74 protein-coding genes are annotated in these 88,518 nt (G+C 66.9%); 33 read left to right on the forward strand and 41 right to left on the reverse strand.

The features are described from left to right. Positions 1–146: 146 nt before the first annotated feature. The 3 genes from HPY83_06700 to HPY83_06710 all read right to left on the reverse strand — a co-directional run bounded on the left by HPY83_06700 (position 147) and on the right by HPY83_06710 (position 3,763). A complete protein-coding gene (locus tag HPY83_06700; protein ID NPV07637.1) occupies positions 147–2,012 on the reverse strand; it encodes an MBL fold metallo-hydrolase in 1,866 nt (621 codons plus the stop codon). Then, entirely contained in the window at positions 2,009–2,236 is a 228-nt protein-coding gene (locus HPY83_06705; protein NPV07638.1) for a hypothetical protein, read from the reverse strand. Before HPY83_06705 ends, HPY83_06700 begins: the two co-directional genes overlap by 4 nt. A 186-nt stretch (positions 2,237–2,422) precedes the next feature. Beyond that, positions 2,423–3,763 carry an MFS transporter gene (locus HPY83_06710; protein ID NPV07639.1) on the reverse strand — a complete coding sequence of 447 codons (1,341 nt, stop codon included), beginning with the start codon at positions 3,761–3,763 and terminating at the stop codon, positions 2,423–2,425. Positions 3,764–4,406: 643 nt separating this feature from the next. Between HPY83_06710 and HPY83_06715 the strand changes: the two genes are divergently transcribed. From HPY83_06715 to HPY83_06725, 3 genes are all read left to right on the forward strand, one after another. Further along, positions 4,407–5,546, forward strand: coding sequence for a beta-lactamase family protein (locus HPY83_06715; protein NPV07640.1), 1,140 nt, complete (start codon positions 4,407–4,409; stop codon positions 5,544–5,546). Positions 5,547–6,292: 746 nt separating this feature from the next. Beyond that, positions 6,293–8,521: a hypothetical protein gene (locus HPY83_06720; protein NPV07641.1), complete on the forward strand. Its 2,229-nt coding sequence runs from the start codon at positions 6,293–6,295 to the stop codon at positions 8,519–8,521. A gap of 476 nt (positions 8,522–8,997) precedes the next feature. Continuing rightward, positions 8,998–9,714 carry a response regulator transcription factor gene (locus HPY83_06725; GenBank protein ID NPV07642.1) on the forward strand — a complete coding sequence of 239 codons (717 nt, stop codon included), beginning with the start codon at positions 8,998–9,000 and terminating at the stop codon, positions 9,712–9,714. Positions 9,715–9,733: 19 nt separating this feature from the next. Here HPY83_06725 and HPY83_06730 read toward each other — a convergent pair whose 3' ends face one another. From HPY83_06730 to HPY83_06760, 7 genes are all read right to left on the reverse strand, one after another. Continuing rightward, on the reverse strand, positions 9,734–10,615 hold the full coding sequence (locus HPY83_06730; protein NPV07643.1) for an alpha/beta hydrolase: 882 nt from the start codon (positions 10,613–10,615) through the stop codon (positions 9,734–9,736). A gap of 92 nt (positions 10,616–10,707) precedes the next feature. After that, a complete protein-coding gene (locus HPY83_06735; protein NPV07644.1) occupies positions 10,708–13,227 on the reverse strand; it encodes a DUF87 domain-containing protein in 2,520 nt (839 codons plus the stop codon). 30 nt (positions 13,228–13,257) lie between these two features. Continuing rightward, a complete protein-coding gene (locus HPY83_06740; GenBank protein ID NPV07645.1) occupies positions 13,258–15,324 on the reverse strand; it encodes a prolyl oligopeptidase family serine peptidase in 2,067 nt (688 codons plus the stop codon). Between the two features lie 150 nt (positions 15,325–15,474). After that, positions 15,475–16,680: a GNAT family N-acetyltransferase gene (locus HPY83_06745; protein ID NPV07646.1), complete on the reverse strand. Its 1,206-nt coding sequence runs from the start codon at positions 16,678–16,680 to the stop codon at positions 15,475–15,477. 248 nt (positions 16,681–16,928) lie between these two features. Further along, entirely contained in the window at positions 16,929–17,738 is an 810-nt protein-coding gene (locus HPY83_06750; protein NPV07647.1) for a sugar phosphate isomerase/epimerase, read from the reverse strand. Between the two features lie 80 nt (positions 17,739–17,818). After that, a complete protein-coding gene (locus HPY83_06755) occupies positions 17,819–18,589 on the reverse strand; it encodes a sugar phosphate isomerase/epimerase (GenBank protein NPV07648.1) in 771 nt (256 codons plus the stop codon). 116 nt (positions 18,590–18,705) lie between these two features. Beyond that, positions 18,706–20,022 (reverse strand): DUF2183 domain-containing protein, encoded by a 1,317-nt coding sequence (locus tag HPY83_06760; GenBank protein ID NPV07649.1) that lies wholly within the window; start codon positions 20,020–20,022, stop codon positions 18,706–18,708. Between the two features lie 231 nt (positions 20,023–20,253). On the opposite strand from HPY83_06760, the gene HPY83_06765 reads away from it, so the two are divergent. Continuing rightward, positions 20,254–21,084, forward strand: coding sequence for an SMP-30/gluconolactonase/LRE family protein (locus HPY83_06765; protein ID NPV07650.1), 831 nt, complete (start codon positions 20,254–20,256; stop codon positions 21,082–21,084). Between the two features lie 29 nt (positions 21,085–21,113). Here HPY83_06765 and HPY83_06770 read toward each other — a convergent pair whose 3' ends face one another. Beyond that, a complete protein-coding gene (locus HPY83_06770; protein ID NPV07651.1) occupies positions 21,114–21,917 on the reverse strand; it encodes a class I SAM-dependent methyltransferase in 804 nt (267 codons plus the stop codon). Between the two features lie 177 nt (positions 21,918–22,094). Between HPY83_06770 and dapA the strand changes: the two genes are divergently transcribed. Then, positions 22,095–22,988: a 4-hydroxy-tetrahydrodipicolinate synthase gene (gene dapA, locus HPY83_06775; protein NPV07652.1), complete on the forward strand. Its 894-nt coding sequence runs from the start codon at positions 22,095–22,097 to the stop codon at positions 22,986–22,988. Positions 22,989–23,175: 187 nt separating this feature from the next. Then, positions 23,176–25,773, forward strand: coding sequence for a cadmium-translocating P-type ATPase (gene cadA, locus HPY83_06780; GenBank protein NPV07653.1), 2,598 nt, complete (start codon positions 23,176–23,178; stop codon positions 25,771–25,773). A 108-nt stretch (positions 25,774–25,881) separates the two neighbouring features. On the opposite strand, the gene HPY83_06785 is transcribed toward cadA, so the two are convergent. Both HPY83_06785 and HPY83_06790 read right to left on the reverse strand, forming a co-directional pair. Beyond that, positions 25,882–26,064, reverse strand: a complete 183-nt coding sequence (locus tag HPY83_06785; GenBank protein ID NPV07654.1) for a DUF2188 domain-containing protein — start codon at positions 26,062–26,064, stop codon at positions 25,882–25,884. Positions 26,065–26,170: 106 nt separating this feature from the next. Continuing rightward, a complete protein-coding gene (locus HPY83_06790) occupies positions 26,171–26,539 on the reverse strand; it encodes a DMT family protein (protein ID NPV07655.1) in 369 nt (122 codons plus the stop codon). A gap of 601 nt (positions 26,540–27,140) precedes the next feature. On the opposite strand from HPY83_06790, the gene HPY83_06795 reads away from it, so the two are divergent. Continuing rightward, positions 27,141–27,527: a hypothetical protein gene (locus HPY83_06795; protein NPV07656.1), complete on the forward strand. Its 387-nt coding sequence runs from the start codon at positions 27,141–27,143 to the stop codon at positions 27,525–27,527. 85 nt (positions 27,528–27,612) lie between these two features. Here the strand turns inward: HPY83_06795 and HPY83_06800 are convergent, their stop codons facing one another. Beyond that, a complete protein-coding gene (locus HPY83_06800) occupies positions 27,613–28,353 on the reverse strand; it encodes a hypothetical protein (GenBank protein ID NPV07657.1) in 741 nt (246 codons plus the stop codon). 137 nt (positions 28,354–28,490) lie between these two features. On the opposite strand from HPY83_06800, the gene HPY83_06805 reads away from it, so the two are divergent. From HPY83_06805 to HPY83_06815, 3 genes are read left to right on the forward strand one after another with little or no spacing between them, the layout of a single operon-like run. After that, a complete protein-coding gene (locus tag HPY83_06805) occupies positions 28,491–31,025 on the forward strand; it encodes an alpha-mannosidase (GenBank protein NPV07658.1) in 2,535 nt (844 codons plus the stop codon). A gap of 54 nt (positions 31,026–31,079) precedes the next feature. After that, entirely contained in the window at positions 31,080–32,264 is a 1,185-nt protein-coding gene (locus HPY83_06810) for a hypothetical protein (GenBank protein NPV07659.1), read from the forward strand. Between the two features lie 12 nt (positions 32,265–32,276). Next, positions 32,277–33,419 carry an amidohydrolase/deacetylase family metallohydrolase gene (locus HPY83_06815; GenBank protein NPV07660.1) on the forward strand — a complete coding sequence of 381 codons (1,143 nt, stop codon included), beginning with the start codon at positions 32,277–32,279 and terminating at the stop codon, positions 33,417–33,419. Between the two features lie 22 nt (positions 33,420–33,441). Here HPY83_06815 and HPY83_06820 read toward each other — a convergent pair whose 3' ends face one another. Continuing rightward, positions 33,442–34,140 carry a cation transporter gene (locus HPY83_06820; protein NPV07661.1) on the reverse strand — a complete coding sequence of 233 codons (699 nt, stop codon included), beginning with the start codon at positions 34,138–34,140 and terminating at the stop codon, positions 33,442–33,444. Position 34,141: 1 nt separating this feature from the next. Further along, positions 34,142–34,888: a phosphatidate cytidylyltransferase gene (locus HPY83_06825; protein NPV07662.1), complete on the reverse strand. Its 747-nt coding sequence runs from the start codon at positions 34,886–34,888 to the stop codon at positions 34,142–34,144. Between the two features lie 250 nt (positions 34,889–35,138). Between HPY83_06825 and HPY83_06830 the strand changes: the two genes are divergently transcribed. The 12 genes from HPY83_06830 to HPY83_06885 all read left to right on the forward strand — a co-directional run bounded on the left by HPY83_06830 (position 35,139) and on the right by HPY83_06885 (position 47,713). After that, a complete protein-coding gene (locus HPY83_06830; protein ID NPV07663.1) occupies positions 35,139–36,287 on the forward strand; it encodes a homoserine O-acetyltransferase in 1,149 nt (382 codons plus the stop codon). Beyond that, positions 36,284–36,934, forward strand: a complete 651-nt coding sequence (gene metW / locus HPY83_06835; GenBank protein NPV07664.1) for a methionine biosynthesis protein MetW — start codon at positions 36,284–36,286, stop codon at positions 36,932–36,934. Before HPY83_06830 ends, metW begins: the two co-directional genes overlap by 4 nt. A 125-nt stretch (positions 36,935–37,059) precedes the next feature. Beyond that, the gene (locus HPY83_06840) at positions 37,060–38,205 is read left to right on the forward strand and encodes an MFS transporter (protein NPV07665.1); all 1,146 of its coding nucleotides are present in this window, start codon (positions 37,060–37,062) and stop codon (positions 38,203–38,205) included. A gap of 199 nt (positions 38,206–38,404) precedes the next feature. After that, complete coding sequence (locus HPY83_06845; GenBank protein NPV07666.1) at positions 38,405–40,075, forward strand: ribonuclease J; 1,671 nt, start codon at positions 38,405–38,407, stop codon at positions 40,073–40,075. 532 nt (positions 40,076–40,607) lie between these two features. Then, complete coding sequence (locus tag HPY83_06850) at positions 40,608–41,888, forward strand: MgtC/SapB family protein (GenBank protein NPV07667.1); 1,281 nt, start codon at positions 40,608–40,610, stop codon at positions 41,886–41,888. 83 nt (positions 41,889–41,971) lie between these two features. Beyond that, positions 41,972–44,281 carry a putative monovalent cation/H+ antiporter subunit A gene (locus HPY83_06855; GenBank protein ID NPV07668.1) on the forward strand — a complete coding sequence of 770 codons (2,310 nt, stop codon included), beginning with the start codon at positions 41,972–41,974 and terminating at the stop codon, positions 44,279–44,281. Next, a complete protein-coding gene (locus HPY83_06860; protein ID NPV07669.1) occupies positions 44,278–44,694 on the forward strand; it encodes a Na+/H+ antiporter subunit B in 417 nt (138 codons plus the stop codon). Before HPY83_06855 ends, HPY83_06860 begins: the two co-directional genes overlap by 4 nt. 3 nt (positions 44,695–44,697) lie before the next feature. Further along, the gene (locus tag HPY83_06865) at positions 44,698–45,045 is read left to right on the forward strand and encodes a cation:proton antiporter (GenBank protein NPV07670.1); all 348 of its coding nucleotides are present in this window, start codon (positions 44,698–44,700) and stop codon (positions 45,043–45,045) included. After that, a complete protein-coding gene (locus HPY83_06870) occupies positions 45,045–46,550 on the forward strand; it encodes a Na+/H+ antiporter subunit D (GenBank protein ID NPV07671.1) in 1,506 nt (501 codons plus the stop codon). The genes HPY83_06865 and HPY83_06870 overlap by 1 nt, the downstream gene beginning before the upstream one ends. Before the next feature lie 7 nt (positions 46,551–46,557). Then, positions 46,558–47,025: a Na+/H+ antiporter subunit E gene (locus HPY83_06875; GenBank protein ID NPV07672.1), complete on the forward strand. Its 468-nt coding sequence runs from the start codon at positions 46,558–46,560 to the stop codon at positions 47,023–47,025. Between the two features lie 32 nt (positions 47,026–47,057). Next, positions 47,058–47,309: a pesticidal protein Cry22Aa gene (locus HPY83_06880; protein NPV07673.1), complete on the forward strand. Its 252-nt coding sequence runs from the start codon at positions 47,058–47,060 to the stop codon at positions 47,307–47,309. Then, positions 47,306–47,713, forward strand: a complete 408-nt coding sequence (locus tag HPY83_06885) for a monovalent cation/H(+) antiporter subunit G (protein NPV07674.1) — start codon at positions 47,306–47,308, stop codon at positions 47,711–47,713. Before HPY83_06880 ends, HPY83_06885 begins: the two co-directional genes overlap by 4 nt. A gap of 22 nt (positions 47,714–47,735) precedes the next feature. On the opposite strand, the gene HPY83_06890 is transcribed toward HPY83_06885, so the two are convergent. The 13 genes from HPY83_06890 to HPY83_06950 all read right to left on the reverse strand — a co-directional run bounded on the left by HPY83_06890 (position 47,736) and on the right by HPY83_06950 (position 58,770). Beyond that, complete coding sequence (locus HPY83_06890; GenBank protein ID NPV07675.1) at positions 47,736–48,491, reverse strand: class I SAM-dependent methyltransferase; 756 nt, start codon at positions 48,489–48,491, stop codon at positions 47,736–47,738. Beyond that, a complete protein-coding gene (locus tag HPY83_06895) occupies positions 48,488–49,216 on the reverse strand; it encodes a creatininase family protein (protein ID NPV07676.1) in 729 nt (242 codons plus the stop codon). The genes HPY83_06890 and HPY83_06895 overlap by 4 nt, the downstream gene beginning before the upstream one ends. 15 nt (positions 49,217–49,231) lie before the next feature. Further along, positions 49,232–49,564 (reverse strand): hypothetical protein, encoded by a 333-nt coding sequence (locus HPY83_06900; GenBank protein ID NPV07677.1) that lies wholly within the window; start codon positions 49,562–49,564, stop codon positions 49,232–49,234. A gap of 54 nt (positions 49,565–49,618) precedes the next feature. After that, a complete protein-coding gene (locus HPY83_06905) occupies positions 49,619–51,205 on the reverse strand; it encodes an amidohydrolase (GenBank protein ID NPV07678.1) in 1,587 nt (528 codons plus the stop codon). Positions 51,206–51,233: 28 nt separating this feature from the next. Next, a complete protein-coding gene (locus tag HPY83_06910; protein NPV07679.1) occupies positions 51,234–51,770 on the reverse strand; it encodes a phosphoribosyltransferase in 537 nt (178 codons plus the stop codon). Beyond that, positions 51,763–52,278, reverse strand: coding sequence for a GNAT family N-acetyltransferase (locus HPY83_06915; protein ID NPV07680.1), 516 nt, complete (start codon positions 52,276–52,278; stop codon positions 51,763–51,765). Before HPY83_06915 ends, HPY83_06910 begins: the two co-directional genes overlap by 8 nt. 2 nt (positions 52,279–52,280) lie before the next feature. Continuing rightward, complete coding sequence (locus HPY83_06920) at positions 52,281–52,493, reverse strand: hypothetical protein (protein ID NPV07681.1); 213 nt, start codon at positions 52,491–52,493, stop codon at positions 52,281–52,283. A 94-nt stretch (positions 52,494–52,587) separates the two neighbouring features. Then, complete coding sequence (locus HPY83_06925) at positions 52,588–53,451, reverse strand: PIG-L family deacetylase (protein NPV07682.1); 864 nt, start codon at positions 53,449–53,451, stop codon at positions 52,588–52,590. Beyond that, complete coding sequence (locus HPY83_06930) at positions 53,444–54,349, reverse strand: hypothetical protein (GenBank protein ID NPV07683.1); 906 nt, start codon at positions 54,347–54,349, stop codon at positions 53,444–53,446. The genes HPY83_06925 and HPY83_06930 overlap by 8 nt, the downstream gene beginning before the upstream one ends. Before the next feature lie 922 nt (positions 54,350–55,271). Next, positions 55,272–56,687 (reverse strand): dihydrolipoyl dehydrogenase, encoded by a 1,416-nt coding sequence (locus tag HPY83_06935; protein ID NPV07684.1) that lies wholly within the window; start codon positions 56,685–56,687, stop codon positions 55,272–55,274. A 151-nt stretch (positions 56,688–56,838) separates the two neighbouring features. Further along, positions 56,839–57,387 (reverse strand): peptide deformylase, encoded by a 549-nt coding sequence (def, locus tag HPY83_06940; protein ID NPV07685.1) that lies wholly within the window; start codon positions 57,385–57,387, stop codon positions 56,839–56,841. Positions 57,388–57,463: 76 nt separating this feature from the next. Beyond that, on the reverse strand, positions 57,464–57,679 hold the full coding sequence (locus tag HPY83_06945; GenBank protein NPV07686.1) for a DUF1858 domain-containing protein: 216 nt from the start codon (positions 57,677–57,679) through the stop codon (positions 57,464–57,466). A gap of 59 nt (positions 57,680–57,738) precedes the next feature. Beyond that, positions 57,739–58,770, reverse strand: a complete 1,032-nt coding sequence (locus tag HPY83_06950; GenBank protein NPV07687.1) for a site-specific integrase — start codon at positions 58,768–58,770, stop codon at positions 57,739–57,741. Positions 58,771–59,236: 466 nt separating this feature from the next. On the opposite strand from HPY83_06950, the gene HPY83_06955 reads away from it, so the two are divergent. The 6 genes from HPY83_06955 to HPY83_06980 all read left to right on the forward strand — a co-directional run bounded on the left by HPY83_06955 (position 59,237) and on the right by HPY83_06980 (position 65,956). Further along, the gene (locus HPY83_06955; protein ID NPV07688.1) at positions 59,237–59,944 is read left to right on the forward strand and encodes a Crp/Fnr family transcriptional regulator; all 708 of its coding nucleotides are present in this window, start codon (positions 59,237–59,239) and stop codon (positions 59,942–59,944) included. Between the two features lie 348 nt (positions 59,945–60,292). After that, positions 60,293–61,093 carry a DUF1269 domain-containing protein gene (locus HPY83_06960; GenBank protein ID NPV07689.1) on the forward strand — a complete coding sequence of 267 codons (801 nt, stop codon included), beginning with the start codon at positions 60,293–60,295 and terminating at the stop codon, positions 61,091–61,093. Positions 61,094–61,169: 76 nt separating this feature from the next. Further along, entirely contained in the window at positions 61,170–61,742 is a 573-nt protein-coding gene (locus HPY83_06965; GenBank protein ID NPV07690.1) for an HdeD family acid-resistance protein, read from the forward strand. A gap of 137 nt (positions 61,743–61,879) precedes the next feature. Then, positions 61,880–63,070 (forward strand): 4Fe-4S binding protein, encoded by a 1,191-nt coding sequence (locus HPY83_06970; protein ID NPV07691.1) that lies wholly within the window; start codon positions 61,880–61,882, stop codon positions 63,068–63,070. A 102-nt stretch (positions 63,071–63,172) separates the two neighbouring features. Further along, entirely contained in the window at positions 63,173–64,873 is a 1,701-nt protein-coding gene (locus HPY83_06975) for an AarF/ABC1/UbiB kinase family protein (GenBank protein ID NPV07692.1), read from the forward strand. Positions 64,874–65,191: 318 nt separating this feature from the next. Beyond that, positions 65,192–65,956: an HAD family hydrolase gene (locus tag HPY83_06980; GenBank protein ID NPV07693.1), complete on the forward strand. Its 765-nt coding sequence runs from the start codon at positions 65,192–65,194 to the stop codon at positions 65,954–65,956. On the opposite strand, the gene HPY83_06985 is transcribed toward HPY83_06980, so the two are convergent. Beyond that, positions 65,953–67,401: a hypothetical protein gene (locus HPY83_06985; GenBank protein NPV07694.1), complete on the reverse strand. Its 1,449-nt coding sequence runs from the start codon at positions 67,399–67,401 to the stop codon at positions 65,953–65,955. The genes HPY83_06980 and HPY83_06985 overlap by 4 nt on opposite strands. A gap of 127 nt (positions 67,402–67,528) precedes the next feature. Here HPY83_06985 and HPY83_06990 point away from each other — a divergent pair, with 127 nt between their 5' ends. After that, positions 67,529–68,362 (forward strand): hypothetical protein, encoded by an 834-nt coding sequence (locus HPY83_06990; protein ID NPV07695.1) that lies wholly within the window; start codon positions 67,529–67,531, stop codon positions 68,360–68,362. A gap of 100 nt (positions 68,363–68,462) precedes the next feature. On the opposite strand, the gene HPY83_06995 is transcribed toward HPY83_06990, so the two are convergent. From HPY83_06995 to HPY83_07010, 4 genes are all read right to left on the reverse strand, one after another. Beyond that, positions 68,463–69,380, reverse strand: a complete 918-nt coding sequence (locus HPY83_06995; protein NPV07696.1) for a dephospho-CoA kinase — start codon at positions 69,378–69,380, stop codon at positions 68,463–68,465. Further along, positions 69,380–71,251, reverse strand: a complete 1,872-nt coding sequence (locus HPY83_07000) for an ABC-F family ATP-binding cassette domain-containing protein (GenBank protein NPV07697.1) — start codon at positions 71,249–71,251, stop codon at positions 69,380–69,382. Before HPY83_07000 ends, HPY83_06995 begins: the two co-directional genes overlap by 1 nt. 79 nt (positions 71,252–71,330) lie before the next feature. After that, on the reverse strand, positions 71,331–72,731 hold the full coding sequence (locus tag HPY83_07005; GenBank protein NPV07698.1) for a hypothetical protein: 1,401 nt from the start codon (positions 72,729–72,731) through the stop codon (positions 71,331–71,333). Positions 72,732–73,161: 430 nt separating this feature from the next. Beyond that, positions 73,162–74,283 carry a site-2 protease family protein gene (locus HPY83_07010; GenBank protein NPV07699.1) on the reverse strand — a complete coding sequence of 374 codons (1,122 nt, stop codon included), beginning with the start codon at positions 74,281–74,283 and terminating at the stop codon, positions 73,162–73,164. A 475-nt stretch (positions 74,284–74,758) separates the two neighbouring features. Here HPY83_07010 and HPY83_07015 point away from each other — a divergent pair, with 475 nt between their 5' ends. After that, on the forward strand, positions 74,759–77,212 hold the full coding sequence (locus tag HPY83_07015; GenBank protein ID NPV07700.1) for a PAS domain-containing protein: 2,454 nt from the start codon (positions 74,759–74,761) through the stop codon (positions 77,210–77,212). Between the two features lie 5 nt (positions 77,213–77,217). On the opposite strand, the gene HPY83_07020 is transcribed toward HPY83_07015, so the two are convergent. Further along, on the reverse strand, positions 77,218–77,859 hold the full coding sequence (locus HPY83_07020; GenBank protein ID NPV07701.1) for an MBL fold metallo-hydrolase: 642 nt from the start codon (positions 77,857–77,859) through the stop codon (positions 77,218–77,220). A gap of 424 nt (positions 77,860–78,283) precedes the next feature. On the opposite strand from HPY83_07020, the gene HPY83_07025 reads away from it, so the two are divergent. From HPY83_07025 to HPY83_07035, 3 genes are read left to right on the forward strand one after another with little or no spacing between them, the layout of a single operon-like run. After that, complete coding sequence (locus HPY83_07025) at positions 78,284–78,688, forward strand: YjbQ family protein (protein NPV07702.1); 405 nt, start codon at positions 78,284–78,286, stop codon at positions 78,686–78,688. Beyond that, positions 78,685–80,538, forward strand: a complete 1,854-nt coding sequence (locus tag HPY83_07030) for a TIGR03960 family B12-binding radical SAM protein (GenBank protein NPV07703.1) — start codon at positions 78,685–78,687, stop codon at positions 80,536–80,538. The genes HPY83_07025 and HPY83_07030 overlap by 4 nt, the downstream gene beginning before the upstream one ends. A 2-nt stretch (positions 80,539–80,540) precedes the next feature. After that, positions 80,541–81,197, forward strand: a complete 657-nt coding sequence (locus HPY83_07035; protein ID NPV07704.1) for a DUF2344 domain-containing protein — start codon at positions 80,541–80,543, stop codon at positions 81,195–81,197. 182 nt (positions 81,198–81,379) lie between these two features. Here HPY83_07035 and HPY83_07040 read toward each other — a convergent pair whose 3' ends face one another. The 6 genes from HPY83_07040 to HPY83_07065 all read right to left on the reverse strand — a co-directional run bounded on the left by HPY83_07040 (position 81,380) and on the right by HPY83_07065 (position 88,411). Further along, complete coding sequence (locus HPY83_07040; GenBank protein NPV07705.1) at positions 81,380–82,060, reverse strand: Asp/Glu/hydantoin racemase; 681 nt, start codon at positions 82,058–82,060, stop codon at positions 81,380–81,382. Between the two features lie 52 nt (positions 82,061–82,112). Beyond that, a complete protein-coding gene (locus tag HPY83_07045) occupies positions 82,113–83,501 on the reverse strand; it encodes an L-fucose/L-arabinose isomerase family protein (GenBank protein NPV07706.1) in 1,389 nt (462 codons plus the stop codon). Between the two features lie 144 nt (positions 83,502–83,645). Next, positions 83,646–84,998, reverse strand: coding sequence for an aminotransferase class III-fold pyridoxal phosphate-dependent enzyme (locus HPY83_07050; GenBank protein NPV07707.1), 1,353 nt, complete (start codon positions 84,996–84,998; stop codon positions 83,646–83,648). Between the two features lie 69 nt (positions 84,999–85,067). Then, the gene (locus HPY83_07055; protein NPV07708.1) at positions 85,068–86,534 is read right to left on the reverse strand and encodes a hypothetical protein; all 1,467 of its coding nucleotides are present in this window, start codon (positions 86,532–86,534) and stop codon (positions 85,068–85,070) included. A gap of 79 nt (positions 86,535–86,613) precedes the next feature. Continuing rightward, entirely contained in the window at positions 86,614–87,273 is a 660-nt protein-coding gene (locus HPY83_07060) for a corrinoid protein (GenBank protein NPV07709.1), read from the reverse strand. Positions 87,274–87,388: 115 nt separating this feature from the next. Then, positions 87,389–88,411, reverse strand: a complete 1,023-nt coding sequence (locus HPY83_07065; GenBank protein NPV07710.1) for an alcohol dehydrogenase catalytic domain-containing protein — start codon at positions 88,409–88,411, stop codon at positions 87,389–87,391. Between the last annotated feature and the right edge of the window lie 107 nt (positions 88,412–88,518).

The raw sequence follows: 88,518 nt of genomic DNA on the forward strand, positions 1-88,518 counted from the left end.
GGCACCAATCATCCCTCCAGAGGAGATCATACCTCCACCCGAGGGACTAGTCCTTACCCGCACTGCCCGCCATGCCAACCGCAACTGCGGCCCCAGACCCAAGGAGACCAATTAGTTGGCACACATGACACAGGGATCCGCCCCTACTATCGCACTTCCACCAGGCAGTGGCGAACCTGTCCTAGGTAGCGGCCGCCCCAGGTGACGCGGAAGGGAATGACGTAGGACCCGGGGGAGGCGCCCTCGGGCAGGCGCAGCCACATCAGGGCTCTGCCGTCGGGGCGGCCATCGGAGGACGGCTGCATCAACCCGCTCGTCTCCGGCGGTACCAGCACCTGGCCGGAAGATCGGCTGCTCTCCCACTGCCATCCCTCCGGCAGCACTGGCTCCGCGGAGGCACCGACGGCGCGAGGGCCGTGGTTGGTGAACTGGATCTCCACAGCGATCAGCGACCCGGGGGCGGCCTCCTGCTGGTAGGGATAGGCTCGCACCCACCACTCGTCGGTGCCGAAGTCGGGGTGAGGCCAGGGCAGGAGATCCGCCAGCAGAGTCTCACGGCGAGCCAGAGTTGCCTCTAGGTAGTCCAGTTGCTCCTCCGTGAAGCGGAAGGCCCGCTCCTGGTGCTGGTTCACCAGGTACTGGGGGCGGTGCCTGCGCAGCAGGTCCAGGCAGCGGCGCAGCCCGTGGCCCCGTCGCAGGAAGTTGCGGTTGCCGGCGCAGTAGTCATCCAGCCCGGTGGGAGCGAAGGAGTCCCCCACGAAGAGGACGCTGGTGCCCCGGCCCTCTGCCAGGAGCCCACCGTGGTAGAGGGTCTGGCCCGGGAAGTGCCAGGCGGTCAGGCGGAACTCCCGCCACGGCCAGGAGTCGCCGTCCTCGGTAATCGGGTCCACGGGCGCGCAGTTAGGGGAGATGCAGGGGAGGATGAATCTCTGGGGGTGCTGCACGATCTCGGCCAGGCTGCGGTCGGCGATGATGGGGCAGCCGAAGGCCTGGACGAGGTGGGAAAGGGCATCTACGTGATCGTCGTGATAGTGGCTGACCCAGCAGCCGTCTACCGAGGTGATGTCGCCCCGCCCCAGCCAGCCCTGAAGCGTCTCCACTACCGAATCGCGGCCGCAGTCCACCAGCAGGGCGGGGCCGTCCTGGGAAAGCAGAGCGAAGCTGGTGGACGCCACCCGCCGGACGAAGGGGGGCAGTTCCAGAGTGAGAGCGGGCTCCATGCGGGCGGGATCGCCTCGGGTGTCATCGAGCAGGTGGGGGAAGTAGTAGTTGAGAGCGGAGACGGCAGCGTAGTTGCGCCACAGCTCCTCCAGGCGTTGAACGGTCAGTTGCACCGCCGTGGCCGGGTGGCGCACCACGGGGCCGTGCGCCGGCACCAGGAGGTCGGCGCCGGCGGCGCCCAGCTTATGCAGGCTGGCCACCAGCCGGGGGCGGTTGCCCAGGAAGCCGTGGTAGTCGGATATGACATCGAAGCCCCTTTGTAGGGAGTAGAGATCCCACAGCTGGCCTGGCCCGTACAGAGCATCGCCACAGAAGCACACAGTGCAACCCGCTGCCGTGACCAAGTAGGACACTGAACCATCGGTGGCGCCGGGGGTGTCCAGCACCCGCACCGTGTACCCCTGCCACTCGAGGGTATCGCCTTCGGCGAGGGCGCGGGAGACGGGCAAGGGGGAGGCCAGCACCTGGGAGGGCCGCTGGTGGTACAGGTGCCAGCGGTTGCGCCAGTCGGCCCAGTAGGCATCCACCTCCTCGAAGAGGTGCCGCTCGGAGGCGGGCGCGGCCACCCTGGCGCCGGCGGCCAAGAAGGGGTAGGCACCAGCCACGTTCGGCCGGCGATGTTGGGTGCAGAGGATCCAGTCCACCTGATGGACGCCCAAGCCGGCCAATACCTCGGCCGTGACGCTGTCGCAGCAGTCGAAGAGCAGGGCGCGCTCGCCGGAGACGAGCACGCCGGTGTTCACCGCGCCGTGCAGGACGTGGAGGTTGGGGGCCAACATCGAGATGCTCATGTCCACTCCCGCTGGCTCCGCGCCATGCTGAGCGTTGGCGAAGCATCTCCGGTCTGCAGCCGGAGGCTGTTCGCATGCATCAGGGTGATAGCAGGCGGCTCGAATTCCTGGCTCCACCACACCCGTCCCACTTCATCGTAGCGGGGCGAAGTGGCCTCTTCGCCCGGCCTCAGGACCAACTCGCGGACGGTGTCCACGCTGGGGTCGTCCTCTACGCGGATCATGGACCGGTACCCTCCGCGAAAGCGTATGAGTTCAGTGTACCACCTGCGGTCCCCTGCAACGAGGCTGGCCCGACCGGGCTCACGGGAATGGTGCTGCACCGCCACAGCCACAGGGGTGGTCGTCAGGCCGTGGAGGTGCCGCCGAGACATGACGCGGGGCCCTTCAGGACAGCACGGAGGAAAGAACTAGGCTGGCGGAAGGGAGTTCAACCGGCGCCGACCCCGCCAGCCGACTGTGATCGCCAGCAGGGCGCAGAGAGTGCCGGCGCCGGCCAGGGCGGTGGTCAGGCCCAGCTGCTCCGCCACCGCGCCGATGGTCAGGCTACCCACCGGCGTCATACCGGCGTTCACCACCGTCCACACTCCCATGACCCGGCCGAGGAGCGCCTGGGGACAGGTGAGTTGGAGGGTAGCGTTGGCCATGGCCAGGTAGCCGATGGAGGACAAGCCAGTCACCGCCAGGGTGAGCATGGACAGCTCCAAACGCCGAGAGAAAGACAGGACGACCAACGAGAGCCCGGCCCCGACCATGAGCGCCATCATGGTGCTCTGTACCCGACGGGCGGCGAGGCGGCTGCCCGAGAGGGCTGCCCCCATGATGGCCCCGAGCCCCACGCTGGTGAGGAGCAGCCCCAGGGCTTGTGGGCCCCGGCCTAGTACGTCACGGGCGAAGGCGGGCAGGAAAGTCTGATAGGGCATGGCCAGGAAGCCCACGGCAGCCGTGACCAGAAGCAAACGCCGGACCGGGGCGGCGTTCCAGCAGTAGCGCAGTCCCTCTTGGAGGGAGGCCAACCACGGTCGGGCCGGTCCGGGCTCGAAGGGGGGCAGTCTGATGGCGAGGACGGCTCCGATCACGCCCAGGGCGGAAACGGCGGCGATGGCCAGACACACTCCCGCCCCGTAGGAGGCCAACAGCACTCCAGCGACGGCTGGGCCTATCACCCGGGTCAGGTTGAAGCGGGCGCTGTTCAGGGCCACGGCTGAGCGCAGATGCGCCGGGCCGACTAGATCGTGGATGAACACCGACCAGGTGGGCCAGCCGATGGCGTTGAACAGCCCGCTGGTTACAGCGGTGATGAGGATAAGGGGTATGCTGCGCACCCCCAGAATGGTGGCCGTGGCCAGCACGGCGCTGGACAGCATCGTGCCCGTCTGGGCGACCAGTAGCAGGCGCTTGTGGCTGAACCGATCCACCAGGGCGCCGGCCGGGATGGAGAGCAGGAGGAGGGGTACCATCTGGGCAAAGTTGGTGAGCCCGAGCAGGAACTCGGAATCACCTAGCTCCAAGACCAGCCAGCCGAGGGCAACGCTCTGTGCCCACGACCCGGTGGCAGAGACAAAGGCACCTGCCATGAAGAGGGCATAGTTGCGGTTGATGAAGGCCCGGCCGACAGCCGCGCGGACCGCGATCAGCCGGGAGGCGCGAAGCGGAGGTGCCACCGGCACAATGTCCGACGCGGCGATGCCGATGGGGTCTCTCTCGCCGGCACTGGCGCCGGGCAGACGGGTGTGCACTCTCTTTGCCAAGACCTGAGCCAACGGATGCCTGAAGGCGCATTCTACATCCCGGGAGGCCATCACTCCAATTGGGCGCGCTCCCGGCTTCTGTGAGTAGTCAGGCTGTCTATGCGTCTGAACTAACCTCAGTCATTCTACTTCACCCGATGGAGGAGGATACCGCCGAAAGTTCGAAGTCTCTGGCCCGCTCCTCCCGACTTCGCCCGCCGCGGACCGACTCCACCTCCCGGGGCGTGAGCTCCGATGGATGCAGCAGTCTTGTCCTTGGCATCGCTTGGCTCCTCCATGGGCTGCGGCTTAGCCCGCAGACCGCGGAGACGCGCGCCTCATTCGGCAGTTCGCGTTGTCTCAGCCCTTCTCGATCCGTGCCGATGGCGGAGGGGATTCCTGGCTACCGTGCTCATCGGGAGGCTCAGGGTCTGCCCAGGGACCGCCGAAGGACCAGCTCTCCGCAGCGAAGTCCGCCATGTGGGCTGGGCTGGGGCGGGTCTGCCAGGAAGGCGAAGGATCGGCTGAGACCGGCGCGGAGCTGTGAGTGTGTGCTCCCTCGACAAGCTTGAGGCATGGTCCGGGCGCCTGCGTCCCTAAGCGCCTTGGCCAACCAACGCCTCTGCGCTACAGTCGTCTTCAGAGCAACACCACGAGAACCGGAGTGCGAATGGATATCCACGGTCGCTGCGATCCTAGGTTCGATCGTGTTCGCCAGGAGTTCGAGCGCCACTTTGCCACGGGCGAGGACGTAGGTGCCTCCCTCTGCCTCATGTTGGAGGGCGAGGCGGTGGTGGACCTCTGGGCAGGCACCGCCGACGTGTCCACGGGGGCCCCTTGGGAGCAGGACACGGTGGCCATGGTCTTCTCCTGCACCAAGGGCGCCACTGCCCTCTGCGCCCATATCCTCATCTCGCGCGGCTTGCTGGACCCGGACACTCCCGTGGCCTGGTATTGGCCGGAGTTCGCCCGGGCCGGCAAGAAGGACATCCCAGTACGAATGCTGCTCAACCACCAGGCCGGGCTGCCCGCGCTGCGCCACCGGCTTCCAGAGGACGCCTTCTGCGACTGGGACTACATGACCGGTGCTCTGGCGGGTGAGGAGCCCTTCTGGGAGCCGGGCACCCGGGTGGGCTACCACTGGTACACCTTTGGCTGGCTGGTGGGCGAGCTGGTCCGGCGGGTCTCCGGGATGTCGGTGGGTCAGTTCTTCGCCCGCGAGGTGGCCGAGCCGCTGGGGCTGGACTTCTGGATCGGACTGCCGGAGGAGGTGGAGCACCGGGTGGCGCCGGTGCTCATGCTCGATCGCCCGTCCGATGTGGACCCGGCGAGCATCCCCGGGCTGGTGTGGCACAACGATGGCGGCTTCCTCGATCCGGGCCGGTGCGACACCCGCGTGGTGCATGCCGCCGAGATCCCGGCCATCAACGGCATCACCAATGCCCGCGGGCTGGCCGGGATGTATGCGCCTCTGGCCTGCGGGACCGGGCTGGTGGGCCCCGACGACCGGGCGCGGATGGCGGCCGTCTCCTCGGCCACGGAGAAGGATGCTACCCTGGGCGGACGCTTCCGCTACACCCTGGGTTTCCAGAAGTTCGGCCCGGGCAACCCCCTGGCCCTGCCGGAGACGGGGTTCGGGCACGCCGGCATGGGCGGGTCGGTCGGCTTCGCCGATCCGGGGGCGAGGCTGTCCTTCGGCTACGTGATGAACAAGCTGGGCACTCATGACCGGGCGGCGAGGCTACTGGACTCGACCTACATGTCGCTGGGGTACCGGTCGAAAGCGTCCGGCGGGTGGGTGTAGCGGTCCGAGCGGCCGGTGCCCCGGGTCGCGGGGACGCGGGCGTGCAATGCCCCGTTCGCACGGGGCCTCGAGCGAGGTCGGGGCCAGCGGGCCTGATGCCCGGGCGTCCGCCTACTCGGACGCGGCATGAGCCGACGCGACACGCTGGGGGCGGTTGAGCGTGTGAGGTGTGCCGAATGCGATTGGGACGCTAGGCGCACCGGTCCCCCTGTAATCGCAGCGCATTCATGCCAGTCCCTGTGTCCGCGCAGGCGGACACCCGGCCGAAGGCCCCTTAGCCCCGAATTCATTCGAGGGCTTCTTTCTCACAGTCCTGTGGCAAGCCGTCAGAGATGACTACCGCAGGCCACTGCTGGCGAACACGAGGTTCGCCCCTACGGCAGGGCGCTGTCGAAGGGCTGGGGCAAGCCACCAGAGGTGACTGTCGGAACCAGGCTGGGCGGTATCGGACGCTGCATCGCCTCTGTTCCCTGCCTGCTCGCTGGCCGGCGGTGGTTCCTGGCCCGCGCCAGATGGCAGCTCGCCCAACGCTGGCTCGACTTTGAGAAAGCCCCACAGACACGGTCTCCGAGTTGAAAAGATATTTGAGTGGTGGTGTAATAATGGCCCCACCGCGGGAGAGGGCTTTTCCTCCGTCCGCAAGGGGGAAGGCGTCTGGGACAAGCGAAGCCACCGACCGGTCGCCCGCGGGTGACGCCTGTCCCGGCGTCTCGCCGTGCATCGCACCACACCATGAGGAGGACCGTATGAGATGGAAACAGCACGCGCTAATCGTACTGCTTCTGCTGCTGGTCGCCGGGGCTCTGGTGGCCGCCAGGCCGGTCCGGCTGGCTCAGGCGGCGACCGCTACGCCCGCAGTGCCGGTAGAGGTGGCGACGCTTCCGGTGGCCACTCCGACAGGAACCGGCAACCCGGGCGAGGCAGCGCCGTGCGTGCCTCTGCAGCAGAGCGCCTGGAGGCTGTCGCCGCATGCCGACGCCGAGGCGGAAGCCTTTGTCCACTGGGACGAGGACGACCCGCCGGTCATCCCCGTGAACTGTGCCCGGTGTCACAGCACTGCCGGCTATCTCGACTTCCTGGGTGAGGACGGGACAAGGGTAGGGGTAGTGGACAACCCGGCCCAGGTGGGGGAGGTCATCGTCTGCTCGGCCTGTCACAACCAGGCTGCCATGGCTATGACCAGCGTGGTGTTCCCTTCGGGGGCCGAGCTGACCGGGCTCGGATCCTCGGCGCGCTGCATGCAGTGCCATCAGGGCCGCGCCTCCACGGTGCAGGTGGACGAGGCGCTAGCGAAGCTCGGCAGCAGTGTGGAAGAGGACACGCCCAGCGAGGACATCAGCTTCATTAACATCCACTATTACGCTGCCGCGGCTACCCAGTATGGAGCCCAGGTCCAGGGAGGCTATCAGTACCCAGAGAAGGCCTATCAGCCCAAGTTCCAGCACGTGGCAGGCCTGGACTCCTGCGCCGACTGCCACGATCCGCACAGCTTGCAGGTGCGGATCGAGAGGTGCGCTGAGTGCCACAATGGGGTGGCGAGTACGGATGACCTGAGGGACATCCGGATGCAGGACTCGCTGGTAGACTACGACGGCGATGGGGACATACAGGAAGGTGTCTACTACGAGCTGGCGGGCCTCCAGGAGCTGTTGCTCAGCACCATGCAGGCTTACGCCGGCCAGATCAGCGGCGCTCCCCTGGCCTACTCGCCGACCACCCATCCTTACTTCTTCGTGGACACCAACCAGAACGGGCAGGTGGACGGGGACGAGGCGCAGAGGGCCAATCTGTACGCCGCCTTCACCCCTCGCCTTCTCAAGGCTGCCTACAACTACCAGGTGTCGGTGAAGGACCCGGGGGCCTTCGCCCACAACGCTAAGTACATCATCGAGCTGCTGTACGACTCCATCGCCTCCCTGAACGAGGCCCTGGCGGCGCCCGTTGATCTGTCTCTGGTTCACCGTGACGACGTGGGGCACTTCAACGCCATCGTAGAGGCCTTCAGGCACTGGGACGCGGAGGCAAGCGGCGAAGTGCCGGCCGGCTGCGCCAAGTGCCACACGGCCACCGGGTTGCCCTTCACACTCAAGCATGGCGTCATCATCAGCATGCCGCCCTCCGAGTCGCTGGAGTGCATCACCTGCCATCAGAGCCTCGAGGACTTCGCTTTGCATCAGGCGGGAGAGGTGACGTTCCCCAGTGGGGCGGTGATCGGGTTCGGGGAGGATGCGCCCAGCAACCTCTGCCTGAACTGCCATCAGGGACGCGAGTCTACGGTCAGCGTGAACGCCGCCATCTCTCGGGCAGGCGTGGGACCGGACGTGGTGTCGGATGAGCTGCGGTTCGTGAATCCGCACTACTTCGCTGCTGGTGCAACCCTGTTCGGCTCCCAGGCCCAGGGCGCCTACCAGTACGACGGCAAGGACTACAACGGGCGCTTCACCCATGTGGCCAGGTACGACACCTGTGCCGAGTGCCACGATCCGCATTCGGTCAGCATCAACCTGGAAGGGTGCTCAGCCTGCCATGCCAACCTCAAGACGATCGAAGACCTGCGGCTGTGCCGTCTGGGCACGGGCGAGGACTATGACGGCGACGGCAATGCTAACGAAGGGGTGTGCGGCGAGATCCGCACCATCCACGACCAGTTGCTTGCCGCCATCCAGGCCTATGCCTCCGAGACCATCGGGATGCCCATCGCCTATGCCGAGGCCGCCTACCCTTACTGGTACGTGGACACCAATGGCAACGGCCAGGTCGACCCGGGCGAGGCCCGACGAGACAACGGCTACGGTCAGTGGACACCCAGGCTGCTTCGGGCTGCCTACAACTACCAGTACGTGGCCAAGGACCCTGGTGCCTTTGCCCACAACTACGTCTACATCCTTCAGGTGCTATATGACAGCCTGGAGGACATCGGCGGAGCCGATGCCGTGGCTGGCATGACCAGGCCGAAGACCGTCTCGGCCGGCTAGCCGGGCCGGCTGGCCCGACGACGAGCTATACGCCAACTTCAGAGCCCCCTCAGTGGCGCTCGGGACGGAGGAGTCCTGCGCCACCGAGGGGGCTACCTGGTGCAGAGGCCGTGCAGGCGGGCGCGTAAGGACCGGACTGCCTGCCTCACTGGCCTCCTCACCTCTTCCTCCGGGCAAAGCGGGCACTCCGGCTTTACCGGCCTGGCGTGAGGGAATAGCATGGTCGGACCAGGCCAAGGCTGCGTGGAGGTGGGCCGGGGCCAAGCCGGTCCTTCGCGGGTAGTGCCAGACGAGCTTGGCCGACAGGCAGCGTGCGGGCAATGGATGCCAGCCAAGGCCGACTCTCGACGCGGCGGCGCTTGACCATGGTTGGCTAGTGGGACATCATTGTCGAGCCGCCTGCCGGCGGCGCCGAGCCTTCTGCGGCCAAGGGATCGGGCCGGCTCAGGGTGCCAGTTTCGCCAAGGAGCGGTACCATCGAAGGCAAGAAGATTCTTGTGATTGATGATGACCCGCGCCTGCAGCGGCTACTAGAGTACACGCTGTGCCAGGAAGGCGCGGAGGTGCTTCTGGCCTCCGATGGTGAGGAAGGGCTGCGGAAGTTCTACACCCACACGCCAGACCTGGTGGTGTTGGACCTGATGATGCCCCGAATGGACGGTTGGGAGACGGCGAAACGCATTCGCTTGGTGTCGGATGTGCCGATCCTGATGCTTACCGCCCGCGGTCGGGAGGAAGACATCATCAAGGGGTTCGAGCACGGAGCGGACGAGTACGTGGCCAAGCCCTTCAGCCTGAGGGTACTGATGGCTCGGGCACGGGCTCTCCTCCGTCGGGCTTCCCTTCCGCCTATCGCCGATCACCCGGTGACCTACAGCGACGATTACCTGACCGTGGACTTGGACAAGAACCGGGTGACCGCGGGGGATCGGCTGGTCAGGCTGACGGCCACCGAGTACCGGCTGCTGGCCTACATGGTAGAGAACGCTGGGAGGGTGCTCTCTACCCGGCAGATCCTGGAGAAGGTCTGGGGCTGGGAGTACACCGACGACGTGGACTACGTCCGCATCTACATCTGGCACTTGCGCCAGAAGCTGGAGCCGGACCCCAAGCGTCCGCGATACCTGCAGACCGAGCACGGGATCGGCTATCGCTTCGTGGCTCGGCCAGCCTCGGGTGGGTCGGGGCCGTAGAGGCGGCCGATTGGCCCGGCTACAGGTCTAAACTCTCGACTATGCCGTCGAGGTAGTTCAGGGCCAGGAAATGACCGCCGTCGGGCACGAACCGTACGCGCGCCCGCGGAATGGTCTCCGCCAGGTACCTCCCCATGCGAGGCGGCAGGATGGTGTCGCACTCGCCGTGCCAGACGCTCACGGGCATGGTGATAGCCTGCAGGGCGAAGCCCCAGGGCCGGGAGAAGAGGGTTACGTCCTGGGCATAAGCACGCACACCCTGTCGGCCGGCCTCGCGGAAGTCCTCCGCGAGCATGCGGCGCACCTCAGGACGGGTCAGCAGCCTGCGGTCTGAAGGGCAGAGGCGCTCGGTATTGGCGAGAAAGAAGCGCTCGGGGTCCCGGCGGGGGTTGCTCATGAGCCAGATGAGCGGCCGGAGCGACCAGGGCGCCCACCGCCCCAACCGGAAGGCCGCCCTCACCCAGGGGCTGAGATGCTCCAGGCCGCCCGGGCGATCCACGGGGGCCAGGCTGCTGATCAGGGCCGCCCCGGTGAGCCGATCGGAGAGGGCGTAGGCGCAGGCAGCGGCGTGTGGCCCCCCGCCTGAGACACCCACCACCGCGAACCGCTCCAGCCCGAGGGCATCCGCCAGGCGGGCAACGTCGAGAGGCCAGTCGAGCAGCCGCCGACCGGGGTGAAAGTCGGAGAGGCCGTAGCCAGGGCGATCGGGGACGATCAGGCGTACGCGGCCGGCAGTGCCCGTGCCTATGGCAGGAGGGTGCTCCAGTCGGGACCCGGGTGTGCCGTGGAAGTAGATGACGGGAGGGCCCTCGAGTTCTCCGTACTGGGCGCAGGCCAGGGAGCGGCCATCGGGAAGTCGGATGCGGCCCTCGAGGCGTGGCGGGGCCTGTGTCTCAGCCATGCTGCATTCTATGGAGATGGCCAGCGAGCGGCAACGGTGCTCGACACGTACGACAGCTGTGAGCTTCTTGCCCCCGAGCCAGGTAGCGCGCCTTAGTGATCGGCCTCATACGCCGGCACCGTGGTCGTGCGCTGGCGGCCTCGGCCATCGTCGTAGGACAGCTCCCACACCGGCACCCAGGCCAGCGAGACCGACCTCACCCGGACATCCGTCCGGCGAGGTCGAACCAGGTGCTCCTGCACGTCCTCGGCCGCCTTCTGCCACTCCCGTCCCAGCTCCTCCGCCTCGGTCTCGAGCTGACTCTTGAGGTCATCGGCGTCCGCCTTCAGCCGGGCGATAGCGGCCTCGGCTTCCTGCACGTCGGCCAGGGCGGCGCTGGTGAGGCGGCGCTTGGTGGCGGCCCCGCTCAGGCTGCGCCTGCGCCCAAAGATCCCCAGCACCCCCACCAGAGTCTCCAGCCCCGACACAACCTCCTCGCGCTTGCGGGCCTCATACTCGTTCTTCTCGCTGATTAGGTCTCGCTCCGCGCGCTCCAGGCGTTGGGCCAGGGTGCGCAGGCGGCCGTCGTACTTGGCTCGCAGCCTATCCACGGCCCCGTCGCGGGCCTCGCGGGCGGCCTGCTGACAGCGAACGCGGAACTCCCGCTCCTCTTCATCCGGCCGGCTGTACAGCTTGAGGTGAGGGTTGTGCCAGAGCTGGAGCCGCTCGCGCTGGTACAAGTGCTCGGCCAGGTCCTTCTCCAGCCGCTTCAGCTCGCTGGCGCTGTCGGCCCCCTGAGGGACGTCCTGGAGGAAGAGGGCGTCGGGCTCGGCCCCGTCCGCCAGGTCGCGCTCGTCCAGGTGTAGGGGCAGGGCTTCCTTCCAGGACAGGGCAGCGGCTGGGCCGCGGGGTAGTAGAAGCAGCGCGATATCGCGGGTCTCGTCCAGCCCGGACCGGGCCTCGGTGAACCGGACGCTGGCCAGCCCGAGCACACCGGGCTCGTAGGTGAGCCTGGCCTGAGCGTTGGCGGGCGTAGACCCCAGTTGCCGCCCCAGCGACGCCAGCGCCTCCCTCTCGCCCAGGACGGAACTCAAGTACGTCTGGGGTACATCGGGAGCGAGGGGCGGCGCTTGGGCCGCCAGGTGCTCGTAGGCGGGCGCCGCCGGGGCAGGCTGGGCGGCCACCGCGGGCGAGGCTGCGGGCCGAGCGGCCGCTGCGGCCGGGGCCGGTCCCACCAGGTCGCGGATCTGGGCCCGGGTGAGGGGTCCGCGCAGGTAGCTCATGGCCCAGCGGGTGTAGAAGACTACAGGCTCGGGCTGGTGCACGTTGTGCAGCAGGAACACCCGGCTGGAGAGCCGGGAAATGAGCCGGTCGAGCTCTCCTCGGGCGGGCACCTGGCCTGCCTGGCCCAGGGCGCCCTCAAGCCCGTCCAGGACCCGGGCCTTGTCTCGCTCGGTCTGCAAGCGACCGATGAACCAGGTGCCGGCGTTGCTCAGCCCCTTGTAGTCCAGGTCCACTGGGTTCTGGGTGGTGAGCACGCAGCCCAGGCCGAAGGCGCGGGCCTGCTTGAGCAGGGTGAGCATAGGGCGCTTGCTGGGGGGCTCGGCCACGGGCGGGAAGAAGCCGAACACCTCGTCCATATAGAGGAGGGCGCGAAGGCTAGTGGTTCCTGGCTGGCGCCGCATCCAGGTGATGATCTGCTCCAGCAGGATGGTGACGAAGAACATGCGCTCGGCATCGCTGAGGTGGGCGATGTAGAAGATGGTGTGGCGTGGCTTCCCCTGCGGGGTGTGCAGGAGCGAGGCCACGTCCAGTGGCTGCCCCTCCATCCAGGCGGCGAAGCCGGGCGAGGCGACGATGTTGTTGAGGAGCGTGGCCAAGGAGAAGCGGTCCTTCTCGGGGAAGAAGGACTCCAGGTCCAGCACGCCCAAGCGTCGAAGCGGCGGTTTCTGCACCGCCACGATGAGCTTACCCAGATCCACTGGCTCGCCGGCGCGCCAGAAGTGCTCCAGGATGCTGGCAAGCAGGATGTGCTCCCGGCTGCGCAGCGGGTCCGCATCCACGCCCACCAGCCCCAGAAGCGCCGACACCGTCCCCTGGATGCGTTCGCGCAGAGCCTCCTCCTCCTGGGCCCAGTCCAGGTCGGGGGGGTTGAAGCTGTCCAGGATGCTGACGGGCTGGCCGGCCGTCGAGCCGGGGGTGTAGACGTCGAACCGGGCGGACTCCCGGAGGAGACGGATTCGCTCTGGGCCCTGATCCCAATCCGCCAGTCCGTCGCGCCAGGTGGCGGCGATCTGGCGGGCGTACTCGTCGGGATCGAGGCCCTTACGCCCGGCGTCGTCCAGGTTGACCCAGGGGCGGAAGTCCTCCGGCCGCAGGTCGGGGAAGGTCAGGAGGAGGTTAGCCATGTCACCCTTAGGGTCAATGATGATGGCGGGCACGTTGTCTATGGCGGCCTCTTCCAGCAGGGATATGCAGAGCCCCGTCTTGCCGCTGCCGGTCATGCCCACGCAGACGGCGTGGGTGGTGAGATCGCGCGAGTCGTAGTGGACCGGGCTCTCCAGCACCTGGCCGGCGGCCAGGTCATACTCCTTGCCCAGGTAGAAGCTGCCTAGTCTCTCGATCAGAGGCATGTCCTTCCTCCTCCGAAGGGCGAGCCGGGCTTAGCCGGCGGCTTCAGGCTCGAGCGAAGCGGGCAAGAGCACACGAACGGGACCGAAGCCCCGATCGAAGTACTGCTGGCGGACAGTCTCGGGCGCCGCCACCTCGCCGCGGGCATCGCGCGGGTTCACCAAGGTCACCTCGGCCTCGCCCATACAAGGCAGCAGGTCGGCCAGGTCGAAATGGCGAAGGAAGCCCCAGGCCACACTCCACACGCCGTAGTGCTGGGCGCTGTAGTAGCGCGTGGTGGCCAGATCCCGGTAGGAATAGAGGGTGTCCTCCACGGTTACCGAGTCGAGTTCCCCGTCCAGGGCCGCGGCCAGGTAGGCCAACGTCCCGCCGAAGCCCAGCCCGTAGAGGCCCAGCCGGCTGCCGGCGCAGTCCTCCCGGGTGCGCAAGTAGGCCAGCCCCCGAAGGACGTCGAACACTCGCAGGCCCAGAGTCGAGACGCCGAGGAGCATGGCGTCCGAGGCCAGCTTGTACTCGGTGCCATAGTCGGCCCCCGGGTCCCGGCTGTTGACGGGGCGGTTGCGGATGGCGCCCCGGCCGCGGGGGTCGAAGACGAAGAGGCGATGACCCCTCCGAAGCAGTGCCTCCAGCCGGGCACGCTGGGCGGGGATGTCGTCGCTGCCCTGCTCGAGCAGCACCAGGTCTATCTGCACCACCGGGCCGGCCTGGCGGGGGTGGATCATGACGCCGGTGACCACTATGTCCGGGGCGCTGAAGAAGAAGACGTGTTCGGTGCGGTAGCCCTCCACGGGGTCGTCGAAGACGACTCGGGGGTCGATGGGATGGTCCAGGGGCTCATCGGCGATGCCGAGCACCTCGGCCAGTTGCCGACGCAGCTCCGCCGCGTCGGTGGGGGGCGTCGGCGGCCACAGGCGCTCGCGGTTGAGGTCGAAGACGGTCTTCGAGCGGGGAAACTCGGCCAGCACCTGCCCAGCGGTGGTGCAGTGCAGCTCGGCCTCCGGCAGTACCTCGGGCTCGCCGGTGCAGAAGTCCCCGGGCTCGCCCTTGAGGTGGACCCGCATCCAGTTGACTACCGCCTCCCGCAGTGGAGCGGTGAAGCCGTGCGTGGCCGGCGAGTAGGCGATGCCCACCTTGTCCTCGGCGCCGTAGAGCCGGTAGACCTGGTGGGCGCGGCGGACCGATTCGCGGGCCCCCTCGATGGGAAAGAAGTCGTAGAGCGCCGCTCCCACCATAACCGGCTTGGGCGCCATCGCTGTCAGGTATTGGTAGTAGTCCGGCCCCCAGGCCATAGCTCCCCGTACCAGTTGCTCGGCGTCCTGAGCCTGGCCGGTCTTCATGTAGCTCTCCAGGGTCATGACGAAACAGCAGGGGGCGCCGGCGGCGAAGCGGTCGTCGGACATCATCAGCAGGCATGTCTGAGTGCCCCCGCCGGAGTTACCGGTGACGCCGATGCGCTCCCGGTCCACCTCGGGGCGGGACTGGAGGTAGTCCACCCCCCGCATTCCGTCCCAGATGAAATGGCGGGCGATGCTGGCACCATCGAGTATGTACTGCAGGCCGGCGTAGGAGTGCTCGACGGTGCACCCTCCCACGTTGCGCCTGCCCGTCTCGGGGTCGAAGTACTGGAAGCGCTCGCCCTGGCCGGGCGGATCCATGGCCAGGACCACGAACCCGTTCTGGGCCAGGTCGGAGCACACGGCCTGGTAGCGCGGCTCAGCCTTGCCTGACTCGCTGTGGCCGCAGACGAAGAGGATGCCAGGGACCTTACCGTCCAGGGCCTTGGGTACGTAGAGGTTGGCAGTGACGTAGAACTGGGGCAGGCTCTGGTAGATGATCTTCTCGATGGTGTAGTCGCCCCGGTCGAGGATGCCGGTGCAACGTGCTTCCAGAGGGGTCCGCTCTTCAGGCAGGCCGCCGACGGCTTCCAGGAATCGCCGGCGCACCTGACGTCGGTGCTCCTCGAACTGCTCCACCGTAGCGATGGCTTCCCGTTCCCGCTCCTGGCGCCGGAAGTGGGCCTCAGCCCGCCGGCGCAGGTCATCTATCATCTGATCGGAAACGTCGTAGTAACCGTCCACGTGCGAACTGAATGCGCGCATTGTCCCTCCGAAGCCGGGGAGTAGTGATACGTGATGCGTGATGCGTGATGCGTGACGCGTGACCACACTGTGTGTGTCGCATCACACATACCACGTATCACGTATCACGCATCACGCATCACGTATCACGCATCACGTATCACTACTCACTCATATGTAATCCAGGTGATGGTAAGCCCAGGGGGCGAGGGGGAGGGCGCGGGAGATGGCGTCCACCTCGCGGTCGTTGCCCCCAACTACGGTGACGAGGTCCTGACGTACGGCCGCCATCAGGTCTAGCCGAGAGAGAAGCAGACGCGTCAGGGAGTCTTCCTTCATCTCTAGCGTGACCCGACCGGTCGCCCTGCCGCTAGGGCGGTGGATGACCGCCTCCCGTAGCGGGGTCCAGACCTCCACCTCCAGACCTTCGGCCTCCTCGTTCTCCTGCCAGACCTTGGAGGCGAGGGAGGCCGGATCGAGCACGTAGCCCATGATCATCATCGAGCTCTCGGACCGGGGCACGGGGCGGAAGCCCAGCCCCAGAAGGGTGCGGGCATAAGGGGAGCAGTCGGTGGCGAATGTACGGAGGCCCACGCCCCACTCGGATGCCAGAGTGACGGCTTCTTGCAGGACGGCGTGAGCTGCGGTACTGTCACCACCTCGAGTGGCCAGCTCCAGTAACTGAGCTCGACCATGGGCCAGCTCTCGGCTGATCAAGGCGTAGCCTTGCAGGGCGCCCTGCTCCTCGACTCGGATCAGGACGAACTCGTGGGGAATCATGTCGAAGTAGGCAGAGGAGAAGGCATCTTTGTAGTAGCCGGGCCGACGGGAGGGGAAGCCCCCGTACCGGCCGTAGGCGCTGTCGAAAACGGCCAGGAACTCGCCCTCGCGCTCCAGCAGTAACTCCCGACCGGATCGCTCTGCTTTAGTGGTGGGCTGGAGCCGGGGCTGGTCGAGGACGAAGGGCCGCAGGTACGCCAGGTCGTGGTGGCCATTTCGGGCGTAGAAGCGGTACCCGGCGGAGCGCTCGGCACCCCGATAGACCATCATGGCGTCGCATCGCCCTAGCAGGATCTCCTTGGCCACGTCCATCATGCGCGAGCCGATCCCCTGATCTCGCAGCGACTCCTTGACCAGCACCGCGTGCTCGAATCCGGCGCCCACGGCGGCTTGCGGGTTGACGCGGAAGTCTCGGAGATGGAAAGGAACGGCGCCCACCGGTTCCGACCCTCGCAGAGCCAAGATGGCGGTCACGTCTTCGCGGGCGGCCCAGCGGAAGCCGGCCTCCTCGGTGAGGGGTGGAAAGTGGGTGCTGTGCACAGCAAGCCAGCTGGAGACGTCTTGCGGGCGCATTTCCCGGCAAGTGATACCCTGCATGGTGCTCGGAAGCTCCGCCAATGGTCTGGTGTGGCAATTAGTATACGCCCAAAGGCGGGGCAGTGCCTAGGGGCAACCGGAAGCTGACTGGTCGCGCGCCGAAGGCCTGCCCTGGTCCCAGGGGACGGGGTCGGCCCTCGGCCTTGGCCGGCAACGCCGAACGGGCGCGGCCGGGGTTCAGGCCAGCCGGCTCGTCCGCGGCACCGGCACCAAGCCCCGCGGTGTGGCTTCCCTAGCGTGGGCGCGACTCAGCGGTTGCGGTGAGAGTGCGCGAGGACGAGCTCGGCACAGAAGCGCACGCCGTCGTCGGCGGGGGCGTTGGGCCAGCCCTCGGGCTCGAAGGCCAGGTACCGATCGAAGCCGGCCCCCGCCAGGATGCCCACCAGCAGCGGGTAGTCGGTGATGCCCTCGGAGGGCCGGGTGTACTCGAAAGGACGCGGCTGCTTCTCAGGGGCGGCCACGAAATTCTTGACGTGCACGTGCACCACCCGGTCGCCCAATTCCACCGCCGCCTTGATGGGGTCGGACCCGGCTAGGATGAAGTTGCCCCCATCGAGGGTGACTTTCATCTCTGGACCCACCCGCTGCACGCATTCCTTGAGCTCCTCCCAGGTATGGCACATGCGCCCGGCGTTCTCAATGCTGAACAGCAGGCCGGCTGAGCGAGTGATCTCGAGGGCCTTCTGCAGCCCGTCCACGTAGCGGTTCATAGCCTCAGGGCCGCTGTTGGTGTGCTGACCTCCGGCGCTGAAGAGGTGGTCTATCCCGTGGCGGGTGCACACCTCGGCGCCCTGCCGCACGGCATCCAGCGAACCCTCGATGTCGGCGCCGGGGGTGATGAAGTCGGTGTGGATGCAGTAGACAGCAGGCTCCAGCCCGTGCTGGCGCAGGAAGGCGACGGCATCGTCAGGGCTGACGTTGATGCGCGCCAGATAGCGGGCGAACAAGTCCACACCCTGCAGCCCCTCGCTCTTGAGCTGCAGCACCGCATCGCGCCAGTCCATGACGCTACCGTCGTCGGCCCGTGGGTCTCCCATGAGCATATAGCTTACTTTCAACGCGGTCTCCTAGAGTGGCTGGATAGTGTCCGCTGGATGGCGGCGCGGGGGCTCATGGCGCATCGCCCCGGTCTGTCCCGCTACCGCAGGCCCATCTGGCGCAGGTTGCGGTAGCTGATGGCCAGGCTCTCAAACGGGTCCCGCTGGCAGACGTCTTGTTCCACGGCCGCCCACTCTACCTGAGCGTCGTGGCATGCCTCCAGGATAGCGGGCCAGTTCAGGTTGCCCTCCCCGATTTCGGCGAAGGCCTGGGCCCCGTTCAGTATGACCATGTCCTTGAAGTGCACCACGGGCATGCGGCCGCGGAAGCGCCTGATCCAGGCCATGGGATCGCCTCCGCCGTGCTGGACCCAGTAGGTGTCGATCTCGGCCAGCAGGTACCGGGGGTCGCTCTCCGAGAAGAGGATGTCCAGCCCGGTGCGCCCATCGTACTTCTCGAACTCGAAGCTGTGGTTGTGATAGCTGAAGGTCAAGCCAGCCTCGGCCAGCCGACGCCCCACCTCGCTTGCCTCTCGCGCGAAGCGACGGTAACCCTCGGCGCCCTCGCCGCGATACTCGCGGGGCATGCTGCCGATAGCCACATGCTTGCACTCCCACAGGCGGTGCTCTTCGATGACGGCGGGCAGGTCGTTCCACAGCCGGTCGGGGCTGGTATGGGTGTTGCACATGATCAGGCCCTCGGCGTCCAAGAGACGCTTGAGCTCCCGGGGCTCGATGGGACCGATGCCGGAGACCTGCACCGCTCGATAGCCCATCTCACGGATTCGCTGCAGGCCCTTGGCGATGTCCTCGGGGGTCTTCATGTACTCCCTAACGGTGTACAACTGAGCGGCGACACCCATTCGCTCCATGTGAGCCTCCTAGGGTAAGTGCATGGGACGCGGCGGCACCAAGCAGCGCCGCCGGGTGCCTCATTATGGGCCTCAGGCGGCAACGGCTCAAGCACGACCGGAGCCCGGCAGAGGCGTCAATGGGAGGACCGATCACCGCGCTTCGGCTCCTCGTCAGCAGGCCGGTCTAGCACCAGCCCCGAGGCCTCCTGGTCCTCCCCGCCAGCAATGGCTTCCTCCCCTGCGTCCCCCTCTACCGCTTCCCTGGTCTCCGCCACCGTGCGCCCGCGTATCCTCATGGGAGGTGTCCGCCGACCTAGCTCCTCCGAGCGGGCGGCTACCTCCGCCTCGACCTCGGCCACAGCCGCCGGCAGGATCCAGCCATGCCCCAGAGCGTGCTCCGCCATGGGCAGGGTGTTGTCCGCCAGAACCAGGGAAGAGCCCGCCTCCGCGATCTCCTCGGCTAGACCGCGGATGGCGCGGACGCGGTCGGGCCCGGGGCTCACATTCCGGATGTAGACGGCCAGGATGCGCTCGGGATACTGGTGCACGATGTCGCGGTAGATCTCCGGGTCTTTCTCGCCGCTGTCGCCTATGAGGATGAAGGGCAGGCGAGGGTAGAAGTCCACGATCTCCCGGATCACCTCGGACTTGTAGGCCCGCTGGCGCAGGGGAAACAGACCCTCGGTGGAGAGGCCCCAGTCCCGGAGGAAGAGCACCGGGCCGAGGGGGATGTCGTTGAGCCTGAAGAACTGGGAAAGGAGGTCGTAGAAGTTCCAGGGGCTGTTGGAGACGTAGAACAGGGGGTTGAGGGCCGGGCCATCCGCGCCGTGCATGAATGCCCGATACAGGGCAGCCACTCCGGGGAAGGGCAGGCGAGTGTGGGCGTTGCCCAGCATGACGTTGCGCAGCATGCCTACCAGGTGAGTGGCGTCGGTGAAGACCACCGTGTCGTCAATGTCGCTTATCACCCCGTACCTGGCGCCGGGCGGGGGGACGAGCACCTCGGCCGCGGCCGTTACGGGCGCGTACCCGGGCCGCCGCGGCTCCAGGAGCTCGAGCTCCACCCGGTGCCAGAGCCGGTCGGGGGGAAGGGGCCGGTCGGTCTCGATCAGGACCTCGAAGAATCCCTCGACGTCCGCTACGGCCTCCTGCTCCACCTTTCCGAACCGGGCCCGCACCCGGGCATAGGGGATCTCATTGGTCTTCAGGCGACGATACATGTTCAGGAGGTTACGATACACGCTGTCCGCTTCGGTGGCAGGTCCGATCCCGCGGGCCTCCTGGACGCGGCCCCTGAGGCACAGCCGGTCGAGCGTTCCGTAGCCCCGGTAGGCCACGATCTCGATAGGGGGCCTACCCCCGAGGCGCTCGCGCACCCGGTACTTGAGGAGGTCGAACCTCTCCTCCATGCTGACCAGGGCCCGCAGCGCCTGCCTCCGCCAACTTGCCATCACCGGCTCTCCAGCTCCAACCAGGGGATGGAACGCTGATGACGCCGATGATATGCTGATTGGCGCCGATTCCGAAAGGATGGGGGCATGGGTAGCGGGAGACCCTGGGTACCGGCCGCTGCTGAGGGCTCCCACGGGACGGGTTGCCCTTGTTTCCCTTTCTGATCAGCGCCGATGAGCGTATCATCGGCAGCATCTGCGTTCCATGGCGTTCCATCCAGGGAGGTAGCCGTGAGACCCGAGTTCACCCTGATCGCCGAGGGCTTGCCCGGAGCCGAGGGCCCGGTATTCGACCGCGATGGGCGGTTCTTCATGGTGGTGCCGGACCGAGGACTGGTAGTGCGAGTGACGGACGACGGGCACGTGAGCACCCTTGCCGACACCGGAGGCATCCCGGCCGGACTGCAGTGCGACCGAGAGAACCACCTGTGGGTGGCGGACATGAAGCTGGGCATCCTGCGCATCAGCCCCCAAGGCGCCATCGAGCCCATCGTCTCGCGCTTTGAGGACGCACCCATACGCGGGTGTAACGACCTGTACTTCGACTCCCGGGGCAATCTGTACTTCACTGCCCCGGCCGGCTCCAGCGCCGAGAACCCGGTAGGAGAGGTGTTCTGCCGCCGCGCCGACGGCGAGGTGGTGCGGCTGGATCAAGGCTACCAGTTCTGCAACGGCATCGCTGTGACTGCGGACGACCGCCAGCTGATCGTGGCCGAGACGCGCACCAGGTCTCTCTGGGCCTTTGACATTGTGGCGCCGGGTGTGGTGGCGAACAAGCGGCTCTGGGCCCGGCTACCGGGAGAGCATGCCGGTGGGCCGGACGGGATAGATTTCGACGAGGCGGGCAATCTGCTGGCGACCAACATCGGCGGCAGTGCCATCGAGGTCTACGGCCCCGATGGTACCTGGCTAGAGAGCATCGAGACGCCCTTCACCCGCCCCTCCAACGTGCACTTCGGCGGGGACGACGGCCGCTGGGTCTACGTCACCGAGCACACCAACCACGCCGTCTGGAAGTTCCGCTGGCGGCACCGGGGGCAGCGGCAGTACTGCGAGGGCTAGTCCGGGCAGAGCCGACCAATTCTGTGGTGTTACGCCTGCCCGGCGGGCCTCTTCCTGGATACCACGGCGAACCCGCCGCAGTAGAGCAGGTAGTGGTGCCAGGTCCCCGGGTCGGGCGGCGGGCGGTGCTCCGTGAAGTACTGGGGATCGTCGGCGACCTGCTCGATGGACAGCCCCGCGGCGAGGAGGCCGTTGAAGATGTCGGCCAGGTAGTGGCGGAACTGCGCCGAGCCCCCGGAGGTCTCTTCCTTTTGAGCGTACGGGAGGCTGATCCGGTAGCCGTGGCCGTCCCAGGACTCCATCCCCACGAACTCGGTGGCCGGGTTGGTGAAGCACACCCGATAGACACCGCCGGGCCGAAGCACCCTGGTTACCTCGGCAAAGACGGGCCGCAAGTCGGGGACGTAGCACACGGAGGGCGCCTGGTAGACCAGGTCGAAGGACTCGTCGCTCAGACAGGATAGGTCGCGCATGTCGGCCTGGATAGTGGTGACCGGGTAGCCGTAGTGCTCTGCCGCCACCCTGTCGCCCTGCAACTGCCCCTCGGCCAGGTCCACCACGGTCACCCGGGCGCCCTGCAGGCCGAAGACGGCGGACTGCTGCCCTCCACCGGAGGCCAGGCACAGCACATCCTTGCCCTCGACGCCGTCCAGGATGCTGGCGGGGTACATCCAGATGAGCGGCTCCGGGGGATGATCGAGGCTGCCTTCGGCATAGCGGCGAATCAGGACGCGGTCCAGATCGAGGGAGGGGAGGGTGAAACCGCAACCCTCCCGCACCATTCGCTCCCAGTGCTGCCGGTTCATGGCTGCGATGCGGTCGAGGTTCTCCACCCTCCCTCCTTACGTGATCGGGGTGTGGCCGTCCGGGAAGGATGGGCCGCCGATGAGCCTCCCGAGAATGCGCCTGACGGATTCCATGGCGGGCGGGTGCTTCCGTGCTTCGACGGACGGGCAGTTGTGTGCCAGACTAATGGACGCTTAGTGACCGCACAAGGGGAGGGGAAGCCTATGTTGACCGCCGATGCCCTGAGAGGAGTGATCCCCGCCATCGTGACGCCGTTCACCGTTTCGGATGCGGTGGACGAGCCGGCGTTGCGGCGCATCACCGACCACGTGCTGCGGAATGGTGTCCACGGCGTCATGACTACCGGAGGTACGGGGGAGTTCCCCCACCTTTCGCGGGAGGAGAAGCGCATTGTCACTGCCATAGTGGTGGACGAGGTCCAGGGCCGGGTCCCGGTCATCGCGGGAACGGCAGCCTGTAGCACCCGGGAGGCCATAGACCTGAGCGAAGACGCCCAGGCTATCGGCGCCGACGCGGTCATCGTCACGGCGCCCTACTACTTCGGGCTGCCCCCGTCCTCTCTGGAACGGCACTACCGGGAGCTGGCCGAGGCGGTGGACATCCCGATCGTCGTCTACAACAACCCGCTGTACACGGGCAACAACCTGTCCCCGGCCCTGTTGGCCCGGCTGGCCGAGGTGGAGGGGATCATCGGCCTGAAGCAGAGCAACGACAACCTGGGCGAGCTGGTGGAGGTGGTCAGGCTGGCCCGTGAGCGGATGTCCGTCTGCACCGGCATAGACAGCCAGTTCTACCCCGCCCTCTGCGTGGGTGCTCGCGGGATCTTCTCCACCGCTGCCAACGTGATGCCGGCGCAGATGGTGCAGGTGTACGAGCTGACGGTGTCTGGTCGCCATGACGAGGCCAGGGAGCTGCACCTCCGGCTGCAAGTTCTGAATCGGTTGCTCGAGTACGATCCCGGGTATGTCTCGCCCTGCAAGGAGGCCCTGGCCATGATGGGTATGCCGGCGGGGAGGGTGCGCCGGCCGCTGCCCGAGCTGACCGATGAAGAGTGGCAAGAGCTTCGCGGGGCGCTCGAGCAGTTGGGGCTGGTATAGAGCCCGCCTGGCCCGGGCGCGCTTCGCAGGAGGGGCGGGGGAGCCGCATCGGTGCCTGACCAGGTCAGCGGCGGGGTACGGCCCCCAGCGGGCATGGGGACGGACGGCGATGCTATAATGAGCGCTAACGAAACCTGCCAATGAGACCGTTCCGGCTGTGACCGGCGCGGGGTGGAGCGGAAGTCATATGTCCGACGGTGGGGAAGACTCCGCTGGTGCAACTTGGCCCAGTGGGATGCGGACCGGGGTTGTACCGCTGAGAGCGGTGGCGCGCGGCGTCGCCGAGTGTGCCCGATGCCTCGAGGCTCTGCGGGAGAAGGTGGAGGGTATACGCGGGGTGGAGGTGGCCTCTCTGGACCAGGAAGGCGACGCTCTGGTGCTCACCTACGACCCAACCCTGGCGGGACTGAGCCAGATCGAGGACGTGGTGCGCGAGGAAGGCCTGCGGCTGGACGCGCGCTATAAGCACCTGAACCTAGGTGTGGAAGGGCTTCACTGCGCTGACTGCGCCACGGCCCTGCAGCGGGCTCTGCAAGACCTACCTGGCGTCCTGTTCGCCGAGGCCAACGTGGCCTCGGCCACCCTCCGACTGGAGTACGATGCCGCCCAGGTGGACCAAAGCGAGATTGTGGCTCAGGCCAGGCGAGCTGGCTTCGAGTTGGAGCCGCCCCCTTCCGGAGCGCTGGCGCTGACGGTCTCCGGGCTCGATTGCCCCGACTGCGCCCGTGAGCTGGAGGAGGAGCTCCGCCGGATCGAGGGAGTGGAGTTCGCGGAGCTGGATTTTGCCACCGGGCGCCTGACCGTGGTGACCCATTCGGGACAGGAAGTCCTTCCTCCCATCAGGGAAGCGGTTGCGGCCGCCGGGTTCTCCCTCTCCGAGGGAGACGAGGCGGTTTCGGTTCGGGTTGGACCCGGGGACCGGCTGCGCAAGGACTGGCCAGTGGCTGCGGCCGGCTTCTTCACCCTGGCCGGCATGCTCCTGGGCCTGGCCGGGATAGGACTGGTGGCGGACATCTCCTTCCTGGTGGCCATCGTCGTGGGCGGGTTCCGGGTCGCCCGATCCGGTATCAGGGTGTTGAGGGTGTCGCGTACCCTCAGCATAGACGTGCTCATGACGGTGGCGGTGACGGGCGCAGTAGCGATCGGGGAGCTGAGCGAGGCGGCTACCGTCGTCTTCCTGTTCGCCCTCGGTGAGGCGCTCGAGGGGTACACCATGGACCGAGCCCGGAGGGCCATCAGCAGGCTGCTGGACCTCAGTCCGCGGCAGGCCAGCCGGCTGCGCGATGGTGTCCCGGAGCGGGTCGCGGTGTCGGCGTTGGTTCCTGGGGACGTGGTGCTGGTCTCGCCGGGAGAGAGCATCCCGGTGGATGGGCTGGTCGCCGCGGGCGAGAGCAGTGTGGACGAGTCCACCCTCACGGGCGAGTCGGTGCCGATGCCCAAGGCCGTCGGGGAAGCGGTGTACGCCGGGACGGTCAACGGGATGGGGGCGCTGCAGGTGCGCGCCCTCCGTCCAGCCGCGGACTCCACCGTGGCCCGGATCGTACGCCTGGTGCAGGAGGCGCAGTCGCGTCGGGCGCCCAGCCAGCGGCTGGTGGAGCGATTCGCCCGGTACTACACCCCGGCGGTGATGGTCGCGGCGGTGGCAGTGGCGGCCATTCCTCCGGCATTGGGGCTGGGACCGTTCCGGGACTGGCTCTACCGAGCTTTGGTGCTGCTGGTGATTTCCTGCCCCTGCGCTCTGGTCATCTCCACTCCGGTGGCGGTGGTGAGCGCCATCGCTCGGGCGGCGCGCCGTGGTGTCATCCTCAAAGGGGGCGTCTACCTGGAAGCTTTGGGACAGATCCGGGCCCTGGCCTTGGACAAGACGGGCACGCTCACCACCGGCCGGCCGGTGGTGAGTGAGGTGATACCGCTCAACGGGGCGTCGGAGGCGGAGGTGCTCGCCCTCGCGGCAGCTGCCGAGGAGCGGTCGGGGCATCCCCTGGCGGCGGCCATCGTACGAGAGGCGACCATGCGCGGTCTAGCCCCGGCGGCTGGAGTGGAAGTGCTACAGGAGACTCCGGGTCGCGGGGTCGAGGCGGTCATCGCCGGGCGGCGCGTGTGCGCCGGCCAGGTGGAGTTCGTCCGGGAGCGGTGCGGCGCCGGAGCCGACGGTCTAGATGGGCAGGCAGGCGGCCTGCATGACCAGGGCCGAACGGTGGTGGCCCTGGCGCTGGAGGGGCGGCCTGTGGGCCTGATTGGGCTGCAGGACTCCCCGCGGCCGGAGGCAGCGGGAGCCGTGCGTGTGCTGCGGGAGATGGGGCTTCGCCTAGTGATGTTGACCGGCGACAACGAGCGCACCGCCGCCGCCATCTCGCGCCAGCTGGGCATACAGGAGTACCGGGCGTCGTTGCGCCCGGAGGACAAGCGGGAGGCGGTGACCGAGTTGGTGGCCCGTCACGGCCACGTGGGCATGGTGGGCGAGGGGGTGAACGACGCCCCGGCGCTGGCAGCCTCCACGGTGGGGATCGCCATGGGAGCGGCCGGGTCTCACGCCACGCTGGAGACGGCGGACGTGGTGCTTATGGCCGACGATCTGGCCCGGCTGCCGGGGCTGATCCGGCTGGGCCGGAGCGCCAGGCGAACCATAGCCGTGAACGTGGGCGTGGCCCTGGCCATCAAGGCACTCTTCCTAGCGCTGGCGGTGGCGGGGGTGGCTACTCTCTGGATGGCCGTGTTCGCCGACGTGGGCGCTTCGCTGCTGGTCATCTTCAATGGAATGCGGCTGCTGAGAGCGGAAATCTAGGGGCGCCGGGGCGGAGCGTTCTACGCCCATTCTGTACAAAGGGCGATGAGCCTCGGGCCGCGAGGACCCGGGGCTCATCGCTTGCTGTCCCTCCGCTCAGTCCAACTCTCAGCCCTCGACGATTACCTCCACTCCTTCTTCCGCCGCGAGCTGGCGGGCGAAGGCCTCCGCCTCCTCTCGGGTGTCCAGGGTCTTGGTGGCGCAGCGGGCTCCCTCGCGCTTCACTGCCCAGGTTCCATCTCGGCGCGCCGACACCACCACGTTCTTCTTCACTGCTTCCTTCTTGGCCACACGTCCCTCCGACGCAGAGGTTCCTAGGGAGCGCGGCAGCTAGCCGCGTCTCTCCCTTCCTGGTGGCCATGCAAACGTTGTGCCGGCGGCCACCCGGTGGGGCAGGTCACCACTTCTTGAAGATGACAAACACCGCCGCCACGATGAGCAGGAAGCCCAAGATGTAGTTCCACCGCAGGCTCTCTTTGAGGTAGAGAACGGAGAAGCCGGAGAAGATCACCAGGGTAATGGCCTCCTGCATGGTCTTGAGCTGAGCGGCGGAGAACTGGCCATGACCGATACGGTTGGCAGGCACCTGAAAGCAGTACTCAACGAAGGCGATCATCCAACTGATAACGATCACCCGCAAGAGAGGCGCCGACTTGTACTTGAGGTGGCCGTACCAGGCCAGGGTCATGAACAGGTTGGAGACGGCCAAGAGCAGAACCGTCTTCACGCGGTGCCCTCCACGCCGCTCGGCACAAGGTGGCGGCATTGCATCGAGGATGGAATGCGCACGGAGCAGAGGACCCGCGGCTGGCGCGCCCCCTAAGGCAACCGCCGCTGTCGGCTCTGTCGTCGGCGAGTAGATAGTATACGCTTCCTGGCCACATCCGCTAGAGTCGGTAGGACGCGATTACGGCTTTCTCAAAGTCGAGCCACCGTTGGGCGAGCTGCCATCTGGCGCGGGCCAGGAACCGCCACTGGCCAGCCAGCAGGCATGGAACACAGACGCTGCAGCCCCCGATAGCGCCCAGCCCGGTCCCGACAGTCATCTCTGGTGGCCTGCTCCAGGACCCTGTCAACGCCCTAGCCGTAGGGGCGAACCTCGTGTTCGCCCGCAGCATTCTCCGGCAGTCACCTCTGCTGGCCTGCCCCAGGACCCTGTCAACGCCCTAGGACGCCATTTCGGAGGCGTTGTCATGGCGAAGCGGAGGGCCTATGCTTGGGGTCGGGCGCACCCGAAGGCGGTGCATATTGAGTCGCCTGAGGTATGTGTGGCCAGGCGCGTTGATGAGCGGAGACAGGGCCTCCGCCGTCGGCGTTGCCGGTGTTGGTGTCGGTGTTGGGAAAAGTCATAGTGAAGGAGATAAACCGTGTCAGACCCAATCGTCTTTGTGGCTGTGCACAAGGTCAAGCCGGGCAAGGTTGACGGCTTGCGAGCGATGAGCCCGGAGCTCACGGAGGCCTTCAGGGCTGGAAAGCCTCAGACTCTTGCCTACCTAACGTACCTGAGCGCGGACGGCAACGAGGTAGGCTACGTGCAGGTGTACGCCGACGCAGACGCCATGGAACGCCACATGGAGGGCCTGGAGGACAGACTGAGGCGCCTGGCCGAGTTCATGGACTTTCATCGCTACGAGATATTCGGCAGGCCTAGCGACGAGACGCTACACAGACTAAGACAGGCTGCCGGACCGGGCGTCACCCTCACCGAGATGCCGGAGTACATCAGCGGCTATATCAGGTTGCTCTCTATCTGAGCTGCGGCCGCTGCCCTGGGAGCCGGACGCACCGGGCCGTGACGAGCCTAACCCGAACTCGCCAGGCCTCGGTGCGCCGAGACCGTCAGGAACCCGATGACCCGTTGGCCTGGCGCCCCGCGTGCGCGTCGAGCACGTCCCGGTGCTGCTCCAGGGCGTGCCAGCCTTCTTCCGAGAGCCGGTAGAGGCCGTGGCCCAGGCGTTCGAACCATCCGTAGTGGTTGCGATACAGGATGGACTGCGTCTTGGCCCCGCAGCCGAGTTCCCTCAGGCGGCGCGGCGTGCACTCGCCCTCGGTGGCGAGTGCCATCGCCGTCCTGAGGACCTCCTCGCGGTAGGCGGTCATTAACTTGCGGCCGGTGCTGCCGCCTAGATTGTGGTCGCCCGACCGTCCCTGCATCTCTCCGATGATGGCGCGACGCCGCGCCCGACTTCGCCTGCGGCTGTGAGGCAAGGGATGGCAGACGACCTCCACCGTCGCGCCCTCCGAGTCAGTGGAGACGAGCATGAGACCCAGCTCCAGTCTCCGCAGTAGGGCAAGTGTCCGTTTCCAGCGACCTCGCTGCCGTCGCCCCGAGGGACGAGGCACGGCCAGATAGACGGAGTCGGTGAGTGCCTGGCGCTGCACCGCCTGGGCCAGCAGATCTACCGAGAGGTGGCGCTTCAGTTCCACCACTACCAGGCTAGGCTCCCCCGGCGAGCCAGGTTCCTGGGCGCGGACGGCGGTGACGTCGCACCCGGCCACCTCGCCCTGGACGGTGAAACCCTGGGCCACCAGGTAGTCCCGCACCGGGGCATACAGGTCGGTCTCTCGCTTGGGTGGCACTGCCTGCTCCCCTCTTGAGTGACGCGGGGATGGTTTTCGCCTCCTTCCCGCAGGCGGTATGATACCCGCCACCGACGACCGAGCGCACGTCGGCCCTGGGAGCCGCCCTAGGCCGCGGCTGCGTAAAGGGGGAACACATGGAGCAGGACCTCTCCCGGTTCACGGTACACCTCCTGGGCAACGCCCACATAGACCTGGTGTACCGCTGGCGGCTGAACGAGGTGATCGAGAGGGTGGCCCCAGATACCTTCACCGGTGTGCTGGCGCTGATGAAGCGGGACCCCGACTTCACTTTCGTGCAGAGCCAGATGGCCCTCTACCAAGCCATGCAAGAGCACCACCCGGAGCTGTACCGAAAGATCGAGGAGGCCGTGCAGGACGGGCGCTGGGCCGTGGTGGGGGGATGGGCCGAGTACGACCACATGCTGACCGGCGACGAGAGCATCATTCGTCACTACCTCCTCGGCACCCAGTACATGCGGGCTCAGGGGCTGGCCCAGCGCATCGTGGTGGACTGGTGCCCGGACTCTTTCTCCGGCCACGCCCACACCCTGCCTACCATCATGGCTGGGTGCGGCATCAGGTACCTCCTGATGATTAGGGCCACGCCCCAGGGCATGCCGGCGTTCATCTGGGAAGGGCCGGACGGCTCGCAGGTGCTGACTTGCCGGGCGCCTCTGGGGTATGGGATCGCCCTCTCCCCCTCCGTGCTGGACGTTCTCCCCGAATGGGAGCGGGTCACGGGGCTGACCGACGTACTCGTTCTCTACGGCATGGGCGACCACGGAGGCGGCCCCCGCCAGGGCGACCTCGACGCTCTGGCCGACATGCAGTCGCGGCCGGGTGCGCCCCGGTTCGTCCATAGCCTGCCCGAGCCCTTCTTCCAGACATTGGGATGGCGCATGGCGGAGGCAGGGGAGCGGGACGGCCGCTCCTACGTATTCCGGGGAGAGCTTCTGGACGTCTCTCGGGGTCCGTTCACATCGGAGGGACGCAACAAGCGGCGCATCGTGGCGTTGCAGCACGATCTCCTGACGGCGGAGCGCCTGGCGTCGTTGTCTTCGCTGCTGCAGCGCAAGCCAGTGTGTCCCCGGGTGGACTTCGACCGTATCTGGCAGGCGCTGCTGCGGCATCAGTTCCACGACGACATCCCCGGCACCTCCCGTCACCCAGTCTATCTGGACAACGAGCGCGAGTACGAGAGCATCGGCCGGGAGATTGAGGAGATTGCTCTGACGGCCATGGGCGAGGTGGGGGCCCGGCTAGATACGCGCGGTGAAGGCCAGCCGGTGATCGTGTTCAACCCGCTGGCGTGGGAGCGCACCGGGCCCGCTCTGGCTACCCTCCGGATGGCCGAGGCTCCGGGCAGGCTGGCCGTGGTGGACGAGAGCGGCGGCCTTCAGCCCGCCCAGGTGGTGTCTCACCATCACGAAGGCCCCTGGCACATGGTGGACGTCGCCTTCACCGCCAGGGAGGTGCCTCCGGTAGGCTATCGCCTCTACCGCGTCCTCGAGGCCGTCGCTGTTGAGCCTGAGTCGGACCTGCGAGTGGGCCAGAGCACCATCGAGAACCAGTTTCTGCGAGTCACAATGGACGAGCGGAGCGGCAACGTCAGCAGTATCTTCGACAAGCGCCGGGGCGTGGAAGTGCTATCCGGCCCCAGCAACGCCCTCCAGTTGCTGGGCGAGGACCCGAGCAAGTCCAGCGCCTGGATCATGTGGCCCACGGGGGAAACGGAGGAGCTGGACCGGGCCGACCAGGTGAGGCTGTTGGAGGCGGGGCCAGCCCGTGCCACTCTAAGCGCGTCCTCCTACTGGCGGGATTCCCACTTTGAGCGACAGGTCACCCTGTGCAGCGGCGTGCCGGTGGTGTTCTTCCGCTGCGTCTGTCACTGGTACGAGCGCGAGGCGGCGCTGAAGGTGGCCTTTCGACTGGACGCACCTGAGGCCGTGGCCACCTACGACGTGCCCTTCGGGTCCATCGAGCGCCCGACGAACGGTCAGGAGGTGCCTGCGCACCGTTGGGCGGACTTGAGCGGGCCTTCTGGAGGCGCCGCCCTGCTCAATCGCGGCTGCTTCGGCCACGATGCCGAGAAGGGCACCTTGCGGCTGACTCTTTTGCGTGGCATCGGCGACTTGGACCCCCTGGCTGACGAGGGCGAGCACGAGATCGTGTATGCCCTGTATCCTCATGCAGGGGGCTGGCAGTCGGCGGAAGTAGTCCGGCGGGGGATGGAGTTCAACCTACCTTTCGTCTCCCGGCGGGAGATGAAGCGCTCCGGCGTGATTTCGCCCTGGGGGGCGCCGGGGCTCAAGGCGGCGCTCCCGCCGTCGCTCGGGCTGGTGGAGGTAGGGCCGGCCAACGTAGTGTTGACGGCGCTGAAGTTGGAGCAGGGCCAGTGGACCCGAGGAGCCCTCATCCTGCGTCTGTACGAGGCTCATGGCCAGGAGACCACCGCTTGCCTCCGGTTCCCGGAGCCGGTGGCCCTGGTGCAGGAGACCAATCACCTGGAGGAAAGCAAGGCGGAGGGGCGGGTGCGGTGGCAGGACAACGAGATCGCCTTGCACTTCCGTCCCCACGAGATCCGCACCATCCGGGTTGAACTGGCCGTCTACGGGCTGGGGTTGGATACCGAGGCCTGCGGCGATGCCCGTGGGTTGGAGAACGGATAGGAGCGCGCTGGTGTCGGCCGACGCGCGCCGGAATGACGACGAAGGAGGAGGATCATGGACGACCCAGCACGGGCGGTCGGCTTGCATGCCGCTGCTATCACCGTGGACCTGACTCCGCCGGTCGGGTACTACCTGGGCGGCTACGGGGACCGAAAAGACCCTAGTAATGCCGTCCGCGACCCACTGCGCGGGCGTCTCCTTCTGCTCGACAACGGAGAGACCCGTCTGGTCCTGGTCACGCTGGACCTGCTTAGCATCCAGTGGCAGTCCACCCAACAGATCCGGCGGGGCCTGGAGGAGCGCATCGGCGTGCCGCCGGCCCATGTGCTTGTCAACTACTCCCATACCCACGCCGGGCCAGACGTGTTGCGCTACGACGGCTACGTCTCCCAGGTAGTGGAGAAGGTGATCGGCGCCGGCCAGGAAGCGTCGTCCTTGCTCGAGCCGGTTACCATCGTCTACGACGAGGACGCCATCGAGTTCAACATCAACCGCCGTCTCAAGGGCTCCGACGGGACGGTGCGGATGGCCCCGAATCCCGAGGGACCAGTGGACCGGCGGGTGCGGGTGCTGAGAGTGCAGAGGGAGGATGGTTCCCCCTTGGCTATCTTGTTCCACGCGGTCTGTCACGCCAATGCTCTGCGGGCCGACAACCTGGCTATCTCGGCGGACTTCCCTGGGGTGGCGCAGGACTTCCTCAGGGCAGTCTTCGGCCCGTTCTGTGTTCCCATGTTCATCCAGGGATGTACGGGCAACGTCAGGGCCAATCTCCCGGGCGAAACCGGCTTCCGCAGCGCTGACGAGGCCGACCTGCTCTGGTGCGGCTACTCGCTCGGGGCGGCCGCTGCGAGAGCCGCGGCTCGGGCCGCCACCCGGGAGAGGGTCGCGGCCGGAGTCCTGGGTGCGGCTCTTGGCGGGGTGGACCGGATTTTGCCGCTGCCCGGGCGCGAGGCGGGCATGGTGGACTACCCCGTCCAGGCGGTTCGCATCGGGAGCCTGCTGCTCATAGGCCTGCCCGGTGAACCGGTGGTGGACTATGCCCTTCGGCTGGAGCAAATGCTCGAAGGCTGGCAGCAGATAGTGGTGGCCGGCTACTGCAACGCCCGCAGCCGCTATTTGGCCACCGCCCAGCACTATGCAGAGGGCGGGTACGAGGCCCTGGCTCGCAGCTCGCCCTATGCGCCCGAGGCGGAGGAAGTGCTGCTTGCAGCCGTGACGGACCTGGTACAGACGCTCTAGGAGACGGTGAGCATGTATGACCTTGTGATCCGCGGAGGAATCGTAGTGGACCCCTCTCAGGGCCTGCACCAGCGGGCCGACGTCGCCGTAAGCGACGGGGTGGTGGAGGCAGTGGAACGGCAGGTGCGGGGCGCCGCCCGGCGCGATCTGGACGCCTCTGGCCTCATCGTCACCCCGGGGCTGGTGGACATACACGTCCACGGGCTGCCAGGGGTGTCGCACTACGGGATTGACCTGGATCGCGCCGCCCTGGGGACCGGCGTGACCACGGCGGTGGACGCGGGCACGACCGGGCGCTGCACCTGGCCTGCCATGCGCCGCTATGTGCTGGAGCGATCCTGCCTGGACCTCTATGCGCTTCTCAACATAAGCGGAATGGGGCTGATCAGCGATTCGGTGGGCGAGGGGACGGACTTGCGCTGGCTGGACGTGGCCGCCTGCACTGCCATAGCCAACGACAATCGGGACAGGGTCCTGGGGGTGAAGGTGCGCCAGGACCTGGCCCGGGTGGGCGACAATGGACTGGAGCCGCTGCGTCGGGCCGTGGCTGCTGCTGAGTGGCTAGATCTGCCGGTGATGGTACACGTGGGCAGGCTACCCGCCCCACTGGCGGAGTTGCTTGCCCTCCTCCGGCCCGGAGACATTGTCACTCACGCCTTCCACGGGTGGCCGGGGGGAATCCTGGGCCAGGACGGCCGCGTGCTGCCTGAGGCGCGGGCGGCGGCGGACCGAGGTATCGTCTTCGACGTGGGCCACGGCGCCGGCAGCTTCTCCTTCCCGGTGATAGAGGCCAGCCTGGAGCAGGGCTTCCTGCCGGGGACTATCAGCAGCGACCTGCACGTCTACAACGTGCACGGGCCCGTGTACGACCTACCCACGGTGATGGCCAAGTTCCTGTGGCTGGGGCTGTCTCTGGAGGAGGTGGTAGGACGGGTGACGGTGGAGGCGGCCCGGGCCGTGCGGCTGGACACGGTAGCGGGGTCGCTGGCGCCCGGGCGGCGGGCCGATGTGACCCTGTTGCAGGAGATCGAGGGGCGCTTCCGCTTCGACGACTGCTTTGGCAACAAGCGGGTGGCGGAGCGGACGCTGGTGCCGCGCCGAGTGGTTCTGGGGGGAGAGGTCCTGCCGGCGGCCACAGCTGCGCCCTGGAGGTAGGCGCGCCCTCCGGCGCCGACGGCTATACTTCGGCGTATTCGTCCACTGGTCGGGCTCGCGCCCGGGCAGGGCCCGGGACGGAGTCGCCGGCGGCCATCGCCGTGCGCGCCGCCCGCAGCGCGCTCCAGAGCAGATAGGCGGCCACGGCCAGCGATCCCAGCAGATCCACGTAGCCGGTGGCTCCGTGGGAGGGGGCGAGCGCCACCGCCGCCAGGGCGGTGATGACGCACAGGTCTACTAGGGCCTTGGCCCGGTACAGGTGACACTGGGCTTCGATCACCGAGCTGTACTGCTCGCGAGCCAGGCCGACGTAACGTCGCCAGAACCAAAGGTTGGTGACAAGTCCCATGCCGGCGATGGCCAGGCCCGGGTATACGTTGCCGCCCGGGCGGTAAGAGAGGCCGCGGGAGAGGGCGAGCGCCGACATCACTACGGCGGAGCAGCCCAAGGCGGCGGCCACGCTCAGGCCCGCCACCCTCTCCACCCGGGCTCGTGTGTGGGCGTCCAGCTCCCGGCCGCGGGCCAAGTAGCGGAACACCCGCCAGGAGATGAACAGAGCTATCAGCTCGACTGTGCGGCGGACGAAGTCGGCCAACTGGGTGGTAGAGCGGCTGGTGATAACGGCGACGCCAGTGGCCAGTGGTGCCCAGGCGCTGAGGAGGACGGCCGCCAGCAGAGTGCGCTCGCGCCGGCAGACCTGGTTGTCGGGCAGGGAATTCATTCTACCAGCCCAGAAGCGACAGCACGATGGCCAGGCGCCGGGTGACGGCTGCTGCCGCGAGGGGCACGGTGAGGGTATCGGTGCCTCGCCGGGAGAACAGCTCCACAATCCCGCAGACCGGGGCCACGACGGTGGACATCACCAGGCTCACGTACCAGGGCTTCCCCGCATACAGCAGGAGGGTGTAGAAGAGAGCGGTGCCGGCCACCACCATCATAGCCCACAGGCCTTCGTGCGTCTTGGCGCCTTCGATGTACCGGGTGAGGAAGCGACGCCGGCCGAACCGCTTGCCGATCAGGGCGGCGGCGGCATCGCCGAAGCCCCACCCCATCACGGCCACCGCCACCACATAACGCCACTGAGGTCCCATGAGCCCCCAGTAGACAGAGATGAGGATGGCAAAGGAGAGCTGCACGTAGAGGAGCTGCTTCCTCAGTTCCCCGCCGTGCTTCGTCCTGTCCACGAAGACCTCGAGATAGCGGGGGGTCTTCTCCACCAACAGGAGGACGGGGTAGGCCAGGAGCACCAGGAGAAACGCAGCGCCAACTGCTACATACCAGGTGCTAAACAGGTTTAGCAGGATGAATACCGAGAGGCTATAGGCGATGTGCTGCATCTTGCGCACCAGCTCCGTGGGCGTCTTCGTCAGCACTTTGAGCAGTGTGGGCAAGAGCACCACTACGAGCAGGTAGTAAGCTAGCAGTGACCCGGCGGCGAGGATGTCACTCGTGGGAACAACGAAACTCACGTACGTCTCCTGAATGCTGCGTCCCGCTGATTAGGCTTCGGTGCTTGCTCGGGCCTCGTCGCTGGGCGCCTGCGCGCCCGTCAGGATACCATCCGCCGGATCGGAAGGAAAGCCTGACTGCCGTGCTTTTGACAAGCTACTGCCGCACCCATACAGTATTCTTTCAGGCAGATGCCAGCATCACCTGTGGAGCCGATCGGCGCCGACCCGGCCCGCGGCTCCACTGCCGTATGTAGAGGTACCGCTTCGCATGGATGAGCGCAGCGTAGGTATCGTGCAAACGCAATACGTGCGTCTCTTCGAGCCGCCTAACGAGCTCAGGCTGGACAGCGGCGAGAAGCTGGGTCCCATCACAGTCGCCTACGAGACGTATGGGGAGTTGAACGCCGATCGCTCCAATGCCATCATGCTCTGCCACGCTCTCTCGGGCGACGCTCATGCCGCTGGTCGGCACAGCCCGGACGATGCCAAGCCTGGCTGGTGGGACGACATGGTGGGCCCGGGAAAGGGCTTCGATACCAGCCGCTACTTTGTGATCTGCGCCAATGTGATCGGCGGCTGTATGGGCACCACCGGCCCATCTTCCATCAACCCGCGCACGGGCCGGCCTTACGGCCTGGCTTTCCCTGTGGTCACGGTGGCGGACATGGTGCGAGTGCACCGGGAACTCCTGCGACACCTGGGCATCGAATCCCTCCTCAGCGTGAGCGGTGGCAGTATGGGGGGCATGCAGGTGCTCCAGTGGGCGGTGGACTACCCCGACGTGGTCCGCAGCGCCATACCGATCGCCACCGCGGCCCAGCAGTCAGCCCAAGGCATCGCCTTCGACGTGGTGGGCCGACGGGCAATCATGTCGGACCCGAAGTGGCGCGGCGGCAACTACTATGCCTTCAACGATCCGCCGGTGGACGGTCTGGCCCTGGCCCGCATGGTGGGGCACATCACCTATCTGAGTGAGCTGTCCATGAGGCGGAAGTTCGGCCGCCGCCTGCAGGATCGGGAGCGCTACGGCTACGACTTCGCCACTGAGTTTCAGGTGGAGAGCTATCTCTACTATCAGGGCGACAAGTTCACCGAGAGGTTCGATGCCAACACCTATCTCTACATAACCAAGGCCATAGACTACTTCGACCTCACCAACGGCAAGGCCTCTCTGGTAGAGGCGTTTCGGGGGGTGCGGGCCAAGTTCCTGGTGATCGCCTTCAGTTCGGACTGGCTCTACCTTCCCTCGCAGTCGCGGGAAATCGTGAGCGCTCTCAAGGCCAACGACGTGGACGTGTCCTACTGTGAGATCGAGTCCGACTACGGTCACGATGCCTTCCTGCTGGAAGTGGAAGAGCAGGAGAGCCTGATCCGCAACTTCCTGGCCGCCGTGGCGAGGGAGAGCGGCGTGACATGAGTGTAGCAGAGAGCACCGGGCAGGTTGGCGTACGCAGGCTGGACTACGACGTCATCGTGGGGTTGGTGGAGCCTGGCTCCCGGGTGCTGGACCTGGGCTGCGGGGATGGCCTGCTGCTGTCCCGGCTCATCGCGGAAAAGGGCGCCCGCGGCGCCGGGGTGGAGATCTCCCAGGCGGGGGTGCAGGCGGCCATCGCCCGGGGGCTGAGCGTGGTTCAGGGCGACCTGGACCAGGGCCTGGCCGACTACCAGGACAAGTCCTTCGACTGGGTGATCCTGAATCAGACGCTGCAGTCACTGCTCAAGCCGGTGTTGGTGCTGGACGAGATGCTGCGGGTGGGTCGGCGCGCGATCGTGGGCTTCCCCAACTGCGGCTACTGGCAGGCTCGGCTGCAGCTGCTGCTCACAGGCCGCATGCCGTCCGACCGCAACCTCTCCTACCGGTGGTACGATACCCCGGCTACTCGCCTTCTCACGATTAAGGACTTTCGTGCCTTCTGCGCCGAGCACGGCATCGCCATTCTGCGGGAGGTCTACCTGGGAGGGCAGATGGGGGAGCGCCGACATCTGCTGCCCAACCTCCGCGCTGAGACGGGCATATTCGTGCTGGCAGGCGATGGCCGGCCGTCCGGGCGCCGGCTAGAGTGACGGCCTCGAGGGTTGGCCCTTCGCCGAGCACGTCTGGGTCTTCGGCCGGGACCGTGGACGTCACTCCGTGCCGGAACGGCACGCTGGACGCAGAGGCAGGTGCGAGGAGCCGAAGCTCGGCCCGCATGAAGGCGGTGCTGACCCTGGCACTGGGCCACGCATCGGCCGACTTCTACCCCGGTTACCTCCCCAGCGTGCTCCCCTACTTGATCGCCAAGCTGGGCTTCTCCCTCACCGTGGCTGGAGGGCTGGCCTCCCTGCAGTCGTTCGCCACCTCGCTCATCCAGCCGCTGCTGGGCTATCTGGTGGACGCCCGGCGCCCTCGACCGTACGCGGCCTGGGGTTTGGTGGGTGCGACGGTGCTGTTCAGCCTGATGGGGCTGGCGCCCAACGGGTGGCTGCTTGCCGGCCTAATCGTGCTTGGTGGCTTCGGGGTGGCCCTGTATCACCCTCAGGGCGCAGCCATGGCTGCCATGCTTTCCGGCGGGAGGGCGGGCACCGCCATGTCGCTCTTCGCCACCGGGGGCAGCATCGGCCACGCGCTCGGTCCACTAGTGGCAGTGCTGGTGGTAGAGGCCTGGGGCCTGGAGAGCCTCGTGGTGCTGTCGGTGCCAGGGCTGGTGGTGGCCTGGCTGGTGCACCGGGCCATGCGCGTTCCGCTGGCGGAGATGGAATCCAGGCGGCGGCACGTGTCCCTGAGGGCGGCACTGGCGGGGGCGGGCTCGCAGCTGGTGCTGCTTCTGGCAGTCATGACTCTGCGGTCGGCCGCCTCGGTGGGGATAAGCACCATGCTGCCCATATACCTGGAGGCCAAGGGGCTGGCCCTCGCCATCGGGGCTACGGCCATATTCGTGTTCCGCTTGGCCGGGGCGGTGGGAGTGTTCTTCGGCGGACCCTTGAGCGACCGGTTCGGGCGCCGGGAGGTGATCTGGGTATCGTTCGCCTTGGCGCTGCCTTTCCTGTACCTGTTCTTCAACAGCGACGGGGCGATGCGGTTGCTCCACCTGGCGCTGGCGGCGGCGGTGCTTACCTCCAGCACCCCGGTCAACACCGTCATGGCCCAAGAGACCATCCCTCGCACCGCCGCCGTCGCCTCCGGGCTGATGATGGGAGTAGGCTGGGCCCTGGGGAGCCTAGCCGTGTTCGTGATCGGCTTCCTGGCCGACCGGGTGGGCATCGAGGCCGCTCTGCCGGCGACGACCATGGTCCTGGTGGTGGCCGGCCTGGTATTGGCTCTGCTCGTGCCGCGCCGACCGCGTACTGCCCCCTGAGAGACAGCCCCACTCCGCCAGCCGGCCTGGGCCAGTGGCGCGCGGCGCCTGTCTCTGGTGACGCTGCAGCTCCACCGCCGTCATGCTACAATCCCCTGAGTTAGGCGTTTGCACGGCTGGACGTGCGAAGAAGCAGCGGCTTGGTCGTCTGGCCGGTTCACAGAAGGGCGTGATCTGCCTCGATGGGGATGGTCTGTACATGGCACAACAAGCAAGAGACAACGAGCTCATCATAACCCCCATAGGTGGCCTGGGCGAGATAGGCAAGAACATGATGGCCATCGAGTACGGGGGGGACATCATCATCATCGACTGCGGGGTGATGTTTCCCGAGAGCGACATGCTGGGCATTGACCTCGTCCTCCCCGACTACACCTTCATCCTGCCCAGGGCCGACCGCATCCGCGGGGTCATTCTGACCCACGGTCACGAGGACCACATCGGGGGTCTGCCCTACTTCCTGCGCAGTGTCAACGTGCCCGTCTATGGGAGCGATCTCACTCTGGGTCTGGTGAAGGTGCGCCTGCAGGAGCACCGCATGCTGAGCGTGGCCGAGCTGCACGAAGTCCGCATGGGAGACAAGGTGCGGCTGGGCGCCTTCGAGGTGGAGTTCTTCTCCGTCAATCACAGTATCCCCGAGGGGCTGGGGCTCGCCATCCGGTGCCCCCTGGGGCTGGTGGTGCACAGCGGCGACTTCAAGTTCGACTATACCCCTGTCCAGGGGCGGGGCACCGACTTCGTGAAGCTAGCCTCTCTGGGGGGAGAAGGGGTATTCGTGCTGCTGTCGGACAGTACCAACGCCGATACCCCCGGTTTCACCCCCTCGGAGAGGGTGGTAGCTGAGGCGCTTGGGGATGTGTTCCACGAGGCTGGCGGGCGCATCATTGTGGTGACTTTCGCCTCGCTGATCTCGCGCATCCAGCAGGTAGTGGACGCGGCTGTGCGCCACGGGCGCCGGGTGGCGATCACCGGTTTCAGCATGGAGAAGAACACTGTCATGGCCCAGGAACTGGGCTATTTGCGCATCCCCGAGGGCACGCTCATCGGGATCGAGGACATCGGGCAACTGCCCGACGATCAGGTGACCATCCTAGCCACCGGGAGCCAGGGCGAGCCTTCGGCGGCGCTGGCACGGATGGCGGCCGGTCGCCATCCGCATGTGAGCTTGAAGCCGGGGGATACAGTGGTGCTATCGGCCCACCCCATCCCGGGCAACGAGGAAATGGTGCACCGCATCATCAACCGCCTGTTCCAGCGCGGTGCCAACGTCATCACCGACCAGATGCTTCCCGTACACGTGTCCGGGCATGCCGGCCAGGAGGAGGAGAAGCTACTGCTTGCCATGACTCGGCCGCGCTACTTCGTGCCCATCCACGGCGAGCTTCGCCACCTGCACCTGCACGCCCGGACGGCCATCGAAATGGGCGTGCCCAGGGAGAACGTGTTCGTGGCCGAGAACGGCTACGAGCTCCACTTCACCGAGGAGCGAGGCTGGATAGGCGAGCGAATGCCCGGCGGCTATGTCTTCGTGGACGGCGCGGGCGTGGGCGACATCGGCCCGGCGGTCATGCGCAACCGGGCTGCCCTGGCGGAGGCAGGGGTGGTCGCCGTGTCGGTGCTCATGGACCAGAGCAGCGGACGCGTGGTCGGAGAGCCAGAGATCGTGTCGCGGGGCTTCGTCTATCTGCCCGAGTTCGGCGGTATCATAGACAGCGCTCGCCAGGTGCTGCTGCAGGACCTGAAGGAATCCCGCCCCACGGGCCGGGGCGCCATCGCCAACCGCATTCGCTCGGTGTTAGCTCGGCACTTCCACGAGCAGACCGGCCGCAACCCGGTGATCCTCCCCCTGGTGCTGGTCTCCCCCGCGTAGGCCCCATCACGGTAGGGCCAGGGCACGCGACGGCACTCCTCTGAGAGGGGCCCTGAGCTCGTGATCGCCAGCGTAGCAGCTCAGGATCGGGGGGACACATGGCCACCAGCGCCGCTGCTCAGGGCCTTCCCTGCGCTCGCACTAGGCGACCCAGCCCCGACTGGACCGGAGGAACACCTTCCTTGGAGGAGTGCGCGCGCCCACGCGCGCTGTCCCCCCCAGTGCCTACCGCGCCTGGGGGCGCGGACTCCTCAGGAGGAGGCCGGAACCGGCCAGGATGCCAGCGCCTTGCCCTCCTAGCCAGCCGAGGAGCCTGCCGCGAAAGCCTGTGACGAAACCACCTGCGCGCGACTGCCGGCCGAACACACTCGTCCCCCTGATCCTGAGCTCGTGATCGCCAGCTAGCCCCCGGGGCTCCTGCCGTGTAGAATGCCGGGGCCGGTTTTCCATCGCCGCCCGGGCCAGGCGACCCTGCGACGTATCGAGAGCCGACATCCGGGCCCACACTACCACCGGGCACTGGTACCCGAACATGACGTTGCTTACCGAGTTGGAGCCTTGGTGGCGCTTTGCCGCCGTTCTGTTAGTAGGCGCGCTGATCGGCCTGGAGCGCGAGTTCATCCAGCAGCGCCAGCATGAGCGCGAGTTCGCGGGGATCCGAACGTTCCCGCTTATAGCCATGCTGGGAGCCGGAGCCGCCTACCTGGAGGGCCGTGCCGGCGCCCTGGCCTACATCGCCGGGTTTGCGGCCCTGGCCTTGCTCGTCCTGGGCAGCTACGTGATCAGTGTCTACCGTGGGTCGGGGCATGGCATGACCACGCAGGTAGCGGCCCTGCTGTGCTACCAGTTCGGCGCTCTCATAATCTGGGATTACGCCGAGCTCGGGGTGGCCCTGGGAGTGGTGACGGCGCTGGTGCTGGCCCTGAAGCCGCCCCTGCACGGTGCGGTGCGGCGTATGAGCGCGGAGGACCTGCGGGCCACTCTGGAGTTCGCCATCGTCGCTGCCGTGGTGCTGCCCATCCTGCCCAACCGCGCCCTCGATCCTCTCGGGGTGCTCAACCCTTTCTCCATCTGGCTGCTAGTGGTGTTCGTATCGGGTATCGGCTTCCTGGGGTATGTGCTCATGAAGGCTCTGGGAACCGAGCGAGGCATCGGCCTCACCGCTGTCCTGGGTGGGGTGGTGAGCAGCACGGCCAGCACCCTGAGCTTCAGCAGCAGGAGCAAGAGCTCTCCGCGGCTCTCACCCACGCTGGCCTGGGGCATTCTGTTCGCGTCCAGCATCATGTTCCCTCGCATCCTGGTGGAAGTGGCGGTGGTCCATCCCCCTCTTCTGGGCGCCGTGGCGGTGCCGCTGGGGGCCATGTTCGCTGCCAGCCTGGGGATGGTCGCCTACCTGGCCTGGCGCAGACCGCAATTCCAGGACGGGCCTCAAGAGGAAGTGGAGGTGACCAACCCGCTCCGGCTGTCCACCGCAGTGGCCTTCGGCCTGGCCTTCGCGGTGGTGCTGGTGGTGGTGCGGGTGGCCCAGGATGTCTTCGGGTCGGCCGGCGTCTACGCCGCCGCCTCTCTGACGGGCCTCACGGGCGTAGATGCCATCACCCTGAGCATGGCCGAGCTGACGGCACTCGGCCAGGTGGCGCCCGACGTAGCCGCGGTGGCCATCGTGCTGGCGGCCATCAGCAACACGACCGCGAAGGCGGTGCTGGCGGTGGCCTACGGGGCGCCACAACTGCGGCGAACAGTGTTGTTGGGCTTTGGCGTAGTGGTGGCGGTGGGGGTGATGGTGGGTGCCACCATCCTGGTATGGAAGTAGGGCGGACTCCGCGTGGGCGCGGGATCGGCCCCGGGCCTCACCGCCATGGCGTGCGCCGGGAGTAGAGGCTAGAGGCAATCTCTATGGAGCTGTCGCTTCTGGTGTTGGCAGGCCTCCTGGGCGCCGTCTTGGCGCCTAGCTTGTATCGCGTATCGCCTCGGCTGGGCCGGCTGGCAGCCATCGTCGTGCCGGGAGGGCTGACGGTCCGGCTTCTGGGGTTGGCAGGGGGAGCGGCCGCTGGCCTGCCGCCGGCGGTGTCCGTGCCGTGGGTGCCAAGCCTGGGCATTCGGTTCGCCTTGCGCCTGGACGGGCTGAGCCTGCTGTTCTCCCTCCTGATCGCGGGCATCGGGACGGCGGTGGTGGTCTACGCCGGGGGGTATCTCCCCGAGAGCCCGCGCCAGGGGCGCTTCTACGCTTACATCTTGGCCTTCATGGCTTCCATGCTAGGGGTGGTGCTAGCCGACGACCCCTTTCTTCTGTTCGTGTTCTGGGAGCTGACCAGCATCACCTCTTTCCTGCTGATCGGGTTCGACCACGAGCGCGAGGCGGCCCGGCAGGCCGCGCTCCAGGCGCTGCTCACCACCGGCTTCGGAGGGTTGGCCCTCTTGGCGGGCCTGGTGGTCCTGCAAAGCATCACCGGTCCGGCAACGATCGCTGAGCTGGCGGGGCAGGCAGAGGCGATCCGCACTCACCCCTGGTACCCGGCGGCGCTGGTGCTGGTGCTGGTGGGAGCCTTCGCCAAGTTAGCCCAGTTTCCCTTCCACTTCTGGCTGCCCAACGCCATGGAGGCGCCCACGCCGGTGAGCGCCTACCTGCACTCCGCTACTATGGTCAAGGCAGGAGTCTACCTCTTGGCGCGGCTGCTTCCGGCACTGGGCGGCACACCCCTCTGGCAGGGACTGGTGACCGGAGGAGGGGCGGTCACTCTCGTGGTGGGAGCGGTCCTCACCATTCGACACACCGACCTGAAGGCGGTGCTGGCCTACGCCACCGTCAGTGCTCTCGGAGCCTTGGTGATGCTGGCGGGCATCGGCACCGAGGCTGCCACCGTGGCCCTGGCCGTGTACGTATTGGGCCACGCCTTCTACAAAAGTGGTCTCTTCCTGGTCGCGGGAGTGGTGGATCACGAGACGGGTACCCGCGATCTGGCCCGGCTGGGAGGGCTGGCGCGGCCCCTGCCCCTGGTGGCGGTAGCTGGGGCCCTGGCAGCCCTGTCTATGGCCGGGGTGCCGCCGCTGCTGGGCTTCCTCAGCAAGGAGGCTCTGTACCAGGCCGCCTGGGACGTGCCTCAGTGGGCTCCCGCGGTGACGGCGGCGGTGGTGGTCGCTCACGTGCTCCTATTCACGGTTGCCATGCGAACGGGGTTGACGCCATTCTTGGGCCGCCGCCAGGAGACGCCCAGGGAGCCTCACGGTGCCTCACCGGCTCTGTGGCTGCCACCGGTGGTGCTGGCGATGCTGGGGGCGCTGCTCATGCTAGCACTGGAAGTGGTGGACCAGGGACTGGTATCGCCCGCTGCGTCGGCGCTGTTGGGTCAGCAGGTGAGGGCCGGGCTAGGGCTGTGGCATGGGCTGACCCCGGTGCTGGGGCTGAGCGCCCTGACCATCGCCCTCGGCCTAGGGCTGTTGGCGCTCTGGCCGCGGGTGGTTCGGGCCGTGGAGCCCATCCAGGCCGTATCGGCGATAGGACCGGCGCGCTGGTACGATGCCGCTCTCTCGGTCACAAATGCGGTGGCCCGGATTCAGACCGACGTACTGCAGAGCGGCTACCTGAGGCGGTACGTCCTCATCGTGCTCTCCACCACCGCGGCTTTGGTGGGATTCACCATGCTGACGCGAGGGTGGCAGTTAGGGCCGCTGTTGCCCGAGGATGTCCGGTTCTACGAGGTGGCCGTGGTACTGGTGATGCTGGCGGCGGCTTTGGGCGCGGTGCTGGCCCGCAGCCGGCTGGCGGCGGTTGCCTTCCTGGGGGTGGTGGGGTACGGGGTCAGTCTGATCTACGTCTGGTTCGGTGCCCCCGACCTGGCGATGACCCAGTTCATGGTGGAGACCCTGGTGGTGATTCTGTTCGTCACCATCCTCTACCGCCTGCCGCCCTTCCCCGTCCTCTCCGCTCGGCGCACCAGGATACGGGATGCGGCCGTCGCCGTGGCGGCGGGAGGCACCATGGGAGCCCTGGCACTGATCGCCTCCGGCGTATCGTTGCCTACCCGCGTCAGCGACTTCCACGTGCTCTACTCGTACAGCCTGGCACACGGCCGCAACATGGTGAACGTCATCCTGGTGGACTTCCGGGCACTGGACACGCTGGGCGAGACCACGGTGCTTGCGACCGCGGCGCTGGGTGTGCTCTCTCTGCTCAGGCTGACGCTGGCAAGAGGTGGCAAACGATGAGGTCCCTGATACTGCTCACGGCGAGCCGATATCTGCTGCCCCTGTTGTTGCTCTTCTCCGTCTTCATCCTTCAGCGAGGCCACAATGAGCCCGGCGGCGGGTTCGTGGGGGGCCTGGTGGCCGCTGCGGCCTTCGTGCTCTACTCGCTCGCCTACGGGGTGCCGGCCGCTCGCGTCCTGCTGCGCCTGGATCCGCATGCCACCATTGGGCTGGGCCTGCTCCTGGTGGTAGGCAGCGGGGCAGTGGGGGCCGTCTTGGGACAGCCGTTCCTGACCGGCGTCTGGACGGAGGTGACGCTGCCGTTCCTGGGGCATCTGGAAGTGGGGACGCCGGTGTTGTTCGACTTAGGGGTGTTCCTAGCGGTGTTTGGAGTGACTCTGATGATCATGTTTGCCCTCGAAGAGGAGGAGTAGACGATGCGCGTGCTCCTGGCCATCGTGATCGGCGCCCTCTACGCTGCCGGCTTCTACATGATGATGCGACGCGGGATCGTGAAGATCGGCCTTGGATTGGCCCTGCTCAGCAACGCCGCCAACCTGCTCATCTTCGTGGCCGCCGGCCCGAGCCGGGCGGCGGCGCCCATCATACCGATGGGGCAGACGGTCCCCTCTGCGCCGGTAGCGGACCCACTGCCTCAGGCGCTGATCCTCACCGCCATCGTCATCAGCCTCGGGGTATTGGCCTTTGCCCTCGTGTTGATCCACCGGGTGCACTCCATCTGCGGCACGGTGGACTGCGACCTGCTCCTCCTGGAAGACCGCTGATGCCGCTCGCGTCTCACGACGCTGCGAACCTGCTGGTACTGCCGGTGCTGGTGCCACTGACCTCGGCCGCAGCCTCGCTACTGGCGTGGCGGTCGGTTCGGGTGCAACGACGAATAGGGGTGATCGGTGCCGGCCTGCATCTGGCGGCCGGATTGGGCCTTCTGGCGATGGTCTGGCGAAGGGGGATCGTGGTCTACCAGGCGGGCGGCTGGCCGGCGCCTTTCGGCATTACCCTGGTGGCGGACTACCTGAGTGCGATCATGGTCCTCCTGGCGGGGATCGTGGGCTTCTCGGTCGCCGTATATTCCCTGGATAGTGTGGACGTCCGGCGGCAGGCGTTCGGGTTCTACCCCCTGCTGCACCTGCTGATCATGGGGGTGAGCGGCGCCTTCCTCACCGGGGACATGTTCAACCTCTACGTGTGGTTCGAGGTGATGTTGATCGCCTCTTTCGTCCTCCTTGCTCTGGGAGGCGAGCGCCTGCAGTTGGAGGGCGGGCTCAAGTACGTCACCCTGAACCTGATCGCCTCGGCTCTGTTCCTGGCCGGGTTAGGTCTGCTGTACGGGGAGACGGGCACCCTCAACATGGCCGACCTCAACGTCAAGCTGCCGGCGGCAATCCCTCCCGGCCTGGCCACCACCGTGGCGATGCTCTTCCTCATCGCCTTCAGCATCAAGGCCGCGGTCTTCCCGCTCTTCTTCTGGCTGCCCGACTCCTATCACACCCCGCCGGTGGCGGTTTCGGCCGTGTTCTCGGGGCTGCTGACCAAGGTGGGAGTCTACGCCCTGCTGCGGTGCTTCACGCTGGTGTTCGTTCAGGATGTCGGCTATACGCACACCATCATCCTCGTGGCGGCCGGCTTCACCATGGTTACGGGCGTCCTTGGTGCAGTGGCTCAGCAGGAGATGCGTCGCCTGCTCAGCTTCCACATCATCAGCCAGATCGGCTATCTGCTGATGGGGTTGGGGCTGTTCACACCTCTGGCCCTGGCTGGGGCGATCTACTTCATGGCCCACGTGATCATAGCGAAAGCTACGCTGTTCCTGGTGAGCGGCGCCGCCCATCGGATCAGCGGCACGTATCAGCTCGGGCATCTGGGAGGCCTGTACCGTAGCCGTCCTGTCCTGGCCTTCGTGTTCCTGGTGCCGGCGCTGTCGCTGGCAGGCTTGCCTCCGCTGTCCGGGTTCTTCGCCAAGCTGCTTCTGGTTCGGGCGGGCATCGAGGCCGCGCAGTACGCCATGGTCGCGGTGGCGCTTGCGGTCAGCATCCTTACCCTCTATTCCATGATGAAGATATGGACCGGGGCGTTCTGGCGTCCAGTGCCTGAGGGACTGCCTAGGCACGAGTCGGCGCGGCTGGGCACCATGTTGCCGCCTATGCTGTGGCTGGCTGCTTGCACGCTCGCTCTCGGCCTATCCGCCGAGCCTCTGGTGGCACTATCCATGAGAGCCGCCGAGAGCCTGCTGGACCCGAGCTGGTATGTGACTGCTGTGTTGGGAGGCTGAAATGGTTCTGTTTCTCGGCAACGTACTGCTGGCGCTGGTGTGGGTGGCGCTGACCGGGCGCTTTAGCGGTGGCAACCTCCTCCTGGGGTTTGGCGTAGGGTTTGTCGCCCTGTTGGCGCTGAGGCGCAGAGGGGAGGCCCCAGACTACTTCGACAAGCTCCCCCAGGCTCTCTCATTCCTTGCCTTCTACCTGCGGGAGCTGGTACTGGCGAACCTGCGGGTGGCCCAGGTGGTGATCCACCCCAGGCCGCGCATCCTGCCAGGAGTAGTGGCCATCCCTCTGGACGTCCGGTCGGACGCTGAGATCACCCTGCTGGCAAACCTCATTACCCTCACCCCTGGGACTCTGTCCCTGGACGTGTCCTCCGACCGAAAGGTGCTCTACGTACATGGCATGGACATTCCCGACCGGGAGGAGTTCCGGCGCTCGGTGAAGGATGGCTTCGAGCGCCGCGTGATAGAGCTGCTCCGATGACGGTGGGCGACGTGGCCTTGCTAGACGTGGCCATGACAGTGGGCCTGGGAGCGCTCACCCTATCGCTCCTGCTGGCCTGTGTTCGTCTGTTCAGGGGACCGAGCCTGCCCGATCGGGTCATATCGTTGGAAATGGTGTCCCTGTTGGCTGCCGGTCTCATCCTGTTCCACGCCATCGCCACCGACGAGCCCGGATGGCTGGACGCGGCCATCGTGATCGCTCTCATCTCGTTCCTGGGCACGGTGGCCTTCGGTCTTTACCTAGAGAAGAGGGCTTCGGAGTGAAGGACGCCATCACTGCTCTATTCTTGCTCGCGGGCAGCCTAGTCATGCTGCTGGCGGGACTGGGGTTGCTGCGCCTCCCCGACCTGTTCCTGCGGATGCAGGCCGCCACTAAGGCGTCCATACTTGGCCTGGGGCTGGTGCTCCTGGCCGTGATCGTGCACTTCAGTTCGGGCGTGATCGCCGCTCGCGCGGCTCTAGTGCTGGCCTTCATCTTCCTGACTGGCCCCGTGTCGGCGCACGTGCTGGCGCGGGCGGCGTACTTCGTCGGAGTGCCCTTGTGGGAGGGCACGCGGTTCGACGAGCTGCGGGACCGCTACGACGTGGTGGATCACACTCTGCGCGGCAGCGGGCCGCCTCGTCCCCGCCTGGTGCGACCGGGCGGCGGGCCGCCCGCCCCTGGGTGAGCCCGCCTCTGGCGCTGCTGCTTCAGTCCTTCCTGGCTACCAGCAACTGCCGATGCTCGTTGGTGGTGATGCCGCCCGGGCCGGAGCAGGTGGCGATGATGTGAGCCACCTGCTCCCAGTGTCGGTCCACGCTGAAGTCCTCCGGCATCGGGATGGCCTTGAGCCAGAAGACGAAGGACTCGACATCTCGGAAGCGGTAGGTCACGTTGTACTCGGCCCAGGCCTCGAGCTCGCAGCCCAGGTGGCGCAGCCGGTCCCTCAACTGCCAGAGGTCTGGCTCCGAGGCCGAGTCATACTCCCCGCCCGGGCCGCAGCCGAAGACACGGCGGATGTTCTCGGTGTTCCTGGGCCCCACCTGCTGAGTGATGAAGATCCCGCCCGACCTCAGCACCCGCACGATCTCCGCCGGGCACAGAGGCGCGTGCCGGTTCAGGACCACGTCGAAGCTGGCCGGTGCCAGGGCCAGTTGCTCCGCCCGCATCCGGGCGAAGGCCACCTTGCCGGCCAGGGAAGCGGGGGTGTTGGCACGAGCTGTAGCCATCATGTCCTCGCTGGGGTCCACTCCCAGCCCGGTTCCGAAGTGAGGTGCCAGCCCGAGGAAGCGCTCTCCCCCGCCGGTTCCCACGTCCAGGACCCGGTGATCGGCTCTGAGATAGCGGCGCACCACTTCGGGATAATCCCAGGGCACCGGGTCCCGGTCGTCGCGGACGCGGGAGAAGTCCCACCCGCTGCGCTCGCCCACCGCTTCGGCGATGCGATGCAGTTCTTCCCGGGTCAAAGCCCGAGCTCCCGACGCAGATCCTCGATCATCAGGGGGAGGTAGACTTGCCAGTAGCGGTCTCCCTTTTCCTTCGTCCCCAGCGACGGTTCTCCCAGCGACCCCATGGGGGAGACCTGGCGGACGTCCTGGGGGAACCCGGTCTCAGGAGTGACCGGCACGTCTCGAATGCGGCTGCGAGGATGAGGAAAGTCGGTGGGCTCGGGGCCTACCAGGTCGGGCCGCAGCGAGGCGACCAGGGAGGCCTCGCCCTCGCCGGCGTGCCATTCCTCGCTGTGGATTCCGGCCGCCTCGCGGGCCACCTGGCCGGCCCGGCGCGGCCTCAGGACGACGATGGTCATGTGCGGGTGCCGGCGGCGTAGTTCATCCACGAAGTCGGAGTAGAGCACGTAGTTGCCGCCGTGGGTGGACACGATGATGACGGTGGTGAAGCCCGTCTGCGCCAGGGAGTCCACCAGGTCCGTCACCACCGCTGCCAGCGTTTCGCGCCTGAGGGAGAGGGTACCCCTGAACGACAGGTGGGTGGCGGACATGCCTACAGGAATGGTGGGCAGCAGGTAGGCGTGAAAGGCGTCGGCGATGGCCTCTCCCACCCTGGTAGCGATCAGGCTGTCGGTCATCAGGGGCAGGTTGGTACCATGCTGCTCGGTGGCGCCAACGGGGAGGACGGCGATCGTGGTCCCGGATTCCTCCAGGTCTCTCCAGGTGTTCTCCCAGCTAAGCAACTATCCCCTCCGAGTCTACCGATCGCTGAATGCAGCCCAAAGGACGAGACCCCAGGCCACAGCCTGCACGCTGGACCGGACGAGGGTGAGCACGGAGGTCAGGAGCGCTAAGCGCTGCGGGCCCGCAGTTTGGGCCAGCGACATGGGGAGCCAAGTGCTCACAATGCCGCCGACCACGGCATCGAGTAGGGCGATGAGGAGACCCAGCATGACTAACGGAGCCACTCGGGGCATCTGCCGCCAACGGGCCAGGGCGATGATCACGGCGATCAGCCAAAGCAGGAGCAGAGGGAGGCGCATCACGTAGTTGCTGAGCAGGAACAGGGGGAACTGCGTAAGTGCTTGCATCATTCTCTCCTCAGGTCGATCCAGCCGGTGCAGGCCCCCATGGCGAGCAGAAGGCTAGCTCCAGGCGAGGCGCCCGCCCACGTAGGTGGCCACGGGCCTGCTTTGGGCCAGTCGGTCCGGCTCGGTAGTGAAGGGGTCGGTACCGAGCACGACGAAATCGGCACGGCAGCCCGGCGCCAGCCGGCCTTCGTGCGGCTCACCGGCCGCCGCGGCGACACCTCGGGTGAATCCAGCCAGGGCCTCCTCTAGCGAGAGCCGCTGCTCCGGATACCAGCCGCCTTCGGGGTGACCGTCCAGGCCGGTGCGCGTGATGGCGACCTGGAGGCCCGCCCAGGGGCTGATGGGCTCGACCGGGGCATCGGAGCCGAAGGCTAGGGTGACGCCGGCATTAGCCAGAAGGCGCCAGGCGTAGCTGTGGCGGGAGCGGCTCCCCCAGAGCCGATCGGCCACGCGCCAGTCGGTGGAGACGTGCACGGGCTGCATGGAGGCCACCACGCCGAGCGCTCCCATGCGGGTGGCGTCCTCGGGGCGGATGATCTGCACGTGTTCGATGCGGTCGGGCAGGGACCCGGGGGCGCGGGGAGCCCTCTCCAGCACGTCGAGGACGGTTCGGTTGGCGGCGTCGCCGATGGCGTGGATGGCACAGGGCCAGCCGGCGGCGTGCGCTTCCTCGATGATGCCGGCCAGCTCGGCAGGCGGGTGGATGGGTATGCCGCGGTTATCGGGCTCACCTTCTATGGGCTCGAGCATCCAGGCCGTCCGCGAGCCCAGGCTGCCGTCGGCGAACAGCTTGAGCTGGCCCAGCTGTAACCACTCGTCCCCGAAGCTGGGCTTGAGCCCCAACCTGCCCAGCTCGGGCCGCAGGTCGGCCGGAGGAAGGACCAGCACCCGTAAGGATAGCTCTCCCTTCTGCCGCATGTCCTGTAGCGCCTCTAGGGCGTCGGGCCCCTCCATGGTATGCAGCCCTACCAGCCCCAGTGAGAGGGCTTCTGCCTGCGCCTGTCTCAGGGCGCTCACCCGCTCGCTGAGAGAGGCAAGCGGGACTTGATCCCACACCAGGGCAGTGGCCCGCTCCCGGAGGATGCCGGTGGGCTCTCCCCGCGCGTCGCGCTCGATCCGACCGCCGGGAGGGTCGGGAGTGTCCGCGGCGATGCCAGCAGCCCGGAGGGCGATGGTGTTGACCCAGATCATGTGCCCGTCCGCCCGCGATAGCAGCACGGGCCGGTCAGGTATGGCTTCGTCCAGAGAGACACGCGAGGGCAGGGCCGGAGGGGTCCAGGTGTTCTCGTTCCAGCCGTGTCCCAGGATCCACCTCGTGCCGGGCCGGCGGGCGGCGTATGCCGCCACCTGCCTGACGGCAACGGCCTCGCTGCCGGCGTCTCTCAGGTCGACCCGCTGACGCAGGAGGGCGTGGGACAGGAAGTGGGTGTGGGCGTCTCTCAGGCCCGGGATGACCCAGGCGCCATCTAGGTCTACCTCCTTCCACGAGCCGGATCCCAGATCGTCCTCCGGTCCTACCCACACGACCCGGCCGCAGGCGACCACCATGGCCCCCGCCCGGGTCAGCTGGGAGTCCAGGGTGTGGATGTGGCAGTGCCGGAAGACAGTGACCGGCGCGGTGGTGGTCTCTGGCTGGCTCATGCTCGCCTCGCGGGGCCCGGCCGGGCGGTCAAGGGCGACTCTGGGCCCGCCGTGCCGCGACGATCTCGGGGTGGGGGACCCAGGCACCGTTGCTGAACACGTAGGCGTCCCAGGGGAAGACAATCAGGGCATCGCTGACAACGGGGCAGACATCCGGAACCGGTTGGGCCCAGGTATGCCGCGCCAGACAGGCGGTGAAGACCGAGGAGGCGCCCTGGCGCTGCACTTCAGCACGCACCAGAGCCAGCGTCTCCCCCGTATCGGCGATCTCGTCCACCACGGCGACCCGGCGGCCTGCTACCTCGGGAGAGACGGGCACCTTCCAGACGGGATGAGGGTAACGCACGATATCGCTCTCCCGGCGGGTCAGGCGGACGGGGAAGAGGTCGAGGCGCAGGGCGCAGGCCACAGCCGTGGCGGGGAGGAGGCCAGCCCGAGCGATGCCGACGACGGCGTCAACGGCCAGGGCGGCCAGCTCCTCGGCCAGTCGCCGAGATAGGGCGGCGAACTCGTCCCAGGTGAGCGCCAGTTCGCCCTCTCGATGAGCGTAGTCGTAGCTATGCATGATCCTTCGGCGCGGGCTGGAACCGCCAGGCGATCTCGTCACCGACCTGGCCTGTCTGGTAGAAGCCGGCCTTGGTAAGCACCCGGGCAGAGGCGAGGTTGCCGGCATCGGAGCGGGCGACCACCGCGGTCGCCCCGCGATCCAGGGCCCACCTAACGAGGGCTAGGACTGCCTCGGTGGCCAGGCCTCGACCTCGATACCCCACGGCCACGGAGTAGCCGATCTCGACTTCGCCTCGCCCGTCGGGTGGGGCGTGGAAGCCGGCGTCGCCCACCAGCGCTGCATCCTCTCGGTGGATCAGGAGCCAAGGCTCCCACCCGGCGCGATCGCCGTCCTCGTCTGGTTGGGCGGGGTGGTGCTCCAGAAGGCCGAGCAGGTCCGGAGCGGGCCAGCCGGAAGCGAAAGAGCCCGGCACGCCAGAGAGCCAGGATTGGCCGTGCAGCAGAGCCCAGCGGGCGCTGTCCGTCATGGGGATTAGGGTCAACCGCTCGGTGTCTAGTCGTTCCACGGTCAGCTCGGCATAGGCTGGCAGGTGCGACGGACGTAGGACGCAGTGCTGCCGGTCTTGATCTTGGCCACGGTGGTGCCACAGGCAGGGCAGGGTTTGCCCTTCCGATAGGCGAGAAGGAAGTCGCACACGGTCACTCCGCCCGGCTGCCCGTGGTAGTGGTTCCTGTAAGGCAGGCCCCGCTTGTCGCGCGCTCGCTCGAGGGTGTCAACCATGCCATGGCATGGCCGTTCCGCCGCGCCGGCAGTGACTTCCGCCGCCAGATATACAGGATGAAAGCGAGCGCGGAAGCGGACGTGCCCGGCATAGCTAGCCGATCTCGTCCAGTAGCTTGTGGTAGGGCGCGTAATCCAGCAGCGGGCGAGGGTCGAAGGAGTAGTACACCTCCAGCCAGCCATCAGGCCGGCGGCGGCCGGCTCGCTGGTCCACCAGCCCCTCGATGACCTGCCCCTGGGACTTCCAGCTACGGAGGGCATCCATGACGGTCGCCTCCACCCGTTCGGTGCCCACCACGGCCCGGTTGGCCCGCAGGTGCACGTCCTCTCCCGACACCAGGGCATCTTCGGGGGAGAGGTCGGCCCAGACAGCGTACTGCAGGAAGCTACGGACGGGGTCTGCCCGCCCGTACTCGGCCAGGATGGCGTCGCCGACCTGGGGTCCGTCGTAGGCGCCTACGCGGTGCACGGCCTCGTGGTCTATGTGCTCCCGATAGCCGTTGGGGATGAGGAGGCGGGTGATGTGCAGGCGGCGCAGCGTAGGGACGACGTTGGCGATGGTACCCAGCTTGCCCGAGTCGAGGTGCCAGCCGATGTAGGGCAGGACGCTAAAGTCGGCGTAGCCCATGCGGAGCACCCGTTCGGGCCTGACTCCGAGGCCGGCGTAAGCGTCTATGGTCTCCCGAGCCCGGACCTGGACGATAGTGGAGGCTTCCTCGGGCGTGCTGTAGCCGGCCCAGCCATCGCAGAACACCAGGACGAAGACGTCGGCACCGTTGGCGAGGGCGGCCATGATGAGGTAACCCGCGCCCAGAGCGCCGTCGTCATCGTGTGGGGTGAGAACAGCCAGGCGTTCGTTGCTCGGTTCCCAGCCGGGAAAGATCAGGCTGATGTCTTCGCTCTTGGTGCGGCGGCGCAGGTCGTAGTAGCGGAAGTCCCCGGCGTTGATGTCAGGCATGACGGCCTCCGTGTTGGCTATGCGCCCTCGCCGTGCGGGCGATGGCGGCAATATGTTCTGGTGTGCTGCCGCAGCAGCCCCCGATGACCCGAACCCCTACGTCCAGGTAGCGGGCGGCGAACGAGGCCATCTCTTCCGGCCCCACATTGAAGTGCGTGCGGCCGTCCTCCCCGAGCACGGGCACTCCGGCGTTGGGCTTGGCCATGAGAGGGGCCTCGGGCAGCAGGTCGCGCAGTTGAGTGATGGCGGTGAGGGTATCCTGCAGGGTGTGGCCGCAGTTGGCTCCGATGAGGATCAGCCCCTCTTGCCAGAGATCCGCCAGCTGGGCTGGGCCGGCACCCATCACCGTGCGGGCACCGGGGCCGAAGCTAAGGGTGCAAGCCACAGGCAAGGCGCAGGCCTGATGTGCCCCCTGGATAGCGGCTCGCGCTTCCTGGGCGTCAAGCATGGTCTCCACCAATATGGCGTCCACCCCCCCGGTGGCCAGCGCCTCGGCCTGCTCCGCGAAGGCGTCGCGGGCCTGGCTGAAGGAGAGGGGGCCCAGTGGTTCCAGAAGAGCGCCCGTGGAGCTGACGTCTCCGAAGACGAAGCGATCCGGCCCTGCCTCCTCGCGCGCCAGGTGGGCGGCAAGCCGGTTGAGCTCGGACACCTGGTCATCCAGTCCGAAACGGGCCAGCTTGATGCGGGTCCCGCCGAAAGTGTTGGTGAGGATCACCTCGGCACCGGCCCGCACGTAGGCGGCGTGGACGGCGCGAACGGCCTCGGGGCGCTCGCGGTTCCATAGCTCGGGCGGCGTACCGGGCTCAAGGCCGGCCGCCTGGAGCATGGTGCCCATGGCGCCGTCGGCGACCAGTACGCGCTGGGCGAGGGCCAGCCTGAGCCTTGACTCCTCCTGCATATCGGCGCCTCAGTGGGGTGGATAGCCTGCACCCGCCGGGAACAGGTCCGCGTCAGTGTAGGGCAGGGGAGGGAAGAGGTCAAGCGCTACTACTGACGGGGTGCATCTCGAGGAAGGGGCGAGGGGGTACCGGCGCCGGCTCTCAGGGTGGGAGGGGCCCCATGGGCCTAGACGAACCAGTCTGCGGCACGCCCGCCTCCTGGGACGGTGCACCGCCCGTCCACCATTCCCGTAGGGGCGAACCTCGTGTTGGCCGGTGGTTCCGCTGACCAGTGGAACGTGCGAATACAGGACCGGGCGAATACAAGATTCGCCCCTACGGCAGGGATGACGGCGTGCGGCGCTGCTGCTGCGGTTCGCCCCCAAGCTGGGGTTCACCCCGGTCGGCGGGAGCGAGGGGCAGCCAGAAAGCCGGCGCAAGTCGTCAGGTTTCTTAATGCAGCCAGTCTTGACAGGCGGGCAGCTCGCCGCTATACTGTGCCTACACTGGTGAAAGGCGATAGCCAGACACCAGTGGGGAGCCTCAAGCAGTCGAGTACGAGCTACGAGCGGACTGCAGCCGAAAGGCACCGAGGCCGGTACGTCGGTCAAGGACGGCCGTGAGGGAGCGATCCTTCGTCCAGGGTAGGGCCTGGAAGCCGTGACCGGGCCGCGACCCAGCGGAGGCCGAGCGCTAAGGCCGGAGCTAGCGATAGAACCGGCGGAAGGGCGAAGCGCCGCAGGGACAGCCGAGCGGAATGCTAGCGCAGGAAGCGGAGCTGAACCGGTACCAGGGCTTCTCCGAAAGGAGACGAGTAGGCTGGAGAGAAGTTCGTAAGAACGGAAAAGCTGGCTGAGGCTCCCGCCTTTTGAGCGGCGACGCGCCCGGGCTCCCATGAACCCGGGCGCGTGTCTTGCTGCCCCCAAGCCGTGGCCCGGGGGCTCAGGTGGGCCTGGAGCCCGGGAAGGGCGGATGAGGCCATTCCTCGGGCTCCTTGAGGTTGGCGAGTGCCTTCTGCACCACCTCAGGCAGAGCGGGATGGATGTGCATGGCGGAGAAGATGTGGCCCGTCTTGGCGTGCACTGCCATGGCGTTGATGACTTCCTGGATCAATATCGGGGCATAGGGGCCGATGATGTGGAAGCCGAGGATCTCGCGGCTATCTGCGTCTACTACTGCCTTGGCGAAAGCATCCTCCTCCATCATGGCCTCACCCTTAGCCACCTCGGCATAGCGCGCGTACCCGATGACCAGGCGGTGATCTCGCGCCGCCTCCCGCTGGGTGAGGCCGACCGCGGCGATCTGAGGGTAGGTGAAGACGGCATGAGGCACGGCGTGGTAGCTCATCTCTACCTTGCTGTCGTGTAGGCTGTTGTTGGCGGCCACGTAGGCCTCTTCATTGGCCACGTGCCTGAACATCGCCTTGCCGATCACGTCGCCCAGAGCCCAGACGTTCTCCTTGCTGGTCTCCATCCGGGTGTTGACCACGATGAACCCCCGCCCGTCCACCTGGACGCCGCTGTTCTGCACGGCGAGGAGATCGGAGTTGGGGATCCGTCCCGCCGCCAGGAGGATAGTATCCGCCTCCACCGTCAGCTCCTCCCCGGTGCTCTCGTCCGCCGCCACCACCTGCAGGCGGGAGCCGACGCGGCGCACGGCCACTACCTTGGTCCCGGTGTGTACCGTCATCCTCTGGGCCAGCTTGCGCTTGAGCAGGTCCGAGATCTCGGGCTCCTCGTCCATGAGCAGCCGTTCCTCCATCTGGAGGAGGGTGACCCGGGTGCCCACCGAAGCGAAGAAGTGGGCGTACTCGACGCCGACGTAGCCGCCGCCGACGATGACCATGCTCGCCGGCCGGTGGTTGAGGTCGAGCAGGGTCTCGTTGGTCAGATACTCCACCCGGTCCAGTCCGTCAATGGGCGGGATGGCCGGGCGAGCGCCGGCGCCGATGACGATCTTGTCCGCACGCAGGCGCTCGCCGTTCACCTCGAGGGTGTACTCGTCCACGAAGCGGCCCACACCTTCGTAGAAGTCCAGCCCCTCGGCGGAGCGAAGGGAGCGGCGGATCTCGTTCCTACTGGGGATGACCACCGAGCGCATGCGCTCCATGATGGCGCGGAAGTCCACGCGCATGATCTCGGCGTACACTCCCAACCGGGCAGCGTCCTCTATCTCAACCACTCGATCGGCGGGGAAGATCAGCAGCTTGGAGGGGATGCAGCCTACGTTCAAGCAAGTGCCCCCGGTGGGGCCCTTGTCCACCAGGGCCACCCTGAGCCCATGGGACAGAGCCATGTCCACCGCTGTCAGGGCCGAGCCGGAGCCGATAACGAGGTAATCGTAACGCTTGGTAGCCATAGTGTCGCCCTTCAACGTGCCGAAGTGAGCGATCTACCGCTCCGAGCGATTCTAGCACGAGGACCCTGAGGAGTCAGGTAGACCACGCAGAAAGGGGAGCCCGGTAGCGTGTACCGAGCTCCCCCATGGCTCGCCGTCGGGGGCGACGGTGTCAGGTGCCGGAGGCCACCTCGGCGCCCGCGGCGCTCTGGCCCAGCTCCTCCAGCTCTTCGTCGCCCACGAAGTGCAGGGTGCCGTCCTCTACCTTGTCTATGAAGAGGACTCCGTCCAGGTGGTCTATCTCGTGCTGAAGCACGCGGGCCAGCAGGCCCTCGGCCTTGAGGCGCACCTCACGGCCGCGGAGGTCGGCGCCCTTCACAGTGATCTGGGCGGCGCGGCACACCTGCCCGTAGAAGCGGGGCACGGACAGACAGCCTTCCTGGCCGGTCTGCTCGCCTCGCGCTCTAACGACCTCTGGATTGGCCAGAGCCAGCGTAGTGCCAGCGGCCGGGTCGTCCTCGTAGTCCTCAGGGATCTGGATCACGATGACGCGCTCTGACACACCGATTTGGGGCGCTGCCAGCCCCAGGCCGCTGGCCGCTTGCAGGGTGTCAAACATGTCCGCGACCAGCTCCTCCAGTCGGGTGACGAAGCGGCGCACGCTGCGAGCGCGCCGCCGCAGCACCGGATCGCCGTCTATGATAATCTCTCTCTCAGCCATCGCTCCAACAGGCGAACGAGCCCGGCGCAGGTAGCGCGTCAGGGCTCGCTGCCTCCCCTTCTGCTAAGCGCGACCTCTACTCCGCGGCTGCCTCTTCGGTCTCGACAGCCGCGTTCAGGTCGGTGATGAGCTCATCCACATTGATGCCATGGGCAATGGCACCCTGCTCGATGTTCTCGAACCGGGCGGCGGCGCAGCCCAGGCAGAATAGCCCGTGACGGAGGAACACCTCGATGGTCTGTGGGTATTCCTGAACCGTCTCTCCGATGGTCATGCTTCTGGTGATGGTCACCTGATGCCTCCGATGGGTGCGAGTTGATCACATCCTCATTCATACCTAACGTGCTCATATTATACCACCGGCAGTTGGTGGTGTAAACCGCGAGCAAGGGCGCGCGCCTTTCGGCTACGGTAGGGCAAGTGCAACAGGCTAGCCGCCCGGCGCTTGGTTTCCTCTGGCCGGCGGTCACATGTGGCCATTGTCGTGGGCGATGCGTGCCCGGCCAGGGCTTGCACCGTCACCACGTCCGCGCCGGCATCCAGCATATCGCCAACAAACGTCCGCCTCAGATCATGCGGAGAGAATGAGCGTACCCCCGCCTCCTCTGCCCGGCGGGCCAGCATGTCATAGATGGTCTGCAGGTTCAGGCGCCGCCGCTGTATGCGCCCGCCCCGAGTGACGGGCAATAAGAGCGGGCCGGCCTCGGTGCCACGCGCCTTCAGCCAATCGGCCATGGCTTCGCCGGTGCCGTTATTGATCCACACGCGCCGCTCTCTGTCGCCCTTGCCGTGTACCCTCAGCTCGCCCGTCGCCGGGTGATAATCTGCCAGGTCCAGTGCCGGCACCTCCTCGCGCCGTAGGCCGCCCGTGTACATCACGCCGATGATGGCGCAGTCCCAGGGGCCGACGTTGGTGGCGTCATCGGCGCAGGCCTCTGCCAGCGCCGCCAGCTTGCCGTGCGACAGGGACCGGCCCGCGGGCGACCGCTCCCCGCGCACATTCTTCACCGGGTGTAGCCTGGCGTAATCGTCTGCCGACAGCAGGCCCAGATTGAAAGCCTCCCGCGCCACCCCGCGCCAGGCCGACGGGTTCAGGTGGATCGTCGCCGGCGCCTGGCCCGACTCTGTCAGCCTGGCGCGGATCGCGGCCGCGTGTTGGTGGGGGAGCATGTGCCAGGGCACGGCTAGCGGATCGTCGGCGCCCAAGAGGCCGGCCATGTAGCGCAGGCGCCCGAGCATCGCCCGCCTGGCTCGCTCACTGGACAGGCCCGCCAGGTAGACGGCCGCCGGGTTGCGGTCGCTCGGCAACGGCCCGCCCGTGGTTACTAGCTCGCCCGCCCCCGCCTCGGCTGCTACTTGTACAGCCCGTATCAGCTCGCTCATGGTGCCCTACCCCTCGTGCCATTGTCTGCTACAATGTCCATTGTCATATACTACCACAGGGCTCTACCGCTTCTGTCGCAAGGGGGAGTTCACTCTCTCAGAGGACAAATCGGGGGCCCGCAGGTGTTGAGGATGCAGGTGGAAACACACACGACAGGGCGAGAACGTCGCTTCGACGGCTTCCTAGCGCCGCCTGGCCGATGGCCAAAATGGAGCCGCCTGTCTCCGCCGCTTAACTCGAGGGTTCACGGGCTTAGCCATAGGGCGGGCGTGGCGATACCCGGCCCCCGAGCCACTTGCCGACCTCTTCGCCGAATCATCTGGCTGGACGCGCACCCTGAAACTAGTACAATTATTGCTAAGGCCGGTCCTTACATGCGCTGGGCACCATTGGCAGACGATGGGGCAGGGCGGCACCATGCGCTCCGCCAGGGCGCTGACTGTCATGCCTGTAGCGGAGGTCTGGATGGCAGAACGAGCACGGGGCCAAGTTGAGCTCACGGCCGAGGTCAGGCAGTTCTTTGCCTCCGTGCCTTACCTGGCCGGCCTAGGCGAGGAAGTCCACGCAGCCTGTGTGCGCGCTGCGCGGCGACGCGAGTTCGCCCGGGGAGCGGTCGTCGCCCTGGAGGGCGAGGCCTGCCCCGGCCTCTACTTCGTCGAGAGCGGCTGGCTCAAGGCCGTCAGGAGTTCTCCCGACGGCCGCGAGCAGGTCTGGGCCTTCTTCGGTCCAGGCGAGGCGCTTAACCACTTCGACGTTTTCGCGGGCACCCCCAACTTGAGCACGATCGTGGCGCTGGAGGACTCATCGCTGTTCTTCGTCTCGCGTGAGGCGCTAACACGCCTGCTTGCCGAGCAGCCCAGCCTGGCGGCCGCCGTGATCGCCCATCTGGCGCAGCATGCGGTCCTCCTTCTATCGCTAGTCGACGACCTCTCGCTGCGCTCCGTGGAGGAAAGGCTTGCCCACTTCCTCCTCAGTGAGAGCGACGGCGACACCGTCCACCGCCGTCGCTGGCTGACTCAGTCCGAGCTTGCCGCCCGTCTCGGCACCGTCCCCGATGTGCTCAACCGCGCCCTACGCTCCTTGAGCGAGCAGGGGCTGATCGCGGTCGACCGTCACCAGATCCGTTTGCTCGACCGTCAGGGGCTCGCCGATAGAGCCGAAGGCTACGCCTAAGATTCCCTCCTAGTACTTCTCAAATCCGACAAAAGTCATATAACCCCAGCCGTCCGGGGCTTATGCTCCCGGCATGGTTCTGCGTATGGCATCCGAGAAGTCTCAGCCGCCGGCATCACCGGCGAAGCGACGGCTGCTCCCGGCGCCACGGTTGGGGATCCACGCATCCCAGGGTTCGACTCCCTGCACTGGATCTGACAATGGCGACCTAAAAGCCGCAACCCCGCGTAGAGGGCGTGAGCTTGTCCGGGGCAATGGCACGGCAGCAAGGTAGCCTACATCACGGTCAACGAACCGGCGTGGTCTCGACGACACAGAGACGGCACTCAAGCGAAAGGGGAAGACGGAATGAACAAGATGCTAGTGGCGGTTTTCGGCAGCGAGTCGGCGGCCTACGAGGGCCTGAGCGCGCTCAAGGATCTCCACAAGAGTGGAGACATCACGCTCTACGCGACGGCGGTGATCGCCAAGGACTACTCGGGGGCCGTCAGCGTCAAGCAAGCGGCTGACGAGGGGCCTGTTGGGACCGCTCTGGGCATGCTGACCGGGAGCTTGATCGGCCTGCTGGCGGGCCCCGTCGGCGTGGCCGTTGGCGCCTCGGTGGGAGCTCTCTCGGGCGCGGCCGTCGATCTGGGCCGGTCGGGTGTCGGCCTGGACATGGTGGACGAAGTGTCGGCGGCGTTGCTTCCCGGCATGGTGGCCGTGCTGGCGGAAGTTGACGAGACCTGGATGTCTCCCGTGGACACCAGGCTGGGCGCGCTGGGCGGGCTCGTCTTCCGTCGCCTGCGTTCTGAGGTCGTCGAGGATCAGCTAGCGCGCGAATCAGCCCTGTTCAATGCCGAGATGAACGAGCTCTCTGACGAGCTGACGCGTGCCAGAGCTGAGGATAAGGCCGCCGTCAGAGAGCAGATCGAAGCTGTCAGGAACAAGCTGGAGGCGACGCAAGCCCAGGCCAAGGCCAGGCAGGAGCAGGCCAAGAGCGAGATGGAGGCGAAGGTCGCCGCCCTGCGCGACCAGATGAAGGGGGCCAGCGATCGCCGGAAGGCCCAACTCGAGCAGCGCATCGCCCAGGTCAAGGCCGACTATGAAGCCCGCAGCGCCAAGCTCGCGCAAGCGCGCAGACTCACCAGGGAGGCATTGTCACCCTAGAGACAGACCTGGCGGCGCGGGCGGCGCGGGCGCCGCCCGCACACTCTGAATCTACAAATATGGAGGTAGACCAATTATGTACACTGTAGAGAAGCGTCTGGCCACAATCCTCTCCCGCAACTGGTGGGTGCTTCTGCTGCGCGGCTTGGCCGCCATCCTCTTCGGCATCGCGGCCTTCGTCTGGCCGGGCGCCACCGTGGCGACACTGGTCCTGCTCTTCGGCAGCTTCGCCCTGGTCGACGGCATCCTTGAGGTCTGGACTGCCATCGCGGGGCGCAAGGAGTACCAAGACTGGTGGGTACTGCTCCTCCGGGGCCTCGTCGGCGTTGGTGTCGGCATCCTGACCCTGGTGCTGCCCGGTGTCACCGCGATGGCACTCCTGTTCTACATCGCGATCTGGGCCATCGCCACCGGCGTTCTTGAGATCGCGACTGCAATCAAGCTACGAAGGGAGATAGCGGGCGAGTGGTTGCTCATTTTCGAAGGCCTCGCATCCGTCGCCTTCGGCGTGCTTCTCATGGCGCGGCCAGGCGCGGGCGCTCTCGCCGTGGTCTGGCTGATCGCGATCTACGCCGTCGTCTTCGGCATTCTACTCGTGGTTCTGGCATTCAGGGTGCGCGCCCTGAGCGGGCAACTGTCTCGCCAGTAGAGCCCAGGTGCATTGCATCACCTTGCCGACCGGGCACCTCGGCCCTTCCGGGTCATCGGGAGGCTCGGTCGGATTGTTCTCCTCGCCATCCGACGGAAGTCACATAACCGCGCTAGCTCAGGTGCTATGCTACCGACATGAACGTAGATGATCGCTTCCCTCCCGGCCAGAACCCAGAGAGGCCGGTGCCGCTGATAGACCGTCAGCTCTGCGACGGATGCGGGAGGTGCGTAGTGGTGTGCCCCGGCCATGCCCTGGCGCTTGAGGGCAGCAAGGCAGTCGTCGCCCACCCTGACGCCTGTGAGTACGCCGGCCTCTGCGCATCGGCCTGCCCACGGCAAGCGATTGACCTTCTGTTCGAGATCGTGTGTGGTGATACCGTCGCGGTGCCGGTCACGACGCAAGCTGGAGCGACGCGCCGGCCAGCCGAGCCGCCCTTGAACGTGCAGCAGCGCTTGACCGCCGAGCTAGTGCGGGCACTCCCGTTACTCGAGGATGATCGGCGATGCGCCTGCTCACGGCAACGAATGCCAATGAGGCCTATGGACTCCACTCGGTCAACACGCAGTTGCCGCTGGGAGCTTGGCGGAGTCTCACACCCGCTGTCCGGGGCTGCCGGTTGGCGAGGCCACCGGGCAGTCCGGCCACTTGCGGGGCCAAATCTCGCCGAGGCCCCAATGTCCGCAAACGTAGAGGAGTGTAATGTCATGGATATACCGCTTACGATCGGAATGCCCGTGGATGCTGAGAACGGCCGTGCCGGCCGCCTGGAGATGATCATCGTGGACCAGGACTCCAAGCAGCCAACCTACCTGGTCATCAGGCGCAGCCCGCCATACTTCCCCGCCCGCGTTGTCGTGCCGACGAAGCTGGTGTCGGAGGTAGCTGAAGGCACCGTCAGACTGCGAATGTACAAAGAGGCACTCGATGCTTTCCCCGACTACGAGGTGACTGTCGAGAAGCCTGTCGACGAGCCAGGGGAGAACCCCGAGCAGCCGAGCTACGTGGACCAGTGGCCGCTGACGACGCCCTCTCTCTGGCTCACCGAGGGGGCGGTGAAGGTGCCCCAGCGCACGGTGCCAGAGCACACGGAGGACGTGCGCATAGGCATGACCGTCTACGACGCCGGCGGCTTGGCGTTGGGAATGGTGCAAGGCGTCATCGTCAACTCGGATACCAAGCAGGTGACGCACATCATCCTCTGGCGACTGGGGGTCAGACGCCTGGTACCCGTGGACCTGATCGACTTCACGATCCGCAACGATGTCTATCTGACCATCGGGCAGGACTATGTCCCCGGCCTACCCGCGGAGAAGCAGAAGGCGTAGGAGTAGCGGGAGTGAGCGGCCTCTCTGTCGCTCACTCCCGCTACTCGGGTTGGTATTCGCCGGGCAGTCTGTCCGGCGGCGAACGCCTGGGAGGTAACGATCGTGCGAGCCAACAAGCGAGGCCCGGCCTTTAGGCGCTGGCGTGAGGTTCAGGCTGTGCTACTGCGCTATGGCTTTGAGAGCCTGATCGAGAAAGACAGGATTAGGACGGCCAGGCAGTGGCTGGAGAAGGAGCTACATCTGCGTCCGGCCGACATCGAAGGCCGCAGCGCCCCCGAGCGGGCCCGCCTGATGCTGGAGGAGCTTGGCGTCAGCTACGTCAAGTTGGGACAGATCATGGCCAGCCGCTCCGACCTTCTGCCCGCCGAGTGGGTGAGCGAGTTATCCAGGCTGCAGGACGACGTCGCCCCCTTCCCCTACGAGCAAGTGCGCCAGATCATCGTCGACGAGTTGGGCGCGCCGCCGGAGGAGTTATTCGCCCGCTTTGAGGAACAGCCTCTGGCAGCCGCTTCCATCGGCCAGGTGCACCGAGCCCTCCTACCAGCCCGCCGGCCGGTGGTGGTGAAGATCCAGCGCCCCGGCATCGAGCCGCAGATCCGGGCCGACCTGGAGATGCTGCGCAGGGTCGCCCGCCTGGCAGAGGCGCGTACGGCCTGGGGGCGCGAGTCGGACGCGGTGAGCATAGCCGAGGAATTCGCCCGCTCCCTGCTCGATGAGCTCGACTACATCAACGAAGGGCGCAACGCCGAGCGCCTGCGACACAACCTGGCGGCGCTGCCGCAGGTGCACGTGCCCGCCATCTATTGGGAGCTGACCACCTCGCGCGTGCTGACGATGGAGCGGGTATCGGGGATCAGAATCGACGACCTCGAGGCGCTTGATCAGGCAGGGATCGATCGCGCCACTCTCGCCGACCGGTTCATCCGCAGCATGTTTCAGCAATCGCTCGTTGACGGCTTCTTCCACGCCGATCCGCACCCCGGTAATGTGCTGGTCAACCCCGAGACAGGTGACCTCACCTACATTGACCTGGGCATGATGGGGACGCTGATGGAGGAGCAGCGAGAGCTGCTGGGCGACATGCTCGTGGCCGCGGTACAGCGCGACAGCCGAGAGGTAGTCCGCATCGCGCTAGAGATCGGCACGTCCACCGGTGAAGTGCAGGAGCCGGCGCTGCGCCGGGACGTCGACCGCCTCCTGAACCGATACCTTACAACCGGGCTGGCGGATATCGCCCTGACGAGTACCTTGGGCGACGTGATGGACGCTATCAGCAAGGCCGGCATCCGTCTGCCGAGCGACCTGACGCTGGCTTCCAAGGCGATGGTCCAGGCAGAAGCCATCGCGCGCAAGCTAGACCCTGAGCTCAAAGTTGTCGAGATTGCCGAGGCAGCCATCGAGCAGGCCGCCGCGCACCGCTTCGAGGCGCGGACGGTGATGACGCAGCTGTCACGGGACGCGCGCGATGCGGTGCGCCTGGCGAGGTCGCTTCCCCGGGTCATGGACCGGCTGTTGCACCAGATCGAGAGTGGGGCAGTGCAGGTGCATCTAGATGCCCCCGGCTGGAAGGACCAAGTGCGCCACTTGTCCACCATCGCTAACCGCCTCACGGCCGGGCTGGTGGTTATCGGGATGGCCGTTGGCTCGGCGATTGCGATGGGGGTTTCTCCCCAGGAGTCGTGGTCATTCATTCCAGTGCTGGGCGCGCTTGGCTTCAGCCTGTCGACAGCCCTCGGCGGCGTCTTGGTGTGGAGCGTGCTGCGGGATATGTGGCGGACGGGCCGCCAGAGGGATGGCGGGTAGCAGCCTGGCGGAAGCGTGGTGGCCTGGCGCCGGTTTGCCGGCCCATCCACCTCCTGAAAGTGACCACCTCGCCCCGCATCAGGGTGGCATCCGCCGCCTGCTCGATCAAGTGCGCCGAAAGATGCGGACGCAGAATCACGTCCGGGGACGCTGGTGGCGAGGAGAGCTTGGTCGCCGGCGGCTCGGTGGGCATGACCCGCTCATCGCCTATGGAACGTTGCCTCATCGCTTAGCAGGTACGGCTTCAGGACCGAGTATGGTGTCGCGCTCAGCTCGCCACACCGCTGTCACTGGCCCGCGCTCGAGGGAGAGACTACAATGCCGCCGACAAGAGCGCGGGAGGGTGAGTTGGCGCCATCGCTGCGGGGCGTGACTTTCGACTGGTGGGGGACGCTGTATCAGCATCGGGAGGCGCGCCGCCGCCGGGTGCAGAAGATCCTCGAAGTGCTGGCCGCTCACGGCGTTCCGGTGTCACAGGATGAGGTGGAAGCGGCCTATCTGGTGGCAGCCGAGACCTTCGACCGAGAGTGGCGCGCCGGCCGCGCCTACTCACCCGAGAGGTGGCTGGATGAGATCCTGACCCAGGTGGACGCCGACATCCCCGAGTCCGAGTGCCTGATGCTGCGCCGCTTCATGGAAGAGGCCATGCTCGACCACCCACCCGAGATGGTGCCCGGTGCCCGCGATCTACTCCACGACCTGCACGCTGCCGGGGTGAAGCTGGGGCTCATCTCCGACACCGGGCTGACGGTGGGAAGGGTGATGCGCACCATCCTGGACCGGGACGGCGTGCTGACCTTCTTCCAGGGCCTGGCCTTCTCGGACGAGGTGGGTGTGACCAAACCCAACCCGCTGACATTCCGGCGGGCTCTGGAAGGCATGGGGGTCGCGCCTGCCGAGGCGGTGCACGTCGGCGACCTGCCCTTCACCGACGTTCGAGGGGCGAAGGAGCTGGGCATGCGAGCGGTGCTGATCACGGGGGTCACCGGGCTGCCGGACGATGGTCAGGCGGACGCAGTGGTGAAGGACTTCGCCGAGCTGAGGGAGCTGTTTAGGGCGTGGCGGCTCCTGCCGCCTGGCTAGCGGGGGGTGACGCCCCAGGAATCGGCCAAGGCGATGCCCGGAGGGCCCACCAGGCGCGCCAGGGCGACGGCCACCTGGGCCGAGCTGAGATAGCCAAAGGCGCCCTCCTCTTGCAGCGCTCGCAAGGTGGCCATCAGGCCCGTCTCGCCCAATAGCAGTTCCAGGTCGCGCCAGAACAGGGGGCCCTGGGAGTGCACCAGGAGCTCGTAGCGGGCCGAGTTGCCGTAGGCGGAGAGAGGCTGAGCGAGGGGGGCTAGCTGTCCGGTAGTGATGGCGGTCTGGTAGGCGTCTTCCCAGCCGCGCAGCAGGGCCTGCGTCCCGCCGGTACCGGAGACGTGGCGCAGGAACAGATAGGCTGTGTAGGAGGCCAGGCTCTCGTCTATCCAGGGGTCGCGCAGGGGGTCACTGGCGACGCGTCGACTCCACCATTCTCGGGCCACCTGAAGGGCTACCGCTTGGCGGGAGTCGGCCCGGCTTTCGGCGTAGTAGCGCCGGTGCAGCAGGAGTAACCCTGATAGGTGCACTTCTGCCCGCTCCAGGGGCACCTGAACCAGGGCCAGCTCGGTGGCCATATAGGGGCTGAGGTTCTCCTCGCAGTAGGCCAGGGCAGCAGCGGCGTAGCTAAGGATGGCCTGGGAAGCGGTGGCATCCTCGGCCGGTGCATAGCTGGTCAGGCGGACGGAGCCGGCGTGCAACTCGTGGGCCCGATAGCCTTGGGCGGCGACGATTCCCACGGTACGGGCCAGCCCCACCACGAACTCGCGCCTAGTGCCTGCCTCGGCCGGGCCTTGGCCCACCAGCACCCCGGGAGCGACGACGAGGTAGTGGTCTGGGGCAGTCACCTCGAGGCGATAGAGAGAGGCCTCTGCGAAGGCGGCATCGCCATATCCCGGCGAAGCGTCCAGCCGCCACTCACCCTCTATGAGAGGGGCGACCACGGGGTAGCATTCGGGGAGGATGATGACTCCGTCGCGGGCGCCGAAGAAATCGTACTCGCCCTTGGCCTCGGGGTACGACAGAGAGAAGTCTATCACCAGGGTGGCCGCTCGTCCTGAGGGCAGGGTGCGGGGCAGAGGGATCTTGAGGTCAGTGCCCTTGGCCGTCTCCACGAAGGGGACATCGTGTCCGTCTACCGACGCGCGGAGCACGCTCATCCGACCGCCATACATGCGCATGTTGGGGTAGAGCCTGAGGTAGACTTCCCGCAACTCCCCAGGTGCCCGGTTGACGTAACGTATAGTAGCCCGACCCGCCACGGTGGACGTCTCCGGGTTGAGGATCAGGGACAGGTGATAGCGCGGGAAGCGGTCCAGGGAGCTGATGTCGGAGGTGACGCTCTCGGGGAGGGCGACGGCGAAGGGCTCCAGCGAGGCCGGCTCGGCGGTCTGGGCGCAGCCGGCTAGGCAGAGAGTGATGAGGAGAGCTAGGAGGCGGCAGAATCTCAATTGGCTACCTCGAGGTGGCGGACGGTGCATGGCAGCATCGGAGCAGGTTGAGGCGACACCTCGACCGGGCGGGTGCTCCAGACATGAGGTCGATGCAATTCACGGGCCAGCGGGTGATAGGCTGCGGATGCGCGAGCGAGCTAGCCTGGGCTCTGCCGATGGTGCCGCAACCGCCCTGGAGTGTCCTGAGGGCGGTACTGAGCGGCAGCTCCGGTCGACCAAGTCTCGGTTCGATATCGGGTGGTTGGCACTGGTGTTGCTGGTGAGCACGCTAGTCCTGGTGAATGGCGCCTGCAGCCCCAAGGCAGACGTGGCCACCATAGGTGGGAACCGGACTGGGACGGCATCGGCAGCCGCCGCCTGCACCGTCGAGGGAATCTGCGTGCACGAGCGTTTCCTGGCCTTCTATCGAGAGCACGGCTGGCTCATCGGGCCGCCAATCGCCCAGCCGGACACCTACCGGGAGCGCCTGGTGCAATACTTCGAGGCCGGACGGCTGGAGTACGTTCCCGAAAACCCTCCCGGCTATGAGATCGGTCTGGCCTACCTGGCCGAGGAGACTTGCGGCCGCCAGCCCCCTCTTCATTACAGCCAGGTCCCCTCGGCGCTAGATGCCGAGGCGGAGTACTACCCGGAGACCGGGCACAGCTTGAGGGGGCAGTTCCTGCTTTTCGTGCGGGAGAACGGAGGCGTTGACCTGTTCGGGCCGCCCATCTCGGAGCAGCGGCAGGTGGGCGGCGAGGCAGTACAGGACTTCGTCCGAGTCCAGCTCAGGCAGGCCGAGGATGGCACTTTCTACCTGGCCCCGCTGGGGCGGCTGGTTATGGAGAGGACAGAACCCCCGCCGGGGCTGTGCCCATCAGTCCCACCCGATGATCCATACACACAGCCCGGCCAACCCGATGGTGGCCAGGATGATGGCGGCGAACTGACCGGGGAGCAGCCCCACATCGCGGGCTGACCAGATCACCATGACCACCATCACTACCGCGAGCACCGCCCATGCCGCCAGCTGCGGATGTCTGCTGGCGAACCCCCGCAGACCACCGGATGCTCTCTCGTCATCGGGATCTGCGGCAGTAGAGCGCTTCTCCTGGCTCTCCTCCATCGCGACATGCCTCCACGTACCCCATTCCCTGCAGGAACTGACAGTAACCGGTGCGCTGGGGCACGAGCAAACCGGGCGGCGGCTTGTTTTCGTGGGCGGCCTCGGCTTCCAGCGCGGCTATTAAGGGCCGCAGCAGGCGCGGCATGCGGGTGGACGCCGGCGCCAGCAGCCGCCAGCGGTCGGCACCGGCCGGCACGGCGACTGCCTGGTACGCGCCCTCCCGGACGAACCAGGCGCCGTGGCTGTGATAGGGTCTACCAGGTCCAGCGCCCTGCCCAGGAGCCTGACCATCCACGATGTTCCTCCACTCGGCATCCACCAGGTCCAGCAGCGCCGCCTGGGTGCCCTCGTTCACCAGAAGCACGTCAGCCCGACATACCTTGGCACCGGGGTGTGGCTGGGCCTGGATCCGGGCCCGCGCCTCTTTGGGGGAAAGGCCTCGGTCGCGCACCAACCGCTTCAGCTGGTGCTTGGGGCTGCAGGCAGTGACCCAGAGGGCGTGGCACCGCTCGGACAGGCCCGACTCGATGAGCTTGATGGCCTCTACCACCGCCACGGTGGCGTTGCTGCCCTCCAGGAGCGACTCGACCCGCTCCACAACGCGGGGATGCACGATCCTCTCGAGCGCCTGGAGCTCCTCCGGGTCAGAGAAGACCACCTGTGCGAGAGCGGCCCGCCGGATCTCTCCGTGCTCGTCGAGAATGCTCTCGCCGAAGTGCTCGCGAATGTCGGCCCAGGCGGGTTGGCCCCGTTCCATGACCTCGTGGGCCACCTGGTCCGCGTCAACGCAGAAGGCGCCGTGTTCGGCCAGCCGGCGGAGAACTAGCGTCTTGCCAGTGGCTATGTTGCCGGTGAGGCCGATGCGGTACATCAGGCCACTTCTTCCCAGGAGCGCAAGGCACGTGCTAGCGCCTGAGAGACGGCCTCATGGTCAGTACCTAGCTCGCGCAAGGTGTCCCAGTCCTCCTGCTCGGCCGCCTCGGCGAGCTGGGCCTCCAGGGCAGCCAGCCTCTGCTCCATCTCCTCGATCTCGGCTTCCAGCCGGACCCGCCGCTCCTGTCGCCGCCGCTGCTCCCGTTGAGCGGCGCGGGCCTCAGGGGTAGAGCGGGGAGAGGGCCGGCGCTGCGCCGTTTCGCGCTTCTCCCGCTCGCGGCCCTGGGCCGCTTTCGCTGCAGTGTATGCACTGTAGTCCCCGGGGTAGGCAACCAGCCGGCCGGACTCGATGGCCCAGACCTGGGTGGCCAGTGAGTCTATGAAGTAGCGGTCGTGAGAGACGAAGAGGATGGTGCCGTCGTATTCGCTCAGCACGGACTCCAGAACATCGCGGGACAGCATGTCGAGCTGGTTGGTGGGCTCGTCTAGGACCAGGAAGTTGGTCCCTTGAAGGGTAAGCTTGGCCAGGGCCAGGCGGCTGCGCTCGCCCCCACTCAAGTCGCCCACGCGCTTGAAGGGGTCGTCTTCTGTGAATAGAAAGAGGGCCAGATGGTCGCGGGCTTCGGGCAGGCTGAGTTCCCTGACCGACAGCATCTCCTCGACCAGAGTACGGCCCGGATGGAGCTCATCTTGGGCCTGAGAGAGGTAGCCGGGCAGGACATTGTGCCCCAACATGAGCCGACCGGCCAGCGGCTCTAGCTCGCCCAGGGCTGTGCGCAGGAAGGTGGTCTTGCCCGATCCGTTCGGTCCCACCAGGGCCGCCCTTTCTCCCCGCAGCAGAATCAGGTCTTCGATCGTGAATAGAGGGCGGCCTTTCGCATAACCGACGGCCAGGTCGTGCGCTTCCAGGACGACCCAGCCGCCTCGGGCGGCCGCCTTAAGGTTGACCCGCATGGCGCGCTGCTGACTGGGGAGCTCGATGCGCTCCAGGCGATCCAGCCGCTTCTGTCGTCCCCGAGCCTCCCGGTACCGCTGCCCGGCCTTGTACCGACGGATGAAGGCTTCGGTGGCGCGGATGTGTTCCTGCTGCCTCTCGTACTCCCGCCGAAGGTGCTCCAGCCGCTGGGCCTTCTGAGCCTCGTAGGCACTGTAGTTGCCCCGGTAGCGATCCAGTCCCTCGGGGGTGAGCTCCCATATGGTACCCGCGACGGCATCCAGGAAGTAGCGGTCGTGGGAGACGGCTACGATGGAGCCCTCCCACGACTGGAGGAAGGACTCCAGCCAGGCGAGAGCTTCTAGGTCCAGGTGGTTGGTGGGCTCGTCCAGAAGCAGGACGTCGGGCCGCTGTAAGAGGAGCTGGGCCAGGCGGGCCCGGGTGTGCTGGCCTCCGCTCAGTTGGGACACGGGGCAGTTCAGGCTGTCGCCCAGCCCCAAGCCCTCCAGCGTCTGCCGGGCGCGCCACTCGTGGTCGTAGCCGCCCGCAGCCTGGTACCGGTGCTCGCAGTCCTCGTAGCGGCGCCAGAGAGCCGGGTCGTCACTCTCGGCAATGGCAGCCTCCAGCCGCCGCAGTTCCTCCTCGAGGGAGCGCAGAGACCCCAGCGCCGAGAGGGTAGCCTCCCACAGGGTGCAGTCTCCCTCGATCTGGGCATCCTGGGCCAGGTACCCCAGGCTTATGCTGGAGGCCCGATGCAGGCTGCCCTCGGTGGGCACCTCCTGGCCGGCGATGATGCGAAGCAGCGTGGTCTTGCCCACCCCGTTGGGCCCGATCAGGCCGGCTTTCTCGCCTCGGGCCAGGGAGAAGGAGACCGATCTGAAGACGTCTTGGGCCCCGTAGTACTTGGCCAGGCCGCTTCCAGAAACGACGGACATGAGACCTACCGGCAGCTCAGTGGATAGTGGTGAGTGGAGAGTGGCCCGGAGGGGCGGCCGTGTCGCTAGCCACCGGCCACTATACCACTACTACATCTATGCCGACGAACTGCCCGAACTGGGCCAGCTCCGCGGTAACATCGCCGTGAATCATGCTGGCGTGGTGGATGAAGCCCTCGCTGACCAGGGTTCGATACAGGCGGTCCAAATCCTCTACCTGGACCCAGGACCAGGAGCCCCGCAGGTTGCGGTCGTCTGGGATCACCTCGCCCTTAGTGATGAGCATTTTGAACTGGTTGTCGTACTCGACCAGGCGGCTCAACGTAACGGTGCCTTCGCGAAGCTGGAATTCGCCTGTCCCTTCGCCGGCGCTACCCTCAAACTGGCCGCCCAGGATGCTGTGCTGACGCACGTTGACCCGACACCCGGGTGCGGCGAGGCACTGAGGGGCGTTGCCGCAGTGCCAGGCAAAGAACACGTTCTCCTTCTCCTGGTGCTGGATGGTCCAGTCTATGAAGTGGGGCACGCTGGCCCGCCGGGTGGCCTCGTACTGGGCCAGCATAGTGAGGGCGCCGTAGATGTCCACTTCGCAGGCAGTCATGATTCCCCGCTCGGTCAGTCGACCCATGGCTAGACAGGGCGTGACCCCGTAGTCGGCCTGGATGACATCCCAACACTGCAGCCCCATGGCTGAGAGACCTTTCTCCCTGGCGAAGCTGACGAGGGCATGCTCCAGCTTGGCCAGTCGGGCCAGGGTGGTGTCGCTCACTTCGGTCGTGGAGGAGCGCTCGCGTATGTCGGCGATCACCGCCAGCACATCGGGGTGGTCGTCGGGCAGCGCCCGGGCGGCGTTGAAGATGGCGGGAAGGGCGACGGGGACTAGGCGCTGGCCGAAGCTCTGTATCATGGCCACCTCGTCGCAGGCGCAGGTCTCGAACCGCTCCGGCCGAGGGCCCACCAGGCCCACACGGGCTCCGAGGAAGTGGCTCACGGTGTTGCAGGTGGCGGCAAAGCGATTCAGTTCAGCGGTGAACTTCTCTTCCTCGGGGAAGACGATGCCGGCGAAGGCGAACGGTATCCGGCGGCGGTATAGCCCCGAGGAGATGGACAGAGTGCCGCAGAATGAATCGGAGCGCCGTCCACCGTCAGGCAGGAACTCACCTTCTTTGGTCCCGAACAACAGGACAGGCAAGCCGGGGAGGTATTGGGCCACCGCCACTGCCGAAACTTCGTCGCCGAAGGTCATGGCGCCGATGACGATGCCCTGAACGCGCTCGCGCCGGAACAGCTCGATCACCCGATCGGCATCGGCGTCATCGCGAACCAGGCCGCCCTGGGTCAACTCCTCGCCGGGAGTGACGAACTCCACGTCGGGGATGCGTGCCATGACTTCCAGGCAGCGACGACGCATGTCTTTGGCCCAGCCCTCGTCGAAGGGGACCCTATGCGCCGGGACGAAGCCCAGTTTCACCTTTTGCATATCAGCCTCCTGTCTACGCCCGCGATTGTAGCAGCTCAGAATCGGGGGACACATGCCGGCCAGCGCTGTCGCTCAAGGCCTTCGCTGCGCTTGGACTACGCGAGCCAGCCCCGACTGCACCACAGCCACACCCTCCTTCGAGGAGGGCGCGCGCCCACGCGCGCCATGCCTCCAAGTGCCTACCGCGCCTGGAGGCGCGGACTCCTCAGGAGGAGGCTGGAACGTACCAGGATGCTGGCGCCTTGCCCTCCTAGCCGGCCGAAGAGCCTGCCGCAAGAGCCTGTGAGGAAACCACTTGCGCGCGACTGCCGGCTGAACACGGCCAACCCCTCGATCCTGAGCTCTTATCCGTGGTTGGCCGATTCTACCACGATAGCGGACAGTGGCTAGTCGGGGCGGTCACTCCCGGCCGAGCAGCATCCGGCAATCGCTATCCACCTGGGAGCACTGACTCGCCCTGGATCCAGCGCACCACGTCGAGGTAGGAAACGACCAGCATGAGCCCGATGAGTATGACCATGCCCGCCAGGTGCACTAAGGCTTCCTTCTCCGGCGGCACCCTCTTGCCGCGGCGCACCCACTCCAGGAGCACGAAGGCGATGTGACCTCCGTCGAGCGCCGGCAGGGGCAGGACGTTGATGAGGGCGAAGTTGAGGCTGAGGAAGCCAGTGAGGTCGAGGAAGGGCAACCAGCCGCCCCGCGCCACTTCGCCCGCCAGTCGGGCTATCCCTACGGGCCCAGAGATGCCACCCTCGGGCGCTGGCACGCTGGTGGTGAACAAGCTGAGGATCAACCGGCCCAGGCCCTCCATCATGGCCCCGACCAGGAAGAGGGCACGTTGTATGCCCAGCCAGATGGTGCGTATCGGGCCTGTGCGCCGGTACACCACATCCTCCACCTCTTGGAGGCTGATGGTAACTCCCATAGCACCCTGGCCCTCGGGCGTGTCCTCGGGCCGCCTCGGCACCAGTGTGATGGTGAGCGGGACCTGGTCGCGCAAGACGGTGATCTCCACCGGCTCTCCCAGATGGGCGGCAGTGGAGTCCTGGACGTCGGTGAAGCTGCGCACGGCAGCGCCCCCAATGTGGGTGAGGACGTCACCTGCTTGCAGACCGGCCTGGGCGGCGGGGGAGCCGGCCGCCACCTCCTGGATCACCACTGGGCCCACCGGCTCCGGAATGCCGCCGGCAAACACCCCGATGTAGATGAGCACGGCCAGGAGCACGTTCATGGTTGGTCCGGCAGCGAACACGATGAAGCGCTGCCAGGGCGCCTTGGCCGCCAGGCTACCCGGGTCCTCGAAGCCTCGCTCTTCGCCGGCCATGCGCACGAACCCGCCAAAGGGTAGCCAGTTGAGGGTGTACTTGACCCCGTTGCGTTCGAAGAGAACCAGCATGCGAGGAGGGTAACCGAAGCCGAACTCCTCCACCCGCACCTTCATCCAGAGGGCGGCCAGAAAGTGCCCTAACTCGTGGGCGAACACCAGTATGCTCAAAAGCGGGATCACGGCGAGCCACTCGAGCCCGCTCGGCCAGCGCAACAATGCGTCCATCTAGCTCCTTCCCTGCTCCGCCAAAGGGCGTAAGCCTGATGTTAGCCCATCGCTGTGGCCGCAGCAAAGCGGCGCCGCCACGCGGGCACGCTCCCGGTTCGAAGCAGACGGTGCTGGCGAGGGTCCTTCTGGCTGTCACCGCGAGTGGCGCAGGTAACGCTCTTCCTGAGACGGGCCACGATTACCGCTCACCGACACGCAGGTGTAGAGGTACGCCACCGCGCCTGCCCACGCCGTGGGCTCGTGCTGGGTCTGCCACCGGCGCGTGCACTCTAGTTTCTCGAGCCACTCTGAGGGATCTCGCCTCTCCCTCCCTTTTTTACCTTTCGTTTACGCGGGCCGCCCTAACGGGGGTGGCATCTCTGCCGATACAACAACGGGAGTCGCTCCGCTCCGCGCCTGCCAGTGGTCGGGGGAACGTATTCCCGGCGTCACTTATCACAGCCAGTCACGAGGTCGCTGGTTGGAGCCACCAATGAGGGCGAATGCCGCCCTCCCCTCCATAGTGCCCCGCGTTATCCTGCGCCTGGGGCTTGTGATCGCCATTCAAATAGTGGTGGTGGGGCTTTTGGCGTTGGCTGCCCCCCGCACCCTGGCTTCTCTCGGGCACTACGTGGTGGGCACCCCTTCGCGAGCCCTCACCGCGGCGGTGGAGCACCGCGGGCGGGACCGGGCGGAGATGGCTCGGCTGCTGGCGACCGCCCTAGTGGACGAGGAAGGCTTGCGAGCTGCCTCAGCAGCTTCTCCGGTTGCGCTGCTGGCTCTGCGCCAGGGGGACGCCACGCCGACAGTCTGGGCCGATTGGCCTTCGGGTTGGCCCGAGGTCGTTCCCTCAGCGGTGAGACAGTGGCTGGCCGACCGATCTGGCGACTCCGAGCCGCTGTGGTGCACGGTGTACCACTCGGGCAGGCTCTTCATCGTCGGCGCAGCATCGTGGGGGGCGGAGGGCGACTGGCTGGTGGTCGTGGCCGACGAGACGGAGGACCTCGGGGAGGTGGCGGCCCGGGTGGCGGGGGCCAGAGCGTTCTCGGTCGTGGCCGCCGCCGGCTGGGAACCCGAGGGCACGGTATCGTTGGCCGAGATCACTAGCGGGCTGGTGCACGTGGTGCTGCCAGTGCCGGGCAGTGTAGGAGATCCCGGGCTGCTTTCCTTCGACCTCCCCACGGGCGGCATCGGCGCCCCGCTCCGGGCCGGCGCGATCATCCTCCTGGCCAGCGTGCTTCTGGTGGCCGGGGCACAGACCCTGGCTTTCACCAGCACCTACGTCCAGCTCATGCAGCCCTTCCGAGAGGTGTTGCGAGCCCTGGATGCCTACGCTACCACGGGAAGATGGGAACCGCCCCGAGGCGAGTTCCAGGAACAGCAGATGGCGGTGATGGCCATCAGCCGCGCTGTGGAGGCGAGAGAGCGAGCAGAGAAAGAGGCTCGGGCCAGGCTGGAGGAGCTGCGAGCCTTTGTGGACGCATTGCCGGCTCCGGCTGGGGTGAAGGACGCCGACCTGCGCTATCGCCTGGTCAATGCAGCGCTGACGCGGCTCATAGGGTGCCGGCCGGAGGAGCTCATTGGGAAGACAGATGATGAGATCCTCCCGGAAGACCTGGCCCGAGTATGCACCGACCACGACCGCCAGACCATCGAAAGCGGGCAGACTCTGCAGTTTGAGGAGTTCGCTGAGCTGGAAGGCCAGCGACACGTCTTCCGAATAGTAAAGGCGCCTCTGAGGGACTCGGAGGGGACGGTTTCGGGGCTTGTCAGCGTTGGGGTTGACATCACCAGAGAGCGGGAGATCCAGGCTCGCTTGGCGGAGGCGCAGAAGGCGCAGATGATGGGGCGCCTGGCCGGGGGAGTAGCCCACATCTTCAACAACATCTTGACTGCCATCATCGGGTCCTCAGAGCTGGCTCTGCTGGAGCTGGGGGCAGGACATCCGGCGCGCCCGGACATCGAGGAAGTCAAGGCGGCGGCCAACCGAGGGGCTCGGGTGAGCCGCCAGCTTCTCTTCCTGGGGCGGGGCCACCCGGGAGGCGAAGGGCCCACCCGAGTACACGAGGTGCTGGACGATCTCCTACCAGTGCTGAAGGAGATGGCGGGCACTCAGGTAGAGCTCGAGACGGCGGTGGCGCCCGAGCTGCCTCCGGCGCTGGTGGGCGCCGGAGAGCTCAAGCAGGTGCTGCTGAACCTGGTGCTGAACGCGACAGAGGCCATGCCCGACGGCGGGCGACTCCTGATTGAGGGATGTGTCTGTCAGCCTCCGGCCGAGGCGGTGCGCATCGAGCCAGCCCTGAGTCAAGGTGCGGTGGTGGTGCTCAGGGTGGCCGATACTGGGACTGGCATTGGCCCTGGGGTCCGGGAACACGTGTTCGAGCCCTTCTTCACTACCAAGGGTGCCGCCGGGGGGCGCGGTCTGGGGCTGGCGGTGGTGCAGAGCATCGTCCGCAGCTACCGGGGTGCGGTGCTCTTCCGATCAGAAGAAGGGCGTGGCACCTGCTTCGAGGTCTATCTCCGGAGCCAGGCCGAGCCCGAGGTGAGGACGGATCGAGGGGCGGCGACCGGAACCGGAGTGCCTCAAGGTCACGAGGTGATACTGCTGGCGGAAGACGAGCCCAGTGTGCGTCAGCTGACCGAGAAGATGCTGGCTTCCCAGGGCTACACCCTTTGGACGGCGACTCGGGGAGACGAGGCCCTGGAGCTGGTGGAGTCCAGGGGACAGCCGCCCGATCTGCTCCTGACGGATGTGGTCATGCCGGGGATGAGTGGCGTGGAACTGGCGCTGGCCCTGCGGGACCGTTACCCGGGAATGCGAGTGCTGCTCATGTCGGGCTACGCTAGTGGCCACGATGGCGAGGACCTGCAGGGCTTCCCCCTACTGTGGAAACCCTTCACCCTGGACAGTCTCACCCAAAGGGTCCGCAGCCTCCTGGATAGCTGACTGGCTCAGTCCTCCTCCGGTAGGACCGCCACCTCCGCGTCCTCGACCAGTTCCGCGAAGCGATGGGCGTCGTCCAGCTCCCCGACGACGCGCCCGTAGTGCATGGGTACCACGATGCGCGGCTTGAGTCGGTGAACGGCGGCCGCCGCCTCCTGGACGTTCATGGTGTAGGTGCCGCCTATGGGCAGCAAGGCGACGTCCACCGCCAGGCCGGCCATCTCGGGGATGAGATCAGTGTCACCGGCGTGGTAGACTCGCACTCCGTCGAGGGTGACTATGTACCCCACGCTATCGGGGGATTCCGGATGGAAGCTCTTGCCTACATTGTAGGCGGCCACCACCTGGACCTCCAGGCCCAGAACGGTGAGACGGTCTCCCACCTTCACGGCCCGCACGCGCTCGGGATCGCGGCCGAGCTTGTCCAGGCAGGGCCGAGGGGCCACCACGATGGTATCCGGTTTGGCGACGCGCTCCACGTCCTCGGCGGAGCAGTGGTCGTGGTGGGCATGGGTGATCAGAATCAGGTCGGCCTTGGGTGCTCCTGGCTTGATCTCCCAGGGATCGAAGTAGAGCACCTTGTGGTCTATCTCAATCCGGAATGTGGCGTGCCCCAGCCAGTGAATCTCCGGTAGCAGCCCTTCAACCATACCTGCCTCCCCCGGAGGGCGCGGGACGGCCCCCCGTCTGAGCGCACGCCATTCTAGCCCCGTGCCGTCCCACTGGTCAAACGGCCTTTGGCAGCAGGAGGCTAGGGCGTTATCGAAGTGCTGCGGCAGGCCACCAGAGATGCCTATCGGAGCCAGGCTGGGCGCTATCGGACGCTGCATCGCCTCTGTTCCCTGCCTGCTGGCTGGCCGGTGGTGGTACCTGGCCCACGCCAGATGGCAGCTCGCCCAGCACTGGCTGGGCTCTGAGAAGGCCTTAAGCAGGAGGCAGGCGCGCGGCCACAAGGGTGAGCGATGTGCTATAATGGTCAGGAGGTGCCGGACTTGTCCGGAGGCGGGAAGATGGACGAGTGGGGGCGAGGGTTCTCGCCCCTTTTTGTGGTGAAAGCGAGCAGGAGAGTTCGGCATGCGCATCATCGAGGTGGAGACGACCGCGCGCAGCCAGCTGGTGGATGTCACTCGTCAGGTAGCGGAGGTGCTCGCGGAGGAAGGGAGCGAGCGGGACGGTGTGTGCCATGTGTTCGTCCTCCATACCACGGCCGGGATAACTGTCAACGAGAATGCCGATCCGAGCGTCGGCCGTGACTTGCTGGCCCACCTGGACCGGCTGGTGCCTTGGGACGGTCGGTACGCCCATAGCGAGGGCAACTCGGCGGCTCACATCAAGGCCAGCCTACTGGGATCGAGCGTCTCCGTGCCGGTGCGGGGTGGGAGGCTGGTGCTAGGCACCTGGCAGGGCATCTTCCTGGCCGAGTTCGATGGCCCGCGGCGGCGACGCCTGGGGATCCAGTTGGTGCAGGGGAGCCCATGAGCGCGGTGCTTTCTCGTGAAGTGCTGGACCGCATGCTGGCCGGCGTGGAGAAGCCGGCCCGCTATACCGGCGCCGAATGGAACAGCGTGGTGAAGCCCTGGGAAGGGGCGCGCGTCCGGATGGTGCTCGCCTTCCCCGACGTCTACGAGATCGGTATGTCCAACTTGGGATTGATGGTGCTCTACGACCTGGTCAACGCTCGGGAGGACATGCTGGCGGAGCGGACGTACGCGCCCTGGCCTGATATGGCGGCGGCCATGCGGGCTCAGGGAGTGCCTCTCTACTCCCTGGAGAGCCGCCGGCCGCTGACGGATTTCGACGTGGTGGGCTTCTCCCTGGGCTACGAGCTCAACTTCACCACCGTTCTGGAGATGCTGGACCTGGCGGGGCTGCCGCTGCTGGCGTCGGAGCGGGACGACACCATGCCGCTGGTGATAGCGGGCGGCAGCGCCTGCTACAACCCGGAGCCGATGGCGGACTTCTTCGACCTGGTAGTGATCGGGGACGGCGAGGAAGCGCTGCTGGAACTGGGAGAGCTCTACCGGGACTTCGGCCGCAGCCCGGTGGCCGAACCCGGCAGCCGGGCCCACCGTGCCCGGTTCCTACGGGCGGCTGCAACGCTCGCTGGGGTGTACGTGCCGGAGCTGTACCGCCCCCGATATGACGAAACGGGGTGCTACCAGGGGCTGGAAGCTGTCGCCCCCGAGGCCCCCGACAGAGTGACCGCTAGGGTGGTGCGCCCCCTACCTCCTCCCCCGACGCGCCCCGTGGTACCCTACTTGGAGACGGTGCACGACCGGGCGATGGTGGAGGTCCGCCGGGGGTGCGGTCGGGGATGCCGTTTCTGTCAGGCAGGGATCATCTACCGGCCGGTTCGGGAGCGGCCGGTGGCCGAAGTAGAGGAAGCCGCGGCACGCATCATAGCCAGCACCGGGTATGACGAACTGGGACTGCTGTCCCTCAGTACCTGCGACTACCGGCCCATAGAGCAGCTGCTGGAGAGGCTCATAGCCCGCTTCGGAGAGGAAGTGGCGATCTCTCTTCCCTCACTGCGGCTGGATTCCTTCTCGGTGAAGCTGGCCGACATGGTGCAGCGGCGGCGGCGCACGGGGCTGACCTTCGCCCCCGAGGCAGGAACGCAGCGGCTTCGGGACGTCATCAACAAGAACGTGACCGAGGATAACCTGAGAGAGGCGGCGGAAGCCGCCTTCAGCCACGGCTGGCAGCGGATCAAGCTGTACTTCATGGTGGGGCTGCCCACCGAGACCGATGAGGACGTAGAGGGCATCGCCCGGCTAGCGCGGGAGGTGCTGGCCATCGGTCGCCGGCATCACGGCCGCCGGGCGCGGGTGTCGGTCAGCGTGAGCACCTTCATCCCCAAACCGCACACTCCCTTCCAGTGGGCTCCGCTGGTGAGCGATGACGACCTAGAGCGACGCCAAGGCATCCTGCGCCGAGGTATGCGCGGGCAGGGGCTGGAGCTGGCCTGGCACGACGTCCGCGCCACCTACGTGGAGGCGCTGCTGGCCCGGGGCGACCGGCGCCTGGGCCCGGTGATCCGACGCGCCTGGGAGCTGGGGGCACGGTTCGACCCTTGGGAGGAGCACTTCCGCCCGGAAGCTTGGCGGCGCGCTCTCAAGGAGACTGGCGTAGATGGCGACCGGTTCGCTCGCAACGGCTACGACATGGGGCAGGCTCTGCCCTGGGATCACGTAGACACCGGCGTCAGGCGCTCCTTCTTGGAGCGCGAGTGCCGCCGGGCCCTGGGCGCGGAGCGCACTCCCGACTGCTTCGAGGCCTGCTCCGCCTGCGGGGTCTCCGGTCGTTACGGAGTGGCCTGCTGGGAGTGATGATGGAGGACAGGCATCGCTACGAGATCCGATTCGGACGCGGGCACGCCATCAGGTTCATCTCCCACCTGGACCTGATGCGGGTCTGGGAGCGGATGTTCCGGCGCGCCCGCCTGCCGATAGCCTACTCCCAGGGGTTCAACCCTCGGCCCCTGATCACCTTTGCCGCGCCCCTCCCGGTAGGGGTGTTGTCTCGGGGGGATCTGCTAGAGGCCGCTTTGGGGGGGTTGGTGCCGGAGGAAACCGTCCTACAGGCGCTCCGGGCTCAGGCCGTGCCCGGCCTGGAAGTAGAGGAGGTGACTGCTGTACCGGGCCGGCGACGGTCACTGCCGGCCCGTATGCGGGAGGCCCGGTACGAGATCGAACTGGAAGAAGCCACTGAAGGAACCGTCCGCGGGGCCATCGCAGCGCTCCTGGCGGCCCCCTCGATCCCGGTGCGGACCGACCGCGGGGACCGGGTGCGCGAGTACGACCTGCGGCCGCTGGTGCTTGAGCTCGAGTATCGGGGCGAACCAGATCCCTGCCTACTGGCTCGCCTCCGGCACGATCCTCAAGGCACCGGCAGGCCGGACGACCTCCTGCGCGCCCTGGGGTACGACCCAGCGGCGGCCCGGATCACCCGCACCGAGCTGGTTCTGGCGCCGGCGGAAGAGCGGTGATGGGAATGCCTCCACCGGCGACCGCCGGGAGCACGCGCGACCGGGCGCCATGGCCGGCGCCTGTGGCCCAGGGTGCGGAGCTCAGGGGTGTGGCCCCTCGTCGGTGACCTCCTCGGGGGTCGCCGCCGCGCGCCGCCGGCCGCGCTTCGTCCTCTCCCGCGGGCGCCGGGGACACAGCTCCGTCAGTCCGGTTCGCCCGGCTCTCCGGTCAGGAGTTGCCTCACTCGAGACAGCGCCAGCCGCGGGCTGGTCAGGACGGGCACGGGCAGGGCTCTAAGGTCCTCTGCGAGCAGGGCCTGGGCTGCCGAAGCCTGGGCCATGACGATGACGTCGCTCTGGGCTGCCAGCCTGGCGACCGCCGCTCGTACTGCCCGGTCGTGCTCATCTTGGCGGCCCTCCCGGGCAGCGGCCATAGCATCGGCTTGCAGGGAAGCCACCACTTTCACCGGACGACCCAGGGCCTGGGCTCGTTGCCGCACCAGGTCGCCGACCGACTGGAGGGTGGCGGCCACGGTGGCGAACACTCCGATGCGGCTGCCTACCTGGAGGGCACGATCCACCATGGGTTCATCCACTTTGAGCATGGGGATGTCGAGCAGCGGCGCCGCTAGATCCACGGCAGGGCTCATGGCGGAGCAGGTGAGGAGGATGGCGTTGGCTCCGTCCGCCTGGGCATTGGCGGCCAACTCCACCACTCGTAGGCACATAGTGGACGTGACCCGGCCCTCGGCGATGATGCGGGAGAGGAGCCCCTCGTCCACCAGGTGAAAGACGGAGATGTGGGGCAGAAGCTCGCCGGCGAGGGCGGCGAACGAGGGCACGATGCCGGCCACGGTGTGTATCATCGCCAGCGTCTTGGCCATCTGACCTCACTCTGGGGAAGGTCCCCCGGCTGTAGCTGCATGGAAGGACGTCCTAGAGCACAGTGGCGCGGATGCCGCTGAAGCGAGAGAACTCCTCCAACTCGACTCGCAGGTCGCCCCGCACCAGGTGTACGTGGTTGGCGTGCAACACCGGCAGCAGATCCTGCGGCTCCACGCTCAGCTGCAGGAAGGCATGAGGCCATACCGTCGAGCTGCCTTCCACCTCCCCCAGGGGAAGGTTCATGGCCTCCCCGCCGGCGATCAGCATGCGATAGCCCTGGGGATCGCGAGTCAGGCGGGCCAGGGTCACAGGACCGGAGTCGAAGACCAGGCACACATGGGCTCCCCCTCCGAGGTACTTGGCCGTGCATGGGGTGAACGCGGTGCGGCCCAGGCAGGCCTCCATGCTGCCACCGGTGCAGGCGAAGCAGGTGGGTGCCGCCCCGCAATTCGATAGCACGTACACTGCTCGCGAGGCGTCGTAGAAACGCAGGTCCAGAAGGGCGGTGGGCAGGCTGGAGACCAGCTTCATCACCAGCATGGTCAGGGCGCCGTCGGCATCCGCCTCACAGGAGGTGGGAATGGGTTCCTTCTCTCCCTCCCAGTCGTAGGGATCGTTCATGAGGGCGGCGGTCAGGCACTGGGTCACCTGGAACTCGCTCATCTCGTAGTGACACTTGAGGGCCACTGCGTCCCAGCCGAGTTCGCGAACGATTTGCTTGGTGGCCAGGTAGTGCCGCACCTGCGTGGCCAGTTTCCCTGGGGTCAACTGCTTCCCGTCGTGCAGGATCTGCACGTGCGCGTGCAGCCAGTCCAGGCCGGCCTTCACCGCCTCATCCGGTACCAGCCGGGCGCGGCGCACGATCTCGATCTGGTCGGCGTGATCGAGGTCCACTCCGAACTGGGACTGCCAGGCGGCACCGTCGGCGGCAGTGGTGTAGAGCCCCATGCTCCGTCCGCCCAACTGGCCCACCACCCTCCCGCGCAGGGCCGTCACCGCCCCGGCGCCACGGCAGAACGCCAGTATCCGCCGCTGCACCTCCGGGTCCTCGAGCTTCCCCCAGATACGGCCGTGGGGCACGCCGATCTGGGTCAGTCCGCCACCGATGGTGAGGAGCCCCACCAGAGCCGGATACTCGGGCTCCCAGGGCGCAAAGAGCAGGGTGGGGAGCCCCAGATCGCGCACGAGAGAGACGGCGTTGTGTGGGAATCCGAACACGGGCTGACAGACTGTGAGCGCCTGCGCTCTCTGGGCTCGCAGCTCAGCCGCGACGGCCCGCGCTTCCTCGGGAGAGTGGATCGGCTCGCTTCGCAGCACTTCCGCGCCGCACTCGGAGGTCAGAAAGGCTGCCAGCCGCTGCACGTGAGCGGCGATGACGGGCAAGAGCCCCTGATGAACACGCTCACGCCCGTCGGATACGGTTACGATCCCGACTCTCATGGTGTGTGTAGTCTCCAGTCAGGTCTGCGCTTCGTGGTAGGAACTCCCGCCTGGCCCAGTGGCACTCTCTCGCTGCGCTGAACCACGCTGATCGCAGGAGATAGTGACGCTAGAGCAGCGGAGATCAGCGTGACGCCAGCGGGATCAGCGTCCGATTACCTCGGTGACGGCGGCGATGGCATCATGCAGGATGACCATGAACTCGTCCACTTGTTCCCTGGTGATGATCAGGGGCGGCGCCATGAGGATCATGTCCCCCGCGTCGCCATCCACCGAGCCGGTGCAGGAGTAGACGATCAAGCCCCGGCGGAAGGCCTCCTCTTCCACCATCCGGCTCAGGCCCAGGGCGGGGGGGAAGGGCTGCCTGCTCTGCTTGTCCTGCACCAGCTCCAGCCCCAGCATCAGCCCCTTGCCGCGCACGTCGCCGACGATGCTATGCTCCAAGAGGCCCTCGAGCTGGCCCAGGAAGTAGCCGCCCGTGTCCCTGGTTCGGGCCGGAAGATCGTGGTCCAGGAGATAGCGGAGCACAGCATTGCTGGCGGCGCAGGAGATGGGGTTGGCATTGAGGGTGTGGCCGGCGCGAAAGACGGAGGCGTTGTCCTGCAGGGGCTGCCACACACTGTTCCGAGCGATCACCGCCGCGATGGGGGCATAGCCGGAGGAGATGCCCTTAGCGGTGGCGATGATGTCGGGGGTGACGCCCCAGTGGTCCAGCCCGAACATGGTGCCGGTACGGCCCCACCCGGTCATCACCTCGTCGGCGATGAGCAGGACCCCGTAGCGATCGCAGATCTCCCGTACCACCTGGAAGTAGCCAGGCGGCGCCGGAACCGCTCCCAGGGCGGCACCCACCACCGGCTCGGCGATGAAGGCGGCCACGTTCTCGGGGCCCTGCTGTCGTATCTCCTTTTCCAAGGCGCGGGCACAGAGGAGACCGCACTCGGGATGCGTCTTCTCGTACGGGCACCGATAGCAGTAAGCGGGGGGGATGTGGGGCATGTGGACGAACATGGGGGAGAACATGCGGCGGCGTGTGGTCAGCCCCGAGAAACCGGCTACGGCGATGTTGTTGCCGTGGAAGGACTGCCAGCGGCTGATGACCAGGTACCGTGAGGGCTCGCCCCGCTCGACGAAGTGCTGGCGGGCGAGGCGGACGGCATCGTCCACGGCGTCGGTGCCGGTGCAAGTCAGCCACACCTTGCAGGCGTTCCTCATCTCCCCGGGGGCCAGGTCCGCTATCAGGTCGCTCAGGGCCAGAGCCTGGTCGTTGGAGAACACGTGAGCGGGATAGAACCAGAACCGCTCCGCCTGCCTGGCCACGGCCTCCCAGACCTCGCGGACACCGTGGCCCACGCTGACCACCACCGAGGAGCCCCCGGAGCCATCAATGTACCGGCGGCCATCCTCGTCGTAGACGTATATGCCCTCGGCCCGCGCCACCTTGGGGAACTGCCGTCTCCAATCGCGGTGGACCAGCACCTCGTTGGGTTCGTGCATTAAGGGAAACCTCCGCTAAGGGATCGCTGTCTGTGTGCCCAGTCCGGGGATGAGGGCCCCGCGTCCGCCCTACATCCTCTCCTTCCGCTCCTGAGCCTTCCTTACGCCTTCTTGAGCCAGGCGCTCGATTTCGGCCGCCTGCTCGTGTGTAACCGCCCAGGGCTTCTCCTCCGCCAGCAGGGCGCGGGCGCGCTCGTTGGCGGCCTGGCGCATGTCCTTGCCGCCGGCAGCCTGCCACGTGTCCCAGGTGTTGCGGTCGGTGATGTGAGGCACCCAGCGGTCCTGGCGGTAGAAGTCGCGCGTCTCACGCTGAGTGAGGAAGTGGCCCCCCAGAGGCCCCACCCGGGCCAGCAGGTCCACGCTCAGGGTATAGTCGTTGACCTCGAAGCCGCGAGCGATGCGGAAGGCGGCGGCGATGATCTCCTCGTCTATCACCACCTGTTCGTAGCTGGCCAGGAGCATCTGCTCCATCATGCCGTAGGAGAGGTGCACGAAGTTGGTGCCGGCCAGAATGTTCGTTAGCACCTGAAGAGCCCGCTCGTACCCGGCCTGAGCGTCGGGCAGCTTGGCATCAATGCCGGTGCCACCCTGGTAGGGCAGCCCGAACCGCCTGGCCACCTGAGCGGTGGCGGCGTGGATGAGTGTGGTCTCCGGGGCGGCGCCGGAGTAGGCGCCGTTGGCCATGTCTATGATGCCGGAAGCGATGGAGAAGATGCAGGGCGTGCCCGGATTCACCAACTGGGCCAGAACCACACCGGCGAGCACGTTGGCTCCCTGCTCCACCAGGGTGCCGGCGATGGGCGCGGGAGTGGTAGCCCCGCACAGGGCATCCACCTCGATGTAGAGGGGGATGCCGTGCCGGGCCGACTCCATCAGCACTTCGGAGTTCTGTTTCTCGTGCTTGCAGGGGCTGACCATGCAGACCACTTCGGTGAAGGTGGGGCGGCGAAGGGCCTCCTCCTCGCTGCCCTGAAAGACAGCCGCCATCCGGACCTGGTCGCGCACGGACTCCGCACTCTGGGCCTGGGAGTAGTAGTTGCGCTTGCTGACGGAGTAGCAGGTGGCGAAGTTGATGAGCTCGTACCCCAGCTCGGGCACGTCGCTGGGCACCACGATCTGGTGCATGATGTCCAGGTTGGGCATCTCCTCCAGCAGGCGGGTGAGATCCACCAGGTCCTGGCGCACCGCCAGGCGGTGCTTCCCGTCGAGGTCCAGCACGGAGAGGGCGCAGGATCCGCCGATAGTGTAGACGCGGTCCAGGTCCACCTTGACGTCGTACTCAGGCGTCTTGCCGTAGAGAGTGAACCGGCTGGGCGCGGTCAGCAGGGCCCGCTCCAGCAAGTCCTCCGGTATCTTGACCACGCTAGTGTCCCAGTCCACCCGGGCCCCGTGGTCGGCCAGTATCTCCAGCGCCGGGCGGTACTCCATGAGCACTCCCACCTCGGCCAGCACTTCCACTATGGCGAAGCGGATCTGCTCCAGGTCGTCGTCCTTGATGAACTTCAGCCAGTTGCTCTTCAACCCTCGTCTGGGCATTCACATCCTCCTGGGGAGTGGATAGTGGAAAGCAGGTGTTGAGCGGTGAGTGATGCATGTTGCCAGAACTGTCCGCTATTCACTGTCCACTAGTCACTAGCCCTCGCAGCACCCGCACGGCAGCCACCGCATCGTCGCCGTAACCGTCGGCCCCGATCTGCCTGGCGTACTCGGGTGTGACCGGAGCACCGCCCACTATCACCTTCACCTTGTCCCGCAGGCCCCGCGTCTCCAACTCCTGGATCACCCGCTGCATGTAGGGCATGGTGGTGGGAAGAAGGGCGGACATGGCCACTACCCCGGCCCCACGGTCGGTGACGCCCTCGAGGAAGCGCTCCGCAGGTACGTCTACACCCAGGTCAATGACGTCGAAGCCGTGGGCACTGAGGAGCGTGCCCACGATGGACTTGCCGATGTCGTGGATGTCACCCTTGACGGTGCCCAGGGCCACCGTGGCCAGACTCTCTCGCTTGCGGCCCCCGGCGGCGATCTCCTTCTCCAAGATGGTTACGCCCTTCTTCATGGCATCGGCCGCCATCATCAGCTCAGGCAGGAAGTAGTCCTTGCACTCGAAGCGCCTGCCGACCTCGGTGATCCCGGGGATGAGGCCCTGGTTGATGGCGTCGAGGGGGTCAATGCCGGCGGCCAGGGCCCTCTGCGCCAGCTCCACCACCTTCTCTGGCTCGCCCTCGATGACGCCTTTCTCCAGCCCCGCGAGTATGTCCTCTCGTTCTCCCATGTCTCCTCCCGGTATCAACTCCTGGCCTCGTGTTCGCTCGTCTGCCGGCCTTCGGGCGAACACAAGGTTCGCCCCTACAAGTAGGGCCCCGCCGTGCGGCGGCACGTAGGCGGGCTCAGGATCGGTCGCTCTCGACCACCGCCTTGATGCAGGTATCTCGCTGCTCTCGGGCGGCACGTACCGCTTGGTCCAGCTCCTCGAAGGCGAATCGGCAGTCCGTCAAGGGCTCCAGGTCAACCAACCCGCCGTTCACCAGGGCAGCCACTCGGGGCCAGGTCTGGGGAGCGTTGCCGGTGGGCATGTAGGTCACCTGGCGCCAGATGGCGTCCAGCACGTCTATCTCGGCCCGATGTCCGGCCGGTATGCCGAACAGGAGCACCCTACCGCCGTTGTCGGCCAGCCTGCCCGCGGTGGCGATGCTCTCCTTGCTGCCGATCGTCTCTACCACGGCGTCGAAACGCCGACCGGCTAGTACCTCGGCCGGGCCCTCCTGACGGACGTTGATGGTCAGGCTGGCTCCATACTCCCGCGCCATGGCCAGGCGGCGGGGTCGGGTGCCCGTCACCACCACCTCGGCGGCCCCCTGCAGCCGCAGCAGGCGAGCGAAAAGGATGCCGGTGATGCCGCAGCCCAGGACGATGGCCGTTTCCCCGGCCAGCAAGTGCAGCCTGTCCACTCCTCCCAGGACGCAGTGAACGGTCTCCATCTGGGTGGCGGCGGCGAAGGACACAGTGTCGGCGATGGGAACCAGGTTGCGGGCCGGCACCAGGCAGTGCCGGGCCCACATGCCGGGGATAGTCTGCCCGATCTCCTGCACCTCGCGGCAGAGGTGCTTGCGTCCGCTCTGGCAGAAACGGCACTGCCCACACCCGATCACGGTGTCCACCGCGAAGCGCCCGCCGACTAGGCTCTCGGGCACGCCGGGCCCGACGGCCACTACCTCGCCCGCGCCCTCGTGTCCCATCACGTGCGGGGGCTGCACGAAGGACACGCTGCCCTCCAGCACGTGCAGATCGGTGCTGCAGATGCCGGCGGCTCGGACGGCCAGGAGCGCCTGGCCCGGCCCCGGATCCGCCACCTCCCAGGGCTCGAGGGCCAGGTTGCTGCCCCCACGCCAAACCCATGCCTCGCTACGCAATGCCCCCCCTGACTCCAGACTCACCAGCTGTCCATGATGAGGAGTGCGCGCGTCCCTAAGTCGCGCCTGGGGGCGCGAACTCCTCTGTTCTGGGTTCACCAACACTG

The sequence above is a fragment of the Anaerolineae bacterium genome, assembly GCA_013178015.1.
In the GTDB taxonomy this organism is placed as follows: domain Bacteria; phylum Chloroflexota; class Anaerolineae; order DRVO01; family DRVO01; genus Ch71.

Bases quoted from the DNA above. Each gene is read 5' to 3' on its own strand.
- HPY83_06995 (NPV07696.1), bottom strand. From the start codon at position 69,380: ATGTACCGCATCGGCCTCACCGGCAACATAGCCACTGGCAAGACGCTA.
- HPY83_07015 (NPV07700.1), top strand. From the start codon at position 74,759: ATGAGGGCGAATGCCGCCCTCCCCTCCATAGTGCCCCGCGTTATCCTG.
- HPY83_06700 (NPV07637.1), bottom strand. From the start codon at position 2,012: ATGAGCATCTCGATGTTGGCCCCCAACCTCCACGTCCTGCACGGCGCG.
- HPY83_07055 (NPV07708.1), bottom strand. From the start codon at position 86,534: ATGCCCAGACGAGGGTTGAAGAGCAACTGGCTGAAGTTCATCAAGGAC.
- cadA (NPV07653.1), top strand. From the start codon at position 23,176: ATGTCCGACGGTGGGGAAGACTCCGCTGGTGCAACTTGGCCCAGTGGG.
- HPY83_06980 (NPV07693.1), top strand. From the start codon at position 65,192: ATGCCGCCGACAAGAGCGCGGGAGGGTGAGTTGGCGCCATCGCTGCGG.
- HPY83_06815 (NPV07660.1), top strand. From the start codon at position 32,277: ATGTATGACCTTGTGATCCGCGGAGGAATCGTAGTGGACCCCTCTCAG.
- HPY83_06930 (NPV07683.1), bottom strand. From the start codon at position 54,349: ATGCAGGAGGAGTCAAGGCTCAGGCTGGCCCTCGCCCAGCGCGTACTG.
- HPY83_07030 (NPV07703.1), top strand. From the start codon at position 78,685: ATGAGCGCGGTGCTTTCTCGTGAAGTGCTGGACCGCATGCTGGCCGGC.
- HPY83_06820 (NPV07661.1), bottom strand. From the start codon at position 34,140: ATGAATTCCCTGCCCGACAACCAGGTCTGCCGGCGCGAGCGCACTCTG.
- HPY83_06970 (NPV07691.1), top strand. From the start codon at position 61,880: ATGAACGTAGATGATCGCTTCCCTCCCGGCCAGAACCCAGAGAGGCCG.
- metW (NPV07664.1), top strand. From the start codon at position 36,284: ATGAGTGTAGCAGAGAGCACCGGGCAGGTTGGCGTACGCAGGCTGGAC.
- HPY83_06850 (NPV07667.1), top strand. From the start codon at position 40,608: ATGACGTTGCTTACCGAGTTGGAGCCTTGGTGGCGCTTTGCCGCCGTT.
- HPY83_06900 (NPV07677.1), bottom strand. From the start codon at position 49,564: ATGCAAGCACTTACGCAGTTCCCCCTGTTCCTGCTCAGCAACTACGTG.
- HPY83_07045 (NPV07706.1), bottom strand. From the start codon at position 83,501: ATGAGAGTCGGGATCGTAACCGTATCCGACGGGCGTGAGCGTGTTCAT.
- HPY83_06720 (NPV07641.1), top strand. From the start codon at position 6,293: ATGAGATGGAAACAGCACGCGCTAATCGTACTGCTTCTGCTGCTGGTC.
- HPY83_06730 (NPV07643.1), bottom strand. From the start codon at position 10,615: ATGGCTGAGACACAGGCCCCGCCACGCCTCGAGGGCCGCATCCGACTT.
- dapA (NPV07652.1), top strand. From the start codon at position 22,095: ATGTTGACCGCCGATGCCCTGAGAGGAGTGATCCCCGCCATCGTGACG.
- HPY83_06865 (NPV07670.1), top strand. From the start codon at position 44,698: ATGCGCGTGCTCCTGGCCATCGTGATCGGCGCCCTCTACGCTGCCGGC.
- HPY83_06790 (NPV07655.1), bottom strand. From the start codon at position 26,539: ATGCCGCCACCTTGTGCCGAGCGGCGTGGAGGGCACCGCGTGAAGACG.
- HPY83_06925 (NPV07682.1), bottom strand. From the start codon at position 53,451: ATGCCTGACATCAACGCCGGGGACTTCCGCTACTACGACCTGCGCCGC.
- HPY83_06810 (NPV07659.1), top strand. From the start codon at position 31,080: ATGGACGACCCAGCACGGGCGGTCGGCTTGCATGCCGCTGCTATCACC.
- HPY83_07020 (NPV07701.1), bottom strand. From the start codon at position 77,859: ATGGTTGAAGGGCTGCTACCGGAGATTCACTGGCTGGGGCACGCCACA.
- HPY83_06840 (NPV07665.1), top strand. From the start codon at position 37,060: ATGAAGGCGGTGCTGACCCTGGCACTGGGCCACGCATCGGCCGACTTC.
- HPY83_06830 (NPV07663.1), top strand. From the start codon at position 35,139: ATGGATGAGCGCAGCGTAGGTATCGTGCAAACGCAATACGTGCGTCTC.
- HPY83_06920 (NPV07681.1), bottom strand. From the start codon at position 52,493: ATGGTTGACACCCTCGAGCGAGCGCGCGACAAGCGGGGCCTGCCTTAC.
- HPY83_06845 (NPV07666.1), top strand. From the start codon at position 38,405: ATGGCACAACAAGCAAGAGACAACGAGCTCATCATAACCCCCATAGGT.
- HPY83_06745 (NPV07646.1), bottom strand. From the start codon at position 16,680: ATGCAGGGTATCACTTGCCGGGAAATGCGCCCGCAAGACGTCTCCAGC.
- HPY83_06705 (NPV07638.1), bottom strand. From the start codon at position 2,236: ATGATCCGCGTAGAGGACGACCCCAGCGTGGACACCGTCCGCGAGTTG.
- HPY83_06910 (NPV07679.1), bottom strand. From the start codon at position 51,770: ATGCATAGCTACGACTACGCTCATCGAGAGGGCGAACTGGCGCTCACC.
- HPY83_06855 (NPV07668.1), top strand. From the start codon at position 41,972: ATGGAGCTGTCGCTTCTGGTGTTGGCAGGCCTCCTGGGCGCCGTCTTG.
- HPY83_07025 (NPV07702.1), top strand. From the start codon at position 78,284: ATGCGCATCATCGAGGTGGAGACGACCGCGCGCAGCCAGCTGGTGGAT.
- HPY83_07010 (NPV07699.1), bottom strand. From the start codon at position 74,283: ATGGACGCATTGTTGCGCTGGCCGAGCGGGCTCGAGTGGCTCGCCGTG.
- HPY83_06870 (NPV07671.1), top strand. From the start codon at position 45,045: ATGCCGCTCGCGTCTCACGACGCTGCGAACCTGCTGGTACTGCCGGTG.
- HPY83_06935 (NPV07684.1), bottom strand. From the start codon at position 56,687: ATGGCTACCAAGCGTTACGATTACCTCGTTATCGGCTCCGGCTCGGCC.
- HPY83_06905 (NPV07678.1), bottom strand. From the start codon at position 51,205: ATGAGCCAGCCAGAGACCACCACCGCGCCGGTCACTGTCTTCCGGCAC.
- HPY83_06805 (NPV07658.1), top strand. From the start codon at position 28,491: ATGGAGCAGGACCTCTCCCGGTTCACGGTACACCTCCTGGGCAACGCC.
- HPY83_06880 (NPV07673.1), top strand. From the start codon at position 47,058: ATGACAGTGGGCCTGGGAGCGCTCACCCTATCGCTCCTGCTGGCCTGT.
- HPY83_06955 (NPV07688.1), top strand. From the start codon at position 59,237: ATGGCAGAACGAGCACGGGGCCAAGTTGAGCTCACGGCCGAGGTCAGG.
- HPY83_07060 (NPV07709.1), bottom strand. From the start codon at position 87,273: ATGGGAGAACGAGAGGACATACTCGCGGGGCTGGAGAAAGGCGTCATC.
- HPY83_06755 (NPV07648.1), bottom strand. From the start codon at position 18,589: ATGGAGCGAATGGGTGTCGCCGCTCAGTTGTACACCGTTAGGGAGTAC.
- HPY83_06740 (NPV07645.1), bottom strand. From the start codon at position 15,324: ATGCGCGCATTCAGTTCGCACGTGGACGGTTACTACGACGTTTCCGAT.
- HPY83_06965 (NPV07690.1), top strand. From the start codon at position 61,170: ATGTACACTGTAGAGAAGCGTCTGGCCACAATCCTCTCCCGCAACTGG.
- HPY83_07035 (NPV07704.1), top strand. From the start codon at position 80,541: ATGGAGGACAGGCATCGCTACGAGATCCGATTCGGACGCGGGCACGCC.
- def (NPV07685.1), bottom strand. From the start codon at position 57,387: ATGGCTGAGAGAGAGATTATCATAGACGGCGATCCGGTGCTGCGGCGG.
- HPY83_07000 (NPV07697.1), bottom strand. From the start codon at position 71,251: ATGTCCGTCGTTTCTGGAAGCGGCCTGGCCAAGTACTACGGGGCCCAA.
- HPY83_06860 (NPV07669.1), top strand. From the start codon at position 44,278: ATGAGGTCCCTGATACTGCTCACGGCGAGCCGATATCTGCTGCCCCTG.
- HPY83_07005 (NPV07698.1), bottom strand. From the start codon at position 72,731: ATGCAAAAGGTGAAACTGGGCTTCGTCCCGGCGCATAGGGTCCCCTTC.
- HPY83_06950 (NPV07687.1), bottom strand. From the start codon at position 58,770: ATGAGCGAGCTGATACGGGCTGTACAAGTAGCAGCCGAGGCGGGGGCG.
- HPY83_07050 (NPV07707.1), bottom strand. From the start codon at position 84,998: ATGCACGAACCCAACGAGGTGCTGGTCCACCGCGATTGGAGACGGCAG.
- HPY83_07040 (NPV07705.1), bottom strand. From the start codon at position 82,060: ATGGCCAAGACGCTGGCGATGATACACACCGTGGCCGGCATCGTGCCC.
- HPY83_06760 (NPV07649.1), bottom strand. From the start codon at position 20,022: ATGGCAAGTTGGCGGAGGCAGGCGCTGCGGGCCCTGGTCAGCATGGAG.
- HPY83_06960 (NPV07689.1), top strand. From the start codon at position 60,293: ATGAACAAGATGCTAGTGGCGGTTTTCGGCAGCGAGTCGGCGGCCTAC.
- HPY83_06735 (NPV07644.1), bottom strand. From the start codon at position 13,227: ATGCCTCTGATCGAGAGACTAGGCAGCTTCTACCTGGGCAAGGAGTAT.
- HPY83_06990 (NPV07695.1), top strand. From the start codon at position 67,529: ATGCGCGAGCGAGCTAGCCTGGGCTCTGCCGATGGTGCCGCAACCGCC.